Annotated in this window: 87 protein-coding genes and 4 pseudogenes; 49 read left to right on the top strand and 42 right to left on the bottom strand. The window is 63.1% G+C overall.

The window, feature by feature from the left end:
* Positions 1 to 884: 884 nt before the first annotated feature.
* From C486_RS06265 to C486_RS06245, 5 genes and pseudogenes are all read right to left on the bottom strand, one after another.
* Positions 885 to 1,268, bottom strand: a pseudogene (locus tag C486_RS06265) (transposase); the annotation flags it as partial.
* Positions 1,255 to 2,322 (bottom strand): zinc-dependent alcohol dehydrogenase family protein, encoded by a 1,068-nt coding sequence (locus C486_RS06260; protein WP_008454303.1) that lies wholly within the window; start codon positions 2,320 to 2,322, stop codon positions 1,255 to 1,257. The pseudogene C486_RS06265 and the gene C486_RS06260, both read right to left, overlap by 14 nt.
* A gap of 513 nt (positions 2,323 to 2,835) precedes the next feature.
* Positions 2,836 to 3,897: a phosphotransferase family protein gene (locus C486_RS06255; RefSeq protein WP_008454302.1), complete on the bottom strand. Its 1,062-nt coding sequence runs from the start codon at positions 3,895 to 3,897 to the stop codon at positions 2,836 to 2,838.
* 194 nt (positions 3,898 to 4,091) lie between these two features.
* Positions 4,092 to 4,820 (bottom strand): HAD family hydrolase, encoded by a 729-nt coding sequence (locus C486_RS06250; protein WP_008454301.1) that lies wholly within the window; start codon positions 4,818 to 4,820, stop codon positions 4,092 to 4,094.
* A complete protein-coding gene (locus tag C486_RS06245; protein ID WP_152419130.1) occupies positions 4,817 to 5,071 on the bottom strand; it encodes a hypothetical protein in 255 nt (84 codons plus the stop codon). Before C486_RS06245 ends, C486_RS06250 begins: the two co-directional genes overlap by 4 nt.
* Positions 5,072 to 5,181: 110 nt before the next feature.
* On the opposite strand from C486_RS06245, the gene C486_RS06240 reads away from it, so the two are divergent.
* Positions 5,182 to 5,958: an SDR family NAD(P)-dependent oxidoreductase gene (locus tag C486_RS06240; protein WP_008454299.1), complete on the top strand. Its 777-nt coding sequence runs from the start codon at positions 5,182 to 5,184 to the stop codon at positions 5,956 to 5,958.
* Between the two features lie 105 nt (positions 5,959 to 6,063).
* Here C486_RS06240 and C486_RS06235 read toward each other — a convergent pair whose 3' ends face one another.
* Positions 6,064 to 7,221: an MFS transporter gene (locus C486_RS06235; RefSeq protein WP_008454298.1), complete on the bottom strand. Its 1,158-nt coding sequence runs from the start codon at positions 7,219 to 7,221 to the stop codon at positions 6,064 to 6,066.
* Between the two features lie 173 nt (positions 7,222 to 7,394).
* On the opposite strand from C486_RS06235, the gene C486_RS06230 reads away from it, so the two are divergent.
* Complete coding sequence (locus tag C486_RS06230; protein ID WP_008454297.1) at positions 7,395 to 8,396, top strand: TIGR04024 family LLM class F420-dependent oxidoreductase; 1,002 nt, start codon at positions 7,395 to 7,397, stop codon at positions 8,394 to 8,396.
* A 55-nt stretch (positions 8,397 to 8,451) separates the two neighbouring features.
* Here C486_RS06230 and C486_RS06225 read toward each other — a convergent pair whose 3' ends face one another.
* Positions 8,452 to 9,246: an alpha/beta fold hydrolase gene (locus C486_RS06225; RefSeq protein ID WP_008454296.1), complete on the bottom strand. Its 795-nt coding sequence runs from the start codon at positions 9,244 to 9,246 to the stop codon at positions 8,452 to 8,454.
* A gap of 124 nt (positions 9,247 to 9,370) precedes the next feature.
* Here C486_RS06225 and C486_RS06220 point away from each other — a divergent pair, with 124 nt between their 5' ends.
* The 3 genes from C486_RS06220 (at position 9,371) to C486_RS06210 (ending at position 11,630) form a co-directional block, all read left to right on the top strand.
* Positions 9,371 to 10,057 carry a helix-turn-helix domain-containing protein gene (locus tag C486_RS06220; RefSeq protein WP_008454292.1) on the top strand — a complete coding sequence of 229 codons (687 nt, stop codon included), beginning with the start codon at positions 9,371 to 9,373 and terminating at the stop codon, positions 10,055 to 10,057.
* Between the two features lie 206 nt (positions 10,058 to 10,263).
* On the top strand, positions 10,264 to 11,310 hold the full coding sequence (locus tag C486_RS06215) for an AIR synthase family protein (RefSeq protein ID WP_049910211.1): 1,047 nt from the start codon (positions 10,264 to 10,266) through the stop codon (positions 11,308 to 11,310).
* A gap of 122 nt (positions 11,311 to 11,432) precedes the next feature.
* On the top strand, positions 11,433 to 11,630 hold the full coding sequence (locus C486_RS06210; RefSeq protein ID WP_008454287.1) for a hypothetical protein: 198 nt from the start codon (positions 11,433 to 11,435) through the stop codon (positions 11,628 to 11,630).
* On the opposite strand, the gene C486_RS22580 is transcribed toward C486_RS06210, so the two are convergent.
* Complete coding sequence (locus tag C486_RS22580) at positions 11,615 to 11,749, bottom strand: hypothetical protein (RefSeq protein WP_008454285.1); 135 nt, start codon at positions 11,747 to 11,749, stop codon at positions 11,615 to 11,617. The two genes, C486_RS06210 and C486_RS22580, sit on opposite strands and share 16 nt — an antisense overlap.
* A gap of 85 nt (positions 11,750 to 11,834) precedes the next feature.
* Positions 11,835 to 14,600, bottom strand: a complete 2,766-nt coding sequence (locus C486_RS06205; protein ID WP_008454283.1) for an AAA domain-containing protein — start codon at positions 14,598 to 14,600, stop codon at positions 11,835 to 11,837.
* A 206-nt stretch (positions 14,601 to 14,806) separates the two neighbouring features.
* Here C486_RS06205 and C486_RS06200 point away from each other — a divergent pair, with 206 nt between their 5' ends.
* Positions 14,807 to 15,379 carry an SPW repeat domain-containing protein gene (locus C486_RS06200; protein WP_008454280.1) on the top strand — a complete coding sequence of 191 codons (573 nt, stop codon included), beginning with the start codon at positions 14,807 to 14,809 and terminating at the stop codon, positions 15,377 to 15,379.
* Here C486_RS06200 and C486_RS06195 read toward each other — a convergent pair.
* The gene (locus C486_RS06195) at positions 15,376 to 15,630 is read right to left on the bottom strand and encodes a hypothetical protein (protein WP_008454278.1); all 255 of its coding nucleotides are present in this window, start codon (positions 15,628 to 15,630) and stop codon (positions 15,376 to 15,378) included. The two genes, C486_RS06200 and C486_RS06195, sit on opposite strands and share 4 nt — an antisense overlap.
* A gap of 146 nt (positions 15,631 to 15,776) precedes the next feature.
* Between C486_RS06195 and C486_RS06190 the strand changes: the two genes are divergently transcribed.
* The 3 genes from C486_RS06190 to C486_RS06180 all read left to right on the top strand — a co-directional run bounded on the left by C486_RS06190 (position 15,777) and on the right by C486_RS06180 (position 17,054).
* Entirely contained in the window at positions 15,777 to 16,328 is a 552-nt protein-coding gene (locus C486_RS06190; protein WP_008454277.1) for a hypothetical protein, read from the top strand.
* 100 nt (positions 16,329 to 16,428) lie between these two features.
* Positions 16,429 to 16,836, top strand: coding sequence for a nuclear transport factor 2 family protein (locus tag C486_RS06185; RefSeq protein WP_008454275.1), 408 nt, complete (start codon positions 16,429 to 16,431; stop codon positions 16,834 to 16,836).
* Positions 16,833 to 17,054, top strand: coding sequence for a hypothetical protein (locus C486_RS06180; RefSeq protein WP_008454272.1), 222 nt, complete (start codon positions 16,833 to 16,835; stop codon positions 17,052 to 17,054). The genes C486_RS06185 and C486_RS06180 overlap by 4 nt, the downstream gene beginning before the upstream one ends.
* 91 nt (positions 17,055 to 17,145) lie before the next feature.
* Here the strand turns inward: C486_RS06180 and C486_RS06175 are convergent, their stop codons facing one another.
* Positions 17,146 to 18,102, bottom strand: a complete 957-nt coding sequence (locus C486_RS06175) for a zinc-dependent metalloprotease (RefSeq protein ID WP_008454270.1) — start codon at positions 18,100 to 18,102, stop codon at positions 17,146 to 17,148.
* An 83-nt stretch (positions 18,103 to 18,185) separates the two neighbouring features.
* Positions 18,186 to 18,494 carry a hypothetical protein gene (locus C486_RS06170; protein WP_008454268.1) on the bottom strand — a complete coding sequence of 103 codons (309 nt, stop codon included), beginning with the start codon at positions 18,492 to 18,494 and terminating at the stop codon, positions 18,186 to 18,188.
* Positions 18,495 to 18,895: 401 nt separating this feature from the next.
* On the opposite strand from C486_RS06170, the gene C486_RS06165 reads away from it, so the two are divergent.
* The 6 genes from C486_RS06165 (at position 18,896) to C486_RS06145 (ending at position 22,597) form a co-directional block, all read left to right on the top strand.
* Entirely contained in the window at positions 18,896 to 19,123 is a 228-nt protein-coding gene (locus C486_RS06165; RefSeq protein ID WP_008454266.1) for an LSM domain-containing protein, read from the top strand.
* Complete coding sequence (locus tag C486_RS06160) at positions 19,120 to 19,296, top strand: 50S ribosomal protein L37e (protein ID WP_006179941.1); 177 nt, start codon at positions 19,120 to 19,122, stop codon at positions 19,294 to 19,296. Before C486_RS06165 ends, C486_RS06160 begins: the two co-directional genes overlap by 4 nt.
* Before the next feature lie 150 nt (positions 19,297 to 19,446).
* The gene (locus C486_RS06155; protein WP_008454254.1) at positions 19,447 to 20,637 is read left to right on the top strand and encodes a threonine synthase; all 1,191 of its coding nucleotides are present in this window, start codon (positions 19,447 to 19,449) and stop codon (positions 20,635 to 20,637) included.
* Between the two features lie 137 nt (positions 20,638 to 20,774).
* The gene (locus C486_RS21615) at positions 20,775 to 20,948 is read left to right on the top strand and encodes a hypothetical protein (protein ID WP_007108874.1); all 174 of its coding nucleotides are present in this window, start codon (positions 20,775 to 20,777) and stop codon (positions 20,946 to 20,948) included.
* Positions 20,949 to 21,166: 218 nt separating this feature from the next.
* Entirely contained in the window at positions 21,167 to 21,868 is a 702-nt protein-coding gene (locus C486_RS06150) for a phosphoglycerol geranylgeranyltransferase (RefSeq protein WP_008454250.1), read from the top strand.
* Between the two features lie 78 nt (positions 21,869 to 21,946).
* Positions 21,947 to 22,597 carry a helix-turn-helix domain-containing protein gene (locus C486_RS06145; protein ID WP_008454248.1) on the top strand — a complete coding sequence of 217 codons (651 nt, stop codon included), beginning with the start codon at positions 21,947 to 21,949 and terminating at the stop codon, positions 22,595 to 22,597.
* 21 nt (positions 22,598 to 22,618) lie between these two features.
* Here C486_RS06145 and C486_RS06140 read toward each other — a convergent pair whose 3' ends face one another.
* The gene (locus tag C486_RS06140) at positions 22,619 to 23,413 is read right to left on the bottom strand and encodes an SIR2 family NAD-dependent protein deacylase (RefSeq protein ID WP_008454245.1); all 795 of its coding nucleotides are present in this window, start codon (positions 23,411 to 23,413) and stop codon (positions 22,619 to 22,621) included.
* A 162-nt stretch (positions 23,414 to 23,575) separates the two neighbouring features.
* Here C486_RS06140 and aspS point away from each other — a divergent pair, with 162 nt between their 5' ends.
* The 6 genes from aspS to C486_RS06115 all read left to right on the top strand — a co-directional run bounded on the left by aspS (position 23,576) and on the right by C486_RS06115 (position 29,675).
* Positions 23,576 to 24,880, top strand: coding sequence for an aspartate--tRNA(Asn) ligase (aspS, locus tag C486_RS06135; protein WP_008454244.1), 1,305 nt, complete (start codon positions 23,576 to 23,578; stop codon positions 24,878 to 24,880).
* A 290-nt stretch (positions 24,881 to 25,170) separates the two neighbouring features.
* On the top strand, positions 25,171 to 25,998 hold the full coding sequence (locus tag C486_RS06130; protein ID WP_008454241.1) for a pantoate kinase: 828 nt from the start codon (positions 25,171 to 25,173) through the stop codon (positions 25,996 to 25,998).
* 140 nt (positions 25,999 to 26,138) lie between these two features.
* The gene (locus C486_RS06125) at positions 26,139 to 26,918 is read left to right on the top strand and encodes a 4-phosphopantoate--beta-alanine ligase (protein WP_008454240.1); all 780 of its coding nucleotides are present in this window, start codon (positions 26,139 to 26,141) and stop codon (positions 26,916 to 26,918) included.
* Between the two features lie 205 nt (positions 26,919 to 27,123).
* Complete coding sequence (locus C486_RS21305; protein ID WP_155945781.1) at positions 27,124 to 27,291, top strand: hypothetical protein; 168 nt, start codon at positions 27,124 to 27,126, stop codon at positions 27,289 to 27,291.
* A gap of 276 nt (positions 27,292 to 27,567) precedes the next feature.
* On the top strand, positions 27,568 to 28,563 hold the full coding sequence (locus tag C486_RS06120) for a tyrosine--tRNA ligase (protein ID WP_008454238.1): 996 nt from the start codon (positions 27,568 to 27,570) through the stop codon (positions 28,561 to 28,563).
* Between the two features lie 173 nt (positions 28,564 to 28,736).
* Positions 28,737 to 29,675, top strand: coding sequence for a biotin--[acetyl-CoA-carboxylase] ligase (locus C486_RS06115; RefSeq protein WP_008454236.1), 939 nt, complete (start codon positions 28,737 to 28,739; stop codon positions 29,673 to 29,675).
* A gap of 37 nt (positions 29,676 to 29,712) precedes the next feature.
* Here C486_RS06115 and C486_RS06110 read toward each other — a convergent pair whose 3' ends face one another.
* The 5 genes from C486_RS06110 to C486_RS22575 form a co-directional block, all read right to left on the bottom strand.
* Positions 29,713 to 30,093 carry a DUF7268 family protein gene (locus tag C486_RS06110; protein WP_008454234.1) on the bottom strand — a complete coding sequence of 127 codons (381 nt, stop codon included), beginning with the start codon at positions 30,091 to 30,093 and terminating at the stop codon, positions 29,713 to 29,715.
* A complete protein-coding gene (locus tag C486_RS06105; protein WP_008454232.1) occupies positions 30,080 to 30,997 on the bottom strand; it encodes an ABC transporter permease in 918 nt (305 codons plus the stop codon). Before C486_RS06105 ends, C486_RS06110 begins: the two co-directional genes overlap by 14 nt.
* Entirely contained in the window at positions 30,994 to 32,007 is a 1,014-nt protein-coding gene (locus C486_RS06100; protein WP_008454229.1) for an ABC transporter permease, read from the bottom strand. The genes C486_RS06105 and C486_RS06100 overlap by 4 nt, the downstream gene beginning before the upstream one ends.
* 52 nt (positions 32,008 to 32,059) lie before the next feature.
* Complete coding sequence (locus tag C486_RS06095; protein ID WP_049888228.1) at positions 32,060 to 33,700, bottom strand: ABC transporter substrate-binding protein; 1,641 nt, start codon at positions 33,698 to 33,700, stop codon at positions 32,060 to 32,062.
* 210 nt (positions 33,701 to 33,910) lie between these two features.
* The gene (locus tag C486_RS22575; protein WP_008454224.1) at positions 33,911 to 36,901 is read right to left on the bottom strand and encodes a dipeptide ABC transporter ATP-binding protein; all 2,991 of its coding nucleotides are present in this window, start codon (positions 36,899 to 36,901) and stop codon (positions 33,911 to 33,913) included.
* An 81-nt stretch (positions 36,902 to 36,982) separates the two neighbouring features.
* On the opposite strand from C486_RS22575, the gene C486_RS06085 reads away from it, so the two are divergent.
* Positions 36,983 to 37,465, top strand: a complete 483-nt coding sequence (locus C486_RS06085) for a DUF7529 family protein (RefSeq protein WP_008454222.1) — start codon at positions 36,983 to 36,985, stop codon at positions 37,463 to 37,465.
* 72 nt (positions 37,466 to 37,537) lie between these two features.
* Here the strand turns inward: C486_RS06085 and C486_RS06080 are convergent, their stop codons facing one another.
* Positions 37,538 to 38,014, bottom strand: a complete 477-nt coding sequence (locus C486_RS06080; protein ID WP_008454219.1) for a universal stress protein — start codon at positions 38,012 to 38,014, stop codon at positions 37,538 to 37,540.
* Positions 38,015 to 38,186: 172 nt separating this feature from the next.
* Here C486_RS06080 and C486_RS06075 point away from each other — a divergent pair, with 172 nt between their 5' ends.
* Positions 38,187 to 38,651: a DUF5799 family protein gene (locus tag C486_RS06075; RefSeq protein WP_008454217.1), complete on the top strand. Its 465-nt coding sequence runs from the start codon at positions 38,187 to 38,189 to the stop codon at positions 38,649 to 38,651.
* Between the two features lie 53 nt (positions 38,652 to 38,704).
* Here C486_RS06075 and C486_RS21610 read toward each other — a convergent pair whose 3' ends face one another.
* The gene (locus tag C486_RS21610; RefSeq protein ID WP_007108892.1) at positions 38,705 to 38,848 is read right to left on the bottom strand and encodes a DUF7557 family protein; all 144 of its coding nucleotides are present in this window, start codon (positions 38,846 to 38,848) and stop codon (positions 38,705 to 38,707) included.
* 125 nt (positions 38,849 to 38,973) lie between these two features.
* On the opposite strand from C486_RS21610, the gene C486_RS06070 reads away from it, so the two are divergent.
* Positions 38,974 to 39,264: a DUF7545 family protein gene (locus tag C486_RS06070; RefSeq protein ID WP_008454212.1), complete on the top strand. Its 291-nt coding sequence runs from the start codon at positions 38,974 to 38,976 to the stop codon at positions 39,262 to 39,264.
* A gap of 112 nt (positions 39,265 to 39,376) precedes the next feature.
* Here C486_RS06070 and C486_RS06065 read toward each other — a convergent pair whose 3' ends face one another.
* Positions 39,377 to 43,801, bottom strand: a complete 4,425-nt coding sequence (locus C486_RS06065) for a DUF7282 domain-containing protein (protein ID WP_008454209.1) — start codon at positions 43,799 to 43,801, stop codon at positions 39,377 to 39,379.
* A gap of 428 nt (positions 43,802 to 44,229) precedes the next feature.
* Between C486_RS06065 and C486_RS06060 the strand changes: the two genes are divergently transcribed.
* From C486_RS06060 to C486_RS06050, 3 genes are all read left to right on the top strand, one after another.
* Complete coding sequence (locus C486_RS06060) at positions 44,230 to 44,814, top strand: biotin transporter BioY (RefSeq protein ID WP_008454205.1); 585 nt, start codon at positions 44,230 to 44,232, stop codon at positions 44,812 to 44,814.
* 25 nt (positions 44,815 to 44,839) lie between these two features.
* Positions 44,840 to 45,544, top strand: a complete 705-nt coding sequence (locus tag C486_RS06055; RefSeq protein ID WP_008454204.1) for an energy-coupling factor ABC transporter ATP-binding protein — start codon at positions 44,840 to 44,842, stop codon at positions 45,542 to 45,544.
* Positions 45,545 to 45,614: 70 nt separating this feature from the next.
* A complete protein-coding gene (locus tag C486_RS06050) occupies positions 45,615 to 46,319 on the top strand; it encodes an energy-coupling factor transporter transmembrane component T family protein (RefSeq protein ID WP_049910210.1) in 705 nt (234 codons plus the stop codon).
* A 245-nt stretch (positions 46,320 to 46,564) separates the two neighbouring features.
* Here the strand turns inward: C486_RS06050 and C486_RS06045 are convergent, their stop codons facing one another.
* Together C486_RS06045 and C486_RS06040 are read right to left on the bottom strand one after the other, a co-directional pair.
* On the bottom strand, positions 46,565 to 47,041 hold the full coding sequence (locus tag C486_RS06045; RefSeq protein ID WP_008454201.1) for a MaoC family dehydratase: 477 nt from the start codon (positions 47,039 to 47,041) through the stop codon (positions 46,565 to 46,567).
* A gap of 942 nt (positions 47,042 to 47,983) precedes the next feature.
* Positions 47,984 to 48,763: an IclR family transcriptional regulator gene (locus C486_RS06040; protein WP_008454196.1), complete on the bottom strand. Its 780-nt coding sequence runs from the start codon at positions 48,761 to 48,763 to the stop codon at positions 47,984 to 47,986.
* Positions 48,764 to 49,409: 646 nt separating this feature from the next.
* Here C486_RS06040 and C486_RS06035 point away from each other — a divergent pair.
* From C486_RS06035 to C486_RS06020, 5 genes are all read left to right on the top strand, one after another.
* Complete coding sequence (locus C486_RS06035) at positions 49,410 to 50,147, top strand: helix-turn-helix domain-containing protein (RefSeq protein ID WP_008454191.1); 738 nt, start codon at positions 49,410 to 49,412, stop codon at positions 50,145 to 50,147.
* A 69-nt stretch (positions 50,148 to 50,216) separates the two neighbouring features.
* Positions 50,217 to 51,056 (top strand): proline dehydrogenase family protein, encoded by an 840-nt coding sequence (locus C486_RS06030; RefSeq protein ID WP_008454189.1) that lies wholly within the window; start codon positions 50,217 to 50,219, stop codon positions 51,054 to 51,056.
* Between the two features lie 189 nt (positions 51,057 to 51,245).
* Positions 51,246 to 51,389 carry a hypothetical protein gene (locus tag C486_RS21605; protein WP_008454186.1) on the top strand — a complete coding sequence of 48 codons (144 nt, stop codon included), beginning with the start codon at positions 51,246 to 51,248 and terminating at the stop codon, positions 51,387 to 51,389.
* Complete coding sequence (locus C486_RS06025; protein ID WP_008454184.1) at positions 51,379 to 53,067, top strand: sodium/proline symporter; 1,689 nt, start codon at positions 51,379 to 51,381, stop codon at positions 53,065 to 53,067. Before C486_RS21605 ends, C486_RS06025 begins: the two co-directional genes overlap by 11 nt.
* Positions 53,068 to 53,580 carry a hypothetical protein gene (locus C486_RS06020; RefSeq protein ID WP_008454181.1) on the top strand — a complete coding sequence of 171 codons (513 nt, stop codon included), beginning with the start codon at positions 53,068 to 53,070 and terminating at the stop codon, positions 53,578 to 53,580. It begins immediately after the preceding gene.
* Positions 53,581 to 54,535: 955 nt separating this feature from the next.
* Here C486_RS06020 and C486_RS06015 read toward each other — a convergent pair.
* Together C486_RS06015 and C486_RS06010 are read right to left on the bottom strand one after the other, a co-directional pair.
* Positions 54,536 to 56,182 (bottom strand): thiamine pyrophosphate-binding protein, encoded by a 1,647-nt coding sequence (locus tag C486_RS06015; RefSeq protein WP_008454177.1) that lies wholly within the window; start codon positions 56,180 to 56,182, stop codon positions 54,536 to 54,538.
* A gap of 193 nt (positions 56,183 to 56,375) precedes the next feature.
* On the bottom strand, positions 56,376 to 58,058 hold the full coding sequence (locus tag C486_RS06010; RefSeq protein WP_008454176.1) for a Na+/H+ antiporter NhaC family protein: 1,683 nt from the start codon (positions 58,056 to 58,058) through the stop codon (positions 56,376 to 56,378).
* Between the two features lie 492 nt (positions 58,059 to 58,550).
* Between C486_RS06010 and C486_RS06005 the strand changes: the two genes are divergently transcribed.
* Positions 58,551 to 60,083 carry an aldehyde dehydrogenase family protein gene (locus C486_RS06005; protein ID WP_008454174.1) on the top strand — a complete coding sequence of 511 codons (1,533 nt, stop codon included), beginning with the start codon at positions 58,551 to 58,553 and terminating at the stop codon, positions 60,081 to 60,083.
* A gap of 142 nt (positions 60,084 to 60,225) precedes the next feature.
* On the top strand, positions 60,226 to 61,026 hold the full coding sequence (locus C486_RS06000; RefSeq protein WP_008454172.1) for an IclR family transcriptional regulator: 801 nt from the start codon (positions 60,226 to 60,228) through the stop codon (positions 61,024 to 61,026).
* Positions 61,027 to 61,185: 159 nt separating this feature from the next.
* Here C486_RS06000 and C486_RS05995 read toward each other — a convergent pair whose 3' ends face one another.
* A complete protein-coding gene (locus C486_RS05995) occupies positions 61,186 to 61,548 on the bottom strand; it encodes a hypothetical protein (RefSeq protein WP_049910208.1) in 363 nt (120 codons plus the stop codon).
* Positions 61,549 to 61,568: 20 nt separating this feature from the next.
* Here C486_RS05995 and rocF point away from each other — a divergent pair, with 20 nt between their 5' ends.
* Both rocF and C486_RS05985 read left to right on the top strand, forming a co-directional pair.
* Positions 61,569 to 62,522, top strand: a complete 954-nt coding sequence (rocF, locus tag C486_RS05990; RefSeq protein WP_008454171.1) for an arginase — start codon at positions 61,569 to 61,571, stop codon at positions 62,520 to 62,522.
* A gap of 169 nt (positions 62,523 to 62,691) precedes the next feature.
* Positions 62,692 to 64,011 (top strand): class-III pyridoxal-phosphate-dependent aminotransferase, encoded by a 1,320-nt coding sequence (locus C486_RS05985; RefSeq protein ID WP_008454169.1) that lies wholly within the window; start codon positions 62,692 to 62,694, stop codon positions 64,009 to 64,011.
* A gap of 521 nt (positions 64,012 to 64,532) precedes the next feature.
* On the opposite strand, the gene arcD is transcribed toward C486_RS05985, so the two are convergent.
* Positions 64,533 to 65,999 (bottom strand): arginine/ornithine antiporter ArcD, encoded by a 1,467-nt coding sequence (gene arcD / locus C486_RS05980; RefSeq protein ID WP_008454167.1) that lies wholly within the window; start codon positions 65,997 to 65,999, stop codon positions 64,533 to 64,535.
* Positions 66,000 to 67,481: 1,482 nt separating this feature from the next.
* Here arcD and C486_RS05975 point away from each other — a divergent pair.
* Complete coding sequence (locus tag C486_RS05975; RefSeq protein ID WP_008454165.1) at positions 67,482 to 68,792, top strand: class-III pyridoxal-phosphate-dependent aminotransferase; 1,311 nt, start codon at positions 67,482 to 67,484, stop codon at positions 68,790 to 68,792.
* Positions 68,793 to 68,911: 119 nt separating this feature from the next.
* On the top strand, positions 68,912 to 70,201 hold the full coding sequence (gene gdhB, locus C486_RS05970; protein ID WP_008454163.1) for a glutamate dehydrogenase GdhB: 1,290 nt from the start codon (positions 68,912 to 68,914) through the stop codon (positions 70,199 to 70,201).
* A 90-nt stretch (positions 70,202 to 70,291) separates the two neighbouring features.
* Here the strand turns inward: gdhB and C486_RS05965 are convergent, their stop codons facing one another.
* The 7 genes and pseudogenes from C486_RS05965 to C486_RS05945 all read right to left on the bottom strand — a co-directional run bounded on the left by C486_RS05965 (position 70,292) and on the right by C486_RS05945 (position 77,543).
* Positions 70,292 to 71,095 (bottom strand): IclR family transcriptional regulator, encoded by an 804-nt coding sequence (locus C486_RS05965; RefSeq protein WP_083866003.1) that lies wholly within the window; start codon positions 71,093 to 71,095, stop codon positions 70,292 to 70,294.
* 419 nt (positions 71,096 to 71,514) lie between these two features.
* A pseudogene (locus C486_RS20070) lies at positions 71,515 to 71,734 on the bottom strand (IS6 family transposase); the annotation flags it as partial.
* 21 nt (positions 71,735 to 71,755) lie between these two features.
* Positions 71,756 to 72,238, bottom strand: a complete 483-nt coding sequence (locus tag C486_RS22190) for a hypothetical protein (RefSeq protein ID WP_008454160.1) — start codon at positions 72,236 to 72,238, stop codon at positions 71,756 to 71,758.
* A 642-nt stretch (positions 72,239 to 72,880) separates the two neighbouring features.
* The gene (locus C486_RS05955) at positions 72,881 to 73,873 is read right to left on the bottom strand and encodes a ribonucleotide-diphosphate reductase subunit beta (RefSeq protein WP_008454159.1); all 993 of its coding nucleotides are present in this window, start codon (positions 73,871 to 73,873) and stop codon (positions 72,881 to 72,883) included.
* A gap of 35 nt (positions 73,874 to 73,908) precedes the next feature.
* On the bottom strand, positions 73,909 to 76,347 hold the full coding sequence (locus C486_RS05950; RefSeq protein WP_008454156.1) for a ribonucleoside-diphosphate reductase subunit alpha: 2,439 nt from the start codon (positions 76,345 to 76,347) through the stop codon (positions 73,909 to 73,911).
* Between the two features lie 22 nt (positions 76,348 to 76,369).
* Positions 76,370 to 76,843: an NrdR family transcriptional regulator gene (locus C486_RS22770; protein ID WP_008454154.1), complete on the bottom strand. Its 474-nt coding sequence runs from the start codon at positions 76,841 to 76,843 to the stop codon at positions 76,370 to 76,372.
* Positions 76,844 to 77,057: 214 nt separating this feature from the next.
* Entirely contained in the window at positions 77,058 to 77,543 is a 486-nt protein-coding gene (locus C486_RS05945) for an acyl-CoA thioesterase (protein ID WP_049888225.1), read from the bottom strand.
* A gap of 360 nt (positions 77,544 to 77,903) precedes the next feature.
* On the opposite strand from C486_RS05945, the pseudogene C486_RS05940 reads away from it, so the two are divergent.
* The 7 genes and pseudogenes from C486_RS05940 to C486_RS21600 all read left to right on the top strand — a co-directional run.
* Positions 77,904 to 78,281: pseudogene (locus C486_RS05940) on the top strand (CopG family ribbon-helix-helix protein); the annotation flags it as partial.
* Positions 78,282 to 78,413: 132 nt separating this feature from the next.
* Positions 78,414 to 79,442, top strand: a complete 1,029-nt coding sequence (locus tag C486_RS05935; RefSeq protein ID WP_014864029.1) for an ABC transporter substrate-binding protein — start codon at positions 78,414 to 78,416, stop codon at positions 79,440 to 79,442.
* Positions 79,439 to 80,281, top strand: a complete 843-nt coding sequence (locus C486_RS05930; RefSeq protein ID WP_008454144.1) for an ABC transporter permease — start codon at positions 79,439 to 79,441, stop codon at positions 80,279 to 80,281. The genes C486_RS05935 and C486_RS05930 overlap by 4 nt, the downstream gene beginning before the upstream one ends.
* Entirely contained in the window at positions 80,272 to 81,060 is a 789-nt protein-coding gene (locus tag C486_RS05925; protein WP_008454142.1) for an ABC transporter ATP-binding protein, read from the top strand. The genes C486_RS05930 and C486_RS05925 overlap by 10 nt, the downstream gene beginning before the upstream one ends.
* 110 nt (positions 81,061 to 81,170) lie before the next feature.
* A pseudogene (locus C486_RS05920) lies at positions 81,171 to 81,707 on the top strand (GTP-binding protein); the annotation flags it as partial.
* Positions 81,708 to 82,427: 720 nt separating this feature from the next.
* The gene (locus C486_RS22920; RefSeq protein ID WP_449289188.1) at positions 82,428 to 82,874 is read left to right on the top strand and encodes a DUF7124 domain-containing protein; all 447 of its coding nucleotides are present in this window, start codon (positions 82,428 to 82,430) and stop codon (positions 82,872 to 82,874) included.
* A gap of 418 nt (positions 82,875 to 83,292) precedes the next feature.
* Positions 83,293 to 83,457, top strand: a complete 165-nt coding sequence (locus C486_RS21600; RefSeq protein WP_008454136.1) for a hypothetical protein — start codon at positions 83,293 to 83,295, stop codon at positions 83,455 to 83,457.
* 899 nt (positions 83,458 to 84,356) lie between these two features.
* Here the strand turns inward: C486_RS21600 and C486_RS05915 are convergent.
* Positions 84,357 to 85,190 (bottom strand): alpha/beta fold hydrolase, encoded by an 834-nt coding sequence (locus tag C486_RS05915; protein ID WP_008454134.1) that lies wholly within the window; start codon positions 85,188 to 85,190, stop codon positions 84,357 to 84,359.
* 410 nt (positions 85,191 to 85,600) lie between these two features.
* Between C486_RS05915 and C486_RS05910 the strand changes: the two genes are divergently transcribed.
* Positions 85,601 to 86,062 carry a MaoC family dehydratase gene (locus C486_RS05910; protein WP_008454131.1) on the top strand — a complete coding sequence of 154 codons (462 nt, stop codon included), beginning with the start codon at positions 85,601 to 85,603 and terminating at the stop codon, positions 86,060 to 86,062.
* Between the two features lie 10 nt (positions 86,063 to 86,072).
* On the opposite strand, the gene paaE is transcribed toward C486_RS05910, so the two are convergent.
* From paaE to C486_RS05890, 5 genes are read right to left on the bottom strand one after another with little or no spacing between them, the layout of a single operon-like run.
* Complete coding sequence (gene paaE / locus C486_RS21595; protein WP_008454129.1) at positions 86,073 to 86,237, bottom strand: 1,2-phenylacetyl-CoA epoxidase subunit PaaE; 165 nt, start codon at positions 86,235 to 86,237, stop codon at positions 86,073 to 86,075.
* Positions 86,234 to 86,650 (bottom strand): 1,2-phenylacetyl-CoA epoxidase subunit PaaD, encoded by a 417-nt coding sequence (gene paaD, locus C486_RS05905; protein WP_049910205.1) that lies wholly within the window; start codon positions 86,648 to 86,650, stop codon positions 86,234 to 86,236. Before paaD ends, paaE begins: the two co-directional genes overlap by 4 nt.
* Complete coding sequence (gene paaC / locus C486_RS05900) at positions 86,647 to 87,483, bottom strand: 1,2-phenylacetyl-CoA epoxidase subunit PaaC (RefSeq protein ID WP_008454126.1); 837 nt, start codon at positions 87,481 to 87,483, stop codon at positions 86,647 to 86,649. Before paaC ends, paaD begins: the two co-directional genes overlap by 4 nt.
* Positions 87,480 to 87,824, bottom strand: a complete 345-nt coding sequence (gene paaB / locus C486_RS05895) for a 1,2-phenylacetyl-CoA epoxidase subunit PaaB (protein ID WP_008454124.1) — start codon at positions 87,822 to 87,824, stop codon at positions 87,480 to 87,482. The genes paaC and paaB overlap by 4 nt, the downstream gene beginning before the upstream one ends.
* 4 nt (positions 87,825 to 87,828) lie before the next feature.
* The gene (locus C486_RS05890) at positions 87,829 to 88,767 is read right to left on the bottom strand and encodes a Phenylacetic acid catabolic protein (protein WP_008454122.1); all 939 of its coding nucleotides are present in this window, start codon (positions 88,765 to 88,767) and stop codon (positions 87,829 to 87,831) included.
* An 84-nt stretch (positions 88,768 to 88,851) separates the two neighbouring features.
* Between C486_RS05890 and C486_RS05885 the strand changes: the two genes are divergently transcribed.
* Positions 88,852 to 89,490, top strand: a complete 639-nt coding sequence (locus tag C486_RS05885; protein WP_008454120.1) for a helix-turn-helix domain-containing protein — start codon at positions 88,852 to 88,854, stop codon at positions 89,488 to 89,490.
* A 149-nt stretch (positions 89,491 to 89,639) separates the two neighbouring features.
* Positions 89,640 to 89,960 carry an EthD family reductase gene (locus tag C486_RS05880; RefSeq protein ID WP_008454118.1) on the top strand — a complete coding sequence of 107 codons (321 nt, stop codon included), beginning with the start codon at positions 89,640 to 89,642 and terminating at the stop codon, positions 89,958 to 89,960.
* A gap of 219 nt (positions 89,961 to 90,179) precedes the next feature.
* On the opposite strand, the gene C486_RS05875 is transcribed toward C486_RS05880, so the two are convergent.
* Positions 90,180 to 91,052 (bottom strand): amidohydrolase family protein, encoded by an 873-nt coding sequence (locus C486_RS05875; RefSeq protein WP_008454116.1) that lies wholly within the window; start codon positions 91,050 to 91,052, stop codon positions 90,180 to 90,182.
* 215 nt (positions 91,053 to 91,267) lie between these two features.
* On the opposite strand from C486_RS05875, the gene paaK reads away from it, so the two are divergent.
* Positions 91,268 to 92,575 carry a phenylacetate--CoA ligase PaaK gene (gene paaK, locus C486_RS05870; RefSeq protein ID WP_008454113.1) on the top strand — a complete coding sequence of 436 codons (1,308 nt, stop codon included), beginning with the start codon at positions 91,268 to 91,270 and terminating at the stop codon, positions 92,573 to 92,575.
* Between the two features lie 483 nt (positions 92,576 to 93,058).
* Here paaK and C486_RS05865 read toward each other — a convergent pair.
* Positions 93,059 to 94,558: acyl-CoA mutase large subunit family protein (locus tag C486_RS05865; RefSeq protein WP_008454111.1), on the bottom strand; the 1,500-nt coding region annotated here is incomplete at its 5' end.

Here is a 94,558-nt window from a genome sequence, read left to right as displayed (position 1 = left end):
GCACTCCGGCTCTTGCGCACTTTCGTGCGCGTCTGTGCGTTACGCAATCTATCCTAAAGAACGTTAGGATATTGACCGGTTGGGCGGTTTGGATACGAACGACCCGCGATGCCCCAATGGGGACAGGACGAGTGCGCGGTCAGTATCGGCGAAGGACGTGTGATTGGCTCCGTTGAAACCCTCTTTCCGATAGATCGTGGCATGAAACAACCGATCGCTGACGACTGAGTCTCTGTTGTTCCGAAGTCCATATTATCCAACCGATCACAATTGTAAATATGGACACTAGCCCTTCGACCGGGAGCGTATTCGGTCTCCTCGTGTACTTCTTCTTCTTGCTCACAGCGGTCTTTATCGGCCCACTCGAAGCAGTCCTGGGTTTGGGACTGTATTGGCTCTACGGAGACGATGCGGAACGGAGACGGGCACCCCGCTGAGCATCGTTTCCCGTTCGCTATAGTAGCCACTGCCAAATCGATCGTCCGAGCAGAGACCTGCTCGCGACTATGTTCGACCCCGGAGCAAAGGCTCTGTTGAAATCCTATTCTTCAGATAGATTTTACCTGAAACAGCCGCTCGATGAGAGCTGCCTACTGCGCGACAGTCAACCGTTCGTTCCAGAAGAACCCCGCTCCGAGCAGAGATTGTGCGATGCTCAGGATAGAGCAGAAGGCGGCCAACCATAGATCGCTTTGCCCGACCCCAACACCTGCGGTTACGAGAGCAATGAAAATCCAGAGAATCCCCATTAGGTTCTGTCGGGTTCTTTCCTCCATAGGAGTAATTCTGAAGCTCCTTCCTCTGAAAGGTATCGCTCCTGTATTGACCGCTCAGAGTGATCGGTCTATATTATGAATGAGACAGGCGACGGTGAGTTCACGGAACTATTTCCACCAGCGTCGTGAGCGGACGAACGCACCGTACTTCCGCTTGAGCGTTGAGTTGACAGTCTCGGATTGACTCCGCTGACCGTAGAGATCAGCGTCCAAGCGCACGTTCCATGCCCGGTGGAGTGACGTGAACTCACGATGCTTAATCAGTGGCCGAACCTCGTGTTTCCGGGCAAATCGTCTGATCTTCTGGTCGTCGTAGCCCTTGTCACCGAGCAGAATGTCAATATCCTCGGGGTTGCGCTTGATCAACGACGGAGCAATCTGGCTATCGTGTTTCCGCGTCGTCGTTACGTGTAAATCGAGAATTGCGTTCACCTTCGCATCAACCAGTAACGTCACCTTGAGCTGCTGAATCGTGAGTTTAGCTACTGAAGTCGTTACAGACCGGGATCCCAACGGTGTTGAACTCGGTCATCGCCTCGAGTTCTTCCGGAACTTGATGAATGTCGATCGTGTCTTCGACCAACGCCGTCGGATCGAGTTTGCCGGTTTCGATCATATCGAGCATCTCCGAGTATCGAGACGGCTGTAGCCCGAGCGAGCCGACGAACTCGATCTCCTTTGCGACGAACTCGTCGGTCGGGAGCGGAATCTCGCCCTGTTCGTCGCTGGTGGTGAGTCCGATCTGGACGTGGCGGCCGCCTTTCCCAAGCGAGTCGACCGCGTTTCGGCAGGTCGTCTCGATCCCCAGCGCGTCGACGGAAACGTCCGCACCGCCGTTGGTTATGTCCCTGACCTCCGCTGCGGGATCGTCGACTTCGCTCGCGTTGACCGTCGCCACCGCGCCGAGGTCCTCGGCACGGGCGAGTTTTTCGTCCATCAGATCGACGCCGATGACGTTCGCTCCCAATGCATTCGCGATGTGGACTGCTGAGAGGCCGATGCCACCACAGCCGTGCACGACCACGTCTTCGCCGTTGCCGACGTCACCCTGGTGGGCCATTCCGTGGTAGGAAGTCATAAACCGACAGCCACAGCCAGCGGCAGTCTCGGCGTCGATTCCATCCGGGAGCGGGACGGCGTTGATGTCCCCGTTGGGGATGTGGACCTCCTCCGCGAACGCGCCGGGGGCCTCGTTCATGAAGCCGAGGCCGATGTGGTTCTCACAGATATTTTCCCGCCCGTTGCGACAAAGGGAACACTTCCCGCATGCGAAGTTAAACGGGATGGCGATCTCCTGGCCCTCCTCGATGTTCTCGACCTCGTCTCCCACGTCGACGACCGTCCCTGTCGGTTCGTGACCCAGGATGTGCGGCGGGTCTGGCCGGTAGCCGAACCAGTCCCAGTCACCCTGCCAGCAGTGCCAGTCGCTCCGGCAGACACCACAGCCCTCGACCTTCGCAACCACGCCGTGGGGTTCCGGCTCCGGCCGATCGACCTCTTGTACCTCGAGCGGTTCTTGAAATTCTTCGAGTACGACAGCCTGCATTGACATGCCACCACAACACACTACAAAGCGGGTCTTAAATGACGGGGGCTGTAATAGTTACTGGCAGTCAGTATCCGGTGTGTTTCATTTTCGAAAAATCTTGAGATCACCCACTGTATTCAGCAGTCCGTTTTCCACAGGGAATGAGATTCCCAACGGTCACTGCGACAGCTGTTTCACCTGTCCTGACTGGACACGATTCACGGAGATCGATCCGTCGTCCGTGCCACAGTCGCGCCGTGTATTCACCGTGACTCCGTCGATATTTCCGAACAACGGTGGCGATGTATACTTGCGACTACATCGATAGAGCGAACTGCCTGAGAGCAGTATCGACGGAAACGAACGCCTCGCAACTGTGGCAGCGGGGAATCGCCACGCACTCTCCGGGCACTTTCTGCTCCGGGCACACAGCGCCCGTTCGCATGGGTCGCGGAACTGACGGTCCCGCGCTATCGCTCTCACCGTCCGTTCGCTCGTCTCTCACCGTAATCGAACCGCGGACTCGAGGCCCTACAGCGGTTCGTCGCCCTCGATGATCCGTTCGGCCCGTGCGGCCAGTGCCGGCACGCGGTCCTCCATTTTCGGGTACATCGGATCGTCGCTGTTGCCCTCGAGATAGCGCCGGAAGAACATCTCGCCGAGGCCGGCGAGTTTGTACACCGCGAGTGCGCGGTAGAACCGCTCGTGTGCGAACTCGTAGCCGGTTCGGGCCTCCCAGCGGGCGACCAGTTCGCGGCGGGTCGGATACCCCTCCCGTTCCATGAAGCGGGTGACCAGTTCCGGAAGCTCCGGAGCGGGGTCTTTCGAGTCGCGCCAGTAGGAGAGCATCCAGCCTAGGTCCGCGCGCGGATCGCCCAGGGTAGCCATCTCCCAGTCGAAGACGCCGACGAGTTCCGGTGGCGTACCGGGCGCGAACATGACGTTATCGAGCTTGTAATCGCCGTGAACGAGCGTGTGCGGGTGTGTCTCCGGGACGTTGTCGCGGAGCCAGTCGCCGACCTCGTGGAGCGTCGGAATCTCGCGTTCGTCCTCGGTGACTTCGAACGCCCACGTGAGCTGTTTCCCCCAGCGATCGACCTGTCGCTGGGTATACCCCTCGGGGCGGCCGAACTCGCCGAGTCCGAGCGCCTCGTACTCGAGGTCGTGGATCGTCGCCAGGGTGTCGACGAGTTCCTCGCCGACGCGCGCGCGGTGGTCGGGGGCGGCGAACCGCTCCGGCTCTGTCTCCCGGAGGACATCCCCCTGGAGGTGTTCCATCACGTAGAAGTCGCTGCCGATGACGTCGTGGTCCTCGCAGGCGAGCACCGGGTCCGGGACCGGCACGTCGGTGTCGGCGATCGCGTTCGTCACGCGATACTCGCGGAGAACGTCGTGTGCGGTGTCAGCCGTTTCGCCCGGCGGCGGCCGCCGAATGACGAGGTCCCGGTCACCCCAGGTGACGAACAGCGTCTCGTTCGAGTGGCCTTCCTGGTGGCGTTCGATCTCGTAGGCATCGACGCTGCCGAGATGGGCTGACAGATACGCGACCAGCGCGTCCTCGTCGACGAGGCGCTCGTAATAGGTATCGCTCATGGCGTTCGACGGGCTGACTCGCCCGTGGGAATGATCGATACGGTGGCTGCCGTTGCATCGCAGTGCACGCTCGACATGATATACGGTAGCATAATCGCACTGCCTAACGAAAATAGTTGTGCTGTCTTTTTCGTTTTACAATGTTCATGATGGTGGCACGGGCTCCGAGCCAGCTCTACGGAGGGATCGGTCGGTCAGTCCGATCGCTCCCGTTTCCTGTCGACGATCTCGAGTACCTCCTCGGGCGTCTCGATCCGATACGAGACCGCCGGTCCCGCCTCGGCCCCGAACGCGACGCCGTGTATTCCCGCGTCAGCAGCCCCCTTGATATCGTGCTCGTAGCGGTCGCCGATCATTAGGGATCGCTCTGGGGCGACGCCGGCCGTCTCGAGCGCCGTCTCGAACATGGCCGGATCGGGTTTCGTGCGGCCGACTTCCTCGGAGGTCGTGATCGAGTCGACGTGATCGCGGACGCCGAAGCGCTCGAGCATCGCGCGACCCGCCGCATCGTCGACGTCGCTGATAACGCCGACGTGGAGGTCGCGATCGGCGAGTCGCGCGATCGTCTCCGGAGCGCCCGGAACCGGCTCGATCGACGAGTGGACGATCTCGTCGAATCGTGGTTGCCACTCCGCGCGCGGGACTGCCGTCCCGACGATCGTCTCGACGGCCAGCTGGTAGCCGTCGCGCGCGGACCGAAACTCGGTACCGTCGCGCTCGCGGAAGTAGTCCCCGACGGTCGTCCGCCACGTCTCGAGCGCCTCCTCGATCGTCGCGTCGACCGCGTGACGATCGCACAGTTCCGCGACGAACTCGGCGTGGGCGCTCTGTACCGACTCTAGCGCGAGAATGACGCCGCCGATGTCCCAGAAGACGGCGGCCCAGTCATCGGGTCCGTCAGCATCGCGCTCCTGTCCGCTCATCGGTCGGCCCTCCCGATCGTCGACTCCGGACGCATGCCGCCCGCGACGGAGCCGACCGTCTCGTGGGCGCGGATCTCGAGGGCGTCGTCGGAGACTGGGGAGCCGGGCGGATCGTCCTCGAGTCTCCCGCCGGCTGCGGTCTCCGGCTGTCGATCCGGTCCGTCGTCGGTGGTGTCCTGAGTCATGGTGTTGTCTGCGGTGGCGGTCATCACGCCGCCGAGCACCTCGCTCCGGCAGTGATTGCCACTCACGTCACGGTACGGTCTCTATGCCCATATTTATTAACAGTTGCTGTGAATGGTCGAATGGAACTAACAATGGTAACGAATCAGGCGCGCACTACAGTCATCGGTGATCACAGATGAGTACCGACCAGTTCAGCGTCGACGGCGATGTCGCTCTCGTTACGGGGTCCTCGAGCGGCATCGGGAAGTCGATCGCGGAACGGTTCGCCGCGGACGGCGTCGACGTGGTCGTCTGTTCGCGCGAGCAGGACAACGTCGATCCGGTCGCCGAGGCGATCAACGAGGGCGACAGCCCCGGCGAGGCGCTGGCCGTCGAATGCGACGTGACGGACCGTGACGCCGTCGAAGCGCTCGTCGAGGCAACCGTCGAGACGTTCGGCGAGCTCGACGTGCTGGTCAACAACGCCGGCGCTTCGTTCATGGCCGACTTCGACGACATCTCCCCGAACGGCTGGAAGACGATCATGGACATCAACGTCAACGGTACCTATCACTGCACACACGCCGCCGCGGAGCCTCTCAAAGACGGCGGCGGTTCCGTGATCAACCTCGCCAGCGTGGCCGGGCAACGGGGTTCGCCGCTGATGAGTCCCTACGGTGCGGCCAAGGCCGCCGTGATCAATCTGACGACGACGCTGTCCTACGAGTGGGCCGACGACGACGTGCGGGTCAACTGCATCGCGCCGGGCTTCGTCGCGACGCCGGGCGTCGAGAGTCAGATGGGCGTCTCCGCGGACACCATCGACCGCGAGGAAGTCGCCCGCCGCATCGGCACCGTCGAGGAAATCGCCGACGTGACGCAGTTCCTCGCCAGCCCCGCGTCCTCGTACGTGGTCGGCGAGACCATCACCGTCCAGGGGGTCCCGCAGATCGAGGAAGACCACGACGTGTAGGCCGCGTTTTCACACCGCAACTCCGTTTACGACGCAGTTGCGCCGCTTCCGCGACCGCTCACGGATCGCCGGTACCATTCTGGCCCCATCGAGGAGGGTCCCGGCTCAACTCGGGAGTCGGCCCCGTCGCTCAAGGATGACGAGGACCACGACCGACGCCCCGAGGAGGAGGGCCGCGCCGCTGAACACCGCGTCGTAGGTGTAGCCTCGCTCGAGGAAGAGGCCGACGGCGGACGAACCAAGCGCTTGGGTGAGCATCCAGGCGGAACTAAATACGGCGTATGCGCTGCCCCGCGTCGAATCCGGCAGCGTATCGAGGAGGTACGTGTCCGTGGCCGGAAACAGAGCGTGTACGACGAACCCCACGACCACGGTGATGGCGACCAGCGCGATTAGGCTGTCGACTACCGTCAATGCGAGGAGGCTCGCGGCGAACGCGCCGACGATGCCGAGCAGGTACGGGACTCTGGGGAACCTGTCGGCCAGGTCCCCGCCGAAGTAAAACGCGGGAACGCCGGCGGCGAACACGATCGTGAGCATCATTCCCGCCGCCCGATCGGAGAGTCCCTTCGACTGCATGTACAGTTCGTAGAAGTTGAACAGGCCCTGCCAGACGAACACGGGTGCGCCGACGATCGCCAGCGCGGTCACGATGAGCCGCCACTCCGAGAGCGCGCCGGCGATGAAGTTGCGATCGGCCCGTCCCGCAGTCGGCATCTCGGTATTGCTCGCGATGAGCCACGTGGCGACCGTTACCACTGCTGCGCCGACGGCGATCGCCCACAGCGAGAGTCGCCAGTCGACGAGGAGCGTGAGCGCGACGAACGGCGCGGCGATCACCGCGGCGATCTGGCTGGCGGCCCCGTGAATCCCCATGACGCGGCCGACGCGCGAGGGGAACAGTTCGCTCAACAGCGGATTCGCCGAGACGAAGTAGACGCCGGAGGCGATACCCATGAGGAAGGCCCCGCTCATGAGCCGCGGGACCGTCGTTGCGGTCGCAGCGATCGCCGAGGACGCCGCGAGGATCAGTCCGGACCCGATCACGATGTAGTGTCTCGGGACTTTGGTGAGGAGCCACCCGGTCGGCAGACGAAGGGACGAACTCCCGACCCACGCGAGCGTCACGATGAGTCCAGCGGTCGCCTCCCTGATCTCGAATTGGATGATGAACACGTCCAGAAGCGGTGCGAAGATGACTCTGGCCAGATTGAGGAAAAAGACGAGGCCACAGAGGGAGGCGAAGAGTCGTGTCCGGGTCACAGTCTCTCATTCCAACAACGGGTCTCAAACGTTCCGAAACCGGACGGCACTGAAGCGGTTTGAGACCCGTTCCGGACTGAGACGTGTCTCGTCCGAATCCCGTCGGTAAACGATCGTCCTCGGACTCCCGGTTCCCATACACCCAAAAGGCCCCGCTCCGTCTGTGTCCGACGATGACTGACAGAGATGTCCACCTGCCCGTGGCCGCACAGCCGACGATCGACTCGATCGTCGACTACGCACGGACCGCCGAGGATGGCGGCTACGATTGCGCCTGGCTCCCCGAGACGTGGGGCCGGGACGGCGTCACCGTCCTGTCTGCGATGGCCGAGCGTACCGACTCGATCGACATCGGCTCGAGCATTTTCAACACCTACTCGCGGTCGCCGGCCCTGTTGGGGCAGACGGCGGCGACGCTACAGGAACTCTCCGAGGGCCGGTTCCGACTGGGGCTCGGCCCGAGCGGCCCCGCCGTGATCGAGAACTGGCACGGCATGGAGTACGGCAACCCGCTCAGGCGCACCCGGGAAACGGTCGAGATCGTCCGGCAGGTGCTTTCCGGCGAGCCAGTCGACTACGATGGCGAGGACTTCGACCTCTCGGGCTTTCGCCTGCGTTGTGACCCGCCGGAGACGACGCCACCGATCGAGGTGACCGGAATGGGGCCGAAGGCGGTCGAACTCGCGGGCCGCTTCGCCGACGGCTGGCACGGCATCATGCTCACCCCCGACGGGACGCAAGATCGACTCGAGGACATCGAACGCGGTGCCGAACTCGGCGACCGCAATCCCGACGACGTGCAGGTTACCACGGGCGTCACCTGCTGTGCGCTGGACGATCCCGCCGAAGCCCGTCGCCTTACCCGCCAGCACATCGGCTTCTACATCGGCGGCATGGGCACGTTCTACCGCGACGCCCTCGAGCGACAGGGGTACGACGAGGCCACCGACATCCACGACGCCTGGCAGGACGGCGACCGCGAACACGCCCTCGAACTGGTCGACGAGAGCATCCTCGACGATCTCTGTGCGGCCGGCGATCCCGAAACCGTCCGCGAGAAACTCGAGGCCTACGAGGCCGTCGACGGCCTCGACGCTATCGCGGTTAGCTTCCCGCGCGGGGCCGACGAGGGGCAGGTCCGCGAGACGATGAAAGCGGTCGCACCCAACGCCTGAACCGGTTCGAAACGGGGGTTCGGCTCCCCCTCGGAGCTGCGTCGGCTGCGAACTGCTATCGCGTCCGCAGGAAGGAGTCGATTTCTGCAGCGATTACGTCCGGTGCTTCGCCGGGGCCACTGTGGCTCACACCGTCGAACTCGACGAGGCGGCTGTGTGGGATCGCATCGTGGGTCGCGCGGGCGCTCTCTCGGAGAAACCCGGGGCCGTCGGTGCCGGTCAAGACGAGTACGGGGGCGGCAACATCCAGGCTGTTCGGAAGGCGATATTGCTCGACAGCGCGGTTCATCCGGAGGACCTCTTCGGCGAGGTCCGTACACGCTGGCCAGACCGGCCACTCTGCGAGCCACGCGTCGAGGTCGTCGATCCCGTCGGGGTGGAGGACCAGCTCGATGTACCGCTTCACCGCCTCACGTCGTTTCCCCGCGTCGATGAGCGTCTGCATCCGGTCTGCGAGGTCGGCGTCCGGTCGGTAATCGTCGGGCAGGATCGCCGGTTCATACGCGACGACCGCCGTCACTGCTGCGTTCGTCGCAGCTTCGATCGCGGTGAGTGCGCCGAAGGAGTGACCGAAGAGGATCGGCTCCTCGTCGAACGCGTCGACGAGTGTGCGCACGTATTCCACTTCCCGTTGCAACACGTCATCGGGGCTTATCTCGGATCGATCGTCGAGACACGTTCCAAATCCCGGGCGTTGCGGGACGATCGCGGTGTATCCGTCTAGGTGTGGAATAACGGGCTGCCAGTATTCTCTGGGGGCCATTCCACCGTGAAGGAGGATCAGCGGTGGCCCATCGCCGTGGCGCTCGTACGTGACTTCGATTCCAGCGTCGGACTGTGTCGTCTGCATGCATCACCGCGTTCGGAGCGGACCGGGCTAAGCAGTTCTCTCAGTGATGGTGGGTTTTAAATGGGCAGGGGAAAGACGACTGCCGTTTCGATACGTCCATTGACACGGAGGAAAGCGATGCGGTATGAGTCTCGTCGCGGAGTTCGATATCTACTGCGATGCACTTCCGCTCGTCGGAGTTGCGAGGGCAGCACCCGAGGCAACGATCGTTCTCGCACTTCAATTCAATCACGGTGACCGGCCACTGTTTATCACCACTGTGACGGGCGGTTCACGGACGGCAGTCGAGGCGGCCTTGACTGACGCCGACGATGTCGGCGAATGGACGGTGATCGGAACGGCTGACTCCACGCGACGATATCAGGCGGTCCCGGCACTCAGTTTCGCGGACCAACTCGGTGACCACATCGACGACCTTGCCGGACTCGAGGCACTTGCCACCGTTGAAGCCACTATCGAACGGATCGAAGTGACTCCCGACGGGTGGCGTCAGTCCGGCTGGTTTGCTACCAGAGCGGCGTTCAACGAATTCTCGTCGTTCTGGCAACAGAACGCTGGGTTTCGATTGCACCGGCTCACTCACGACGGTGCATCCGAACCGCCCGGCGATGGCCTCTCCGATCGCCAACGTGAGGCGCTCAGAACGGCCTACGAGATGGGCTATTTCGACGTGCCTCGACGGACGTCTCTGGAAGCGATCGGGACGGAGTTGGACATCTCGGCGTCCGCGGTCTCGGAGCGACTTCGCCGCGCTCAAACGTCGCTCATCGAGGAAACGGTCGCAACGACGTGGCCGCCCCTTCCCGACTAACGGACGCCTGACAGGTTCTCTGTCTCGGACGTCGCTGTCCGGCAGAGCGTGCTGGGGTGGCGTTCCGATCACTGCGCCGTCGTCGCACACCAGTGTCCGTGCTCGAACCGGACGAGAATCGGTTCGCGTGCCAGCCTCTCGTCCGCCGCTCCTCGAACAGCGTGTGCTCCGACAGCTACAAACCGCGCATCGACCCAGTTCGTGGTATGCCCGGGAAGGTGAGTCCGGACGAGCTGCTGACACACGTCTTCGAGCGGACGGGGGCGGCCGAGAGCGACGAGACGGTTGTACAGGGCCCCGCGGACGGCGAAGATGCCGCCGCGATCGACTGGCCCGACGGCGAGGGCACGCTCGTGGTTAGCTCCGATCCGATCTCGCTGGCCGCCGAGGGGGTCGGTGAACTCGGCGTCTACGTCGCCACTAACGACGTGGCCGTCTCGGGGGCGGACCCGCGCTGGCTGACGGCCGTCGTCTTGCTTCCGAGCGCCGACACCAACGCGGCCGACGGCGATGACACCGCCGCCAGCACCGACTCCGGTCGCTCCCTGCTCGAGGGGATTTCCCACGACCTCGATGCGGCCGCCCGCGAGGTCGGCGCGTCGATCGTCGGCGGCCACTCGGAGTACGTCGACCAACTCGAGCGGCCGCTGCTCTCGCTGACGGCGATGGGGGCGACCGATCGGTTCGTTCCGACCGGCGGCGCAGCGCCCGGCGATGCCGTGATCCTCACCAAGGCGGCGGGGATCGAAGGCTCAGCCATCCTCGCGGCCGACTTCGGCGACGAACTCGACGTCGATCCCGAAGTCCGCGAGCGCGCCGAGGGGTTCCTCGACGAAATCAGCGTCGCCCCGGAGGCCCGGATCGTCCGCGAGTACGCGACTGCGATGCACGATCCAACCGAAGGCGGCGTCGCGGCCGGCCTGCTCGAGGTCGCCCGCGCCTCGAGCGTTCGGCTCGCGGTGGACCGCGACGCCGTCCCGATCCGCGATGCGACCGCAACGCTGTGCGAGGCGGCCGGCGTCGACCCGCTCCGGATCTTCGGCTCCGGTGCGTTACTCGCGACGGTCCCCGCGGACGCGGTCGACGACTGTCTTGTATCGCTTGCGGACGCCGGACTCGCGGCCGCCGAAATCGGCACGGTCCGGGACTGCGACGGGAGCGATCCCGCACTCAGTCTCGACGGCGAGTCGGTCACCGAACCGATCGCGGACGACCTCTATCCCCTCTGGGAACGGGTGGACAGCGAGGCGTGAGCGCTGGCCGCCGGCGACCACGCCACGGGAGACCAGTGTCGATCGCGCTCCGACGATCGCGGCCCCGTTCTACGTGCGTATTCGTGGCTGGGACTTATTGACATGCGGTTGGACCTAGAGACATGGCAACCATCGCGTACGAAAGCCCCGACGGAACGAGGTCGACGGAGATCGACGCCGACCAGATCACCGATTCGGGACGGGTCCAGGGCGTCCGGATTCGACTCGAGGGCGAGGGCGTCATCCACCTGCCGTACACGCGGCTGTACTGGATTCGCATGAGCGAGGCGGAAGGAAAAGTCGACTACTCGTCGGCGTAGACGACTGATTTCCGCGTCGCCGTGCTCTCGATTACGGCCTCGGTCGGAGTGACGATCCCCGGCTCGGGACCGTCGTCGACGCGGATGTCTGTCTCGCCGTGCCGGGTGACCGCTCTCATCGGTTCCGCCGTCGGCTATCGATCCCTCTCGGGGTGGTGACCGCCCCCTCGTTGCTCTCACTCAGTGTAAACGTGCGAGGTCGCGCTACGCTCTCGCCCACTCGAGCATGCGTTCGTAGACCGGCTCGGACGCCAACGCCGCCGCATCGCCGACCAACACGAGCGCGCGCTTGGGCCGGGTCAGCGCAACGTTGATCCGGCGGTAGTCCTCGAATATCGGCCCCTCGAGCGAGCCGGTCGCGGTAAAGGAGACGATGATCACGTTCTGGCTCGAGCCCTGGAAGCGGTCGACGGTGTCGACGGCGACGTCGTCGGGAACGTGCGCCGAGATCTCCGAGACCTGGGCGCGGAAGGGCGCGATGACGCCGATGTCGGTGCGGTCGAGGCCGGCGTCCTCGTAGGTCTCGATCAGGGCGGCGATCCGCGCTGCCTCCTCGCTGTCGGTGTACTGTCCCCGGTCGCCCTCGACGTCGATGAAGGAGACGGGGTCTCGCAGCGGTTCGGGGAGCGCGTCCCGGGAAACGCCTGCGAGATCGTCCAGGGTCCGCGCCGCGACCGCGGGCGTTGCGGGTCGGAGTTGGCCGTCGTAGAACTCGTTCGAGGCGAAGACCTGAATGCGCTGGTTCATCCGGTACTGGCGGTCGAGCATGACGCCTGCCCCGGGATAGCGCTCGACGAGCCGTTCGAACAGCGACTCGGTGAGGTCGTTTTCGGCGCGAACGACCGGTGGGAGCTGCTCGTGGTCGCCGACGAGGACGAATCGCTCGGCCAAGTTGATCGCCGCACAGGTTCCGGGTTCCGTGAGCTGTGCTGCCTCGTCGACCAGCGCCACGTCAAACTCCTGTTCTTTCATCACTCGCGAGCCGCAGGTCGACGTCGTCGCCGCCACCACCTGGGCGTTCCGCAGTTCGGCGGCCCGGTCCTCGGGATCGCCCGCTCGCTCGAGGCGGTACGGCTCCATGTCGTCGCGGATGCCGCTCTCGGAGCCGACGCGGACGATATCGACGGCGTTTCCGTCTCCGGTCCCTTGCGTCTGCGACGCATCGCCGTCCTCGAGTTGTTCGAGGACGGCCGCTAACGCGTTGTCGACGGCACGATTGGTAAAGGCCGACAGCAGGACACGCTCGCCGCGGTCGACCATCGCACGGATGGCGCGTGCGATGGTGTAGGTCTTCCCGGTTCCCGGCGGCCCGTGGATCAGCGCGCAGTCTTCCGCGCTGACGGCTTTCGTCACGGCCTCGTTCTGGCGCTCGTTGTTGTCGATGAACGTCTCCTCGAGGTCCTCGAAGGCGGGCTCCGTTCGGCCGAACAGGATGTCCTTCCGCCGCTCGTCGCCTTTTAGGAGCGCGTCGTGCATCGCGACGAGTAGTCGGTCGGTCGTCAGTTCGGAGGGATAGACGTCCAGCCGCGTGACTTCGACCGGCTCGTCGGCCGTGATCACGACTTCGTCGTCGAGTCGTTCGATTCGCGCCAGTTCGGACTCGCCCCGAACCGGATCGCCGTCGCTCGCGAGCACCAGATCGCCCTCGCGAAGTTTCGAGTTCGCGCCGCCGGGTCGCCGCGCTCGCAGTTCCCACCGGCCGCCCTCGAGCGGGCGCTGCTCGAGGAACTCGAGGTCGATCAGCGCGCGGTCGTCGTCGGCCCGCTCCTCGGCGCTTTGCTTCCAGAGTTTGGCGTACTCGCGGTGGATCTCCCTGCGCTCCTCCTCGATCGCCCGGTAGAAGCGGTCGAAGTACTCGCGTTCCTCGTCGGGCAGCGATCGCCCGATCCGGCCGGCCTTGGATTCCTGCTCCAGTCGGCCGGAGACGACCATACAGGTGTCCTGTTCGAAGCAGTACTCGCACTTCGCGTCGGCCTCGTAGCCCGTCGGGATATCCCCTGCCATCTCCATGGCCGCGATCTCGTTCCGGAGCCGAACGACGTATTTCAGGAGGCCCTCGCCCATCGTAAACTCCTTTGCCGGATTGAGGTCCCCGGTTTCCTCGTTGCGATCCAACACCGAGTTCTTCGTATAGAGCAGCGTTCCGATGTCGACGTCGCCGCCGTGTTCCTCGAGCAAGAGGGCATAACAGGCGGCCTGCACCTTGTCCTTGAACCGCGGTTCCTTCTTGAGGTTCTTGCCGGTCTTGAGTTCGACCGGTGCCCCGCGGCGAACGGCGTCGGCCCGGCCGCGGATGCCGAACGTCTCGCTGATGAGCAACTGCTCCGAGCGCCATTCGTCTTCCGACTCGTCCAACCGGCCCTGCTGGAGCCAGCCTTCGATCGCCGTCGCGTTCTCTCGGACATCCTCGGCGACGGCGTCGGCCGTCTCGCCCAGCAACCCCAGTTGCAGTCCTCGTTCCTCGACGCGGGCCGCGATCGATTCCTCGAGGTCGCGCCCGCGCAACAGGTCGCCGAAGACCTCGTGGACCAGCGTTCCTTTCACTACCGGGTAGTTCAGCGGCACTCCGGAGAGCTTGTTCAGGTAGTACAGCCGGGGGCACTCGACCCAGTTGCGAATCGACGTTACGCTCACGAGGAAGGAGGGTTCGACGACGACGTAGGAGTCCCCCGTCGTCGCGTACTGGGTCTCGCCGTCGTACTCCTCTTCTTTGGCGTTCGTCACGAGCACGTCCATCCCGGGCTCGAGCAGTTCGGCCGATTCGGTCCACTTGTTCCAGAGCGTCACCGTCGTGGTCTCGTGGCCGTCCGCGAGCGTGGCCGTTCCACCGTCGCCTCGAGCGCGGGATGCGTCGCCGGCCGGCGTGTCGTCGCCCCGTCGAAGGGGGACTTCGGCGAGATCGCTCTCGCCGTAGCTCGTGGTCACCGACCGCACGTCGACCTCGCCCGCGACGGTTCCGCGTACGTGCACAGCTATCGTCACGAGCGAGCGATCAAAAACGCTATCGGTCGGCACAGCCCGCACGATCGCCGCCGGTCCGGCCTCCGGCCCGGGCGGACGAGCGACACACCGAGTCGGTAAACCGGATTTACCGACGGTTTCGGTTTCCCTCGAGTCACCACAACGATTGGAACGGACACGGTGCTTTTGAGACCCCGAGTCGTACGCTCGATGCCATGAGTGACCCGAACGGCGACGATCGTCGGATGAGCGACGAGTCCGAGGCCGATCTCGGGGCCGGGGCGAGTGACGGGCCGACGAACCGGCCCGAAGAGGCGACCACAGACATCGATTCCGGGACCGGTGCCGGCGACGGGGAGCGTGCCGGCGACCGCGATCCGCGCGATGAGCCGATGCAGGTCGCAACCGCGGAAGGGCGGCGCAAAGCGTCGGTCATCAGCCTGCTTGTCGCCGTCCTCGGCGCGTGGGTCGCACTCTCCGTGTTCGTCTTCCGGACGGCTCCGGCACCGCTGTGGAACGACGTACTGGTCGGCCTCGCCGTCTTCGCTGCCGCCGGCTACAACTACTACCGGGTGACCAACGACGTCCCGATAAGCACCGGTATCGCGTCGTTGATCGCCATCCTCGGGGTCTGGCTGATCGTTTCGGCCGCGCTCCTCGGGATGGGCGGCGGGCTGTTCTGGAGCACCCTCGCGACCGGGCTCCTGATCGCCGGACTGGCCGGCTACACCGCCTACGAGGCCCGCGAAGCCAGAGCCGTCGCGACCGAGACCGGACCGGGTGCTTAGATCCTCTCCGGACCGTACTCGGTCTCGAGTCGGTGGACGCGGTGCTCGGCGGCGTGGTGTCCCATCGCAACGACGGCGAAGCCGATCATGACGACGGCGAACGCGATGGAGACGGCCGGCGAAACGCCGTTGACGTAACTATTGCATAACTGGCCGAGCGCCAGCGTGACCGGGGCGAGCGATAGCAGCGCGCTCTTGACCGGCGTCGCGCGAAACAGTTCGACGAGCGAGAGTGAGTGGCGGACGGACATAGGGAAAGCGTCGGTTACGGTTCCTGACGGGGGAGCGGTCGTATTCCTTTTGGTTCGGATCGGTCGTTTTCCCGACCAACAGAATCGCTGTGGCGTCTTTCATCGCAATCGATACGTTCTTTCTGCCGGCGGCCGAACCGTCGGGCATGCGGATTCGCGAGTGGCAGGACGTACTCGAAGACGTCACTGAACGGAGCGTCGATCCGGAGAACTGGCGCGCAGTCGCCGGTGACCGCGCTGGCGGCGTCGGCGAAGACATGTACCTCGCGCATCCCCGAGCCGGCGTCTTCTTCCTGAAAACGTACGCGAAGAACCCCTTCGAGGTACGGGGCGTCGGCACGCGAGTCGCCCGCAGTCTCGACGACGAGATCGGCGCGTTCATGCCCGACCGCGATTCCGGCGGGCGCTTTGCGGTCCAGTCACCGCCCGACGACGAGGCGCAAGCCGAGACGGTCGGGAAGCGCCTCGAGACCGTCCTCGAGACCCACGCGGACGCGCCGACGCGGCCGCAGGACCTGTTCGACGACGTGATGGCGGCCATGGAGAGCCCCGCGTTCGGGCCCATGGCGTACGATCAGTACGACCGACCCGACGAACTCGAGGACCTCGCCGAGCGGTTCGAGGAGGCCGACGACCTGCTGAACGCGGAACTCGAGGACTTGATCGAGACCGACGAGGTCGATCGCGGCTTCATGTGAGCGGGTCCGACTCGGCGGGTCGCCGCCAGCGCCTGTCCCGCACTCGTCGCCTGCGCCTGCGTCCGATGACTCTTTGGGAGCGGGCTCCGAGGGTTGTACCATGTCACCGCGTGCGAGCGCCGAGGCCGTCGTCCGCGACTACTACGACGCACTCCGCGACGGCGACCCGCTTACGCCCTACTTTTCGGACGCCGATTCGACCGTCAAGTTCGGCATCAGTGAATCCCTGTTCGGCGGTGACGCCGTCGCCGCAGCCCTCGAGAAACAGACCGAGACGACCGAGGCGTGGGTCGTCGAAAGTCGGGGGCTCACCGTCACCGATCGCGACGGGTTCGCGACGGTCGCCGACGAGGTAACGATGGCCTGGACGGCGACGGCGACCGGCGACCGCCACCGGTTCGACAGTCGGTGGAGCGGAACGCTGGTGGAACGGGACGAGTCCGACGACCCGGCTGCAAGCGCCTGGCAGTTCGTCACACTGCACGTCAGCGCGCCCCACGAGCTATGAGCCGGGATCGCGGTCCCGGACGCGACGCCGCGCGCTCGAGCGGTTCGACTGCGGGGGCCAGTCAACTCAAGGCCGTCTTCGTTCTGCTGGTCGGGCTCTCCGGCGGCCTGGTCGCTCTTCAGGGCGACGCCACCCTGCCGGTGGTTGGCGCGGCGATACTCGGCGGTCTCGCCGCTGGTGGGGCGTTGCTCTGGTACCTGGTCTGGATTACGACCTGAGTGATCGCGGTGGGACGACCAGTAGTTCAGCACACGAACGGCCACCCTCGCGGGCAAAACGGACGCCGGGTCCGGACCGAATCGCGTTCGGTCAGCGACCGACGCGCCGAATCCACGTCCCCGGCGCATCGAGTTCGTCGTGGCTGGGCAGGTTCTCGGGCCCCTCCCAGACCAGGCTCGCCGTCTCGAGGTCGCGGACAGCGACGACGTGCTCGAAGAAGTTCTTCCCGCGTTCGTACTGACGCTCCTTGAGTCCGAGACCGAGCAGGCGACGGAACAGCTTCTGGAGCGGTCCTCGGCCCTGCCGGCGCTCGTCGAGTTTCCGTCGGAGGTCCTCGTACTCGTCGTCGAAGGCGTGATCCATCAGGAGTTCGGCGTACCCCTCCACGACGGTCATCGCGGCGTCGAGGTCGCGGAAGGCGTCCCGATCGAACGACCCCTTCGAGAGCGTCGCGATGCCGTCTTCCATCCGGCTCTCGAGGTGGCCGGAGAGCCACGGCGCGGCCCCGAACTCGGCGGCGTGAGTGACTTCGTGGAAGGCGATCCAGCGGCGGAACCGATCCGGGTCTACGTCGAGCGTGGCGGCCGCGTTGAGGATGTTCGGGCGGACGAAGTACAACGCGTGGTCGTCGGTGGGGGCATCGGCCAGGAGGAGCGGATCGTACTGGCCGAGGACGTTCCGCCCGAGGAAGGAGAGCAGGACGGTCATCGTTCCCGTATTGATCGTCCGGGCGACGCCGGGGAACGCCCCGGTGTGTGCCTCGAGCGTTCCCATGACGCGCTCGAACGTGGCGACGTTGGCGTCGATCCAGTGGTGGCGGTTCTGGATCTCGACGGTCTCGGGGACGTCGAAGTCGACGCCCGAGACCGTTCGCACGGCCGTCCGGGCGTCTCGAACATCGCGGGCGTAGGCCTCGCGCTCCCCGGACTCGAGGTCGAGCGAGCCGGGGTCCGTCGCAGCCTTGGCGGCATCGGCGGCCGACCGCCAGTCGATCGCATCGTCACCGGACGCCCCGGCGACTGCCCGGGCGCTACGATAGAGATTCACGAGTATCGGTATGGGAAGGACGCGCAAAAGCGTTCGGCTCGCTCCGCGACCGAACCGCGATCGAACGGGTCGCCGGCGGGCGGTTAGTTGACGATGACGTCTGGCTCGTCCTCGGGCTCGAGGTCTCGCTCCTCGTCATCGCCGCGGAACTTCTTGGCGGCGGCAGCGATGCCGACGAGGACGACGAGCGCGACCACCGCGCCGACGGCGCTCTTGCCGGTGCCGCTCGATTCGTCGGCTGCTTCTTCGTCCGACTCGGTTTCCAGGTCGCGATCCGTCTCGGCCGTCGATTCGGGACTACCGATCGGCAGCGCCTTGCCGATCGAACCCAGCCCGAACTGCGTCTCGCCGTCGATGTGCAACTCTACGAGGGTGAACTTCTTGTCGCCCATGGGCGGACGCTCAACGAGTGTCCACTTAGCCGTTTGGTTATAGTAGCAATTGAAACGATTCACACACTGATCGCAACGCTGTCGTGCGATCAAGTGTGCAATGGCTTTCAGTTGCTACTATTGGTTGCCGCGATAGGACCATCCGAAACGAATCACACTCATCGCACAGCTGTCGTGTGCTCAGGTGCGCAGTGAGTTTTCAGTGGGTACTCTCGTGAGCGATGTATGAACTGCTTACGGGACCGTCGTCCCCGTCTCTTCGCCGTTCCGGGCCGCGAAATCGCGGGACGACGATCCCGTTCCGTGCCGCTCTCGGTCACGGTGTACGGTATCGGCTCTCTTCCACCGAAATCGGACTCCGGACCGGTACGATTAAGTGTCCGTCACCTGCGGTGTTGCGTATGAGTGGACGACCGCTGGACGTCCTCGAGGCGTCACTCGGCGACCGCGTGACAGTTCGACTCAAGAGTGGCGACGAGTACGTCGGCGACCTCGCCGGCTACGACCAACACATGAATCTGGTGCTCGAGGACGTGATGATCCCCGTCGAGGGCAACGTCGAGGAGGAGCCACCGGCCGAAGACACAACCATTATACGCGGCGATAACGTCGTTTCGATCACTCCATGACTGGTGCAGGAACCCCGAGCCAAGGAAAGAAGAACAAGACGACCCACACGAAGTGTCGTCGCTGCGGTGAGAAATCGTACCACACGAAGAAGAAAGAGTGCTCGTCGTGTGGCTTCGGCAAGTCCGCCAAACGACGCGGCTACGAGTGGCAGTCGAAGTCCGGCGACAACTGATCTCTCCGTTCTCCCGTTCGATTCTGTCGGTTTCTCGGCTCACGGCGTAGCGGCCGCTGCGCTCGATGCCGAGGTCGGCACTCGCTACGCATCCGTCGGCGTCGCGCTGCCGATGGACAACCCTTAGTTCGCCGCCCCGAAGGGTCGCGTATGGAACCGACAGACGCCTTCGTCGGGCTCGAGTGTGTCGACTGCGGGGCGACCGTCGACGCCGCCGTGTCCCATCACTGTCCGGACTGTGGCGGCGCGCTCGATCCGAGCTACGACTACGACGCGATCGCCCTCGACCGCGAGACGCTCGCCGACCGCCCCTTCGACTCGCAGTGGCGCTACGCGGAACTGCTCCCCGTTGCCCGCGAGTCGGCGGTGACGACGAACGAGGGGGCGACGGCGCTGGTCGACTGCCCCGACCTGGCCGCCGAACTCGGCGTCGAGCGCGTGTTGATCAAAGACGAGGGTCGGAACCCAACGGGGTCGGTCGCGGACCGCGGTGCGTCAGTGGCTGTCAGCGCGGCCGCCCAACACGGCGCAAGCGATGTCGCGCTTCCCTCGCCGGGCAACGGCGCTCAGGCCGTCGCGGCCTACGCGGCCCGTGCGGGGCTCGACACCCACGCCTACCTTCCCTCGCGATCCGGCTTTACCAACAAGGCCATGGTCAACGTCCACGGCGGGGACATGAACGTCGTCGGCGGCCGCTACGGCGACGCCGTCGACGCGTTCGCCGACGGGATCGCGGAACACGACGACTGGTACTCGCTCCGGTCGTTCGAGACGCCGTATCGCCACGAGGGCGTGAAGACGCTGTTCTACGAACTCGTCGAACAACTCGAGTGGACGGTTCCCGACGTCATCGCATACCCGACGGGGGCCGGCACCGGGCTCGTCGGACTCGCCAAAGCCGCACGTGAGTTGTGCGACCTCGGGATCACCGACGATCGTCCCGCACTCTACGCCGCGCAGGCGGCTGGCTGTGCGCCGATCGTCGAGGCGGTCGACGAGGACCGCGACGAACACCGCTCCGTCGACCACCCCGACACGATCTGTGGCGAACTCGAGATCGCCGATCCGGCGGCGAGTCCGCGCGTACTCGAGGCGATCCGCGAGAGCGGCGGCGGCGCGGTCGCGACCGAGGACCCGGATATCCTCGAGTCCGCCGCGCGGGTGGCCCAGGCAGAAGGGCTCGAACTGATCCCGAGCGCGGCAGCGGCCGCCAGCGGGGCGTGGGAACTCGCGGAGCGCGGCGCGTTCGACGGCTCGGAGACGGTCGTCATCGTCAACACCGGCGCGGGCAACAAGGAGGCCGACGTGTTGCGGAGCCATCTGATGAGTCAGGGGATCTAGGGCCCGACCGCAGTCGTCGGCGACCGATTCGGGGAGCGGCCGTCCAACCGCGACCCGGCTCCCGAATCGGTCACGAGGGCCGAACGCATTCACCGACAGAGCCTTGACGCCGAGACGAGTAGACGAACCGAGTTCAAATGTGTGAACATTCACCAGAGTGTTCGAACGGGGGCACGTGCCAGCTCGTCCTCGAGAACGGACGAACTGGTCTCGAGACCGCCGAGTACTACTGTAAGGCACACCTCGTGCTCCGGATCTGGGAAGTCGAGAACGATAGCTCGATGCGAGCTGTCAGCGCCGAGCAACTGTAGGCGCGCCACCGGACATCGACACCGGTTCACGCCCAGACACCGCACCGTCGCGCGCTGGCCGCGGGAGCGCCACTCGACGAGACCCGAAATCGGCCACCGTCGGCTCCCGTTCGGGGTGGAGACCGCCGGCGGGCCGAGGCGTGGCCGGACGCGATGCGCGACCCGCGGGACGTGGGCGTTTCGTAGCGCTTTTGCTGGTTGTCGGGAAACGACGCGGTATGACTACCCCCTGGGACGACTGGAACCACATTCTCAAGATCGACCCGGACAAGGAGCTCCCCGAGGGCGTGACCTACGGCGATCTCTGTGCGACCGGCACCGACGCGATCGAAGTCGGCGGGACCATGGGCATCACCGAGGAGAACATGAGTGCGGTCATCGAGGCCTGCGCCGAACACGACGTCGCACTCTACCAGGAACCCTCGAACCCCGAGGTCGTTCTCGAGGACAACGCACTGGACGGCTATCTCATTCCGACCGTCTTCAACGCCGGCTCGCCGTTCTGGATCACCGAGGCCCACAAGGAGTGGGTTCGGCTCGAGGGGGAACTCGACTGGGAGCGGACGACGACGGAAGCCTACATCGTCATGAACCCCGAGGCCGATGTCGCGGAGTTGACCGAGGCCAACTGCGACCTCGATGCCGACGACGTCGGCGCGTACGCGACGGTCGCTGAGCACATGTTCGGCCAGGAGATCATCTACGTCGAGTACTCCGGCACCCTCGGCGACGAGGCCGTCGTCGAGGCCGCCGCCGAGGCGACCGACGAATCGACGCTGTTCTACGGCGGTGGAATCCACGACTACGACTCCGCGTACACGATGGCCCAGTACGCCGACGTGGTCGTCGTCGGTGATCTCGCACACGACGAGGGAATCGGAGCAGTTCGAGACACCGTCGACGCGGCCAACGACGCGTAGTCCGCGAGCCGTTCCGACCGGCCGGCACACGTGACCATGGCCTCAACTGTTTTGTCGTTTCGCGGCCCATGAACGGGCATGACCCTCCTCGCCGCGTTCGACGCGTCGTCGCCGGCGCTGGCCCTCGGGCCGACCCTCGAGGCGCTGCCGTCGATCGAGATCGAACTCGAGCGCCAATACGCCCTCGATCCCGCTCGCCCTATCGCGTTCTGTCGAATGCAGTATCGTGACCACGAGGGACTCGTCCGAACGCTCGCCGACGACGATACGATCGACGAGTTCGAACGCCTCGGCGAAACCGATCGTGGGGTCCTGTACCGACTACAGCGCAGCGAGACGGACGTCATCGATGCGTACCGCGAGTGGGTCGACGCCGGCGGCGAGTTACTCGCGTGTCATGGCTCGAACGGCAGTTGGGCGGTCGAAATGCGCTTTCCGGATCGCGACGCGTTCGGCCGCTATCACGAGTTCCTCGCGAGCGAAGGCGTCTCGATCGAGTTACAGCGCCTCGCCGACGGAGACGACGGTGGCCGCTGCGGGTCCCGATCCGCGCTGACCGACGCCCAGCGGGAGGCGCTCACGCTCGCTCACGAGCACGGCTTCTTCGAGGTCCCCCGCGAGACGGAGCTGTCGGAGATCGCCGCCGAACTCGGGATCTCGAACCAGGCCGTCAGCGAGCGGCTGCGACGCGGTCAGGCACAGTTGATCGCCGACCGACTCGTCGAGTGACCCGCCGCGACGCGGTGTGTCTCACGCTGTGGTCAGGTCCCGCAGCCGCGGCAGCACCGCCGTGACGTCCTCACGAAGCACCGTCTCGGCGAGCCCGTCACACGGCGTCGGCTCGAGGTTCACGATGGCGACCGTCGCGCCGGTTGACGCGGCGAGTCGCGGGAGCGAGGCCGCGGGTTCGACGACGAGCGAGGACCCGATCGCGAGGAAGGCGTCGCTCTCGCGAGCGAGCGCTCGGGCCCGCTGAAAGACGGCGTCCGGAAGCCGGTCGCCGAAGAGCACGACATCCGGCTTGAAGACGCCCCCACACTCGCACGTCGGCGGCAGTTCGCCCGCGGCTGCGCGCTCGACGATCGGGTCACTGTCCCGGCGGGTTCCGCAGTCGGTACAGCGGACCCGCCGCGAATTGCCGTGTAACTCGAGGACGGTCGTCCCGGTCTCGGCGTCGGGGTCGCCGTCGCTCGGCCGCTCGCCGCCCGCTCCCACGGCGTCGCCGTGTAACCCGTCGGTGTTTTGAGTGAGGATCGCCTCGAGATTCCCGTCCCGACCCATCGCGGCCAGCGCTTCGTGGCCCACGTTCGGCTCGTACTCCTCGTCGAACATCGCTCGCTCGAGGGCGACCCGATCCGCCCAGAACCCCGCGGGATCGCGCCGGAACCGGTCGGCGGCGAACTGCCGCTCGTCGAATCGCTCCCAGATGCCGTCGTCGCCGCGGAACGTCGGGACACCCGAGGGAGCCGAGAGTCCAGCACCGGTAACGGCGACGACCGTGTCTGCACGTCGGATCGCGTCGGCGAGTCGCTCGAGATCGTCCATACGCGGGTACTCGGCCCGCTCGGCAAAACGGTTTCCCGCCGCCGAGGGGCCGATGTCGAGCGTTGCCGGACGGCACACTGCGGATCGGACGCGGTGAGGATCGGCGGGAGCCCCTCGGCGCGAACGACTGCGCTTAAGTTCCGCCTGCGTGAATCGGGTGGTATGCAGGATAGAACCTACACTGCCGACGCCGAGCCGGGCGACGACGTGACGGTCGCCGGATGGGTCCACGAGATCCGCGATCTCGGTGGCATCGCGTTCCTGATTCTCCGGGATACTACCGGCAAGATCCAGATCAAGTTCGAGAAAGACGAGATGGACGATGACTTAGTCGAGACAGGACTCGACGCCTCGCGCGAGAGCGTCGTCACGGTCTCCGGCGCGGTCGAGGAGGAACCGCGCGCGCCGACGGGCGTCGAAGTCACGCCCGAGTCCGTCGAGGTCATCGCGCCCGCCGACCCCGAACTGCCGCTCGATCCCTCGGGGAAAGTCGACGCCGACCTCTCGACGCGACTCGACAACCGTACCCTCGACCTGCGCAAGGACGAGGTGCAGGCCGTCTTCGAGATCCGCTCGGAGATCCTGCGTGCGGTTCGCGAGCAGTTCCGCACGTTCGACTGCACGGAGATCAACACGCCGAAGATCGTCGCGACCGGGACCGAGGGCGGCACCGAACTCTTCCCGATCACCTACTTCGGCGAGGAAGCGTTCATGAACCAGTCGCCCCAGCTGTTCAAGCAACTCATCGCCGGCTCGAACGTCGAGCGCGTCTTCGAGATCGGTCCGATCTTCCGCGCCGAGGAACACAACACGCCGCGGCACCTCAACGAGGCGACCTCGATCGACTTCGAGGGCGCGTTCTGCGATCAGAACGACGCCATGGATGTCGTCGAGGGTGTCGTCCGCGCCGCCTACGAAGCCGTCGAGAACAACTGCGCCGACGAACTCGAGGCGCTGGGCCTCGAAGACGAGTTCGGCGTGCCCGACGAGGCCTTCCCGCGCATCAGCTATGAGGACGCCATCGAGCGCATCAACGCGACGGGCGAACTCGACGAGCAACTCGTCTGGGGCGACGATCTCTCGACAGCGGCCGAGGAGGCACTCGGGCAGGACGTCGGCGGCCACTACTTCATCACGGACTGGCCCAGCGAGATCAAGCCGTTCTACATCAAGGACCACGACGACGATCCGGAGCTGTCGACCGGCTTTGACCTGATGCACCCGCGCATGGAACTGGTCTCGGGCGGCCAGCGCGAACACCGCCACGAGAAGCTCATCGAGGGCTTCGAACAGCAGGGCCTCGATCCCGACCAGTTCGAGTACTACACCAAGATGTTCAAGTACGGCATGCCGCCCCACGCCGGCTTCGGCCTCGGCGGCGAGCGCCTGATCATGACGATCCTCGGACTGGACAACATCCGAGAAGCCGTCCTCTTCCCGCGAGATCGACAGCGGCTGAGCCCGTAAGGCACTCTCCGGGAGTCGGCGAGGCGTGACGAAGGAACCGACTCGTCCAGGAGTCCGAGGCGGGAGAACAGCCGGCCCCGTCCGCCTGTATTGACGGTACGAATCGGACACTCATGGCAGTGGCTGCCTGCTCGTGGCTATTTTCCCCTCCGACTCCGATTGCGCTTGCCGCTTCGAGAGAGCCCATTCAAGGGAGACTCGAGCGAGAGACGTCTGCCCTCTCTGGGACGGCCGAACGTGTCGCGGGGAATCTTCAACGTTATATCGCTCGGCCCGAAACGGGGGGCGTAATGCGCGAGGAGGCGACGGCGTTCGTCCCCGGTCACGTGACGGGGTTTTTCAGTGCCCACCCGGACGAGGACCCGACGAAAGCCGGCTCACGGGGGGCGGGACTGACGCTCACGGACGGTGTGGAGGTATCGGTCGAACCGGCGACGGAATCAACGGTCGTTCTCGACGGGACGGAAGCCGAGGTCGAACCGGTGACGACCGTTCTCGAGACGCTCGATGCGACCGCCCGCGTCGAGGCCGCCGCCGATCTTCCGATCGGGGCCGGCTTCGGCGTTTCGGGAGCGATGGCGCTCGGGACGGCGCTCGCGGCGAACCGCGTCTTCGAGCGCAAACTCTCCGCGAACGAACTCGTCACGATCGCCCACGGTGCCGAGGTGCAGGCCGGGACGGGGCTCGGTGACGTGGTCGCACAGGCACACGGCGGCGTTCCGATCCGCCTCGAGCCGGGTGGCCCACAGGACAACAAACTCGACGCGATTCCCTCGCGGGCACGCGTCGAGTACGTCTCGTTCGGCGAACTCTCGACGGCGGACGTGCTCTCGGGCGACACCGAGGCGCTGACGGCTGCCGGGAAGGAGGCGCTCGCTCGCGTCGTCGAGGAGCCGACGCTGCTGTCGTTCATGTACGCCTCGCGGCTGTTCGCACGCGACGCCGGCCTGCTCACCGAACGGGTGACGGAGACGATCGCCGAGGTGTCGGAGGCGGGCGGACAGGCGTCGATGGCGATGCTCGGCGAAACGGTTTTCGCGCTCGGAACGGGGCTCTCCGACGCCGGATACGAGCCGTCGGTCTGTGCGACACATCCCGCCGGTGCGGTGTTGAAGTAAGGACGGACGCCGCTTTTCGGGTTCCGCTCGACCTTTCAGTGCTATCGTAGGCACGGGCCCACGCGAGCGGTCGGTCGGACCGGTGGCTCGCGCGTCGAGCGATCGGGTCGTTTTTCATCGACTACCACCAGTAATCGCTCGTGAGCGACTACGACAGCGTCTCCGCCGACATCGAAACGGAGGAGGAGATTCCGGAGGAGCATCCCAGATATCAGGACCTGCTGACCCGCCACCGGATCGAGGCGGGCGTCGAGAAGGGGATCACGCACCTCCAGGGGATGCACGCCGAGGGACGAGGCAGCGCCTTCGACTACTTGCTGGGCGAGGAGACGATTCCGAGCGCCGACGCGGCGGAGCGGGCCGCCGCCGCCCACCTCCTGCTCGCCGACCGGCCCGTGCTCTCGATCAACGGCAACGTCGCCGCGCTGGTCCCCGGCGAGATGGCCGCCCTCGCCGACGCCGTCGATGCCGACCTCGAGGTCAACCTCTTCAACCGCACGCCAGACCGGATCGAAGCCATCGCCGAGCACCTCCGCGAGCACGGCGCGGACGACGTGAAGGGGCTCGAGGCCGATGCCCGAATCCCGAACCTAGACCACGAACGATCGAAGGTCGACGCCGACGGGATCTACGCGGCCGACGTGGTGCTCGTGCCCCTCGAGGACGGCGACCGGGCCGAAGCGCTGGACGAAATGGGGAAAACGGAGATCGTCATCGACCTCAACCCGTTGTCGCGCTCGCCGCAGGTGGCGGACGTGCCGGTCGTCGACAACATCATTCGTGCGGTGCCGACCATCACCGAGCACGCCCGCGAACTCGCGGACGCCGACGAGGCCGACCTCCGGGCAATCGTCGCGGACTTCGACCGGGAACGCGCGCTCGAGGCGGCCGAGGAACGGATTCGGTCGGGTGACTTGTAGCTCCCGCCGTACACATCGGCGATGCCGGAGCCTTGGTCGGCGAATGCTCGAGCAGGGTGCGCAACCGGGTCGAGTCAGCCCTGGAGCCGTTCTAAATCGCAGACTCCTGGGAGAGAAACACTCAGTTGGTGTGTCCCTCACAAGTATAACTGTCATATGACTTGTTTACACAAAATTCAAATATATGTGACATCTATCCAAAGACATGGAGACGAGGGATACAATCCTTGCAATGATTGCATATACCCTGATAGCAGATGAGCTAGGAATAAGTGGAGTCTATTCAGAATTAATATTTATATTCTTTTCACTATCATTGTTAATATTCATATTTGTTGGAGTGATATCTGAAATAGTGGATGAAGTATCCTAGCGGCACTGTCTAATTGAGCCAGTTTGAGAAGTAATCGGTAGTTGGCCTTCTTGGGCACGATATTCGAAGACTTGCTGGGCGAGAGTGATGCGGCGGATTTAGAAGAATCTCGAAAGTGATCTCTATACTATGCGAATCTGAATACCGAACTCCATCGCTCACTCGAGTATCCGCTCACGCTCCGCAAACCCGTCGACGCTCGAGACGATGACGGACGAGACAGCCGACCGAGTGCCTTTCAGGAGGTATAAATTCCTCCTCCGGTTCCTGTCACACATGGACGCCTACGAGTTATTGACGCGAAACGCCGAGGAGGTCGTCACCGACGAGGAAATCCGTGACCTCGCGGAGGACCCCGCGGGAAAGCGGGCCTACGTCGGCTACGAGCCCTCCGGCGTGCTTCATCTGGGACACCTCCTCACCGCGAACAAACTCATCGATCTGCAGGAAGCGGGCATGGAGGTCGTCATCCTCCTAGCGGACGTCCACGCCTACCTCAACGAGAAGGGGTCCTTCGAGGACATCCGGGAGACCGCCGAACAGATGAAAGCCCAGTTCCTTGCCTACGGCCTCGACGAGGAGTTGACGGAGTTCGTCTACGGGTCCGAGTTCCAACTCGAGGACGACTACACCCTCGACCTCCACCACCTCGAGCGCGAGACGACGATGAACCGCGCCCAGCGCGCGATGGCGGAGATTCAGGGCGACGAGACGGCGAAGGTAAGCCACCTCGTCTACCCGCTGATGCAGACGCTGGACATCGAGTACCTCGACCTCGATCTGGCGGTCGGCGGCTTAGACCAGCGGAAGGTGCACATGCTCGCCCGCGAGAAGTTGCCCGACCTCGACTACGAGGTTCGCCCGGCGATCCACACCCCGATCGTCGCCAACCTCACCGACGGCGAGGGGAAGATGTCCTCGAGCGAAGGGATCACCATCTCGATGGAGGACTCGACCGACGAACTCGAGGACAAAGTCAACTCGGCGTACTGTCCGCCGACGCGGGACCCGGAGCCGAGCGAGGACGGCACCGAACGCGAGAATCCAGTTCTCGAACTGTTCGAGTACCACGTCTTCCCGCGGTTCGACGAAATCGTCGTCGAGCGTCCCGAGAAGTACGGCGGCGATCTGACCTACGACGACTACGAGGACCTGGCCGCCGACCTCGAGTCGGGCGAACTCCACCCCGCCGACGCGAAGGGGACGCTCGCGACCTACCTCGACGAACTGATCGCGCCGGGCCGGGAGAAACTACACGAGCTGCGCGACTAGTCCCGCCGGACAAACGGGTTCCAGTCCGATCGGACGCGAGAGGCAGGACGGTGACCGCTCCGGACACGAACGTGATTGTTTTGTAATGGATCGACGGGAATCCTGTTGTGCGAACTCGAGCAACCACCGCTCGATCCAGCCGATTGAAGTACGAGCGGGTCCCGTGCGGAGGCATGAACGAAACGCGACGGGCGATCATCGCAGCGCTCGCTGATGGGCCGGTGTCCGGCCCCGAACTGGCCGCGTCGCTCGATATCTCGCGGGCGGCCGTCTGGAAACACATTGAGGGGTTGCGCGAGGCCGATTTCGAGATCGAGAGCGGACCCACCGGCTACGAACTCGTCGCCGTCGATGCGTACAACGCTCCGGCGGTCGAATTCGAACTCGAGGCCCCGTTTTCGATCGAGTACCACGACTCCGTGGGGAGTACGAACGACCGAGCGCGCGAGTTGGCCGGCGAGGGCGCGACCGACGTCGTCGTCCTCGCGAACGAACAGACCGGCGGGCGCGGTCGTCTCGACCGCGAGTGGGCCGCGCCCGCGGGCGGCGTCTGGGTGAGCGTCGTGACGCGGCCGGCGATCACGCCCGCGCGGGCACCGCTGTACACGCTCGCAGCGTCGGTCGCGACCGCGACTGCCGCCCGCGAAGCGGGCGTCGACGCGCGGATCAAGTGGCCCAACGACGTGGTCGTTCCGGTCGGTGACGATGGCGACTACCGGAAGCTCGCGGGGATTCTCACGGAGATGGAGGGCCAGACGGATCGCGTGGACTGGCTCGTTGCCGGGATCGGCGTCAACGCGAACCTCGACGCCGACGCGCTGCCCGAGGGAGCGACCAGCGTCCGCGCCGAGGCCGGCGACGTAGACCGCAGACGCTTCGTCCAGCGCCTGCTCGAGGAGTTCGATCGATACCGGGGCGATCTCGAGGCGGTCGTGCCGGCGTGGCGCGAGCTGGCGCTGACGATCGGCCAGCACGTGCGGGTCGATCGCCCCGCGGGCGAGGTCGTCGGGGAGGCGATCGACGTTACGGAATCGGGGGCGCTCGTGGTCGAGACTGACGACGGGCGAGTGACGGTCTCGGCCGGCGACTGCGAGCACCTGCGGCCCGTCTGAACGGAGGTGTGTTTCGACGGCGCGGGGCGCTCGGCGGTCACACGCCGAGCAGAATCGAGCAGGCGGCCGCGGCGACGACCCAGCCCGTTCCCGTCCACGACAGGACGAAAAACGCCTCCCGGGCGCTGGCCTCGGTCCAGCCGGCACTCACGTCGAGGTGGGCTTTCATGCCCTCGATGGTTTGCCCGAGACCGACTGCGGTCGACCACGCGATGACGCCGAACCCGAGTACAAGCGCGCCGAGCGCGAACGCCGTGTCGGTCGCGGCTCGCGGCGTCCAGACGATCAAGAGCGCCAGCGAAATGGCCGCTCCAAGCGCGGCCCCGATCGCCACCCAGCGAGCGGCGGCGATGACGAGCCGACGGGTGCGCTCGATGCGGCTCCTCGAGACGGGAACGGCGGAATCAGTCGACGGCATCTCGCATGCGGGGATCTAAGGCGTCCCGCATCCCGTCGCCGAGGAGGTTGAAGCCGAGCACGGTCAGCGCGAGGAACAGGCCGGGGAAGAACGACCACCACCACGCGCCGGAGAACAGCCCCTTTTCGACGCCGTTGGCGAGCATCATCCCCCACGACGGGTCGCCGGGGTTCGCGCCGAACCCGAGGAACGACAGCGCCGCGATGTCGATGATGGCCAGCCCGTAGTTCAGCGTCGACTGGACCGTGATGGGGGCCAGACAGTTCGGCAGGACGTGACGGATCAACAGCCGCGGATCGGTCGCACCGAGCGCGCGCGTCGCCTCGATGTACTCGTCCTCGAGGACTTTCAGCGCTGCGCCGCGGACGACGCGGGCGAACCGCGGCGTGTAGACGAGCGTGAGCGCGGCGACTGCACGCCACAGGCCCAGCGACTCGGGGAAGATGGTGACGAGCGCGAGCGCCAGCAGCAGCGACGGGAACGACAGGAGAACGTCCATCGTCCGCATGATCACGTTGTCCGTGAGGTCACCGTAGTACGCTGCGACGATGCCGGCAGTGATGCCGAGGGCCGTCGACGCGAGGACGGTCGCGGTTCCGAACTTCAGCGCGTACCACGCGCCGTACAGGACCCGCGGGAAGATATCGCGGGCCTGTCCGTCCGTTCCGAACCAGAACTGGGCGCTCGGGGCTGCCTCCGTCGGGTTCGAGCCGAAACTGGTCGCGATGATGGCGTCGAGATCGTACACGAGTCGAGCGTAGATGGCGACGGCGAACAGCCCGATGATAAGGCTGAGACCCGCGACGGCGATGCGGTTCGAGAGCAGTTCCGTCAGGAACGGACTCGCGCGGATGCGATCGACGATACTGCGTTCGACGTCGGAGGAGTGGGTTTTCGTACTCATTGATCGATCCGTGGGTCAAGGACGGAGTAGGTGATGTCGACGAGGAGATTCACGATCGTGTACATGAACGCGAACACGAGGACGGTCGCTTGTACCACCGGGTAGTCGCTCTTGTTGATCGCGGACACGAGCAACGTCCCGATCCCGTTGATCTCGAAGACGGTTTCGGTCAGCACGGACCCGCCGAGCATCGACCCGAACTGGATACCGATGATGGTGATGACAGGGATGAACGCGTTCCGGAGCCCGTGTTTCATGACGGTCGTCTTCGCGCCTTGCCCTTTCGCGCGGGCCGTCCGCATGTAGTCCTGTCGGATGACTTCCAGCATCGACGACCGCATCATTCGAGAGATAAACGCCATCGAGTACACGCCGAGGACGATAACGGGCATGACCAGATGGAGGGCCGCGGACTGGAACGCCGCGAGATTGCCGGCGAGCAGGGTGTCGATCAGGATGAACCCCGTCTTCGAGTCGATGAAGTAGGTGGAGCCGATACGGCCGCTCGTCGGGAGAATACCCAGGACCTGCGCGAACAGCAGGATGAGGAGCGGTCCGCTCCAGTAGATCGGGACGCTGATGCCCGTGAGTGCACCGACTCGAGAGAAGTGGTCGGTCAGCGTGTCTTTCTTGACGGCGCTCAGGATTCCGAGCGGCAGCCCGAACAGGAGCCCCGCTATCTGCCCGAGAACGGCAAGTTCGATGGTGATCGGGAGCCGATCGGCGAGGATATCGCCGACGGCGGTCCCGCGTCGGACCTGGTAGGACTCTCCGAAGTCGAGCGTCGCAGTATCTCGGATGAAACGGACGTACTGCTCCCACAGCGGATCGGTGAGTCCGAGATCCGAACGGACCTGTTCGACGAACTCCTGGCTCGCGCGTTCGCCCGCGATCGCGATCGCGGGGTCGCCGGGCGAGAGATGGAGGATAGCGAAGACCACTGTCGCCACTCCGAACAGCACCGGACCGAGCAACAGCAGTCGTTTGGCGATGAACCGCTTTGATACCATTATGTGGAGGGATGAGTGTGTATGTTTAAGATAATTCTTGTCAACGACCGCGTTACTCGACGTCGACGAGATGGAGGTGCGGGCCACCGATGGCCGACACCTCGTAGTTATTGACGGTGTTGCGGACACCGCGAATCTCGTCCGCGTAGTCGATGTAAACCCACGGTGCTTCGTCGTAGGCGAGCTGTGCGGCCTCGTGGTAGAGTTCGGCGCGCTTGTCTTTATCCGACGCCTGCTGGGCGTCCTCGATGAGGTCCATGAACTCCTGGTTCGCCCACGCGGTTCGGTTGGAGGTGTTGTACCCCTCCGTGTCCCAGTCCACCCAGTCCTGTCCTTCGGGGGACTCGACCTGCGGGTGGAGAAGGACGTAGTAGAAGTTGTCCGGATCGGCGTTGTCCGTATACCACCCGGCCAGCGACGCGTCGTGTTTCCCTTCGGAGGTGTAGGTGAGGTAGTCCGAGAACTGGCGATCGTCGATCTCGACCTCGATACCGATCTCTCTGAGGTTCGTCCGGATCGACTCCGCCGTCGACATCGGTGCCGGGTTGTAGCCGCGGGCGTTCTGGAAGGTCGTCAGATCGAAGGAGAAGCCGTCACCGTACCCGGCGTCCTCCAGGAGCGACTGTGCCTTCTCGGTATCGTGGGGATACGGGCTGAGATCGTCGTTGTGGCCGAAAAGCGCCGGCGGGCACGGCTGGTCGGCCTGTTTGGCGATCCCGGAGTAGACCTCGGAGACGATGGATTCGGTGTCGATAGCGTAACTGATGGCCCGGCGGACCCGCGAATCACGGAACGCTTCCACGCGGGACTGGTTGAACGACATGTATCCGATGTTGATGCCTTCACCGGACTGGACTTCGGCGGCATCGGAGTCTTCGACCTGTCCGATGTTGTTCGGCCCGAGATTGTCGATGATCTCGAGTTCGCCCTCGATGAGAGCCTGCGTTCGCGTGGAGTTCTGTCCGCGTTCGAGGAACAGGAGTTGGTCCACGTTCGGCCCGTCGCCCCAGTAGTTGTCGTTGGGAGTAAGTTTGATTTTGCCGTTCGAGTTGTCGAGTTTGTCGAGTTGGAACGGGCCGGTCCCATTGGCGTTCGTAGCGAAGTCGAAATCGCCCTCGATCGCGTCCTGCGGGAGGACGACGGCGGCGAACATCGCGAGGTTACGCAGGAACGGTGCGTACGGGTCCGTAAGCGTGATGTTCAGCATATAGTCGCCGTCGGCTTCGACGGAGTCGATCCAGTTGCCGAGCGTGAACGGCCCGTACGAGGACAGGTCACCGACGTGGTACTCGTACTCCTCGTCGACGAACCGCCGGTAGGTCGCGATGAAATCGTCGGCGGTGAAGTCGGTCCCGTCGTCGAACTGGGCGTCCTCGCGTAGTTCGAGCGTGACGTCCGTCCCCTCCATCGACCAGTCGACCGCGAGGCTCTCCGTAATCGCTGCCTCGCCGGGCTGGAAGTCGATGAGCCCGTCGTAAATCTGGTTCGTGACCTTCGACACCTCGCCGCTGGTCGTATCCTGCGGGTCGAGGGTTTTCGAGTGTGCACTGCGACCGTATCGAAGCGTCCCACCACCACTGCCATTGCCGCCGAGACAGCCGGAAACGGAACTCGCAGCCGTCGCGACGACCGTGGCGCTCCCGGCGGACTTCATGAACCGACGCCGAGAGACCTGGTTGTTATCACCTGGCATAAGCGTAGTGCTTGTATCTACATATATAATGCTATCGATCAAGATAGTGAAAACCACACCCAACGACACAATCGGTGTGGCTGAGACGTTATTTTAACTAAATATAATGAAAAATATGCGCGGTTTCGGGCGCACATATCGAATCGGCGTCGCCAGGACGGTCACTCGCGGTCGCGCCGTCCGGCGCTGAGGCGGTGCCCGCGGCCCTCGCTACTCGGCGTCGGGACTGAGATGACAGGCGGCCGGATGCTCACCGTCACCAAGCGAGGGATCGCTCCGCTCACAGACGCTCTCGAACGCGTCCGCGAGGACAGCCTCGGCGGCCGCCCAGTCGCCGTCGTCGAGGTGACGATAGGACTCATCGACCGCCTCGCGAGCACGCCCCGACAGCGGTCCATCGAAGAACTGCGCGTCGAGCGCGGCGGCGAGGTCACTGCCACCATCGGCGACGGCGCGGGGCGTTTCCCCCTCGGCGATGACCTCCTCCCGGACGGCCTCGAGGTCGATGTCGCGGGACTCGACGCGCTGTCGATAGAACATGACCTCTCGGTAGCGCTCCTGCTCGATCTCGAGGTCCGCTGGTGGGATAATCGCCGGACACCGCGTCCGGAAGTGACAGCCGGACGGCGGGTCGATAGGCGAGGGGACGTCACCCGTGAGGATGGTTCGGTCGTCGGTCTCCGCCAGCGGGTCCGGCTCGGGGATCGCCGAGAGCAACGCGTTCGTGTACGGGTGTTTCGGGTTCGCGAACAGGTCGTCGGTCGTCGCGATTTCGACGACCTCGCCGAGATACATCACTGCCACCCGGTCGGAGATATGGCGGACGACGGAGAGGTCGTGTGCGATAAACAAGTAGGTCAACCCGAACTCCTCCTGAAGGTCCTCCATGAGGTTGATGATCTGGGCCTGGACGGACACGTCGAGGGCCGAGACCGGCTCGTCGGCGACGATGAAGTCCGGGTCCACCGCGAGGGAACGAGCGATGCCGACGCGCTGGCGCTGTCCACCGGAGAGTTCGTGGGGGTAGCGGCCGTACTGACTCGTATCGAGGCCGACCTCCTCGAGAAGTTCGAGGACGCGACGACGGCGGAGCGTGCGCTTCGAGCCCCCCGCAGACACGTCCACATGAACGCTCGTGATACGGCCGTCCTCGCGCGTGACATCCGTCGTCACGTCGAGCGTCTCGTCGACGTCCACCGTAACGTCGCCGTTTTCGACAGCGACCTCTACGGGGACGACGACCTCCCCGTCGGTACTCTCGAGTAATGCGTCCACGTTGTCCGCGACGTCGACGGACACCGCGTCCGCCGAGATGCCCGTCGTCGAGACAGCGGCGCGCATCACCACGTCGGGATCGGTCTCGGGGAGACCGTGTATCTTCAGCGGCTCCATGATGGTCTGCCCGACGGTCATCCGCGGATCGAGACTCGACATCGGGTCCTGGAACACCATCTGCATGTCCTTGCGCTTCTCCCGGAGTTCCGACTTCGAGAGGTCGCCAAGCTCTTCACCGGCGTAGACGACCGTGCCGTCCGTCGGCGGATTGAGATGCAGGATGGCGCGCCCCGCAGTCGATTTTCCACAGCCGGACTCGCCGACCAACCCGAGGGTTTCTCCCTCGTACACGTCCAAACTCACGCCGTCGACTGCCTTGACGCTCGGCTGCTCGCCGACGAACCGATCGAGGAGCCCGTCCTCCTGTTGGTAGTACTTCCGCATCTCCCGGAGTTCGACGATCGGCTCGCCGATGTCGGATTCGGTCGTCGATGTCACGCCGTCCGTGCCGTACTCGCTCTCGTCGAACTCCTCGAGGACACACTTCGACCGGTGATCGACGTCGTCGGGACCGTGCTGGAGGAACGGGATGTCGCCGTTGCGACACTCGGGCTGGGCCCACGGGCACCGATCCGCGAAATGGCACCCCTCGGGCATGTCGATGAGGTCGGGAACGTTGCCCTCGATGGGTGTCAGCCGGTCTTTCTCCTCGGTCGGGATGGACTCGAGCAGCGTGTACGTGTACGGGTGACTCGGATTGTTGAAAATCTCCTCGACGGGACCTTCCTCGACGATTTCGCCGGCGTACATCACGGCGACCCGATCGCACGTCTCCGCGACGACGCCGAGGTCGTGCGTGATCATCAGCACCGACATGCCGAACTCCGCCTGGAGGTCGTCGATGAGGTCGAGGATCTGCGCCTGAATCGTCACGTCGAGGGCGGTCGTCGGCTCGTCGGCGATGAGGAGGCTCGGCTGACACGCAAGCGCGATCGCGATAAGGACGCGCTGGCGCATGCCGCCGGAGAACTCGTGGGGGTACTCCTCGAGACGCGTCGTCGCCTCCGGGATACCGACCTCCGTGAGTATCTCGACGACGTCGGCCATGACCTCTTCGTCGTGTTCTTTGCCGCCGATTTTCGGGAGGATTTCGCGAACGGCATTCAGCCACGTATCCCGCTTCCGTTCGCCGTACTGGTGGAGTCGCAGGGATTCGGCGACCTGTTCGCCGACGGTCACCGCGGGGTTCAGCGAGGTCATCGGGTCCTGGAATATCATGCCCATCTCGCTGCCGCGGACCTTCCGCATCGCTTCCTCGGGTGCGTCCGTCAGGTCGACGACGCCCTCCTCGACCGTGATCGTCTCCACGTCCGCACCCCGATCGAACTGCTCGCGTGCCGCCGCGTCCAGGTAGACGAACCCGTCGGCGGCGTCATCGATGGCGTCGGCGAGGGCGTCCGCGACCCCGGACGGTGTCGCCTGGTCGTCGAGGTGGTCGGCGGCGTCCCGAAGGGCAGCCGCGAGCGCCGCGGGGTCGTCGTGGTCGGCGAGGTCGGCGGCCATGCCACGCAACTCCGACGGCGCCGAGTCGCTCCCGTCGCCGACGCGGAGGTCCGCGATGATCTCGTGGACTGCGTCCACGAGTTCGAAGGGGTACGGGACGACGGAACCGTCGAACTCGGCGGCGATGTCCGCGGCGAGTGTCGCGTCCCGGAAGGACACGCGGCCGGCCACGACGTCGCCGGGGTCGTCCACGAGGTCCATTGCTGAGAGTGCGGTCACGCTCTTTCCGGAGCCGGACTCGCCTACGAGGCCGACGGTTTCACCCTCCTCGATGGTGATGTCGATGCCGTTGACGGCTTTTACTGCCCCGCGTTTGGTGTCGAACTGCGTGCGAAGTCCGGAGAGGGATAGGAGGTCGGTCACTGACAGCAGTTCTCTTGGCAGCCATCAAATAGCTTGCGGGACTTGGGAACGTTTATCCCCCGTGATGCACGCGGTGCAGACATGAGCGAGCAGCCCACGGACGAGACTCCCGAGACCGTCCAGGCGCAGTCCGGTTGGCAGTCCGTCATCGAGGACATGACGGCGATCGCCGACGAGTACCGTGATCGCGGGTGGACGGCCCTCGAACTCCACCCAGGGGATTCCGTCCTCGTGGACGCCGAGACGCGAACGGGCCTCGACGTGGTCGTGCCGGGACCCGAGTACGAGGACCTCGAGGCGCTGACGGACGACTGTACGTTCACCGCGGTCGACGTGTTTCAAGCCGAACACGGCGGGATGCTTTACCTGCTCGTCGTCGAGCAGGCACCGGAAGACGAGACGGTCGTCCTCGTCCCCGCCTACTACGACCTCGGGTCCGGCCAGACGAAACTCGAGCAAATCCGGGCGGACGGCGAACTCCGACTGTTCTGCAGGCGGCTGAACGACGACTACGTCGAGTTCGTCCACGACGACGTAACGCCGTTCCTTCCGGAAGCGCTGTAACCGCCGCGAACGCGGTCCCCGTTCGGGATCGAACCTCGAGCGCGGTGGGTCAGGCGTGATCGGAAGCCGTGGTTACTCGGCAGTGAGCCACGGTTCTTCGGACCGGTCGTCGAGATCGTCGGGGTCGACGTGGACCGTCAATACCGGGACCGATGCCCGACGGACGACCCGTTCCGTAACGCTGCCGAGCAACAATCGATCGATCCCGCCGCGACTGTGGGTGCCCATCACGATCAGATCGCACTCCGCGGCGTCGGCCTCCTCGATGATGACTCGACTCGGTGCTCCCTCAAGCACCGTCGGTTCGACCGTGACGGTCGCCGGCGCGAGGTCCTCGACTCGGCCGACTGCCGCCTGCCCCTCCTGGTGAAGCGCATCGCTGACGCCCTCGAGTGCGGCCTCCATGGGAAGGCCGCCGTAGCCGGCCGCGTTGACGACGTACAGCGCTCGAATCGTCGCGTCGTGCAGACGCGCGAACTCGACGGCGTACTCGAGTGCGCGTTCGACCTCGCGCGAACCGTCGGTCGGCACGAGAATGCAGTCGTACATTACGATACATGGTGGCACACGACAAAGAGCTACATTAACGTTATCGCGGCGACCGTGACCCTCACTCGAGACGATAGCTCGCCCGGAGTCCGATTCGCCGTCCGCACTGCCGTGGGAGCGTCGAACGCGGCGGAGGAAAACGCTGATACAGCTACCGATCCAACCGGAGGCCATGAGCGACAACCCGTGGACGGACCGGATCGTCGGCGAACGGATGGCCGTCGATCAGGAGTTCTCGACGCAGATCGAGGCGTCGCAGTTTTCCAACCAGCAGTGGAGTCTGATCATGACCGCCACGGAGTTCGAGATCGAACGCCCCGACGATCCCGATCAGGCACGGATCGTCGCTAACACGGACAAAATCGACGGTGTCATCCCCGAACTCGACAACGTCCAGGCCGGGATGGGAGCGATGGCCGGCGGGCGAGCCGACGACGGCTCGAGTTCGTCGAGCGGGGGCGTCCTCGACTCGATCATGGGCGCGCTCGGCGTCGGGGGCAACAGCGGCCCCTCGGAGGACGACCAACGGAAGGCGGCCGAACGACTCACGCAGGAGTACGCGGCGCAACTCCAGTCACACCTCGAGTCCAAGGGGAAGTGGGAGACGATCCGGCAGCAGGCCGCCGACGGCCAGTAAGCCGTCCTGCGTCCCTCGCACGGTCTCCGGATCGCGACGCGTCGGCACCGCCGTCAGTCGCCGGCGTGAAAGAGCGTGTATTCGCTCGTTTCGTAGATGTTGATGAGTTCGTTGACGAGCTCGTCGTATGACTCGTCGTCGACGCGCAGTGCCTCCAGTCGGTCGATTGTCTCCTCCTCGAGTTCGACGGATGGCATAGTCGGAGGTCCGACGCCGAGGAGCAAAAAGACCACGGCACGTCGCGTCCCGGCGCGGGACGGTCGCGATCGGCTCTCGGGTGCAAGCCACAGCATCTTTACGGCCGGTTCCCGACCGTCACTATATGAGCGACGACGTTCAGACGACGACGTTCTCGATCAGTTCCGACGACGGCGCAACCGACGAAATCACGGTCCCGTCCGGTCTCGTCGACCTCGTGGCCGAGGGTGACCAAAGCGACGCCGAAACCGTCGGCGATGTCGTGTTGTTGTCCTTTGCCAGCCGCGCCCACCATCTCGTCCACCACGGCGAGGACGTCGACGAGGACCTCGAGGTCCAGGAGGCCCGCGTGATGGATCTCTTCGAGGAGCGGTTCGGCGTCACGTTCGGCGAAGCAACCGGACACCAGCACTGACGGCTCCGATACACCGATCGGCGCAGCACGGCCTCCGAACCGTATTTTTCGCAGCCAGAAAAATTCACGAGCGCGCACCGTAGCGGTGGCAGACGCGAGGCTCGTGGACTGCTTAGCCGGTGGTGTTTTCGGTTGTAGCGGTTCCCTCCGTGGCTCCGCCGGCTGCGTCGCCCGGCGTCTCGACCGGGTCGGAGTCCTCATCGGCAGTCGGTTCCGCATCGTCAGGCGGTGCTGTCTCATCAGACGGTCCCGCGTCGTCAGGCGGTCCTGTATCGTCAGACGGTTCTGTCTCATCAGGTGGTCCCGCATCGTCAGGTGGTCCCGAGTCGTCAGGTGATGTCTCGGGGCCGCTGTCCGATTCCGCGTCACCGTTCTCTCCCCCGGGCTCCGTTGTGGCCGCTTCGATCGTCACCGCCTCCTGATCGTCGTCGGTCGTGATCGTATGTGTCGACGCTCCCTCGGGCAACGCCGACGAGAACGGGATCTCGGCCGTCTGTCCGGCTGCGAGCGTCACGGTCGACTCGGCGACGGGCTGGCCGTCGACGCTGTAGACCACCGGCTGCGTTCCCTCGAGTTCACCCTGGTTCTCGACCGTCGCCGTCACCGTCACCTCGTCGCCGGCTACTCCGCTGTCGGGTGCGGACACGTCGCTCACGGCGAACGTGGCCGGCGTCCCGCTCTCCGTGACCGTCACCGTCGTCGCCGCTGTTTCGTCATCGGTCGACACCGCGAGCGGGTAGTCGCCGGGCTCGAGGTCGTCCGTCTCGACGGTCAACGAGACGGTTCGGCTTTCGCCGGGCTCGAGCGAGACCGATTGCGAGTCGACCGCGGTCTCGCCGATCGCGAGCGTAACGTTCTGCGTGCCCGCCTCGCCGCCGACGTGTTGGAGTTGGGCCTCGACCACGAGCTGGTCGCCCCGTTCGATCGGGCTGGTGACTGACGCGATCGAGACGTCGAACGCAGCGGGTTCGGACGGCTGAATTTCACTGGCGGGCGGCGTCGCCGCCGTCACCGGGTCGTCGTACCCGTAGTTCGCGAAGTCCATCGCCCAGACGAGTCGTTCGTCGTCGCTCTCGGGCGTCCACTCGACGGTGAACGACTCCGACCCGGACGCCAGTTCGGACGGGGGCTCGTCGGTCGTGGTCCCCTCGACGAACTGGCTGTTGCCGGCGATCGTCGCGTCGTTCGGGTTCTCGTAGCCGAACGTCACGTCGATGGCGGTCCCGTCCTCGGCGGGCGTCGTCTCCTCGACGGACAGCGTCGGCAGCGCGGGTCGCGCGTCCTGGTCGCAGTCCCTCGCCGAGGGGTTCGGGAAATCGATCGACGCGAAGGGGACCGCTTCCGGTGAACTGATACCGGAGATGTAGGTCCCGAAGGTGCCGTAATCGGGGACCTCGACGAGTACCTCGTCGCCCGCGGTCGTCACGTCGCGTTCGTCGCCGATCTCGAAGACGATCGTCCCGGTAAACGGTGCCTCGATCTCGTCACCGGCGGTGACCGCGTCCTCGATGATCGTGTTCCCGAAGCCGGCGGAATCGTAAAAGCCCGTGCTCGCGGCGACCTGATCGCCCGCTTCGAGCGACGCAGTGACCACCGCGCGCGAGCAACTCGTGAACTCGACATCGAACGCCTCGAGTTCGCCGTCGACCGTGTACTCGACGGTATCCGTTTCGATGGGGGTCCCGTCCGCCGCCGCGACGACCGCGACCTCGAGTGTCGCGTTCTCCTCGAGGGGCGGCTCCAGATCGAACTCAGTCGGCCCGATCGTTTCGTTGGCAGCGAACGTGTCGCTTGTGGCGAGTCGGGCCCCGGTCTCGTCGGTGACCGTGACTGCGTACTCGACGGATGCGTTGGCTGCGGTGATGGTAAGCGTCTCACCGTCACCCGTCTGATCTGCCACCGTGAGGTTCGCCGTCGGCTCCGTCGGATCGGGTTCGGCGACCGCGTACTCGATGGCGTCGGTCGCTAGTACCGCGTCGTCCGCCACGGCGCGAACCGAGACGTTGACGGTCGCGTTCTCCTCGAGTGGCGGCTCCAGATCGAGGATCTGGTCCGCGACCGTCTCGTTGGCCTCGAAGGGGTCGCTGTCGACCCGTTGTCCGTCGTACTCGGCCGTAATGACGTACGGCACGGATGCGCTCGCCGCGTCGATCTCGAGGGTTTCGCCGTCGCCTTCCTGGTCGTCGACCGAGAGCGTCGCCTCGCGCTCGTCGGGTTCGTCCGTGATGGTGTACTCGATGGTGTCGGTCGCCAGTACTGCGTCGTCCGCCGCGGCGCGAACCGAAACGTCGACGGTCGCGTTCCCCTCGAGTGGCGGCTCCAGATCGAGGGAGCGGTTCGTGACTTCCTCGCCGGCCGCGAACGTGTCGCTTGTGGCGGTTTCGCCGTCGTAGGTCGCGGTCACGGTGTAGGGGACGGAGGCGTTCGCCGCCGCGACCGTGAGGGTTTCACCGTCCCCCGTCTGGTCGTCGACGGAAAGGGTCGCGTTCGCCTCGTCCGGTTCGTCCGTGACCGTCACGAACGCGCCGTCGAGCACCGGCGTCCCGGCCTCGGTGACATAGGGGCCGTCCGTCTCGCCGTCGGACTCGGCGTACTGGAACGTCCCGTCGTCGTTCGTGTCGCGGTGGACGACCGCCACGAGCGCGTCGCTCTCCGCGAGCGACTCGTTGAGTTCGACCGTGACGTTCTCGTGCTCGCCGGCCTCGAGTTCGCTCGAGACCCCGACGAGATCGTCGGGATCGGCGTCGACGGCGGCATCTCGGTAGACGGCGACGAAGCCACCCTCCGAAAGCGACACGTCCTCGATCCTGACTGTCTCGCCTTCGGTCTCCTGATCGGGGAAGTCGATCGTGGCCGTCCCCTCGATCCGGTCGATCGTCTCGATTCGCTGCACGACTTCGACCTCGACGCGCTGGGTAATGCGCGTCACGTCATCGGTCTCCACCTGCACTGCGTACGCGGTCGCGTCGGCCGCCGTCTCCTGCGTGAGCGTCTGGAGTTGCGTGACGCTGATCCGCTGGGACTGGACGACCTGTGCCGTTTCCTCACAGGCGACTCTCGCCGCCGTCTGGATCTGCGTGACTGACGCCGCCTGCGTCTGGACGAGCGCACCGCTTGCGCCGCCGCGAGCGAGACGCTGGATCTGCGTCACATCGACTACCTGCGTCTGGCTCACTGCCCCCTCCCCGGCACCGAATGCGGCGGCCTGTACCTGCTCGACGGTCACCGCCTGACGCTGTCTCGCACCGGTCACCGCACCCTCCGCGGCACCGCTCGCAGCCGACTGAATCTGCGTGACCGACACCGTCTGGCGCTGGATGAGCGCACCGCCCGCGCCACCGTCAGCGGCCGCCTGAATCTGTTCGACAGTCGCCGCCTGACCTTGGGAGATCGCGCCCGTCGCCGCACCGGAAGACGCCTCCTGTACCTGCGTGGTCGCGACGCGCTGGCGCTGCTCGAGTCGCGTGGCTTGGACCCGTTTTAGCGACCCTCGACTCGCGCCGCGGGCCGCCGCCTGCGTCTGCTCGACCGACACCGCCTGGCGCTGGACGAGTGCACCGCCCGCACCGCCGTTAGCGGCCGTCTGAATCTGCTTGATCGTCACCCGCTGGCGTTGCTCGGCATCGACGCGTTGGTCCTGTGCGATCGCCGCGCGCGTACTGCCCTCGAGCGAGCCGGCGGCTCCGCCGGCCGCGGCGTGTTCCACGTGCTCGAGTGTCACTTGCTGGCGCTGCGCGACCGATACCGACTGATACTGTGTCAGCACGCCGTAAGCGGCCCCTTGTGCGGCTTCCTGTATCTTCGGCACCTCGCCGACATCGTTCGCGCCCGCCTCGCTCGCGGCACCTGCGGCCGCACCGCGGGTCGCGACCTGCATCTGTTCGCCGCTCACGCGCTGGCGCTGCGCGACCGCGCCGTGGGCCGCCCCCCAGGTCGCGCTCTGTAACTGGGTCGCATTGACCGACTGGGACTGAGAGAGCCCGCCGGCGATCGCACCGCCGACCGCCTGCTGGAGCTGCGTCGCGTTCACCGACTGGTTCTGAATCAGCGCGCCGTGGACTGCGCCCGTCGTCGCCGCTTGGACCTGCTCGGCCTCGGCGCTTTGATACTGGGCGACCGAGCCGAGAGCGCCCTCGAGCGCCGCCGTTCGCTGTTCCTGAGTCACCTCGACGCCCTGGGCTTGGACGATCGCGAGCCCCTCGCTGACGCCCGACTCCACGACATCCTCGCGCTCTTGCTGGATCGACGTCTGTGCGTTCGCGCCGCCATCCGCGGGGGGCGTGTCTCCATCGGTCGCGGACGGCCCCATCGTCACCGGCTCGAACTCGAGTCCGGTCGCCGATGGTGCGCTCGCCCGTTCGCTCGTGTTCTGGAGCGCCGCCTGCCCCTCGACTCCGACTGGCGACGCAATGGCCGCGTCGGTCGCGGCATCCGTCCCGCCGCGCTCGAGGCCGCTCCCGAGTGCCGGCAGGGCGACGACGCTGCCGATCATCGCGGTCGTGAGCAAAACGACGGCGATGGGTCGCAGTCGTCTCATCGACCGAGTCCTCCCGTCGCGGCACGCGTTCCCGTCGGTTCGACCGCGCCGTTTCGTCCGGCACTCACGTTCGAGGCGGAGTTCACCCGATCGACGGCCCTCGTACTACCGGTTCGCATTTTTCCACCACGGCGCGGAACGCGCGCATAAGGACGCCGGTCGTTCCGGTTCGCGAGGCGAGACAATCGGATATTACCCGTTCCGATCGAGCGTGTGGTCGGCACGGACGGCCGCGTGACGCCCGCTGACCGGGCCATCCAGAATCGGACAGCGACGGCAACCGTCACCGCTGCTGGGAGGAAGCCCGCTGTTTCGCTCCCGGGCCGACTCCCACCCGTCGCGAAACCGGCTCGAGAAAACGTGTCAGTCCGCGTTCCGATAATCTCGGAAACCGAAGTCTTGATCCCGGTTTACGAGAGAGCAGGGATATGGCAACGAATCAGACTTCGGTGGAACGCGTCGACGATGCCGTCGTCCGGTCGTTCGCGCGGGCGGCCGTTCTCGCGGCGCTGATGGGTGCGGCCGTCATGGTCGGATCGATTCCGATCCCGTTCTCGCCGGTCCCGGTGTCGCTGGGGGTCCTCGTCGTCTACCTCATGGGGCTCTACCTCGGCCCGGTCTGGGGGCCGGCCTCGGTCGGACTGTATCTGACCGCGGGGGCCGTCGGGCTCCCGGTATTCGCCAACGGCACGAGCGGCCTCGGTGTTCTGGTCGGCGACACCGCGGGATACCTCTGGGCGTACCTGATCGCCGCACTGGTTATCGGGGCCCTCATCCACGGTCGCGGGCAACTCGAGAATCCCGCGGAAACGTCGGTCCCGGTCCTCGCCGCGGTGTTGCTCGCGGCGCTCACCATCATCTACGCGCTCGGGACGGTCTGGCTCGGATACATGCTCAAACTCAGCACGATCGAGGCCCTCAACCTCGGTGTCGTTCCGTTTATCCCGGGCGACCTGCTCAAGATCGTCGCCGCGATCGCGATCGTCAAAGGCGGTCGCATCGACCCAACGTGATCGCCGCCCGACGGGAGCCGATTCGATGATCGAGTTCCGATCCGTCTCTTACGCGTTCGACGACGTTCCCGTCCTCGAGGACGTCTCGCTGTCGATCGACGACGGCGAGTTCGTCCTGTTGGCGGGGGCCAACGGCAGCGGGAAGACGACGCTGCTGCGCCACTGCAACGGCCTGTTGACTCCCGACTCCGGCACGGTCCGCGTCGACGGGACACCGGTCGAAGACGACCTGATCGCCGCCCGCTCGAGCGTCGGGATGGTCTTCCAGCACCCACGGGACCAGTTCGTCTCGGCGACCGTCGGCGCGGATATCGCCTTCGGCCCGGAGAACCTCGGCCTCGAGCGGACCGAGATCGATCGTCGCGTCGACGCCGCACTCGCGGCGGTCAACATGACCGGCCGCGAGGACGACCGGATCGACGCCCTCTCGGGCGGCGAACAGTCACGGGTCGCCATCGCGGGCGCGCTCGCGATGGAACCGACTCATCTGGTCCTCGACGAACCCTTCACCGGGCTCGACGACCCTGCGCGCCGCTCGGTCCTCGAGCGACTCGCGTCGCTGGCGGCCGACGGCACCGGCGTCCTGCTGGCGACCCACGATCTCAGAGACGTCTGCGAACTCGCCGACCGCGTGATCGCCATGCGCGACGGCCGCGTCGTCGTCGATGGCCCCCCCGCGAACGCGCTCGGCGACCTCGACGGGCTCGAGGTTCGCGTTCCGAGCGGATGACGGTGCGTTTCCGCCCGCCGACCGCGACGGACGACTCGAGACACCCACCACAGCGAGGACGGAGACACCAATGCTGACCTACGAACCCGACGACACGTTCGCACATCGGCTCGATCCGCGGACCAAACTGGCGGTCCAGATCGGATTCGCGGCGACCGCTTTGGCACATCCGACGCCGTGGGCGTTACTCGTGCTCTCGGCGCTGACGGGACTCGTGATGGCCGGTGCCGGGGTGTCGCTGCGCCGGACCCTCGTCGCCTACCGGTTCGCCCTGCTCGTCCTCGCGCTCGCGCCCGTCCTCTCGGGGGTGACACTCGGCGCGCCCTGGTTCGATCGGGCGGCCGCAACGGCGTCGGGGTTGGCGAGCTATCGCGTCCTGCTCGTGCTGCTCGTCAGTGCGGCCTACGTCCGCTCGACCCCGGTTCGGGACTCTCGAGCGGCGATTCAGCGAACGATTCCCGGAAAGCCGGGGCAACTACTCGGGGTCGGCGTCGCGCTCGTCTTCCGGTTCCTTCCCGTGCTTCGGAGTGACCTCCGGACGATCCGCGAGACGATGGCCGCCCGACTGGGGACCGAACGCGGGGCCGTTGACCGCGCCAGCACGATCGGCATGCTCGGACTGTCGCGGGCCTTCGACCGCGCCGATCGACTCTCGCTTGCGCTGCAAGCACGGTGCTTCGCGTGGAACCCGACCCTCCCGCCGCTCGCCTTTTCGCGGGCTGATTATCCCGTACTCGTCGTTGCGGTCGTCCTCGCGTGCTCCGCAGTCATCTGAGGACATGCAGCCCGCACTCGCCCTGAACTCGAGTCCATCGGCGGCCCGGGTGGATCGACAGGACTGTCCCGTCGCTCGAGTCAGAGCCGGGCCGGCGAACTGGCAATGAGAAAAGCGTTGCCCGAACTCACGCAGAAAGTCGCATCTTCTCTGCCCAAACAGACTAGCCAGCGTCCGCTCGACCCGATTTCTCCCAGTACTCGAGATCCCGTCCGGAATCAACCTCGGTCTGCCGCCGGTCGTGATCACCTATCGTCGATATGGCGACTACGAGACGACTCGTCTTTTCGTCGTTCGATCATTCCCGTCACGGTATACGAGAGCACGACTTCGTCGTCCTGATTTACCACTTCAACGTAGTTGTCAACGTATCCCCGTTGCGGGTCACTCTCGGAGCAGTGTTTGTCCACGACCTCGAGTCGGAGCGAGAGCGTTTCGCCCGGTGTGACCGGCCGCTCCCAGCGTAGTTCGTCCGCGCTGCGACCGCCCATACCCGCTTGCTCCCCCAAGTAGTTGTCCACGAGCATTCGCATGGATATCGCGGCGGTATGCCACCCCGACGCGACTAGCTCGCCGAATGCCGATTCGTTCGCGGCATCCTCGTCAGTGTGGAACGGCTGCGGATCGTACTGCTCGGCGAACTCGGTGATCTCCGCTTTGGTGACGTGGTACTCGCCGAACTCCGCGGTCGATCCGACCTCGATGTCCTCGAAGTAGCGCATCGGTAGTGAGGACGCAGAAGGGAGGGAAAAGCATAGCGGACCGACGTGACTGTCCGTCCATCGAGAGCGACCTCGAGCCCGGAAACCAGCGGTCGTCCAAACGGCTGAGTCTCCGACAAACGCACCGTTCAGAGTAGCCGTGTCCGGCGATCGATGTGGCTTCGGAGCCACGTTTCGGCGTATTCTGAGCGGCGTTTTCAAAGCCATCATAACTCATAGTGGTCTCTCGAGATATATTTTAAGCGATATCTTTTATCGGTGTTTCGATGTCGTGTTTTTTCGTTTCGAGATCGGTACCCGTAGTCGTGACGTGGAACCGGCGGTCATGGCGCTGAATCGCCGAGACGGACGGCAGCACCGAGATCGTGCTTGTCTCGGCGTATATCACACGATCGAGGGAGTGTTGTCGCTCGGCCGGATCAACTTCGGTATCGCGGCAGTCGATCGCTGCTGGGTCGATGACGGCGTCCGGACACCCGTGTCGCTCCTCGAGTTCGCTTACGGGGTCGCCGATCGCAACCCGAGCCGGTTGGGGTCCTTCGCCGGCTGTCGATGAGCGTTCTCCACATGTTCTGGATGGTCGATCGTGCACATCCGACCCCATACCTTTCCAAACGGGAAACAGTATCTGAAAGTGATAATATTGCCGGGGTAGGGCTGCTGGTGACTCGAGCGGTTCTGGACGATGCCCGGTCTCCGAGGCGATTCGATCGCCTGACCCGAGACACCCATTCGAGCCGGTCCGGCTCTCGACCGATAGTAGCAATGGAAACGATGTACACACTGATCGCAACGCTGTCGTGCGATCAGGTGTGCACTGACGTTCAGTTGCTACTATAGCCGTGAATGCATGCAGCGACCCTCGCTGCGGCCGTCGTCCCAACGGTACCGTCGACGCGGTTGCGATCACGCCGCGAGCGAATTACAATCCTATGGCAGTAATCAGACCGGGAGTTCCGACTCAAGCGCGTCGATCTCGTCCAGCAGTAGCTGTGCGATTTCCCGAGTCGATGAGTCGTCGATGGCCAGACGATACGCCGGTCCACCGACGGAGAACGCACCGACGACGGCATCGTCGGGCCCTGTTACCGCTGCGCCGATGGACCGATAGCCGTCGATCAGTTCCTCGTCGTTCGTCGCGTATCCCTGTCGGCGGATCGTCTCGAGTTCGTCGAACAGCGTCGCCTCGTCGGTTATGGTGTGGGCGGTCGTCGCCGGGAGCCCCCAGCGATCGAGTATTTCTCGAACGCGTTCGTCGGACAGCAACGCGAGCATGGCCTTCCCCGAGGCGCAGTTGTGCATGTGAAAACGGTTGCCCGCACGGAACGGACTCGATTCCGAAAGCCCACGGGCCGTCGATTCGCCGATTGCATACTCGAGCGTGTACGCGCGGCCGTTCTCCTCGACGATGAAATCGGCTTCGTTGCCCGTCTCCTCGGCGAGGCTGTAGACCCGCTGGCGGGCCGTCGAGTACAGCGGATTCCGGTTGCGTGCGTGTTCGCTAAACGGGAGAAACTGAAGCCCGACGTGATAGGTGTCGCCATCCCGAACGAGAAAGCCCTCATCGACCAGTGTATGCAGGTGGTTGTGTACGGTACTCTTGGCCAGATCGAGGCGGTCGGCCAAGTCGCTCAACGTCGCCCCGCCGCTGTCACGAACCGCTCGAGCGAGCGCGAGCGACGTTTTGGTTGTCTTGACCGGGCGAGGGCCGTCGTCCGTCATGGTTCGAACCGTGGCACCACTGGCGTATAAGCGTTCGGAATGTGTGAACGCCCTCGAGAACGAAATTCGGCGTCTCACAGATCTATCATAATTTTCATGGCGTTTGTACTGAACGATCCATATATAATCCAGTATATGAAACAAAAATGTCAGCAGTATTATCTCAGACAGAGGGACGCTGTTATCGGCTCCTCAGACGGCCGGTCGATCGCATGTCGTTCGAAATGCGTGAACAACTGGAAAGACATCGGTTGCGTCGGTCGGATATACGGTATCGCGCGTGAATGAATCACTCATGGATGTGGGTAGTTCACGCATTCGGAACGCGATCGGTATTACTCTCGTGGCCGTCCGGCAACGGTCCGATGTCTAGAGTAGCAATTGAAACGATGTACACACTGCTCGCAACGCTGTCGTGCGATCAGGTATGCACTGACGTTCAGTTGCTACTATCGTTCGTCGCAGTCGACACGGCCGTTCGTCCCCTCGTTTCGTGTGAGTTCGTTGGACTCGAGGACGTCCTCCTCGTGGCTGCCGCGACCGGTTCGGCGACGAACGTGACACGCCACGGCGCCCGTTCGGACGCGGTGGTGATCTTCAGTATGCTTATGCGCCCCACGGGAGAACGAGTATTCAGAGCCCACGTATGAGTAGCACGAACTCGACGACGACCACGACAGGGGCGACAGCGGGCACGCGACTCACCCTCGAGATCTGGCATCCCGACTGTTGGGGCCTGCAGGCGACCGAGGCCGTCGACGCCGGACTCCTCGTTCACACCGTCCACCGAACGCTCGATGAGACGGTCAAAGGGCACTTTACCGTCTACGCCGACACGACGGCCCGACTCGACGAGTTCGTCGCGTTCGTGGACGACTCGCCGCTGACATACTCGACGGTCGAGCTCGGACAGCGGACGACCGGTACGGCACCGACTCCCGGAAACGTGACCCGCGAACTGTTCGTCGATTACGATCCCGAACACAGTATCAGCGACACGCTCGTCTCGCACGAATTCATTCACGACGCGTCGGTACGCGTCGAAGCCGGGGCCGAACACTGGCCGGTGTTCGTCGCCGGCGATCGCGTCGAGGTTCGGGACCGACTGGACACCATTCGCGCCGAGACCGACGCCGAGATTTCGATCAGCAGGATCGCTCCGGCTGACGCCGATTCCACCGAGCGGTTCGATCGGACCGACCGTCTCACGCCGCGTCAGCGCGCCGCGTTCGATCTCGCCTGCGAACGGAACTACTACGCATGGCCTCGCGAGACCAGCACGCGCGAACTCGCGGCGGAACTCGGCGTCTCGAAGACGACGCTGCTCGAGCACCTCCGGACCGCCGAAGCGAAATTGCTCAATCCCGACGGGGAGCTGGATTAATTCACACCGGAGGCGGTGAATCTTGTGGTCGGGTATCAACTTAGGTGGGTGCGGTCCGAGCGGTTCGGTATGATCCCCCCGATCGCTAGCCAATTCGTCGCCGGGACATCCGCATCCGGTGCGCTGGCTCACGTTTCGGAGTGTAACGAAGCGGGCATAGGCGGTATCTTGAACCTTCTCGGCGAGCACTACCACGAGCCCGGACCCGCAGCCGAGGATACCGAGGAATACTGCCATCTCGCCTCCCAACTGGCCGTTCGAGACCTGAACGGGTGTCTCTCGGTCAAGCCGTCCCAGATCGGAATCGACGTCGGTCCCGACGTTTTCACGAGCAACTTCGAACAGATCGTCGAGGCCGCGGCGGCCAACGACGTGTTCGTCTGGTGTGATATGGAAGATCACACGACGACCGACACGACACTGGATGCCGTCGAAGCGACGGCACGCGACCATCCCAACGGCGTCGGCGTCGCCATTCAGGCGAACATCACGCGGACGCGCGATGATCTCGCTCGGCTCGCCGATGTCCCCGCTGCGGTTCGATTGGTGAAGGGTGCGTACGACGAACCGTCATCGATCGCTCTCGATTCGAAGTCGGCCGTCGACGACGCGTACGAAGAGTACCTCGAGTTCCTGTTCCGCGAGTTTGACCAGGGCGTCGCGGTCGGGAGTCACGATCCGGCGATGCTCAGAACTGCAGTCGACCTCCATCAGGAGTACGGGACGCCGTTCGAGATTCAGATGTTGATGGGCGTTCGCGAGGACGCTCAGCGCGAACTCGCGGCAAAGGGATACGAGGTCAATCAGTACGTTCCCTACGGCGACAAATGGATGCAGTACTTCTACCGCCGGGTCCGCGAACGAAAGGAGAACGCCTTGTTCGCGGCTCGCGCCGTCCTCGGCGTGTGAGCGATCGGCTGACAGACGACCCCGTTCCCTGACCCGAGTCACGTCCTCTTTTCTGCCCGCAACGATCCCCATAGCTCTCGCTCCGCCGCGGTAGCCGCTGTCCGGTCTCGATTCCGTCGTCGCGCCGATCCATGGTCGGGTAGGTGACGGACCGATATATTTATGCATGGGTAGTGAACACACGGGACCATGGTTGAGAGTAACATTAACTTGGTCTGGTTATTCGGGCCGTTCGTCGTGTATCTCGTGATGCTCGGCGTCTACTACGTGTGGGAAGGGAAACGCGAGGACAAGCTACGCGACCGGTACCAGGAGGCAGAACATGGCCAGTGAGGGACTCGCCGGGTCGGCCGGTGTCTGGGTGCTCGGGACGTTCGCGATCTATCTCCTCGTGCTGCTCGGCATCGGGCTGTACTCCTCTCGACTCATGGATTCCGTCGACGACTACGTCATCGGCGGGCGCAGCATCGGCCCGGTCGTCACGGGCTTTTCCGAACGCGCCTCCGAGATGAGCGGGTGGCTCACGCTCGGTGTCCCGAGCGACGCGTTCGGAACCGGTGTGATGGCCTTCTACAATGGGCTCGGAATGATCCCCGCCGACCTGTTCGCGTGGGCCGGGATCGCAAAGCGCCTCCGGAAATACACGGAAATCGTGAAAGCGGTCACGCTACCGACCTTCTTCGAGACACGACTGCAGGACGACACCGGCTACGTCAAAGGCGTCTCCGCGATCGTCCTGATGATCTTCGAGGGCGGATACGTGGGCGCACAGATCGTCGCCGCCGGGACGCTACTGGAGGTGCTCACCGGCGTTTCGTCGCTGGTCGGCATCCTCGTCGGCGGGGTCATCGTCGTCGGGTACACGATGCTCGGGGGCTACTTCGCCGTCGCGTGGTCCGACTACGTCCAGGGGGCGATCATCCTGATCGCGTTTATCATCCTGCCGATCATCGCGTTTACCAACTACGGGCTCCCGTTCGGCGAACTCGAGTCCGTCGGCAGTTCGTACACGAGCGTCACGGCCGGGATGACCGGCTGGGCCGCCGTCTTCGGGATCATCAGCTACGCCGCCATCGGGCTCGGGATCCCCGGAAACCCGCACGTGATGGTCCGGTTCATGGGAATCGACGAGGTCGAGAACATTCGTCTCGCGGCACTCGTCGCGCAGTTGTTCATGTTCGTCGCCTACATCGGTGCCGGCTTCGTCGGGCTGTACGCGCTGGTCGTCTTCGGTCAGGGCGGGATCGAGGATCCGAACAACGTCATGCCGTTGCTCACGCTCGAGTTCTTCCCCGGTGCGATCGCGGGGATCATCCTGGCGGCCGCCCTCGCCGCGATGATGTCCAGTGCCGACTCACAGCTGCTCGTCGCAACGAGCGCCATCGTGGAGGACGTCTACCACGGCTACGTCAACCCGGACGCGAGCCAGGAGACGCTCGTTCGCTACTCCCAATACGTCACGCTCGGACTCGGCGCGGCGAGCGTCGCGTTCGCCTTCGTCGCACAGAACACGCCGATCTACACGCTCGTGCTCGACTACGCGTGGGGCGGCCTCGGCGCGGCGATCGGGCCAACGCTCATCGCGTCGCTGTGGTGGAAACGGGTCACTGCGACGGGCTCGGTCGCGAGTATGATCGTCGGCACCCTGACCATGGTCCTGTGGATTCAGCTGTCGACCCTTCTCGAGGTCCTCGGACTCATGGGGGCAGTCGAGGGGTCGGCGTTCCTCACCGGACTGGTCGGCGTCTACGGGCTCTTCCCCGCGTTCATCCTCTCGACGGCGACGCTCATCGTCGTCTCGCTGCTGACGACGCCGCCGGAGGGTGTCGCGGATCACTTCAAGTCGTTCAATAAGCCGCTCTCGGCCGTCTCGAGCGGCGACGAGCCGACCGGAACGCCCGACTACGTGACCGACGGCGGTCGCGATGTCGAACCGAAAGCCGTCACGGAAACGGACAACATTCGCGCACACGTGACGGCCAGCGACTACTGGGACACGGGTGACGAATAAATGAGCGAGACGAGTCGACGGCCGCGCGAATCCGCCACGATCACCGAGGAGTCCAGTCAGCGGACGACACTGACCGTCATCGAACCGGCGGTGTCGCGCACGGATGTCGAGTCGACCGGCCGCGTCGGCGCGATCGCGTACCCGTACCGTCTCTACGACGCCGTTGCGACGCTCGAGCGACCGATGATCGCGGACCGCGAGCTGGAATACGTGGTCAGCGTCGACCGCTCCCGCCGGCTCGCCGTCCGTGCCGACGTGATGCCGGAAACCATCACGAGAACGATCGACGACGTACTCGTCGTTCCGTCCGAACTCTCCGACACACAGGCTCGCGAGAAGGCCGAAGACGCGGTGTTCTCCTGGACGCTCCGAACCGTCGCCGTCGGCTCCGCGCCGGACGTGCGCTTCGAACGGTCGATCGACGCCTACAAACTGTTCTGGATCGCATCCCGACCCGACGGCGACGTCATCGTCGACAGTGTCCGCGGTAGCGAGTCGCCGCTGGTCGAGTGAGGCGACTCACGGCCCGGATCTGCGGCCGTCGTTTTTTGTGCCACCGCCGCTCGAGCCGTTCGAGCCAAAGCAGACGGACCGTTCCAGCTCCACTACCCTCGATCGCGACCAGCGACGCTTCGCGTGTGGAACCCGTCGTTCCGCTGTCCCCTCGCGACGTGTCCCGGTGATCCTCGTCGGTACCTTCGCCGACTCGGTAATCGGTGGCTCGCCCGGATCCAGTGGGCTGTGTCGCCCTGCTGTCGTGTCGAATCCGTTTTCGATCGATCTCCTAATACTAGGTATGTTGGTAGGTATATTAACCCATATCTCAAAATATTAGTTCAGGTTCGGTCCGATGTCCGCGTATTCTGTGTCGAAATCGGCCGGCATATCGATGAAGTGCTGTCGTCGGTCACGGTGGTGCATCGCCAGGCACACGCTAGCCACGACGTTGCGTGTCCCGAGCAGTCGGTGAGAGACGGTATGAGTGCGTGCTGTTTCGTTCGGAAAGATGCTCAAAGAGCCGGTTACCCGTCCGCCTCGAGACCGCCACGGTCTGTCGCCGTCTCCGCTGCTCGTCGGTCCGACTCACGGGTTCAGCGAGTACACCGCGGTCGGACTGTTGCCGGGAGGCGGCTGTCGCGTCTCCCTTTGCAACCGATCGTGCTCCGTCATCCGTGCCCGGTCACCGTTTTACCTCTCTCCCATCGAAACAATATTCGAAACCGATACATCACGTCGCTGAACACGAACCTCCGCTTTCCCTTCGGATGCCAACTAGTGTGGTTCGATGTGTCTACTCGTTTCCGTCCCACGAGGTCGGGGGTCGATCCGGGATCGGGACCCATCCCGATCGACCCGCCGTCCTACCCGCTTGAGAGGAACTGGTCTGTGGTGGGGCGGTGTTGAAATCGAAGCGGAGCGATACGCTGGGAGTCCGACGACGAATCCGCCGGTTCTCGTGTCGGAATCGTCACTCCGTACTCATCCAGTCGCTCGCCTGTGGCTCCGATGGATCGGTGGGAATCTGAACGAGAACCGGTTCGTCCGCCGCGGTTGCGGACTCGACCGTCGACCGTATCTCGGTCGGGTCGTCGGCGTACTCACTCCGCATTCCCATACTCTCCGCGAGCGACATGAACGAGATCGGCGCGTCGCTCCAGTTGTACTCGCCGTCGGAGAGATCGTAGTCTCGTCTCGCCTGATCGCTGATAATCGCGTAGTCCTCGTTCGTGAACACGACGACCGTAATCGGAACGTTCTCGGCGACGGCCGTGTGCAGTTCGTGGATGCACATCATGAGCCCGCCGTCGCCGGTGAGCACGACGACATCGTCGTCGGGATTGGCGAGCTGTGCGCCGATCCCCGCCGGCAGCCCGGTTCCCATCGTCGCCCACGACCCCGGATTGACGTACGACCGTGGCCCGGCGGCCTCGAAGACGTTGAGCGCCCAGACGCGAAACCCGCCGGCGTCGACGGAGACGACTGCGTCCCGTGGAACGGCGTCCCGGACGCTCTCGAGGGCGCTCACCGATGTCAGCGGTGGCGACGGATCCCGGAGCGGGTCGAGACGGTCGCTCGTCGCTTCCCGGACCGCCGCCGCGCGCCCCGTCCCGTCGCGAGCACTGACCGTTCGATCCGCGAGCGCGGCCTCGAGTTCCGCCAGCGCCACCCCGGCATCGGCGATGATACCGACCGTGGGATCGTAGCCGTTCCCGAGATCGTCGGCGTCGAGCGTCACGTGGACGAGATCCGCGGGCAGTTCGACGCTCCAGGTCCGAGTCGCGACCGCGTCGAAGTCCGTCCCGACCGCCAGCGCGGCGTCGGCAGTGGCGAGGCAGTCGAGGAGTTCGGGGGACGCACTGCCGGAGAGCGTTCCGGCGACGTACTCGTCGGGATCGTCGGGGAGAACGCCTTTGCCCTTGTACGTCGTCACGATGGGTGCCTCGAGTCGGTCGGCCAGCCGTCGCAGCGAGTCGCTCGCGTTCGCGGCACGGACGCCACCGCCGGCAAGGATTACTGGCGTCGTCGCCTCGGCCAGCAGCGTCGCAGCCGCCTCGATGTCCGATTCGGCGACGCCCTCGACGTACGCTCGGTTGTACTCGCTGGGTGTCGCCAGGGGGACGTCCATCGTCAAGAAGTTTTTCGGGATACCGATCCGGACCGGCCCCTTTGGCGGCGTTTCGGCGATCGCGATGGCGTCCTCGATGACCGCGGCCGTGCTTTCCGGCCGCTCGGCGAGCAGGTTCTCCTTTACCACGGTATCGTAGGTCTCCGGTGGCGTCTCGTGAATTCCGCTCCCCCCGCGAACCTCGGGTTCGGTCTCGACGGCGATATGGATGAGCGGCGTACAGTCGTTGCGGGCGTTTTTCAGCCCGTTCATTGCGTTCATGTCGCCCGGTCCGGGGACGACAGCCGTCGCCGCCGGCGTGCCACTCGTTTCCGCGTATCCCCACGCTTGGTGGGACACTGCGGTTTCGTGGCGTGCAACTACAAACCGGATGTCGTCACGTGCACCGATCGCTTCGTTCAACGGGAGCGTTTGTTTGCCCGGAATACCGAACATCGTGTCGATCCCATTGCTCGTCAATCGTTCTATCACTGCCCGGTTGACATCCATACTCCGTCATCGTAAACCAGGTACTTATGATCTCCCATTCCGGCGATACGCTTGCCGGCTGCGATGGGGCTCACCCCCTCGTTTCTACCCATTCTCTCCGGAAACAGGGCGTGGAGAAGCGGCTGCGTCGTCTTCCGAACCGAGCGGAGCGATATCGAGCTTCGATAGGGTACCGAAACGAGCGTCGTGGACGTTAGTCGGACCCTTCCAGCGATTTGCCGTGATCGGAGTCGGCATCCTGCTCGACCAGGGGAACGTCGCGTTGTACTGCCCCTACGTCGATCCCCCTTCGATTCGCGTCGAATTCCGATAGGCCGTATACGAGTCCGACCAGCAGAACGACGCCGACCGGCAGGAAAACCAGCGGCGGCACGCCGAAGAACCCGTACAGCAGGTAGCAGACGACGACCACGGTCGCAACGGTCGTCGCGTAGTACGCTTGCGTTCGGACGTGGTCAACGAGGTCGGCACCGGTAAAGGTCGATGAGAGCACGGTCGTATCGGAGATCGGTGACGTGTGATCGCCGAAGATCGCGCCGGAAAACACCGCTCCCACGATAGCGGGAGCAAGTCCGAACCCGCCGGTGAGATCGAACGCGACGGAGAGTGCGACAGGTGTCAGCAGACTCATGGTCGCCCACGACGACCCCATGGTGAACGAGATGAACGTCGCGGTGATGAAGACGGCAACGGGGAACACTGTGACCGGAATCGTCCCCTCGACCAGCGTCGCGACGTACGCTCCCGTCCCCAGCGCATCGGCGACGGTACTGATCGACCACGCGAGGATCAGGATCGTCACCGCAGTCAGCATGAGTTCGAACCCTTCGAGGACCGCATCGACGCCTTCGTCGGCGGTACACAGGTCGTACACGATGCCGATCGTGAACGCCGTTGCAACCATTGCGAACGACCCCCATACTAGTGCGGTCGTCCAGGACCCGTTGCCGGCAATGGTCGTCGTCGTTTCGACGAACGCCGTGAACTCGCCCGCGAGCAGTGACTCGAGCACCGGTTGGCCGCCGTAGCCGGTCCGGAGCGCGCTGCAGATCGTCACGGCGACCAGGACCACGATCGGAAGCAGGAACGTTCGGAGCATGGGTCGGTCGGTGATCGGGTCACTGAGATGGCCTTCAACTTCCTGTAGCGGGTCCGCGTCGTCGTCGTTGACCTTGCCCGTTTTCCAGGCACGGCGCTCCGCTGTGAGCATTTCACCGTAGTCCCGCTGTGTCACGACGATGATGCCGACCATGACGATCGCGAGAATCGCGTAGGCGTTGTACGGGATCGACTCGAGGTAGACAGTGAAGACGTCCGGTGTTTGGACGCCCGCTGTGGCTTCGATGTTGCTGAAGGCCTCATCGATCATCGACAACTGGAACGCGACCCAGCCCGAAATGCCGATCGTCGCGACGGGCGCGGCTGTCGAGTCGACGATGTAGGACAACTTCTCGCGCGAGATGTTGACTCGATCGGACGTCTCACGCATCGTGTTCCCGATGATCGCGGTGTTTGCGTAGTCGTCGAAGAACAGTACGATGCCCAACAGCCAGGCGACGATCCCGACTTTCCGTCTGGTTTCGAGGCGCTTGCTCGCCACCTCCTGAATGGCGATCGCACCGCCCAGCCGCCAGATCAGTGCAACGCCCGAGCCGAGGAGGAGCGTGAATACCAGGATCTCCGCGTGAAACCCTTCGTCGGCGATGATGGCTTCGACGATCCAGTTAAACGTCCGTCCAACGCCGAGTCCGCCGGTATAGATGACGCCACCGAACCAAATGCTAACGAACAGTGAGAGGATTACACGCCTCGTGGTAACTGCTAACGTGATTGCCAACAGTGGCGGTACGAGGGAGAGTATCCCGAATTCACCCATGGGATCTATTCTACCATGTCCCTTGATAAGTCTTTCCATGGGTGGGATTCTATGACACGATTCTAACGGGTGACGAACAGTACGAGATCCATGCTGACCCGCGTGTCCAACGAGTAGGCACCCCGTCGGAGTGAGCTATCGCTGAGAGACGGTCTGCCCTGACTCGAGGCGTTTGGCCCCGTCGCGTGCGTTCGTGCCGTCAGCGGTACCCGCAAATTCCCATCACGATACCAGTCTATTTCAGAATATCAAACCGCATGTCCCGTTCCGTGTTACAAGCATATCTTTGTAAGTTCACTAGTCCCATGGTATCATCTATTGTCCGGAGAGTGACCGCTTACCACGCCCTCGCTGTTGCATACGACGCTCTTACAGTCGCCGTGCTCTCACGAACGCTGTTTGATATATACAAAACAATTTTTCGGCAAGTCGCGTCACGGATCGCTCGCTCAAAGATGAACAATTATATGGGCCACAGGAGAAGGGTCTAGCGTGAGTCGATCAACAGCGAGTGGAGCCAATCTCCACTATATCAACGGCGAATGGACGAGCGGAACCGGCTCCGAAACCTTCGAGAGCGAAAGCCCCGCGACGGGCGAGACGCTGGCGACGTTCCAGCGCGGAACGGAGGCAGACGTCGACACGGCCCTCGAGGCGGCGGACGAGGCCTTCGAGGAGTGGCGTGAACTGTCCGCGATCGACCGCGCGGAGTACCTGTGGGATATTTACCACGAACTGCGGGATCGCCACGAGGAACTCGGCGAGATCGTCTCGAAGGAGTGTGGCAAGGAGATCTCGGAAGGGAAAGCCGACGTCACCGAGGCCTGGCACATGGTCGAGTGGGCGGCGGGCAACGCGCGCCATCCCCACGGTGACGTCGTGCCGTCGGAGATTCCGAGCAAGGACGCGTACATGCGCCGGAAACCGCGGGGCGTCATCGGCTGTATCACTCCCTGGAACTTCCCGGTCGCGATCCCGTTCTGGCACATGGCCATCGCGCTGGTCGAAGGGAACACGGTCGTCTGGAAGCCCGCCGAGCAGACGCCGTGGTGTGCCCAGATCATCGCCGAGATGTTCGAGGACGCCGGGATTCCGGATGGCGTCTTCAACATGGTCCAAGGCTTTGGCGACGCCGGCGCAGCGATCACCGACGACGAGCGCGTCGATACGGTCCTGTTTACGGGCTCGGCCGAAGTCGGCCACGAGATCGCCGGCAAAGTCGGCGGCGAACCCGGCAAGCTCGCGGCCTGTGAGATGGGCGGCAAGAACGGCATCGTCGTGACCGAAGAAGCCGATCTCGACATCGCCGTCCACGCGGCCGTCATGAGTTCGTTCAAGACGACCGGCCAGCGCTGTGTCTCTTCCGAACGGCTGATCGTCCACGAGGACGTTTACGACGAGTTCAAAGAGCGGTTCGTCGACGTCGCCAAGGACGTCGCCGTCGGCGACCCCCTCGAGGAGGAGACGTTCATGGGGCCGGCGATCGAAGCCGACCACGTCGAGAAAATCCAGCGACACAACGAACTCGCACGCGAGGAGGGTGCGAACGTGCTGGTCGATCGGTTCGAACTCGAGGCCGACGAGATTCCGGACGGCCACGCGGAAGGCCACTGGGTCGGCCCCTTCGTCTACGAGATCGACTACGAGTCGGACCTGCGCTGTCTCAACGAGGAGTGTTTCGGTCCCCACGTCGCCCTCCTCGAGTACTCGGGTGACATCGAGGACGCAGTCGAGATCCACAACGATACGCCCTACGGGCTGGCAGGGGCAGTCATCTCGGAGGATTACCGACAGATCAACTACTTCCGTGACCACGCGGATATCGGACTCGCGTACGCGAACCTGCCGTGTATCGGCGCGGAGGTCCATCTCCCGTTCGGTGGCGTCAAGAAGTCGGGTAACGGCTACCCGAGCGCCCGTGAAGCGATCGAGGCCGTGACCGAACGCACCGCCTGGACGATGAACAACTCCAAAGACATCGAGATGGCACAGGGGCTGTCGGCCGACATCAAGACCGAGGACTAACTGGGTTCTCGAGTCGAATCGGCTGCGAATCGGCGGCGGTTTTCCCTTTCACGGTTCCGTCTCGGAACCTCGGTTTTCGCGTCCGAATAAACTCGTTTGATATATGCAAACGTTTATGCGACGGCGCTATAGACGCAGGACTATGTTCGGAACCGCAAAGGAAACAGACGGTCGGCGGGAGATCAAATCAGTCCACAAGATCGATGAAATACTCGCCGTCATCAAACGACTCAACGAGGGGACGCTCACGGAGATCGCCGAGGAAGTCGAGCTGACGAAGGGGACGGTCCACACGTACCTCCGGACGCTTCACAACTGTGGCTACCTCACGGAGGAAGACGGCGTCTACCGGCTCAGCTTACAGTTCATCACGGTCGCCGAACACGTGCGAAACGAAACCAGCCTGTACATGGCGGGCCACGACGAAGTCGACGCACTCGCCGAGCGCACCGGGGAATACGCACACCTCGTCGCTGAAGAACGCGGTCGAGAAGTCACCCTCTACGAGAGTCGCGGCGAATACGCGATCGCGACCGACTACCACCTCCGTCTGCGCGAGACACCGCAGTACCTCCACCACAACGCCGCCGGCAAAGCGATGCTCGCGAACTTCGCTCCGGACCGTCGAGACAGGATACTCGACGCCCAGGAACTCGACGCCCAGACGGAACACACGATCACGGACGAGGCCGAACTGCGGGACACACTCGAGACGGTGCGGGAGAACGGCTATGCGCTCAATGACGAAGAAGAGATCCGGGGCATGCGTGCCGTCGGCGCACCGATCCGCGTTCCCGACGGCTCCATCTTCGGTGCAGTGAGCATGAGCGCACCGGCCAGCCGGTTGCAGGGCGAGCGGTTTCGGTCGGACGTTCCCGAAATCGTCATGGAGACCGCGAATCTCATCGAGGTCAACCTCGAGACCGCACAGCGTGACGGCTGACCCGTCTCGCTGTCGGGCCGTGGGTTGCGAAGAGTATATATGCTGCCGTAGAGTTACCGTGACGATACACGGAACCATGCCTGCTACTACCCAGCGACGGTGTCCAGCATGTGGTACTGCTATTGATACTTGTGACCCGGAACCGAGGTGCGGAAACTGCTACTGGAGCACCGGTACGAAACAGCCGAGTGATTGATACGTGTTTCCGGCAGCCTCACCGCTCATCGCCGCCGCGAGAGTCGCTACCTGTAACCGCCAGCCCTTTCCGATACGGTCGCGACCGCGGACGGCGTGACAGTGACCGACGTTGGGTGACTCCAGCAGTTCACCCGCCGGAGCCGATCGCTCGAGCGCGTCCGCGACGACCGCGCGGGAGTCCGGTTCGATCCCCGGCGGACGCTCCGGACGGCGGTCGAGAAACGAGATGTCTCGTGGCGAACTGCTGTCCGTCTCGCCGCGTTGCAGCGACGGTGCGACGCACAGGCTACGAGCACTGTCGCCCTGCCGACGAACCGGCCCCATCGACGAGCCTTCCCAACAGCATGACGACACCGACTGACTCCAGGACCGACCACCCGAACCGATCGACGACTCGAACCGTTCGCCTGCTCGGCGCGCCGCTCGATCTCGGAGCGGATCGGCGCGGCGTCGACATCGGGCCGCGAGCCATCCGGTATGCGGATATCGCTACCGAACTCGAAACGGCTGGCGTTCGTTGCACCGATTTCGGAGACCTGCGTGTCCCCCGACTCGAGCAGTGCGATGCCCCTGCGACGGCCGATGCGAAGTACATCGACGAGATCGCCGGTGTGACCGCTGAACTCGCGGACGAGGTTGCCGATACGATCGCGGACGGCGACGTTCCGATCGCTCTCGGCGGCGATCACGCGACTGCAATGGGAACCATCAGCGGCGCAGCACGAGCGGCGGACATCGGGGTTCTCTGGTTCGACGCTCACGGGGACTACAACACACCCGACACCTCCCCCAGCGGCAACGTCCACGGCATGCCCCTGGCAGCCGTCACTGGCCACGGCGAGTTCGACGCCCTCGACTGGACGGCGACCCCGACCGTCGACCCGTCGAATACCGTTATCATCGGCGCACGACGCCTCGACGACGCCGAACGGCTCGCCCTCGAGGACAGTGAGGTAACCGTATTCACGATGCACGATATCGACGAACGGGGCATCACCGCCGTCGTCGCGGATGCCCTCGATATCGCAACCGACGGCGTGGACGAGATTCACGTCAGCCTCGATCTCGACTGGCTCGACCCGACGGTCGCGCCGGGCGTTGGGACCCCCGTACGCGGCGGCGTCGACTACAGGGAGGCCCACGCTGCACTCGAATGCGTTGCGAACCGGGACCGCGACGCGGGGCTGCTTCGCTCCGTCGATATCGTCGAAGTGAATCCGATTCTCGACCGGGATAACCGCACCGCGGAAGTCGCGGCTGAACTCGCTGCCAGTCTCCTCGGCAACCGAATCGCGTAACGCTTCGGAGCCGTTCGACCGGCGAACCTGTTGCTGCGGAGAGACGAGTGACACAGCGTAGCGGATACTCCTCGAGGCGGCCCACCCGCCGGTCACATGTCGTCGCTCACGAAGTCACTGTTTTGATGAAACCCCGAGTTTTAAGACACACGTCTCCGTGTGTGAGAGTATGCAACGTGACACAGCGGAGCCAGCCGTCCAGCAACTGCCAGGCCCAACTGCGACGGAATGGGTCGATCTCCACCATCAGTCGGCGGCCACGAGTACGTACGTCTACGATTTCGTCTGGGACATCACCGAAGACGCCGTGGGGCCGTTCTGCACGGACGCGGATGGCAACGTGCTCCTGGATTTCACGAGCCACGTCGCCGCCGCCCCGCTCGGCTACAACAACCCGAAGATCATGGACGATCTCCGGGAATTCGACCTCGTCGATCCGCTGAAAATCGCCGGGCAGGATTTCTATGTGAGCACCGGTGGCACGCCGGACGACACCGAACTTCCCGGCCCCGCCCATCTGATGAACACGCTGACGGAGATCACCGCCAAATACGACATGGATACGGTCTTCCTGTCGAACTCCGGGGCGGAGGCGGTCGAGAACGCGATGAAGATCTGTTACGATAACTGCGAGCAGCCCAAATACGGACTCACGTTCGAGGGCGCGTTCCACGGACGCACGCTCGGGGCGCTCTCGCTGAACCGGTCGAAATCCGTCCACCGCCGTGATTTCCCCGAACTCAGCGGCATCCACGACGTCCCTCACAGCATGGCCGGCGTCGAACGCCTCCGCGAGAAGTTGGACCCGAAACACGGTCATATTCCGCCGGAACAGGTCGCCTTCCTCATCCTCGAGCCGGTCCAGGGCGAAGGCGGCTATCGGGTTCCCGACGCCGAGTTCATGAGCGCCGTCAACGACCTCTGTGCCGAACACGACATCCCGCTCATCGCTGACGAGATCCAGTCCGGCGTCGGTCGCACCGGGAAAATGTGGGCATCAGACCACTTCGACTTCGACCCCGACGTTATCACGAGCGCTAAAGCGCTTCGCGTCGGCGCGACGATCTCGCGGTCGGAACTGTTCCCCGACGAGAAAGCGCGCATCTCCTCGACGTGGGGTGCCGGCGATATCCTCGCCTCGATTCAGGGCTCGCTTACCCTCGCTGCAATCGAGGACCACGACTTGCTCGATCACGCTGACCGACAGGGCACGGGGCTCCTCGATCGCCTGGCACCCCTCCAGGACGAGTACCAGGCCCTCGAGGACGTACGCGGCCTCGGCCTCATGGCCGCCGTCGAGTTCGAGACCGCCGATCAACGCGAAGCGGTCATGGAAGCCGCGCTCGAGCGTGGCCTGTTAACGCTTGGCTGTGGGCGGAAGACGCTCCGACTGCTGCCGCCGCTGGACGTTCGCGACCGCGAACTCGACATCGCCGTGGACCTCCTCGACGAGGCGATCGCGAGCATCAGTCGAGCCGCGACCGTCTGACTGCCACCTGCGGGTCCGACGACGGACCATACACGAGCGACGCGTTTCGAAACGAGTCCGGCGGAGGGCGAGACTCACCGCTCCGAAATCGAAACGCGATGGTCGAAGGGACATAGACGGGACTCCGGCGACCAACACCTCTGCTCCGGCCGAGTGTCCCCTGGACTGCGTTGCTGTACTCGATTCTCGAGCCCCTCCGATGCGAGACGATTCGATACTCGACACGGTGTCGCCATCCGGATGTTACGCGTGGTGAGACACGTAGCCGAGCGACGATCGCTGCTCGGCGCTTTCGATGCAGTACGGGTGCCGTGTCCGCCCCCGATACCTGTTGTCGGTTCGGAATTCGACTGTCTCCGCAGGGCGTCCGCATCGGAGTTATGACGCCGTGGCTCGGTCCCGACTGCCTCGCAATTCGCGCTCTCACTCCAGTCGGCGGCGATGACGATCGGCCGAACCGGGTTCGACGACGTACGGTCAGTCGAGCGAGAATATCGAGCCGTGTCGAACGGCCGAGAGCCTTACTCTCGCTCAGCCGTGACGGGCTCGGCGTGCTCGGCTGTGGCGCTCTCTGTCTCTGCTGTTTCCTTGTGGGTAATGTTCCACCCAGTGATACCCATCAGGATGAGTATCAGGGGCGAGAGAAAGCCAAGGAAATAGTACGGCGCATATTCGAACGTGCTGACGCCGAGCGTTCCCGCCATGAAGACGGCACCACTGTTCCACGGGACGAGCGCGCTCGTCACTGTTCCGGACGATTCGATGGCTCGTGACAGGTTTTCGCTCTTGAGATCTTTTTCTTCGTACAGGTTCCGTAGTGTGATCCCCGGCACGACAATGCTGACGTACTGCTCCGCGGCGAGGATGTTCATCGATATGGACGAGAACACGGTCACGCCGGTCAGGCTTGCAACGCTCCGGCTCAGGCGGCCGAGATGGTGGGCGAGGACGGCGATAATACCCGTGCTTTCGAACATTCCGCCGAGTGCGAGAGCGGAAATAGCGATCGTCACGGCCCACGATCCGCCGACCATTCCACCGCTGGCCAGGAGGTCGTTGACGACCTCGAGCCCGGTCTCGGGACTCGTACCGCTCTGGGCCGCCGTCCAGATCTGTTCAAAGCCCGTGTCTTGCAGCACGAGCGCGGTCGCCGCGCCGGCAAAGATCCCCGTTCCGAGGGCCGGGATCGCGGAAATGCCGTATATCGCGAGCGCGAACGTGACCACGATCGGAACGAACGCAAGCGGTGAGATCGTGTACGTCCCAGTGAGTGCCGTCTGGATCTCGGCGACTCGATCGGCCGGAATGGAGCCGGAGGCACGGAGGCCGAGGATCGCGAACAATATGACACTGATTCCGAACGCGAGCGTCGTTCCGTTCCGCATCGCGTTGATGTGATCGTAGAGGTCAGTGTTGGTGACAGCTGCTGCGAGGTTCGTCGTGTCCGACAGCGGTGACTGCTTGTCACCCGTGTACGCTCCAGTGAGGATCGCGCCGGCCGTCATCGGTGCGGGGAGACCGAGCCCGGAGCCGATTCCGATGAAGGCGACGCCGAGCGTCCCCGCTGCCGTCCACGAGGACCCAATAGCGAACGTGATAACGGCGGTTATCACCGCGGTCATCGGGAGGAACACCGCGGGAGTCAATAGACTCAGTCCGTAGTACATCATCGCGGGAATCGTCCCCGCGTGGATCCACGTGGAAATGAGCGCATACACGATAAAGAGAATGAACACCACCTGCAGCCCCATGAGGAGACTTTGGGTGATCCCATCGTACAACGTGTCCCACGAAACACCGAGCCAGTAGTAACTAAACAACCCGGTAAAGGTGATGCCCCAGAACAAGGGGAACTGCGGATCGAGCCCGTATATTCCGATGCCGATACCAAGGAACGTCAGCATTCCCACGACCGGCACCAACGCCTCCCCCAACGAAGGACGGGCGTCCGGATCGAGATCTTCGAAGAGTTGAATATCGTATTCCATTGTTCTCAGACGCTACAGTCCAAGCGAGATGCGGACGCTTCCGCGGTCCAGGTAGCCGTTCCTCGAGACCCACTCGTCAGTATAGTCGCTACGTAAGGGTAGGGTTGACAATGCATGCCGGTTCAACGGTTGCAATGATAGTTTATGTATCTTGTGCTCTTGTAGACCGTCCAGTAGCGGTCTCCATGGTAACACCACACTCAATAGAGCACTGATTAGTTTGACTATCACGAATAAATATCTCGGTTGTGGAGGGGCACTTACACGCTTCGAGACGCGTTCTCAGTGACTAGCGCGTCTCGTTCGTTCCGTACGGGAGTTGCACTCGGTTCGGGCCGGTACTTGCTCGAGCGAACCACGGAGATTCGCCATCGCTTCGGTTCGAGTTTCGATCGCATCGGTTCTCGAAACGGTCCCCGAGGAGGATCACCTGCTCCCATTCACCGGTCGCTTTCGCCGGGGCATGAGTCAGGGATGCCGACAGCGATGAGAATGCGGTTCGGGCCGCGTGACGGTCCTAAACCGGGTTTGGAACCTGGATATCAGTTCGTTGCGGAACGACTGGGATTCTCCGACACGCTCACAGTCCGTTGCATTGCCGGGCCGATCGAGAGCAGCGGACGCCTGCTTGTCCGCGTGCCAGTCCCGCTTCGAGATGGGAGAACCGGGTTTGTTTACACACTTCTGTTACAATCATATATGTGTAATTGGCTGTTTGATTCACGGTCGCGCCCGCCGAGAATCCGGTCAGCACGGGCGATTCGTCTGTTTGAAATATGCGAACTCAGAATCGGTATTACCTGCTCGAGTCCACGTTCCGAGTCGCGTTCTGCTATCGCGGATATCAGTAGCACTCTCGCTGGAGTTCGTTCGTGGGCGTAGGGCGGACACTGGCTCGAGCGTCTCGCGGTCTAACGCACTCGCTCGAACGGGTTGCGCTCAGCGACGGTATTCGATCGGCACGGGAGTAAACGGAACACCCATCGCTATTCCGGCCGGTCGTGCAATCGTGAGTCGATCGGAAAATGGGGGGTAGACCGACCGCTGAAATGCATGAGACGCTGATCGTCAACTCGTCATGCCGGCAGGTGTACCGTGAGTGATCGTCGCTCGAATCGTGTTACGCCGACCCGACCGAATATCGGGCGAACGGAGCCACACCTATCGCTTGACGGTAGCAGCCGTTCCGCGTCGAACTGCGTACGGTCTCGTTCGTGACTGTCAAAAGGATTCTCTCCAGTGACTGTCGCTTTCCGCCCGTGATTCCGTTGGCAGGCCGAGACGATAGGGCCGATCAACCAAACTCATACATTCATACGGCTGTAATGGGACTCCTTCGTTTCAGTCCGTGATGATCTGCGACCGACAGATGCTTACGCACACGTTGTTTTGATAATCTCAAACACTTGCTGCCGTTTCTCCAGTGTCGACACGTGGCTATTGTACGAAATATTTATGCCGTGGTAGCGGACAGGACAGTATATGCAGCGAGAAAAAGCTGAGCCAACAGTCCAAAAATTACCGGGACCAAAGGCCCAGGAGTGGGTCGAGTTTCACAGCGAGGCGGCAGCAACGAGCACGTACGTCTATGATTTCGTCTGGGACATCACCGAAGACGCGGTCGGTCCGTTCTGTACCGACCCCGACGGCAATGTTCTGCTCGACTTTACGAGTCACGTCGCTGCTGCTCCGCTCGGCTACAACAACCCGAAACTGATGGACAAACTGCAGGAGTTCGACCTCGTCGATCCGCTGAAGATCGCGGGTCAGGACTTCTACGTCAGCACCGGTGGCACGCCGGACGACACGGAACTCCCCGGCCCCGCCCATCTGATGAACACGCTGACGGATATCACCGATCAGTACGGAATGGACACGGTCTTCCTGTCGAACTCCGGGGCGGAGGCGGTCGAGAACGCGATGAAGATCTGTTACGATAACTGCGAGCAGCCCAAATATGGACTCACGTTCGAGGGCGCGTTCCACGGGCGCACGCTCGGGACGCTCTCGCTGAACCGGTCGAAATCCGTCCACCGCCGTGATTTCCCCGAACTCAGCGGCATTCACGACGTCCCCCACAGTATGGCCGGTGTCGAACGCCTCCGCGAGAAACTGGACCCGGAACACGGCCACATCCCGCCGGAGCAGGTCGCCTTCCTCATCCTCGAGCCAGTACAGGGCGAAGGCGGGTATCAGATTCCGGAGCCGGAGTTCATGCGTGCGGTCAACGACCTCTGTGCCGAACACGACATCCCGCTCATCGCCGACGAGATCCAGTCCGGCGTCGGCCGGACCGGTGAGATGTGGGCATCGGACCACTTCGACTTCGACCCCGACGTTATCACGAGCGCCAAAGCGCTTCGCGTCGGCGCGACGATCTCGTCCGCGGATATCTTCCCCGATGACAAGAGCCGTATCTCCTCGACGTGGGGTGCCGGCGATATCCTCGCCTCGATTCAGGGAACGCTCACGCTCGCAGCCATACAGGAACACGACCTCCTCAGTCACGCGACACAGGCCGGCGAGCGGTTCCTGGGACAGCTCGAGGAGTTGCAGGACAGTCCCCCCGAGACGGTCGTCGACGTTCGCGGACTTGGGCTGATGACCGCGGTCGAGTTCGATACGAAAGACCGTCGAGAGGCGGTCGTCGACGCTGCCCTCCAGCGAGGGCTATTGACGCTGGGCTGCGGGCAAAAGACGCTTCGACTGCTCCCGCCGCTGGACGTTCGCGAGCGCGAACTCGACATCGCCATCGACCTCCTCGACGACGCGATCGACCACGTCGAATCGTAATCGAGTATCCAGTTGATGATCGCGCGGCCCCGTCGGCACGAGTCAGGCACGTGCCCACGTGTTGACGACGCCCGTCGCCGGCCGATCACGACTCTCCACACTACCACCCGACTCCAATAATGACACAGAAGCAGACCACCCACTCCGAATCGGACAGCGAATCGACGACCGAATCACCCCTCGAAACGGCTCGCCGGCAACTCCGTACCGCTGCGAGCCGGACCGATGTCGACGACGGCGTCATCGAACGCCTCAAACACCCGACCAGAGTCGTCGAGGTCTCCATTCCGCTCGAGCGGGACGACGGCTCCGTCGACGTCTTTACCGGCTATCGAGCACAGCACGATGACGTTCGCGGCCCCTACAAGGGCGGACTCCGCTACCACCCCGAAGTCAACGCCGACGAGTGCGTCGGCCTCGCGATGTGGATGACGTGGAAATGTGCCGTTATGGATATCCCGTTCGGCGGCGGGAAAGGGGGTATCGTCGTCGATCCGAAGGACCTCAGCGACGACGAGAAGGAACGTCTCACCCGACGGTTCGCGGAAGAAATCCGAGACGAGGTCGGTCCCAGCAGGGACATCCCCGCACCCGATATGGGCACCGACGCACAGACGATGGCCTGGTTCATGGACGCGTACAGCATGCAGGAAGGGGAAACGATTCCCGGCGTCGTTACCGGTAAACCGCCTGTCATCGGCGGGAGTTACGGTCGCGAAGAAGCCCCCGGGCGGAGCGTCGCCATCGTCGCACGGGAAGCGATCGAGTACTACGACGAGAGTCTCGACGACGTGTCGATCGCGGTCCAAGGGTACGGGAGCGTCGGTGCGAACGCTGCCCGCCTGCTCGACGAGTGGGGTGCGGACATCGTTGCCGTCAGTGACGTCAACGGCGGTCTGTACGATCCTGACGGACTGCAGACACAAGACGTACCGTCCCACAAGGAGGAGCCGGAGGGCGTGATGCGGTACGACAGTTCGAACACGGTCTCCAACGAGGAACTCCTCGAACTGGACGTGGACGTGCTCATCCCGGCCGCCATCGGGAACGTCATCACGGCCGACAACGCGGAACGGATCCAGGCCGACATCATCGTCGAAGGCGCAAACGGCCCGACTACCTCGACCGCGGACACGATCCTTCACGAGCGTGGTAAACACGTCATTCCTGATATCCTCGCGAATGCCGGCGGGGTCACCGTCTCCTACTTCGAGTGGCTCCAGGATATCAACCGCCGAACGTGGTCCAAAGAGCGGGTCAACGACGAACTCGAGGAGGCGATGCTCGACGCGTGGGCTGACGTGAAAGCGGAAGTCGATGGCCGTGACATAAGCTGGCGGGATGCGGCGTACGTCGTAGCGCTCAACCGCATCGGCGAGGCAAAAGAAGCCCGCGGACTCTGGCCATAGGGCGGGCGACCGACGATTGAAGACACGTCTCACGGCGTGATTACCGACGCCGATCCGTGAGAAACGCCGTTTTTGACTCGGTTCCCGGACTTAGCGTGGCTTCTGGACGCCAGCCGTCTCGAGGTTCACCTCGATAATATTGGCGGCTTCCATTACTAACTCGGGAATCTCGGATTCGAAGTAGTCCCCGGAGAGGCGACTGGTTGGGGCTGTTACGCTTATCGCCCCGCAGACGGTGGCGTCGGGTCCCGTGATTGCGGTTCCGACGGAACGCATGCCCCGCACTTCCTCTTCGTCGTTGACCGCGTACCCCTGAGCTTGGATCTGCTCGAGTTCGTCGAACAACGTTTCGAGATCGGTGATCGTCTTTTCGGTTCGTTGGACGAACCCCTGTTGGTCGATGATCTCCCGGACCCGTTCTCGGTCGAAACACGCCAGCATCGCCTTTCCAGCCGCCGTGTGATACAGGTACTGCGGTGACTCCCGCATTCGAAGGTGGTAATCCATCGCGATCGCTCTGTCGCCGCTACTTTCGTAGAGCGTTACTTCTTGTCCCTGGTACTCGACCGTGAGATGGACCCACTCACCAGTCTTCTCCGCGAGTGTTTCCACCTCGTCCTGACCCGCACGGTAGATGTCGGTCTGATTTCGGACGCTCTCACCCATCGTTACCAGCCGGACCCCGAGCTGATACTTCTTCCCCGATTTTGCGATGAACCCTTCGTTCTCTAACGTCTCGAGATACGTATGGACCGTCCCTTTCGAAATCTCGACTTCATTACAAATGTCAGTAAACGTCGGGCTCTCGAGATATTGTATCGCTTCCAGGATGGCACTCGCTGTCTGAATGGATTTGATGCGGCGGGGTGAACCGGTCGAGTCGTCGGCGTGCATGTCGTTCATGTTCGCATCGCGGCATATAGGTTTGTATATACCAAACTCCCGTCCGAGACAGTTCCACCCCGTCACACCGATCGACGAATCCGGCCATGATCGTCTTCCGTCCGAACCCGTCCTGCGATTCGCTGGACGCCGGGCCTTTCGTGTCGACATCCGGAGGCTATCCGGTACAGTTCGAGTTCACAATGCAGTCGCGACCGGACAGCCCGACGGATCTCTCCTCGCTGTCGTCGCTCTCCTTCGGTCCACGTAGAAGCCGAGACTGGTCTTCTCAGCGGATACGAGGTGAACAACTCGGCATTATATTAATAATTTTGAATTATAAAATAATCTGGGTAGGTATGTTTGGACGACATAATCTAGTTCCGAACCTCCTCTGTTGATGTCTTTTCATCGAGAGCTTGGTGTGATCTCTATCGGTTGTAGTGCAGAATTTGTTCACACCACTCGCGGACGCTCGCCCGACTGCCCACTCACGAATTATGGAAGCGGTCGATCCGCATTTTGAGAGTGTGATGCCATTTTTCGGTGCAGTTTCGGTCGGTATAGTTGACCCGATCGCTCAACCCTAGTCGAGAAAGCAGTCCGATAGCCGAATTGGTCCACAAGAAACTCAGTATCCGAGAGATCGTAGCAGAGTCGCGCACGAACCTATTAATCGTAGTGCATAATACTGTAGCTTACGTACACCGGTACCTGTCGGGAGACGGTGTCGCCCTCGATTGACAGTGTCACATCGACCGATTGCGGTGCCGACTCTTTGAGGGCCGGAAACGTTGCCACCGGCCAACTTACGACCTCGCCATCGCGATTAAGTGCCTTCGAGATCTGAACGGTAATAACCATCCCTTCAGTCTCTGCATCATCCGGCGGGCTCGACATACCACTGCCGACCTCTTCCACGCCGAGTCGACGGGCCGTGACCGTCCGCGCTCGAGCCGCGCCCACCTCGGCGCTTTCGATTTCGCCCCACTCTTCGAACGACCAGGTACCGTACTCGAGGGGCTCGTCGCCGCTCCTGAGCTTTACATATCGAACAGTCTTGTTTTGTGGGAAGTATTCCACATTGTCCTGCTCGTAGCCCGGGTCGTCGGTAATGGTCCGGTCGACACTGATTGGCTCGCCGTCGGGGCGCACAGGGCCTCTCGAGTCGGCTTCTTTCGCCCACTGGCGAACACGCGAGGAGTTCGTCGTGGGTGACGTGGCTGCCGACGACTGCGGTGCAGTCGTTGTGGGGTCCGATTCGGTTTCCCGGCCTGCCGGTTCAGACTCGGTACTGCCCAGACAGCCGACTGTGCCGAGAACGCTACTCGAACCGAGTAGACAGATGACCTGTCGCCGTTGCATACAATATTTCCCGGTTTGGGGGCTAAATATTTTGTGAGGCTTCGCGAGACATCGTTCAGATTGGCTGGTTCCAGCAGTAGCCGTCGCTCTGCAATCATGGGTCAGTAGTTGTTGAACCGTCGGTTTTGGCCGTTTTGCACCGACCCACTCCACGACAGAAACAGTTTCTGAAAGGATAATGCGGACGAATGGAGTGAAGTAGAGAGCGGTAACGGAAGTCGATCAGAGAGTGGTGTCGACTCGTCGGCCGGCCAGTCGACGTGTTGCAACTGTACGATAGTTCGAAAGGCGTCCCGTCGCGATTGCGCTGTTGACTGCCAGTAGTCGCGGCTCATCCGTTCGAGAGACGCTGTAAGGCCTCCTCGAGCAGAGAGACAGCGATGCTCCGGGGACAGTCAGGGATCGCGTCGCTATACGGAACGTGGCCGAACGCTACCAGTCGAGGCTGCCTCCGCTCTGATATTCCGTCACCTGCGTTTCGAAGAAGTTCTTCTCCTTGTTCAGGTCGACTTGCTCGGACATCCACGGGAACGGATTGTCGGTCCCGTACTGTTCAGGTAAGTCGAGTTGCCCGAGTCGCCGGTCGGCGATGTGTTCGACGTATTCGGCGAACTGCTTGGCACTCATGCCGAGGATGTCGTCAGGACACGCCTCGTAGGCGTAGATTTTCTCTAACTCGACCGCTTCGGTAATCAGATCGACCACCTCGGTACCGAATTCGTCGGTCCAGACGCCGGGATTTTCGGTTCGAATCTGGTTGATGAGGTCCACGCCGAACCCGAGGTGGAGTGACTCATCACGCATGATGTACTCGAACTGTTGCCCGATTCCGACCATCTTGTTCTGGCGTTTCAGGCCGAGCATCATCGCGAACCCGGCGTAGAAGAAAATCCCCTCCATGATGACGTAGAAGCCAACGAGGTCACGAAGGAAGTTCCGCAGATCCTCGTCCGTCTCGATCATGAAGCCGTCTTTGTTGATCACCCGGGTCAAGTCGACCACGAACTCGTCTTTCTGCTTAATCGAGGGGATACGGTCGTACATCCCGTAGAGGTACTCGGGGTCGAATCCGAGCGAGTCACAGCAGTAGATGAACGTGTCCGTGTGGATGGCCTCCTCGTAGGCCTGACGGAGCAGGTACTGCCGACATTCGGGTGCTGTGACGTAGTCATACACCGCCAGGACGATGTTGTTCGCGGTGAGCGACTCGGCCGTCGAAAAGAAGCCGAGATTCCACTCGACGAGCTGTCGTTCGGCGTCCGAGAGGGCGTCGCCGTTCCACTGGGTGATGTCGTCCTGCATCGGGATTTCCTCGGGAATCCAGTTGTTGTTCACACCGGCTTCGTAATACTCGCGGGCCCAGTCGTAGTCGATCGGGAGTATCTTGTTCGGGTCGTGTTCGGTGTCGTTGTTGATAATGGGCATTGTCGTAGTGATTGAGAAGACGTTCTTTGTGCGTGTTACTGACAAGCCTCGCAGGTGGGGTCCTCGACTCTGCAGAGGTCGCCATCGTCGGTGGGGTGACCACCATCGGATTCGAGGGACTCGGACGAAGACCCGTCGCGATGCTGGGTCTTCCCGTACTCGGACATATCCAGCGTGGACTTTTCGATCTGGGACGCCCCGAGCGTTCGAAGGTAATAGGTTGTTTTCAGACCTAGTTCCCACGCCGTCTCGTACACATCGGTAAGGAGGGATCCGTCGGTCGACGGGAAGAAAACGTTGTGCGAGACGGACTGGTCAATCCACGTCTGTCGGTGTGCTGTCAGCCGAAGCTGATGACGCGGATCGATTTCGAAGGCACTGCGGTACAGTCGCTTCAGCTCGTCCGGGATGGCGTCGATCTCCTGAATCGACCCGTCGTGGTACTTGATGCGGTCGGTCATCTCTTCGTCCCAGAGACCCAATCCTCGCAGGTCTTCGACGAGCTGGTCGTTGATAATCGTGAACTCGCCCGACATATTCGACTTCACGTACAGGTTCGAGTACAGTGGCTCGATGGACGGTGTCGTCCCGTTGATGGTCGAGACCGTCGCCGTCGGCGCGATGGCCATCGTGTTCGAGTTCCGCATCCCGTGTTCCTCGACGTGTTCGCGGACGCTAGCCCAATCGAGTGTCTCTTCGCGATCGGTCGGAATCTCACGGCCCCGCTCATCCTCGAGGAGGTCGACAGTGTCCTGTGGAAGGAGACCGCGGTCCCACTTCGATCCCTCGTAAGAGGGATAGGGGTCCCGCTCCGCCGCGAGTTTCGAGGAGTTGAGAATGGCGTGGTAGGAGACGAACTCCTGCCAGCGGTTGGCCTTTGCAACTGCCTCTTCGGTGTCCATCGGGACCCCCAGTTGCATCAGTGCGTCGTGGAAACCCATCGTCCCGAGTCCGATCGGCCGATGTCGCATGTTCGAGCGTTCGGCTTCGTCGGTCGGGTAAAAGCAGAGGTCGACGACGTTGTCGAGCATCCGCATCGCCGTCTCGATCGTCTCCGCGAGATACTCCCGGTCGAGTTCGCCGTTGGAGACGTGCGTCGCGAAGTTGACGCTCCCCAGATTACAGACGGCGTGCTCGTCTGCGCTGGTATTGAGCGTGATTTCCGTACAGAGGTTCGAAGAGTGGACCGTCCCAACGTGATCCTGTGGGGAGCGAACGTTGCAGGGATCTTTGAACGTCAGCCACGGGTGACCCGTCTCGAACAATCGCGTGAGCATCTTTCGCCAGAGGTCCGCGGCGTCGACGCGGTCGTACTGTCTGAGTTCACCGTTTTCGGCCTGCTGTTCGTACTCGCGGTAGCGCTCTTCGAACGCCTCACCGGAAAGGTCGTGGAGATCCGGGACCTCGTCGGGACTGAACAGCGTCCACTTCTCGCCGTTCTCGACGCGCTTCATGAAGAGATCCGGAATCCACGCAGCCGTGTTCATATCCGGCGTGCGGCGACGCTCGTCTCCCGTGTTCCGCTTGAGGTCAGTGAACGCAGGGAAATCGAGGTGCCAGCAGGCGAGGTACGCACACGCAGCTCCGCGGCGTTTTCCCGAGCGATTGATAGCCGCCGTGACGTCGTTGCTGATGCGGAGGAACGGAACGACGCCGGTCGATTCCACACCGGTGCTCTCGATGAGCGCGCCCGCCGACCGAATGTTCGTCCAGTCGTTGCCGAGCCCGCCACTCCACTTCGACAGTTGGGCGTGGTGTTTGTACGAGTCGAAGATGTTCTCGAGGTCGTCCTGGACCGTCGTTAGGTAACACGACGAGAGTTGGGGATGGGTCGAGCCACTGTGAAACAGCGTCGGCGTTGAGGGTGTAAACTCGAGTTTCGAGAGAACGTCGTAGAACTCCTTGGCTCGCTTTTGTGGGTCGTCCTCCTCGATTGCAAGCCCCATTGCGACCCGCATCCAGAACGCCTGCGGGAGTTCGAGGCGGTCCCCGTTTTGCTCGGTCTTACAGAAATACCGCTGGTACAGCGTCTCCATCGCCATGTATTCGAACGCCTGGTCACGCTCGAGTGCGAGGTAGTCGGCGAGGTCCTCGAGGTCAAATCGCTCGGAGAGTCGCTCGTCGAGGAGTTCGAGATCGATGGCACGGTGGAGGTTCGTGACGAACGTCTCACGGTATGCGCGGTCGAGTTCGAACCCGGTCAGGTCCTCGCCGAGTATCTCGCGGTAGTACCGCTGTCGGAAGACAGCGGCTGCGACGCGTTTGAGCCTCGGTTCGGCCTCCACGCGCGCGGTCAGTGCTTGGATCGCAGCCTGGTACACCTCGTCGATGGCCGCACCATCGTAGAGGTTGCGCTCGATCTCGGTAACGATATCGTCCCACTCTGTTGCGGTAAGACTCGTCTCGATGTCCGTGCGTGCTCTGTCGATGATCGACCGGATCTCTTGGGTCGTGACGGTGGATTGCTGGCTCATGTATTCGGTAATCGATTTGCTGCTATCGCTGGTCCGAACCCGTCGGCTTCAACACCGAGGACTGTCTCAAGTTCGCGACAGTGCGTGTCGGATTCAGAGAATTAAGTGCGGCCTGAGACAAATCGGATGTCGAACTCGTGCCGATGTCGCGTACCCGTTCTGAGACGAGTTCGCCGATGGGAAATGGCGAGCCGAGACGCGTATCCCCATCGTGTAGACTCCCGCTGTCGTCGACGAGATACGTCTCGGGTGTCTCGGACACGTTACGCTTCTCTATCGCTCGTTCGACCCTCGTACGAAGTTTCGTACGGGAGAACGATTCGATGAGTCCATCGCGGTTCTTCGCTTGGAGAGGGACCCACTCCGGACGTTCGAAGGTGGTACCACGGGGCGAACAGCGGTGACACTTACGGCGTCGTCGGATAACGGTTCCATCGGTACTGCTCCCCGTATCGATGATGCATGTTCGCTCGTTCCCGTAGTCCGGACAGGTCATAGTTATCACTGGTCGTCCCTCTCACTCCGATCCCCAGGTGGGGGCCTCTCGTTTGCAGCCGCAATAGCTGGTGTCAGGGGAATCCATATAAAGTTTCCCAACTAGCTTGATGTAGTACAAATTCACTTGTATTAGTCGGAGAGAGGCAATCGACTAGTTCTGTGACATGGAAGCACAGCGACACCAGCCTCAACAACAATTACGTATTAGACATTCACGCGAGGTTTTGTCGGCGCTTTTGGCGTTGCTCGAGGGCGATATCACGCAGTTCTCGTTGGGCCTCCGTCGGGCAGCGAAGCGCTGGAACAGGTGTCGGAGCTTCGCTCGCATCGAGGGCGACGAAACTAAAAAACGAGGTGGCTGCTTCATCGGTTTCGTCCGCTGTTGGCCGTTCAGCTTGTACATCGACTTTGATGTCCATGCGTGTCCGACCAGTATCAAAAACGTAGCCAGTGATTGTCACGATATCGCCCAGTTCGATCGGAGAAATAAAATCAACGTGGTCCATTGCAGCGGTGACGACTTGACGATTAGAGAATCGCCGGGCGGCAATCGCCCCGCAAATGTCCATCCAATGGAGGATGGAGCCGCCGAGAGCGCGTCCGAGATTGTTCGTGTCGTTCGGCATCAAAATTTCGCTCATTTCCGTGTGAGAGCTCTCTAGCGTTGCTGTCCCACTCGCTGATTGTTGCGATGGCATATCTTATCTCGGGGAAAGCGCTACAAAAACCATTTGACTTGATATTATACAACCACACTTGTATCAGTTAGGTAGTACGTGTGATCTCCTCTCGATTCACTCCAAAAGAATGCTTTCTCAGTCACGCCCTGGCTGTGACGTGCATGCCGTTCCAGGGTTTGGCCCTGTTTTCGTCCATCCTGCGAAAGTCCGACCTCCCCACAACCGCGGAGTATGGAATTGATGCGTCTCTTCTGTTCTCGTTGCTCCAACAAAATTCGCTACAATCTCCCAACTAACCCTGGCATTCGTTTTAGCAAAAATCCACAACTGCGAACCAGCTCAGTGTCTCGACACCGAGGAGTTGTGTGATCGAACCACCAGTTCGCGGACGATCACGGCTATACCGGTCGCAGTGAGGGACTCCGTGAAGCGAGCCGGAACCGGCTCGGTGAACTCGAGGATAAGACACTCGCGAATAGAGACGTGATGGGCGTCGTCACTGTGGTTTTCGATTATGAACCAACGAGCGTCGAGGAGGCAACGATGCACCTCCGCCACGAACACGAGGACATCGTCGCTTCGAGTTGTCATAGTCACGTCGACGGCTATCACTGCATGGAACTGTTCGTGCTGACGGGATCACTCGAAGAGAGTTCGACGTTCGTCGGGAAGAGCCGAGCGACGAAAGACACGCTCACGATCGACTACGCTGTGCTGTCGATGGACGACTTTGGCTCGCTTGCCGACATGGATTGATCCTGGTTTCCCCTTCTCGCTGTACTCACACCAACTCTAGCAACATCCACCCTCTCAGGCCCCTTTGAATGTTAACTCTCTCCGAACAAACCACAGATATTATTAGGACTAGACCTACAGTTATCAACACCGATGGTCCACATCTCGCGCCGAAGGCTGCTTCGGAAGGCAGGCGCAACCACTATTGCTGCGGCGGGAATCGCTGGCTGTCTCGGTCGAGGAGGGGAGTCACTCGATTCCGTCACGATCGCGTACGTCCCGATTTATCCGAACATGCAACACTACGTGATGGAACAAGAGGGCTACTACGAGGATGTCCCAGCGGCTGTCACAATCGAGCGGTTCAGCTCTGGCCCCAGCGTCGTCAAGGCATTTGCCAGCGGGGATGTCGACGTTGCGCTCTTCGGGATTACTCCTGCGATGGTTCTCGCCGACAAAGGCACCGACGCCGGTATCCTCGCGGCAAACTCGAGAAACGGCTTCAAGATCATGGGGACAACCGAACTCGTCGAGCGCAACGAACAGGACGGCACAGCTATGTTCGAGCGTTTCGAGCAGGAGCAGGGTCGCAAGGTACGGTTCGGTGCCCCACCGGACGGAAGCGTCCCCGACGTCGTCCTCCGATACTGGATCCAGGAGGATCTCGACGCCGGTGAGATGGCGTCCGTCATCAACAAATCGAAAGTCCCGCCAGCGAAGGCGGTCCAGACGATTCAATCCGGCGACATCGACGCGACGATCATCCAAGAGCCGTTCGCGACGATCATCGACCAAGATGACGGCTTCGGCGAACTCGCCTGGTCCGGAAACATCCTCGAGAACCACCCCGTCACGGTGCTGTTCGCGAACCAGCAAGTGCTCGACGACGCCGACATCGCCCAATCGCTTGTTGAACAGCACGTCGCAGCGACCGAGTTCACAGCAGACGCCCCCGATGCCGCTGCCGCCCACGCCGCGTCGGTGATCGGCTCCGGCGTGAGCGAAGACCTCGCTACGGCGGCCATGGACTCACAGGCGTCGGATTTCCTCTCGGACCCGCACGCGATCACCGACCAAGCTGCGACGATGGGCGAGTTCGTCGCGAACGTCGGGAACATCGAAGCACCGGTCGCGACTGAGAACCTGTTCGCGTTCGATCCCTACGACGCCATCCAGGAATGAGTACGCGTACCGACACCAGTTCCAACGCGGTGGTCGCCGGCAGCTTCGAGGGGGACCGACGGCGGTATCTGCGCGGTCTGGGCGGTCTCCTCGTGTTTCTCCTCGTTTGGTGGGTTGGTGCGATGACGACCCAGCCGTCATATCTAGTGCCGGGCCCGCTCGATTCGGGACGCGCGTTTATCGACCTGTTCGCGACCTCGACTGCGATCGTGGTCCCCGTCCTGGGCTCGAGTCTAGTCCTGCCGACCGGCTTTGCACACCTCGCACAGACGTTGTTCCACTACCTCCCTGGCCTCCTCCTCGGTGCGAGCTGTGGGATCAGTCTGGGATTAGCGATGGGCTGGCACGGTGTGCTCGACGACTGGTTACGGCCACTCGTCCGGGTGCTCCGGCCGATCCCGCCGCTGGCGTGGGTCGTCTTCGCGATCGTCTGGTTCGGCATTCACCACACCGGTGCGGCGTTTATCGTCTTCGTCGGGGCGTTCTGGATCAACTTCTACGGCGCGTATGGTGGCGTCGAAGGCGTCTCGAGCGAGCTGACCGATGCCGCGTCGACCCTCGGCGTGGAGCGTGACCTCTCGATGCTAAAACTCGTCGCACTCCCGAGCGCCGCACCCCAGGTATTGACCGGGTTCCGAACGAGCATCGGTCGCTGCTGGATGATCGTCGTCGGGGCCGAACTGTTCGGCGCGCCCGGCGTCGGCTACGAGATCATCAACGCCTCGAACAACCTCGCGATGGCGACCAGCGTCGCCTACATGGTCCTGATCAGTCTGGCGTTCCTCTGTATGGACGTCGGGTTCCGACTTCTCGAACGGAGGATCCTCACATGGCGCTGAGTTCGGGCTCGTCGACGGATCACGACTCACGTGAGAAGATCACAATTCAGAACGTCAGCCGATCCTACGAGTCGGTGCAAGCGCTCGCAGACGTCTCGTTCTCGGTTGCGGAAGGCGAGTTCTGCTGTGTGGTCGGTCCGTCCGGGTGTGGGAAGACGACGCTGTTGCGGGCAATCGCCGGACTCGATGACCCGGACGGTGGGTCGATACTGGTCGGTGGAGATCCGGTTACCGGTCCTGGGCTGGACCGGGGGATGGTCTTCCAGGAGTACGCACTCTTCCCCTGGCGAACCGTCCGCGGGAACATCCGGTTCGGCCTCGACCGGCCCGCGTGTGACTGCCCCGACTGCGAAGCACGGGTCCGGGAGTTGATCGACCTGGTGGGGCTCGAGGGTTTCGAGGACGCGTACCCGAAGGCGCTGTCCGGCGGCATGAAACAACGCGTCGGGATCGCTCGCGCTCTCGCTGTCGATCCTGAAATACTCTTGATGGACGAGCCGTTCGGCAGTGTCGACACCCGGACGCGGGATCGCCTTCACGCCGAATTGCTCGACATCTGGACGCAGACCGGACAGACCGTCGTGTTCGTCACGCACGACATCGACGAAGCGGTGACCCTCGCTGATCGCGTGATTGTCGTGGATGCAGACCCGGGAACCGTGCAGTCGACGTTCTCGATCGATTTAGCGCGCCCCCGTGAACGGACCGCTCGTGACTTCGTGGGCCACGTCGCGCGGATCAGGACTGAACTTGGGCGTCCGGACGACACCAGTCACTGAGACTGTCCCAGGGCAGTTCGAGTAACAATACTGCTCCGGACTCCTATTATATTCGCGTCGGCTTTTACTGGCTCGCCGTCGTGACCGCCTCGATGACGGCACGACTCCGGGATCACGAGCACGACGAAGACGAGACGGAACCGGACGGCCACAGGCATGACCACCTCCACCCGCCGGAGGAGTTCGGTATTGATTCGTTCGTCTACGAGCGCCACCGACCGTTCCATCCGGAGCGGTTCCACGAATGGCTCCGCTCGTTCCCCGATCCTGTCGTCCGAGCGAAAGGGTACCTGTGGGTCGCTGGCCGGGAACGCTACGCCCTCGAGCTAAGCCAGGCGGGGACACAGACCCACGTCGAGGTCAACGGTCGGTGGGCGGTCACGCTTCCAGAGTTCCAGCGGGAATCCTACCGTGACTCGCGGTCGGATCGCCACTGGGACGAGCAGTGGGGTGACCGCGAAGTGAAACTCGTCTTCATCGGCACTGGGATGGACGAGTCCGCCATCGTCGCCTCGCTCGACGACTGCCTCCTCTCGGAGACGGAGATGGACGACGATTGGGACACGCTCGAGAATCCGTTCCCAGGGACGCTAGAGTGGTCCCAGCCCCCAATGGAACAACGCTTCGTACTCGGTGAGCGACGATGATCCGGAACCGCCGGCTCTGCAGGAGTCGGCGATGCGTTCCGATGGCTCTCTTGGAGGGGAGGTCGGACGCGGATCGTCTCGAGCCACGCGACAGCGGGCATCGTCCGCGACGGTCCAGCGGTCGTGCGATCGGGAAATGAGAACGGTGTTCAGCTCACCACGGCGGCGGTCATCGCCGAAGACGCCTCGTATCTGGTCGGGCTCGTGACCCGGCAGACAGCCGGTGAGACGGATGAGCGAGCACGTAGTCGGATTCGCGGACCAGAGACCGAATCAAACGGGAATCCCGCTCTCGGGGAAGCTCGAAACGACTGCGACTCCCACGAGAGGAATCCCACGACTTCAGTCGTGGATGGCAAACGCTAGCGGACGCTGAGAACCGAGCGGATGACGGGCCGGGATGGGACGACGACACTATCGAACGTGTCCGTAGAACGACCGAGCGGCTGGCTCAGGCGATAACGCCGTGCGTCTCCAGTTCGTCCGTGGAGTATTCAGCGCGGCGTTCCGCATTCGAGTGTTCTTCGAGAACCGCCGCCCGCCCTTCGTCACTCGTCTCGGTTGGGTCGCTGAAGCAGTGACACATTGCAGCTATACCTGGGTGCGACAGGTACGAAGTAACTGTCAGCACGCTTCTCAGCTCTGTATAATGTGGAACCGAAGACGGTACTGGTTGGCAATTTACTCATCGGATGGGAAGGTGCCGTCCTCTGCTAATCGATGACCGGGGAATCCATGACGCTCGCATTCGAGCTCGCGGCGCTTCAGCAGGCTCGTGAGCCACAGGCGGTGGTCGTTGATGCACGACGATGGGCGCAGAACGTCGGTCTGACCGCGGCAGAGTCCGGGGCTGCTCACGCCTTCAGTTCAACGAATCTCGTTCGTCTGGCCTTCCGAGTAGCGCCGACTTCCCCGAACTTCACCCGCCTCCATAACCGGTTCACGACCGAGAGACACGTTCTGGTCAGCGAGGCTCCCGATCCGTCCCGAGTACCTTCCTCGGACGCAGTGGGAGTATTTCGCTCTCACAGACGCTGCCAGTGCTGCCGGCTGGGAGCTCGAGAATACGGGGACCACGCCACGGAAACAGTTAATCTCCTGGGTGGCTCGTGTATTCGGGAGTCATGGGCTGAGAGGACCTCAAGAGTGGATATAGCCGAACGGTAGAAATCTTCCATCCGGAACTACCTGAACCCGGTAAGTGACCACGCATCATCTGCATTCCCGGCGAGTCTACCGAACGCTATCGAACCTCGGCGTGAACTACTTTATTCCAACAGATCACCGGCACTGAGCGGGAGGTCATCGAGACGTTGGAGTCGACGGGCCGGCCGTCGCTGGCGGATCGAAGACGAGCCCGAGTCGATCAAGGGTAATTTCCGTGCTAAGACAGTCTCGACGGACGACCGTGTACGGCTGTTTTTTCGCGTACTAGACGAGGCCACCATCCGAAACGCGAACGCCAGCACTTACCGATTTCGTATAGTGCTATAGGGTTTATTGCACACCTTATCTGCAGAACGCACTCAATACCATCACCGAAATAGCTGCTTCTGTCGACCCTGGTTCTCGAGGGTGATCGGGCGTGACAGCCAACTCGACGGTGATCGCCGAGCCGCCCGCGGCGGTCGGTCCAGATCGAAAGCCGGCGACGGAAGCGGGAACTATCGACGGAACCGCGAACTGTCTTGACGGTTTTCTCGACTGGCTCGAGGCAGAGACAGGGTCGGCCGTGATGATCGAGGAGTAGACGACCGACCGGTCCGATGGCACACGCTCGAGCACTCGCGGCCGGAATCTCGCACGGGCCGATTCAAACGTACTACGCGCACGTCAGCGCTATCTCGGATGGGGCACGCAAGAGGAGTCCTCGAGGCGAACGACGCCCAGCAGAACGTCGCGACGGAACCGGGGACCGACGACCGAGATCCGGTGGCTCGTGGATCGCCGATCACCGATTATGAAGCACGCGCTACGTCGACGAACGGGCACACGATGCCGGCGGCGAGAAGTGTTCGATGCGATTTCAGGAGGGTCACGATCGAGCGCTCGTTTGTGCCCTTGGTACGCCGGCGTTCGGGGCGGGGAAATGGTCGCAGGCCCGAAGGCGATCGTCGAAACGGCCTCGAGTGGGCGATGACTGTGCTCGCGAAAACGCAGGTTGGTCCGCTCAAGCACTGACCGCGCAGGATGTAAATCATATATCGCGATATAGAACCGCGCTCGACCCTGCTGGGGAGGGCTGGTCAGTGTTTCCGACGTTCCTGTCCCGATACTTTACGAGACCCCCGAACGGGACTACGAGAAGCACACGGCTGGTCAGCGACGAGATCGAGGGCTTCGCCGAAGGGCGTATCGGTCAGTCGGAGGTTTGTGACGCGCTTCGCGAGTGCGAACCGATACCTCTGTCGATCACACCGGTGGCGCTGTCCGCTGGAGAACAACGAGGCAGTGGTCGGAAGTCGTACTCGCATCCCGAAGCGAAAGGACGGCCGAAGCTGCCGGTGACACGTTCGGAGAGCGCGATTCGTGAACGCACCCTCCGACATCGGTCGTGGGTCGTCGTTCCTGCGGACAGGCTCCGATCGTGTCCCCGACCACGCTCTCTTCCGACGGCGAGTACCGGCCACTTGGCTCCCAGTCCGGGCTCTATCTGCCGCTGTCATGTTCGGCGAGGAACTTCTCGATGGACTCGAGGCAGACGGACGGACGGTCGCGGAAGACCGTATGTCCCGCGCCGTCGACGCTTCGGACTGTGGTGGTCTCAGTTGCCCACCGTCGATCCCGCGAGGGAGCCGTGTAGGAAGCGACGGCGGGGTCGGGACGGAGAAGCAGCGTCGGACAGGGCGGGTCCGGGAGGGCGGTTTCCAGCGGCTCGAACCCACGCTTCGTAATCCCCAGTACCTGAGACCGCACTTGCTTTCGAGCAGTGGCCAGGACATCGGCAAAACGGGGGTACCGTGGCTCGAATTCGTCACGGAGCGATTCGTGAGCGGCGGTACTCCACCGGTCGAGCTGGGCCCGTTTGTTCGGGAGGTGATCCTCCCCGAGCGCTTCGAACAGCTGTGCAGGGTGGTCCTCCAAGACGAGCGCTCGAGGCTGGAGCCCACCCCGGGCGGTGGCGCGAGCGATCGAATCCGCGCCGAGCGAATGCCCGTACAGGATGGGGCGTTCGACGTTCAGGGCGTCGCAGAGGGACAGCAGATCGTCCGTCATCGTTTCCGCGTCGTAGCCCGTCTCCGGGGCCTCGCTCAACCCGTGGCCGCGGGCATCGTACAGAATCACCTCGTGTTCGGCGGCGAACTGTGCAGCGAGCGGGGAAAGACACTGCCAGTTGTCCGTGAACCCGTGTGCGAACAGCACGGGTGGCCCATCTCCCGTGCCCGCCGTCACGAACCGATGTCGACAGCCGTTGACCACGATCCGGCTGGAAGTCCAGTTCGACTCGAGATCCAGCTCGGATGGGTACGTGAGCCGGCTCATTGTCGATGGCCGATCACCGACTTCCCGTCCGTTCCGTCGATGGAAGGCATGCGTTCAGTCACGGCGTATTCGACGCGGTTCGACTCGATGTCAGTCGGTTGCCTATTACAATCATATGTTTGTAACTACGGGCCGGAGGCTCGCCGACCTGAGGTGTCGGCCGCAGTCGTTCGACTCCGAATAGACGGTCGAGTAGGTTATACTCTCTCCACGACATATCGTGGTTTTAATAGTGGGGCGTGATACCGTACCAGTTCCAACGCTCGCGACGACGCCTCGTCACGATCCGGCGGGGCGATCCCGCCGCCTGCAGTCCACGTTCCGTGGCTACCGCTGGCTTCCATCGACCGCCGGAATCGACGTCGTTCAATCGAAGCAACTTATTTACGTGATGCTTCGGTACTACGATCATGGCCTATAGTTACGAGCCACATCACTTCGAAGACTTCGAGCCGGGTCAGGAGTTCGTAAGCGTCGGGCGGACGGTTACCGAATCGGACTTCGTGATGCACTCGGCGCTGAGTGGTGACTGGACGGAACTCCACACGAACAAGGAGTACGCGGCCGAGCAGGACTTCGATGAGCGCATCGCACACGGACCGATGACGTTCGTTCATGCGACGGGGTTCGTCTACCGAACGGGTATCGTCGAACGAACGGCCTACGCCTTCCTCGGGATGAACTACATGGACCTGCCCGAACCGGTCCACATCGGCGATACGATCTCGCTCGAGATCGTCGTCGACGAGAAAAAGGAACTCGGGGACCGCGATGATGTCGGTCTGGTCGTGCTCGACACGGAGATGACCAATCAAGACGGCACCGTCGTCTTCCAGGGCGATATGAAGTTCCTGATCAAAACGAAGCAGTAGCGGACCGCGCTCAGGCGAACTTCTCGAACGGTTGCTGGCAGTTCTCGCAGAAGTGCATCGATCGACAGAGCGAGGGTCCCTTGGGATGATCGCGTCTCGTCTCCGTCGACCCGCAGTAGGGACACCGTGCGTCGGTCTCACCAGTCGTCGTCGTGCTCGGATCGTGCTCCGTCATACGCTTAGCCCGAAGTCCCGAAGGCTGTCTTTGCCCTCTTCGGTTACCATGTTCACGTTCCACTCCGGTGTGTACCGAAGTTCGACGGTCGCCTCGTCGACCGCCGGGACCGTTTCGGCCGCACATTTCACGTCGTTCAGCAGCATCTCTCGAGCGGGACAGCCCGTGTAGGTGAGCGTCATTTCGACGTCACAGCGACCGTCCGCGACGTCGACATCGTAAATCAGACCGAGATCGACGATACTGACGGGCATTTCCGGGTCCTCGACTTCGTAGAGGGCCTTCCAGACCTCGGCCTCGATGCCGTCCGCCTCCGCTCCGGTTTTGGGATACTCGCTGGACGGGTCCCCCTCGCTGAAGTCGGTGAAGGTGCAGGCCTCGGCATCCATCGGTGCGTTCGTCGGCATTGTCATTCCTCCGTCGCGCGGAGCTGGGCGGGCGTTTCGAAATCGACCTCGCGATACGTCGCCGTGAACTCGTCGTAGAGGTCGTGCCACGCATCGGTGTGCGTCCCGTAGCGACCGCGACCGTTCGGTCGCGCCACCTGGTCGGGGTCGGGAACGTCAAGCCCCAGCGCCTCCAGCGCCGGACCGATCGTTTCGAGCCACTCGGTACGCATCGCCGCGAGCGATTCGGTCCGGAATCCGAACGCGACGATATCGTCCTCGCGCGGCCCGGGATCGAACAGCGACAGCGCAGCGGGAAAGAGTTCGTCGAGCGCGTCCTGCATCCGGGCCCGCCCGTCGTCGTCCGCAGTCAGCCGCTCCAACCAGTTGGTGGCGTGTTCCCGATGGTACGCCTCTTCCTCGAGGGCTTTCCCGACGCGATCCGCAAGCGGTGCGTAGCTCGTGTCGGCTACCGCCTCGAGTCGGATCCGTTCGGCGGCGTCGTAGAGATAGCCGCGGAGAACGGCGTCACCCCAGTCGCCCGCATCGAAGGGGCGTTCCACGAGTAGACTATGGGTCCACTCGGTTGGGTCCCGCTCCCAGAGACATTCCGGCTCCGTGTATCCGAGTTGCTTGAGCAGGTCGTACCACAGGCGAGCGTGCCCGAATTCGTCCTGTGCGATGTTGGCGATCGCGAGGTCCGACTCGAGAGTCGGAGCGTAAATCTGCCACTCGGTCAGGCGCTCGGCGTGGACGAATTCGTCGTCTGCCAGTCGGAAGAGCAACTCCTCTACCGCGGCCTGCTGTTCGGCGGAGAGTTCCCGTCGGTCGATGGCGTCGGATCGTGGTGTCTCGCTCATGCGTCGGTCTCCTCCTCTCGGAGCGCCTCCCGGCGCTTGCGGGCCGCTTCGCGTTGTTTGGACTCACTGTCAGCGACTTCCTCGGCGAACGAGGCGTCGATGTCGTTGTACGTCATCGCCCATCGGTATGACTTGTCGGTTCGACCGCCGAATGCGGCTTCTTCGGCGGTGACCTCTCCGATCTCGTCCCGCGGCGTGACCCAGAGGGAGTTCGTTTGCATTCGCCGGGCGTGTTGAATCCGGGCGAACAGCGTGGCCATTTCGCGATCCGGGGCGTGGACGTTGCCGACGTGCTCGTGGGAGTCACCCGGCTCCTCCTGTCTGAATACTTCCCAAATCATCGGTCTAATCGGCCGTCTGTGGGGTCGGTCCGGCACTGGACTCCCACGTTTCAAGCGATTCGCGTACCCATTCGACCGCGTCCTGCCGGCGACGACGCGAGCCGATCTGTTCTTTCGAGCCCTCGTATTCGTTCCTCGAGATGGTCCAGAACTCCTCCCAGTCGAGGTCGTCCTCACGAACGGCCATCGTTCCGTCGTCCCGCTCGTAAAGACGGGGATACTCCGGGATCTCCAACCCGTACTTTTCAGCCTTGGGGATATACATATTGAGGAACGATGTCCGGAGTTCGTCGTTCGTCGCCGTTTTGAGGCCGACGGCCTGGGCGAAGTCATCGTGGACGCTCTCGTCGTTCGTCGGACCGAAGAACTGGAGGATGCGCGGCCACCACACGTCGAACGTCTCCTGCATGCGCTCTTGAGTCGCCTTGGACCCGTTCATGAGTTCCCGAAGGATTGACTCGCCGTGTTTCACGTGGAACCCCTCCTCGAAACAGACCTTATCCATCGCATGTGCGTACGGCGTCCAACTGGTCGACTTCAGCGTCGCCTGCCGACGCATCGCACCGCCGTCGACGAAGAAGTCGATCATCGGTGCTTCGTACCACGAATCGACGGGATAATGAAAGCAGTTCAAGAACTTCCCGTCACCGGTCGCGAGCTCATCGAGCATCTCCGCTCGAGTTTTCACGCCTAGCGTCTCGGCGGCGCGATAGAGCAGCTGTGCGTGGCCGATTTCGTCCTGTACTTTCGCCGTGTTCGCCAGTTTCCGATCGAGCGAGGGTGCCTTTCGCGTAAACGTCTTGTCGAGGTACCCGCCCATGACCTCGCTGTTCGCGTGAAATTGGATCATTCGAGTCGCGGCTTTGCGATACTTCTCCGGGAGGTCGTCCCCCGGCCCGAACTCCCGGGGGCCTGCCCGTTCCATGACTGTCTCGAGGTCCATACGCGATGTATCGTCGTATGGTATCTTACCGGTTGACCCGCGTATGTCGGGGATTTATATTACGGTCCGCCGTACCGACGCGTAATGATCAGCGACTGTCTGATCGTCGAGTTCCGTATCACGGGTGATGACTGCCCGCTCGCGGAGGCGACGCGGGTGACGGGGACGGATATCGTCGCCCAGCCGCCGCAGTTGCGAAGCGATGGGAACGTGCTCTTGCAGTTCAGTACCTCGCCGCACGACGAACTCGCCGAAACGCTCGACGGTGACGACCGAATACGGTATCTCCATCGATCGCGAACGGACAACCGAGATAATTTCCGCTGTCTGTCGAAACAGCCCTGTATTATTCACCAACTCATCAGCGCCGGTCTGCTGGTCGACTCCATCGAATACCGGACCGGCGAAGCGCTGTTAACTGGGGCAGTCGTCGGTCGGGACGTCCTCGACGGCGTCATGGAAACCGCCGGCGAAACGGTCGGCGTTCGGTTGGAACGCATCTATCAACTCCACGGCGAGGACGATGAACCGGTCGCCAGTCGCTGGGATCTCACACCCACCCAGGTCGAGAGCATCCAGTACGCGCTGGAACTGAATTACTTTACCGTCCCTCGAGAGGCGGATGCGAGCGATGTCGCCGATGCGATCGGCATTAGCAAGTCGGCGTTTCTCGAACGACTCCGCCGAGCGCAGGCCACCCTCTTCAGGGATCTTTTCGGCTAGTGTCCTGTCCGCAATTGAGGCTATCGGCTCGTGTGTTTGCAGCCGATTCGGCCCGATCGGACATCGTTTCCGGACCCGCCGTTCGGAACGTGCGGTGAGACCGGTACCACCGATAGAGCAAAGTCGTCGGGCCGTGAGAGATAGCATGTATGATAACGGTAGTCGATGTCCTCAGCAGAGCGGATGGCTACACTCACGAGGAGTTCGTCGACCGCTGGCGAGGAGAGCACGTGGCCATCGCGGCGCAACTCCCCGGACTGAAACGCTACAGCACGTCGGTACCGACGGACCCGGACGAGGCCGAGTACGACGGCGTTCTCAACCTCTCTTTCGAGAGCGTCGAAGCGATGAACGAGGCGTTCGCCTCGGATGTCGGAACGGACGTTATGGATGACGCTGCCGAATTCATCGATGTCGGTGCGGGGCCGCGAATGGTCGTCGAGGAGACGGTCCACGTGACGGACGAGTAACGCGGAAACGGCGGCGGTCCGATCGAAGCGGGCTCGCATTTCACGTCGCTCCGATTCTTTCGTTCTAGCTGCTCTCGAGACCGTGACAGGGCTCATCGGGAGTTCCGCAATGAGCTGTCTGCCCGGGCGTCGACCGGGCAGGTAGATGGGGTCGGTTCGCAGCAACTGATACACGAACCGAGCGGTGGCACGCCGGCGACCGTCGCGTTTCAGTGGGGCTTAGAGTCCGAAAAACTCCTCCGCGTTCTCGAAGAGCAGTCGCCGTTGGGTCGCCGCATCGTAGTCGGTATGAGCGGCGAACGACTCGAGCCACTCGTCCGGATGGATCATCGGGTAGTCCGTCCCGAACATGACCTTGTCACTGAGCACCGAGCCAGCGTACTGCAGTACTTGCTCGTCGATGTACTTCGGCAGCCATCCCGAGAGATCCATATAGACGTTCCCCTTCTGTTGACAGATCGCGAGTTGCTCCGCCTCCCACGGGAACGCCGGATGGGCGATCAGGATCTCGAGGTCCGGATGCTCGGCGGCGACGTCGTCGATGAGCAACGGATTCCCGTGTTTGACCTTCAACCCGCGTCCGCCCGCCGAGCACGCACCGAGCGTCGAGTTCCCGCCGTGGAAGACGACCGGCACTCCGAGGTCTTCGATCGTCGTCCACAGGTCCTCGTACTCGGGAGCGGACGGATCGAACCCCTGCGCTATCTGTTGAAATTTGAAGCCGGAGAGATCGAGGTCCTCGACGCACCGGATCGCTTCTTCCACACAGTCGTCTTTTAGCGGATCGACGCTTCCGAACCCGATGAAAAAGTCGGGGTATTCGTCCCGAACTTCGGCGACGTAGTCGTTTGGAACGGGCGGATTCCCGGTATTCGTCTCGGCGTCCCAGCCCAACAGCACGGCGCGGCCGATGCCCGCGTCAGCGTATTCCGCCCGCATTTCCTCGTATCCCCACGTCTCGAGGTCGGTGCCGAACTTTCGGGCCGCGTCTTGCATCATCTCTCCGCCGGCGTCTTCCAGGAACTCCGCCGTCGGCTGATGAGCGTGCGTATCGATGAGCCGTTGCTCAGCTACTCCCGGGAGCTGGTCCATGTCGGATATGTCCGTCCGAATGATAAAAGCGTATGGGTCACGCGACGACCGGCCCGCTCGCGCCGTTTCGTCCCCGGCTCCGAGTGGCTGTTCCGGTCGTACTAGCCATGGAATACTTATAGCACCCACATATTGGGGTTGTGTGATAAGTGGATGTGTACGGTATGGTACCTCGAGACGCATTCACGGGACTACCGGGAACACGAACGTCACTCATGTCACAATCACGAACTCCACTCGAGAGCAGTCACGAGTCCCTCTCGCGGGACGAACTCCGCGCGCTACAGGACAAACGACTGCGAGAGACGGTTGCACACGCGTACGAAAACGTCGACTTGTATCGGACGGCATTCGACGAGGCCGGCGTCGATCCGGCTGCGATCGACGGGGTCGACGATCTGTCACTGATTCCGATGACTACGAAAGCGGACTTCCGTACGGCGTATCCGGATGGGTTGTTCGCCGTCGACGAAAGCGACCTCCAGCGAATACACGCCTCCTCCGGGACGACCGGGAAGCCGAAAATCGTCGGGTACACGGAAACCGACATCGATGTCTGGAGTGAGGTCGTCGCTCGCTCGCTCCGTGCGGCGGGCGTCGAACCGGGCGAAACGCTGCAAAACGGCTACGGATACGGCCTGTTCACCGGCGGCCTCGGGCTTCACTACGGTGCGGAAACGCTCGGGGTGACGGTCATTCCGATCGGTGGCGGGCAGACACAGCGACAAGTCGAGTTGCTGCAGGATCTGGAAAGCGATGCGCTCAGTTGTACGCCGTCGTACTCGCTCTATCTGGCCGAGACCGCTCGGGAGATGGGCGTCGACGTTCGCGACCTCCCGCTCGAGACGGTCATTTTCGGGGCGGAGCCGTGTACGGACCCCATGCGGGAAGAGATCGAAGAGCGCCTCGACGTTACCGGCGTCGACATCTACGGACTGTCGGAGGTCATCGGACCTGGCGTTTCGATGGAGTGTCACGAGGCGCAGGACGGCCTCCACATCTGGGAGGACCACTTCTATCCCGAAGTCGTCGATCCGAAAACGGGCGACCCCCTCGAGGAGGGCGAGGAGGGCGAACTCGTCTTGACGAGTCTGACGAAAGAGGCGCTACCGGTGCTCCGGTATCGAACGGGTGATCTGACGACGCTGAATTACGACACCTGTGACTGTGGTCGAACGATGGTCAGAATGGACAACGTGACTGGCCGTGCGGATGACCTCCTGATCGTTCGTGGGATCAACCTGTACCCCAGCGAAGTGGAGGACGTCGTCCTCGAGTTCGAGGAGATCGCACCGTTTTATCGTATCGATATCGATCGCGAGAACAATCTCGATCGGATGACACTCACCGTCGAACGGGAGCCGGAGACGACTGCCGATCTCGACGACCTCCGCGACCGAATCCGGAATCGGCTCTCGAACGTCCTCTCTTTTACCCCGGATCGACTCACGATCGCCGAGCCCGGCAGTCTCGAGCGGACTAAAACCGGGAAAGTCAAACGCGTCTACGATCATCGACGCTAGGGCATTCGTCCCCGTTCAGTCCGCAACCTGCCTCGAGCCGACCAACCATCTACTAGAATAGCGACACGAGTGTCGTCCAGTTCGACACCACCGATATCGGTCAGCAGATGAGTTATCAGACCGGTATTCCGAGCGTGAATATGTGCACTTCGTACAAGAGTATGGCTAATAATCGACCACTCGCTCGTCTCCATCTCACTCACGGGTCGCGAATAGATCCGGCAGACGAGCTACAATACTGGTCATTCATACTATTATTTCGCTTTCTATAGCCGAGTCGATCAAACAGAACTCATAGCGGAAACGCGGTCGAATGACGTCCTATATTGTGGGTATTACACAATATCAAAATCACCAATCCCATCATCCGTCTGGATAGGAGGTCCCACGGCGGCTCGCTTCTCACAGAAATACCTTTTTCTGATAGCGTCCCGAGAGTCCGACTCTCGTATCCGGTGACCGTGATGGAGTTGTCGTCGATCGTTAGACGGGTGTGATGTTCTCCTGATATGCGCCGTGGTGCTCCTCGAACACGTCCATGATCTCACCCATCGATGCGTACGCTTTCACTGCGTCGATGATAAACGGCATGACGTTCTCGTTGCGGTCGATCGCGTCCGACAGCGCCTCGAGCGTCGCGTCGACCGCCTCGTCGTCGCGTTCCGCCCGTACTTCCTCGAGGCGCGCGAGTTGGCGCTCGCGCGTCGTCTCGTCGACTTCGAGGATCTCCGGGGAGGTGTCCTCCTCGATGGTGTACTCGTTGACGCCGACGACGACTTCCTCGCCGCGTTCGACGCGTTGCTGGTATTCGTAGCTCGCCTCCCCGATTTCGTGGTGGAAATAGCCTTGCTCGATGCCGTTGAGAACGCCGTCGCGCATCGAGCCGTCGCCGATCTCCTTGATCTCCTCGAGATACGTCATGATCTCCGCCTCGAGTTCGTTCGTAAGCGTTTCGACGGCGTAGCTCCCCCCCATCGGGTCGACGATGTCGGCCGCGCCGGACTCCTCGGCGATGATCTGCTGAGTGCGTAAGGCGACGCGGACGGCTTTCTCGCTTGGGAGCGCGAGCGCCTCGTCAAAGCTGTTGGTGTGCAGCGACTGGGTCCCCCCGAGGACGCCGGCCAGCGCCTGGATCGTTACCCGAGCGATGTTGTTCAGCGGTTGTTGGGCGGTCAGGGACTGCCCCGCGGTCTGGGTGTGGAACTTGAGCCGTTTCGATTCGTCGGCCGCTGCCCCGTACCAGTCTTCCATCACGCGGGCGTAGACGCGCCGCGCTGCGCGGAACTTCGCGATCTCCTCGAAGATGGAGTTGTGGCAGTTGAAGAAAAACGAGAGCAGCGGTGCAAACTCGTCGATCTCGAGCCCTCGATCGAGGCAGTCCTCGACGTAGGCGAACCCGTCGGCGAGCGTGAACGCCGCTTCCTGGATGGCGGTCGAGCCCGCTTCGCGAATGTGATAGCCCGAGATGGAGACGGGATGGAACCGCGGTGTTTCTTCGGTGGCGAACTCGATGGTGTCGGTGACGATGTCCAGCGATGGCTCCGGCGGGATCATCCACTCCCGCTGGGCGATGAACTCCTTGAGCATGTCGTTTTGGAGCGTCCCCCGGACCTCCTCGCGCGGGACGCCTTGTTGATCGGCCAGTGCGATGTACATCGCGTAGATGACCGCCGCCGAGGGGTTGATGGTAAACGACGTGGAAACCGCGCCGATGTCGATCCCGTCGAAGAGGATCTCCATATCCCGGAGCGTGTCGACGGCGACGCCCTCCTTCCCGACCTCGCCCTGGCTCATCGGGTGATCCGAGTCCAGCCCCATCAGCGAGGGCATGTCGAACGCCGTCGAGAGCCCCGTCTGGCCCTCGTCGATCAGGTAGTGGAACCGCTCGTTTGTCTCCTCGGCGGTGCCGAAGCCGGCGAACTGGCGCATCGTCCACGTTCGCCCGCGGTACATCGTCGGGTACGGACCGCGCGTGTACGGCGG

Source organism: Natrinema gari JCM 14663 (assembly GCF_000337175.1).
Lineage (GTDB): Archaea > Halobacteriota > Halobacteria > Halobacteriales > Natrialbaceae > Natrinema > Natrinema gari.
Note: the sequence above shows the minus strand (reverse complement) of the source record. Positions and strands in the feature narration are given on the sequence as shown.

What these genes read in the sequence shown, in the direction of transcription:
- C486_RS06170 (WP_008454268.1), bottom strand. Translation starts at nt 18,494, where the DNA reads ATGGGCGACAAGAAGTTCACCCTCGTAGAGTTGCACATCGACGGCGAG.
- C486_RS06120 (WP_008454238.1), top strand. Translation starts at nt 27,568, where the DNA reads ATGGACGCCTACGAGTTATTGACGCGAAACGCCGAGGAGGTCGTCACC.
- C486_RS06215 (WP_049910211.1), top strand. Translation starts at nt 10,264, where the DNA reads ATGCCCGGGAAGGTGAGTCCGGACGAGCTGCTGACACACGTCTTCGAG.
- C486_RS05890 (WP_008454122.1), bottom strand. Translation starts at nt 88,767, where the DNA reads ATGGACCTCGAGACAGTCATGGAACGGGCAGGCCCCCGGGAGTTCGGG.
- paaC (WP_008454126.1), bottom strand. Translation starts at nt 87,483, where the DNA reads ATGAGCGAGACACCACGATCCGACGCCATCGACCGACGGGAACTCTCC.
- C486_RS21305 (WP_155945781.1), top strand. Translation starts at nt 27,124, where the DNA reads ATGGAGACGAGGGATACAATCCTTGCAATGATTGCATATACCCTGATA.
- C486_RS22770 (WP_008454154.1), bottom strand. Translation starts at nt 76,843, where the DNA reads ATGACCTGTCCGGACTACGGGAACGAGCGAACATGCATCATCGATACG.
- C486_RS06115 (WP_008454236.1), top strand. Translation starts at nt 28,737, where the DNA reads ATGAACGAAACGCGACGGGCGATCATCGCAGCGCTCGCTGATGGGCCG.
- C486_RS06105 (WP_008454232.1), bottom strand. Translation starts at nt 30,997, where the DNA reads ATGAGTACGAAAACCCACTCCTCCGACGTCGAACGCAGTATCGTCGAT.
- C486_RS06255 (WP_008454302.1), bottom strand. Translation starts at nt 3,897, where the DNA reads ATGAGCGATACCTATTACGAGCGCCTCGTCGACGAGGACGCGCTGGTC.
- C486_RS06025 (WP_008454184.1), top strand. Translation starts at nt 51,379, where the DNA reads ATGGCCAGTGAGGGACTCGCCGGGTCGGCCGGTGTCTGGGTGCTCGGG.
- C486_RS06110 (WP_008454234.1), bottom strand. Translation starts at nt 30,093, where the DNA reads ATGCCGTCGACTGATTCCGCCGTTCCCGTCTCGAGGAGCCGCATCGAG.
- C486_RS05945 (WP_049888225.1), bottom strand. Translation starts at nt 77,543, where the DNA reads ATGCCATCGCAACAATCAGCGAGTGGGACAGCAACGCTAGAGAGCTCT.
- C486_RS06145 (WP_008454248.1), top strand. Translation starts at nt 21,947, where the DNA reads ATGACCCTCCTCGCCGCGTTCGACGCGTCGTCGCCGGCGCTGGCCCTC.
- C486_RS06045 (WP_008454201.1), bottom strand. Translation starts at nt 47,041, where the DNA reads ATGCGCTACTTCGAGGACATCGAGGTCGGATCGACCGCGGAGTTCGGC.
- C486_RS06060 (WP_008454205.1), top strand. Translation starts at nt 44,230, where the DNA reads ATGGCAACGAATCAGACTTCGGTGGAACGCGTCGACGATGCCGTCGTC.
- C486_RS06095 (WP_049888228.1), bottom strand. Translation starts at nt 33,700, where the DNA reads ATGCCAGGTGATAACAACCAGGTCTCTCGGCGTCGGTTCATGAAGTCC.
- C486_RS06225 (WP_008454296.1), bottom strand. Translation starts at nt 9,246, where the DNA reads ATGCAGACGACACAGTCCGACGCTGGAATCGAAGTCACGTACGAGCGC.
- C486_RS06240 (WP_008454299.1), top strand. Translation starts at nt 5,182, where the DNA reads ATGAGTACCGACCAGTTCAGCGTCGACGGCGATGTCGCTCTCGTTACG.
- C486_RS05880 (WP_008454118.1), top strand. Translation starts at nt 89,640, where the DNA reads ATGATAACGGTAGTCGATGTCCTCAGCAGAGCGGATGGCTACACTCAC.
- paaK (WP_008454113.1), top strand. Translation starts at nt 91,268, where the DNA reads ATGTCACAATCACGAACTCCACTCGAGAGCAGTCACGAGTCCCTCTCG.
- C486_RS06230 (WP_008454297.1), top strand. Translation starts at nt 7,395, where the DNA reads ATGACTGACAGAGATGTCCACCTGCCCGTGGCCGCACAGCCGACGATC.
- C486_RS22580 (WP_008454285.1), bottom strand. Translation starts at nt 11,749, where the DNA reads ATGAGAGCGGTCACCCGGCACGGCGAGACAGACATCCGCGTCGACGAC.
- aspS (WP_008454244.1), top strand. Translation starts at nt 23,576, where the DNA reads ATGCAGGATAGAACCTACACTGCCGACGCCGAGCCGGGCGACGACGTG.
- C486_RS06085 (WP_008454222.1), top strand. Translation starts at nt 36,983, where the DNA reads ATGAGCGAGCAGCCCACGGACGAGACTCCCGAGACCGTCCAGGCGCAG.
- C486_RS05910 (WP_008454131.1), top strand. Translation starts at nt 85,601, where the DNA reads ATGGCCTATAGTTACGAGCCACATCACTTCGAAGACTTCGAGCCGGGT.
- C486_RS05975 (WP_008454165.1), top strand. Translation starts at nt 67,482, where the DNA reads ATGCAGCGAGAAAAAGCTGAGCCAACAGTCCAAAAATTACCGGGACCA.
- C486_RS05965 (WP_083866003.1), bottom strand. Translation starts at nt 71,095, where the DNA reads ATGCACGCCGACGACTCGACCGGTTCACCCCGCCGCATCAAATCCATT.
- C486_RS21615 (WP_007108874.1), top strand. Translation starts at nt 20,775, where the DNA reads ATGTGTGAACATTCACCAGAGTGTTCGAACGGGGGCACGTGCCAGCTC.
- C486_RS06195 (WP_008454278.1), bottom strand. Translation starts at nt 15,630, where the DNA reads ATGTCCGTCCGCCACTCACTCTCGCTCGTCGAACTGTTTCGCGCGACG.
- C486_RS06250 (WP_008454301.1), bottom strand. Translation starts at nt 4,820, where the DNA reads ATGAGCGGACAGGAGCGCGATGCTGACGGACCCGATGACTGGGCCGCC.
- C486_RS06055 (WP_008454204.1), top strand. Translation starts at nt 44,840, where the DNA reads ATGATCGAGTTCCGATCCGTCTCTTACGCGTTCGACGACGTTCCCGTC.
- C486_RS06185 (WP_008454275.1), top strand. Translation starts at nt 16,429, where the DNA reads ATGTCACCGCGTGCGAGCGCCGAGGCCGTCGTCCGCGACTACTACGAC.
- C486_RS06220 (WP_008454292.1), top strand. Translation starts at nt 9,371, where the DNA reads ATGAGTCTCGTCGCGGAGTTCGATATCTACTGCGATGCACTTCCGCTC.
- C486_RS05915 (WP_008454134.1), bottom strand. Translation starts at nt 85,190, where the DNA reads ATGAGCCGGCTCACGTACCCATCCGAGCTGGATCTCGAGTCGAACTGG.
- C486_RS06075 (WP_008454217.1), top strand. Translation starts at nt 38,187, where the DNA reads ATGAGCGACAACCCGTGGACGGACCGGATCGTCGGCGAACGGATGGCC.
- rocF (WP_008454171.1), top strand. Translation starts at nt 61,569, where the DNA reads ATGACGACACCGACTGACTCCAGGACCGACCACCCGAACCGATCGACG.
- C486_RS05995 (WP_049910208.1), bottom strand. Translation starts at nt 61,548, where the DNA reads ATGGGGCCGGTTCGTCGGCAGGGCGACAGTGCTCGTAGCCTGTGCGTC.
- C486_RS05950 (WP_008454156.1), bottom strand. Translation starts at nt 76,347, where the DNA reads ATGAGCCAGCAATCCACCGTCACGACCCAAGAGATCCGGTCGATCATC.
- C486_RS06000 (WP_008454172.1), top strand. Translation starts at nt 60,226, where the DNA reads ATGTTCGGAACCGCAAAGGAAACAGACGGTCGGCGGGAGATCAAATCA.
- C486_RS05930 (WP_008454144.1), top strand. Translation starts at nt 79,439, where the DNA reads ATGAGTACGCGTACCGACACCAGTTCCAACGCGGTGGTCGCCGGCAGC.
- paaD (WP_049910205.1), bottom strand. Translation starts at nt 86,650, where the DNA reads ATGACAATGCCGACGAACGCACCGATGGATGCCGAGGCCTGCACCTTC.
- paaB (WP_008454124.1), bottom strand. Translation starts at nt 87,824, where the DNA reads ATGATTTGGGAAGTATTCAGACAGGAGGAGCCGGGTGACTCCCACGAG.
- C486_RS06020 (WP_008454181.1), top strand. Translation starts at nt 53,068, where the DNA reads ATGAGCGAGACGAGTCGACGGCCGCGCGAATCCGCCACGATCACCGAG.
- C486_RS06050 (WP_049910210.1), top strand. Translation starts at nt 45,615, where the DNA reads ATGCTGACCTACGAACCCGACGACACGTTCGCACATCGGCTCGATCCG.
- C486_RS21605 (WP_008454186.1), top strand. Translation starts at nt 51,246, where the DNA reads ATGGTTGAGAGTAACATTAACTTGGTCTGGTTATTCGGGCCGTTCGTC.
- C486_RS06190 (WP_008454277.1), top strand. Translation starts at nt 15,777, where the DNA reads ATGCGGATTCGCGAGTGGCAGGACGTACTCGAAGACGTCACTGAACGG.
- C486_RS06010 (WP_008454176.1), bottom strand. Translation starts at nt 58,058, where the DNA reads ATGGGTGAATTCGGGATACTCTCCCTCGTACCGCCACTGTTGGCAATC.
- C486_RS06080 (WP_008454219.1), bottom strand. Translation starts at nt 38,014, where the DNA reads ATGTACGACTGCATTCTCGTGCCGACCGACGGTTCGCGCGAGGTCGAA.
- C486_RS06260 (WP_008454303.1), bottom strand. Translation starts at nt 2,322, where the DNA reads ATGCAGGCTGTCGTACTCGAAGAATTTCAAGAACCGCTCGAGGTACAA.
- C486_RS06210 (WP_008454287.1), top strand. Translation starts at nt 11,433, where the DNA reads ATGGCAACCATCGCGTACGAAAGCCCCGACGGAACGAGGTCGACGGAG.
- C486_RS06070 (WP_008454212.1), top strand. Translation starts at nt 38,974, where the DNA reads ATGAGCGACGACGTTCAGACGACGACGTTCTCGATCAGTTCCGACGAC.
- arcD (WP_008454167.1), bottom strand. Translation starts at nt 65,999, where the DNA reads ATGGAATACGATATTCAACTCTTCGAAGATCTCGATCCGGACGCCCGT.
- C486_RS06140 (WP_008454245.1), bottom strand. Translation starts at nt 23,413, where the DNA reads ATGGACGATCTCGAGCGACTCGCCGACGCGATCCGACGTGCAGACACG.
- C486_RS05885 (WP_008454120.1), top strand. Translation starts at nt 88,852, where the DNA reads ATGATCAGCGACTGTCTGATCGTCGAGTTCCGTATCACGGGTGATGAC.
- C486_RS06160 (WP_006179941.1), top strand. Translation starts at nt 19,120, where the DNA reads ATGACTGGTGCAGGAACCCCGAGCCAAGGAAAGAAGAACAAGACGACC.
- C486_RS06180 (WP_008454272.1), top strand. Translation starts at nt 16,833, where the DNA reads ATGAGCCGGGATCGCGGTCCCGGACGCGACGCCGCGCGCTCGAGCGGT.
- C486_RS06165 (WP_008454266.1), top strand. Translation starts at nt 18,896, where the DNA reads ATGAGTGGACGACCGCTGGACGTCCTCGAGGCGTCACTCGGCGACCGC.
- C486_RS06155 (WP_008454254.1), top strand. Translation starts at nt 19,447, where the DNA reads ATGGAACCGACAGACGCCTTCGTCGGGCTCGAGTGTGTCGACTGCGGG.
- C486_RS05875 (WP_008454116.1), bottom strand. Translation starts at nt 91,052, where the DNA reads ATGGACCAGCTCCCGGGAGTAGCTGAGCAACGGCTCATCGATACGCAC.
- C486_RS22920 (WP_449289188.1), top strand. Translation starts at nt 82,428, where the DNA reads ATGACCGGGGAATCCATGACGCTCGCATTCGAGCTCGCGGCGCTTCAG.
- C486_RS06150 (WP_008454250.1), top strand. Translation starts at nt 21,167, where the DNA reads ATGACTACCCCCTGGGACGACTGGAACCACATTCTCAAGATCGACCCG.
- C486_RS05955 (WP_008454159.1), bottom strand. Translation starts at nt 73,873, where the DNA reads ATGCCCATTATCAACAACGACACCGAACACGACCCGAACAAGATACTC.
- C486_RS06015 (WP_008454177.1), bottom strand. Translation starts at nt 56,182, where the DNA reads ATGGATGTCAACCGGGCAGTGATAGAACGATTGACGAGCAATGGGATC.
- C486_RS06200 (WP_008454280.1), top strand. Translation starts at nt 14,807, where the DNA reads ATGAGTGACCCGAACGGCGACGATCGTCGGATGAGCGACGAGTCCGAG.
- C486_RS06130 (WP_008454241.1), top strand. Translation starts at nt 25,171, where the DNA reads ATGCGCGAGGAGGCGACGGCGTTCGTCCCCGGTCACGTGACGGGGTTT.
- paaE (WP_008454129.1), bottom strand. Translation starts at nt 86,237, where the DNA reads ATGACGGAGCACGATCCGAGCACGACGACGACTGGTGAGACCGACGCA.
- C486_RS06065 (WP_008454209.1), bottom strand. Translation starts at nt 43,801, where the DNA reads ATGAGACGACTGCGACCCATCGCCGTCGTTTTGCTCACGACCGCGATG.
- C486_RS06030 (WP_008454189.1), top strand. Translation starts at nt 50,217, where the DNA reads ATGATCCCCCCGATCGCTAGCCAATTCGTCGCCGGGACATCCGCATCC.
- C486_RS05935 (WP_014864029.1), top strand. Translation starts at nt 78,414, where the DNA reads ATGGTCCACATCTCGCGCCGAAGGCTGCTTCGGAAGGCAGGCGCAACC.
- C486_RS05985 (WP_008454169.1), top strand. Translation starts at nt 62,692, where the DNA reads ATGCAACGTGACACAGCGGAGCCAGCCGTCCAGCAACTGCCAGGCCCA.
- C486_RS21610 (WP_007108892.1), bottom strand. Translation starts at nt 38,848, where the DNA reads ATGCCATCCGTCGAACTCGAGGAGGAGACAATCGACCGACTGGAGGCA.
- C486_RS06035 (WP_008454191.1), top strand. Translation starts at nt 49,410, where the DNA reads ATGAGTAGCACGAACTCGACGACGACCACGACAGGGGCGACAGCGGGC.
- C486_RS06040 (WP_008454196.1), bottom strand. Translation starts at nt 48,763, where the DNA reads ATGACGGACGACGGCCCTCGCCCGGTCAAGACAACCAAAACGTCGCTC.
- C486_RS06100 (WP_008454229.1), bottom strand. Translation starts at nt 32,007, where the DNA reads ATGGTATCAAAGCGGTTCATCGCCAAACGACTGCTGTTGCTCGGTCCG.
- gdhB (WP_008454163.1), top strand. Translation starts at nt 68,912, where the DNA reads ATGACACAGAAGCAGACCACCCACTCCGAATCGGACAGCGAATCGACG.
- C486_RS05925 (WP_008454142.1), top strand. Translation starts at nt 80,272, where the DNA reads ATGGCGCTGAGTTCGGGCTCGTCGACGGATCACGACTCACGTGAGAAG.